Below are 112,873 nucleotides of genomic sequence, written 5' to 3' on the forward strand. Positions count from 1 at the left end.
CGCGCACGGTGAACGAGAACATCGCCTTCTCAATGCAAATCGCCGGCGTGCCCAAAGCCAACATCAAGGCCCGCGTGGCCGAGCGGGCTGGTGGCTGGTCGGGCTGAAGGCGCGAAAATGCGTACCCTTCGCAGCTCAGTGGCGGGCAAAAGCAGCGGGTAGGCATCGCGCGTGCGCTGGCGAATAACCCGGATGTACTGCTCTGCGATGAAGCAACCTCCGCGCTCGACCCGCAGACCACCGATCAGATCCTTGACCTGCTGCTGGATATTAACCGTCGTTTTAAGCTGACTATCGTGCTGATTACCCACGAGATGCACGTGGTGCGCAAAATCTGCGACCGCGTGGCGGATGGAGAACGGCAAAGTAGTGGAAGAGGGCGACGTGCTGAGCGTCTTTACCCATCCACAGCAGCCCATCACGCAACAGTTTGTCCGTCAGGTAAGCCAGTATGCCGAGGAAGAGACGTTCAATACTGAACTGGCAAACGAGCTGGAAGGCACGGTTATCCGGCTGACCTTCACCGGGCACAGCACGCATAAGCCGATCGTGGGGGAACTGACGCTGCGCTACGGCCTGCCGTTTAATATCCTGCACGGAAAAATGACGCAAACCGCCCACGGTGTTTTCGGGCAACTCTGGGTACACGTGGTGGCATCTGACGAACAACTGAACAATATCCTTGCCGACCTGCAGCAAAGTGATATTCAGGGCGAGGTGATTAAACATGGCTGAGGATCTCTTTCCGCATCTGAAGTGGGATCAACTGTGGGCGGCAACGCTGGAGACGTTGTACATGACGGCACTCTCTGGTGTGGCGACCTTTGTCCTGGGGATTGTGCTCGGCCTGGCGCTGTTTTTAACCGCCGTGGTGGGCTGTTTCAACCGCACGGTCTATAGCGTAATTTCGATTGTGGTGAACGTGTTCCGTTCTATCCCGTTCATCATCCTGATTGTATTGCTGATCCCATTCACGAAAACCATCGTGGGTACCATCCTCGGCGCAAATGCGGCGCTGCCTGATAGTGGGCGCGGCACCGTTCTACGCGCGTCTGGTGGAGATTGCCCTGCGTGAAGTGGACAAAGGGTCATAGAAGCAACGCGTTCAATGGCGCACGACTGAGCACCTTAGTGTTTCGGGTTTTACTGCCGGAATCTTCACCCACTGGTTTCAGGCATTACGGTGACGCTGATCGCGCTGGTGAGTTACAGCGCAATGGCGGGGGTGATTGGCGCTGGCGGTTTGGGAAATCTGGCTTATCTGGAAGGATTCCAGCGCAACCATGGTGACGTCACGCTGGTAGCAACGGTGACCATTTTGATCATCGTTTTCGTTATCCAGTTCTGCGGCGACATCATTACTTCACTGTTAGATAAACGCTAATAAATACACACAGGAACCATCATCATGAAAAAGACACTGACACTGATCGCCGCAGCAACCCTGAGCGCCCTGAGCTTTGCTTCCTGGGCCGATACCTTGACCGTGGGCGCGTCCAACACGCCGCATGCCGAAATCCTGGAGCAGGCGAAGCCGATTCTGGCGAAGCAGGGTATCGATCTGGAGATCAAACCGTTCCAGGACTACATTCTGCCAAAACCCGCGCTGGCGGGGCATGATATCGATGCCAACTACTTCCAGCATATCCTTACCTGAACAGCGTGCTGAAAGATCACGCGGCGACAAGGATTACGATTTTGTCAGCGCAGGTGCTATCCATATTGAGCCAATCGGTATCTACTCTAAAAAAATACAAGTCGCTGAAAGATCTGCCGGAAGGCGGCAAAATCATCATGCGTGATGCCGTTTCGGAAAGGGGTCGCATTCTCTCTATCTTTGAAAAAGAGGGTGTGATCAAGCTGAAGCCGGGCATCGACAAAGTGACCGCGCGCATTAGCGACATCGTGGAGAACCCGAAAAAGCTGCAGTTCACTCCTAACGTGGAAGCCTCCCTGCTGCCGCAAATGTACAACAACGACGAAGGCGATGCGGTGGTGATTAACGCCAACTACGCGATTGACGCCGGTCTGGACCCGGTTCACGACCCGATTGCGGTTGAGAGCGGTGAAAATAACCCGTATGCCAACATCATTACCGTGCATCGCGGTGACGAGAAGAAGAAAGATATCGTCGCGCTGGTGAACGTGCTGCACTCTAAAGAGATTCAGGAGTGGATTCGTACCAAATATAAAGGCGCGGTTATCCCTGTAAATAACTAATTCCTTGATTTTACAAAGAAGCCCGGCGAGATCCTCGTCGGGCTTCTTTTTGTATCCAGCCCACGAATCATTTAAGCTGAACGTTTAGGGCAATGGAGGGTTGGCAATGGGCAATGTGACCAAAGACGAAGCGCTGTACCAGGAGATGTGTCGGGTGGTCGGGAAGGTGGTGCTTGAGATGCGTGATTTAGGCCAGGAGCCAAAGCATATTGTGATCGCCGGTGTGCTGCGTACCGCGCTGGCGAACCAGCGCGTCAAACGCAGTGAGCTGACAACCGAAGCGATGGAAACAGTGGTTAAAGCGCTGGCCGGTAAGCCGCCAGCGTTTCGCGAGCTGTTCGAGTGAACAGCAGAGCAGGTAGTAGACCACACCGGTAAAGATAAAAATGGCGGCAGGGTAGATCTGCACCCGGTTATTCACCTGTCCTGCCACTGTCGTCAGTTCCGGCACGTTTACAATGAACGCCAGCGACGTATCCTTCAGCAGGCTGATAAAAATGCCCACCAGAGACGGCAGGATGTTGCGCAACCCCTGCGGAAGCAGCACGCGCCACAGGGTTTGTTGGGTGCTGAATCCCTGAGATAGCGCCGCCTCATACTGTCCGGCAGGCAGCGCGTTTAGCCCGGCCAGTACCGAATGCATCACCGATGCCGCCGTAAACCAGGCCAGCGCCAGCGTGACCGTCAGCGCACCTGGCAGATCGCCGCCGGTCATCAGCGGCAGCAGATACCACATCCAGAAAATCACGAAGATTAACGGGATTCCGCGGATCAGCTCTGCCCAGAAACAGCGCCTTGCGCACCAGCCCCGTATAACGCCAGGCCAGGCACGCAAGGGCAATGCCGCCAGGCAGGGCGAGCAGCGCTGCTCCTGTAGCCATCAATAGTGAGAGCAACACCCCGCCAGGCTCACCCGCCGCCGCACGTCCCCACAGCAGATAATCCAGGTTTTCGGTAATAACATTTATTCCGGCAATCATTTTGCACTCCCTCTGGCAGGGCCGATGCGCACCAGCACCATGCCCATCACCACGCCCGTGAGCAGATACAGTGCCGTTCCCACGGTAAATGCCTCCAGCGCGTGGGCGTTGTAACTCTCTATCTGCCGCACCTGGTAAGTGAGTTCGGCAAAGCCAATTCCACTGGCAAGCGAGGAGAGCTTCATCAGGTTGAGATACTGCCCGACGACCGGTTGCCAGGCGTTAGCCAACCCCTGAGGCAACAGAATGTAACGAAACAGCCGCCAGGCGGAAAATCCCTGCGCCATCGCAGCTTCACGCTGCCCGGTGGGGACGGAGCGCAACCCGGACTCGATCTCTTCAATTAAAAAGGCTGAAGTGAACACCCCCAGTCCCCAGGCAGAACATAAAAACTCCGGTGTGAACCACCAGATGTCGCCGGGCAGGATCGACCAGCTGTGATCTGCATTCACCACATCCCGAAACGCCAGCGGAAGCCAGTTCCAGGCGGCGAAATACCAGAACAGCAGTTGTACCAGGAGGGGGGTATTGCGAAACAGGGAGACCCAGGCGCTGACAACCCCTTCGCCGGTTCGCCCGCCAGAGAGGCGTAACAGCAAAAACAACAGCGCGAAAAGGCTGGCCAGTATCGCACCCGCGAGAGTGACCCATAGTGGTCAGAAAACCGGATAATATCCACTGCAGGGGCTGCCCGGTCAGCACCCCCTGCCAGTCGAGCGCGGGCATTACAGATGCTCCTGATGAAGCGGGTTGAGCACCTTTTGCAGGAAACGCTGCGCGCGCGGATGCGATGGTTGCGTAAAAAACTGCTCCGGCGAGGCCGTTTCCAGGATCTGACCGCCATCGATAAAAACAATCCGGTCGGCAATTTCACGGGCAAACTGCATTTCGTGCGTTACCACGACCATCGTGATCCCACTATGCGCCAGCGCTTTCATTACAAACAGCACTTCACCAATCATCTCCGGGTCGAGGGCTGACGTCGGCTCGTCGAACAGGATGATTTGCGGCGAAGAGGCCAGCGCACGGGCGATGGCGACGCGTTGCTGCTGCCCTCCTGATAGCTCTGCCGGGAAATGGTGGGCTTTTTCCAGCATGCCCACTTTTTCCAGCAGGACGGCACGTTCCTGAGCAGGCTGAGGTTTCCAGCCGTGGACGTGCTCCAGCGCCAGGGTAATGTTCTGGCTGGCGGTGAGATGCGCGTAAAGATTAAACTGCTGGAAAACGAAGCCAACGCGGCTGCGAAGCTGTCGAAGCGCCACGCCGGAAAGTTGCCCGGTGGGTTTGTTGTCGACCAGAATTTCGCCGCCGTTAAGGGTTTCCAGTTGGTTGATGAGCCGGATGAGAGTGGACTTGCCGGAACCGGAAGGGCCGAGTATAGCAACCACTTCACCGGGCGTGATGCTCAGGTTTATCCCTTTGAGCACCTCATGATTACCGTAACGTTTAACCACGTCACGAAACTCAACGCTGGCGTGTTCCAGACGTGAAAAATCCGCGGCACCGGCCGCGGAGTGTGAAAATAAACCTGAGAGCATATTACCGGGCTTCTATTTTAAAGGCGCGAGGCTGTGGGACGGGGTCTGTGGGCCAAACCAGGTGTCGTAGATTTTTGCGGCCTGACCGCTTTCTCGAGGTTAATCAGCTCATCGTTCACCACTTTCAGCAGCGCCGTTTCGCCTTTTTTCACGCCAACGCCAATCTCTTCTTTGCTGAGCAGGTCAGGCAGAATTTTGAAGTTCGCTTTATCCGGTGCTTGTGCCAGCAGGCCCGCCAGAATGGTGCTGTCCTGGGTGATCGCCTGCACATTACCGTTACGCAGTGCGGTCAGCGCCAGCGGAATATCATCGTAGGAGAGCACGCGGGACTGCGGGAAACGCTGGTGGAGAGCCTGTTCACCTGTTGTGCCTTTTACCGCACCAATACGCGCGCGGCTGTATTCGTCCAGTTTATCCGGGGACGTTGCTGGCACCAGGAACTGCTGTCCGGTCACAAAATAGGGGGTGGAAAAATCGATCACCTGCGCGCGTTCTGGCGTGATGGTGATGTCTGCCACAATTAAATCGGCTTTACCGGACTGCAGCGCGAATGCGGTTGGCCGGATTAGTGGCAACCAGTTCCAGCTTCACGCCAAGCGCTTTTGCCAGCGCGTTGGCGAAATCGACGTCATAGCCCACGATCTCATGGGTTTTCGCGTCGATAGAACCAAACGGTGGTTGGCGTCAAAGGTGGCGACTTTCACCACGCCTGCTGCCCTGATGTCCGCCAGTTGGTCGGCCTGCGCCTGTGTCGACAATATGCCGCCTGCCGCCAGTAAACCCAAAGCCACTGCTATTTCTTGATACGATTTTTTTATATGCTGCCATAGTATGCGTCTTCCCGTCGTTTTTGTTTTCTCCGGATACGCTCCCATAAGCTAACGCTATCGCCAAATAAGAAATTCTTCTTTGCTATAAGCAAAAAGCATTAGTGAACAAGGTGTTATTGACAAGTAAATGAATGGGAGGCTATTTGCGCATTCTGCACATTGACAGTCAATATTGGTATTTCCCTTACGTGAAATTTAGGTGTTTAACTGAGGACAGGTGAAGCGAAGGGTAAAGACGATGAAAAAGTGGATAAGCACGTTACGGCGGTTTTTTGCGACCCGGCCGGACAATGCGGAGAACAGCGCGCAACGTGTTCTTGAGTCGATTCTGCCTGTCGCCAGCCTGTATGGTCGACGTCGCTAATTGACCCGGAGTGGTTCCATGATAAAACGTCACGCTGAACTGCGCCGCACGCGCGAAATGTACTGGAATGAGCTGTGCTCACGGTTTGTAAAGCCAGAGAGAGCGGAAAAGTACGCTGTGAAACACTCTGTTAATTAACGCGCTTTTGTTACCAATGTGTCCTTTCATACATGGAGAAAATGATGAAACGGACCACGATAACAACGGCATTTTCATTCCCCGCTTTACTGCTCGCAATGCAGGCGGCACACGCCGCACCCCAGGCGCATGTTGTCTGCGGCTACTCCCACACCCTCGGCGATGGACGCCATCATGTGTTCGGCATGCCCAACGAGGCCATGCTGCACGACTTCTTTGGTAAACACACACGGATGCTTTCTCACGCCGGGAGACATTGCGCCAGCATGAAGAGACCACCTGTGATAACAAAGCGGACAGCTCTGCATACTGGGCTCCCTCGCTGCGTCTGCCTGACGGAACGGTCGTCAAACCTGCGTATCAAAAAACTACTATCAGGCATCGAATGTCGAAACGTATCCGCTGCAACCCTTCCGGCGGGGCTGTCGCTGCTGGCGGGTGACCACCATGGCACGACGCCTAATCCGCATATCACTTTCTTATGCGCGAACGGCAAAGGCCTATACCACCAAAACGGGGAGAAGTCTGTGGGTTACGTAAGGCACAGGATGCGGTGCAGTTTAATATTGGCATTCAGTTCCCGAACTGCCTGGGATGGGGTAAACCTGAAACCGGCTCATGGCCTTGCTAACGCGGCATACGATATAAAGGCAGTGCCCGGCCGCATTCCCGGTGAAAATTCCCACCGTGAACATGAACGTGGCTTACGTGATCACCAACGATCACTTTCTCGGATACCCGCAACGTGCAGCTTTCGCTTGACCCGATCATGCACGGCAATGAGCGCGAGGAGCTATGGGCATCTTTATACCGCGCATGCGGATTTCATGAACGGCTGGACGGAAGACGCCGCGCCGCTTTATACCGAGCTGTGTATTGAATCGCGGGATGGACTGCGGCACCACCGTGCCGTATGGCTACTCGAAAGCGAAGGCAAACGTCTGGCTGAGCAGCATGGAGCCGACGCTTTCTCTGCCGAACCGCAGGTTTACTGGTGCAGGATAACTGGCAGAACGGGGGCAGAACCCAAAACAGTGAAACCCTGTCACTGGTGAATTCAAGATCCCGCCGCTGCCGGTGGGGCAGGATGCTTCCTGTTTAAATACCGTGTGCGCATTTACGGCGGCAAAGTAGAGACAGACGGTGCCGATCAGATCTTTTCTACCCGGCCAGTAACGGACTGGGACCCGGCAACCGTGAGCTGGAAATCACGTCCGGCGTGTAATTACAAATCGGATGCTGTGCTTTACCTCAACCATTCCCGTGAATACCGGATGGTGGACGTAGACAAAGCAGTGCGCAAAGCGCTGGCAGAAGGGAAAACGGAGATCTCGTGGTATATCGGCGGCGATCGGCAGGGTAATCATTATCAGTTTGAACCGGGCTCCTCGCTCAAAGCCTCATCCTGATGCTCAGTGGATTCAAAAAGACGCCGGAATTTAACCCTTACGGGTAAAAAAAAGCACCGGGATTTCCGGTGCTTTATCGTCAGATTTTGCAGGCATCGCCGCAGTCGTCGTCCGCGACGATCGCCTGTGCTTTTTTGTCCGCGTCGTCCAGACGTTCTGCGTTGCGCTCTTCTGCTTCATCCAGTCCGTTAAAGACTAAGTTCTCAAGATCAATTTCCATGGGGCACCTGCATTGTTCGGTTTTTGATACTGGCACAGTATAGGGCAAAAACGGCTAGCCCTGCACCCCGCAGCACATAAGGATAATCCCTGCCATACTCAAGGCTTTACCGCTGAGGAAACCTCATGATTACTCTCTGTAAAACCTGCGGCACCTCTTATGACACACACCCGGAGCGATGTCCGATTTGCCGAAGACGAACGCCAGTACGTCCGAGAACCGGCCAGCAGTGGATTGATCTTGAAACCGTGACCGCCACGCACACGAATAAATGCAGCAACTGGAGCCGCAGCTGTTCAGCATCAAAACGGTTCCGTCTTTTGCCATCAACCAGCGGCTCTTCTTCTGCGCACACCGCACGGCAATATTCTGTGGACTGTATCGCAACCTCGACCCGGCGACCAGCACGTTAGTTGCCGTCGCTCGGCGGTATCAGTTGCCATAGCCATTTCCCATCCTCATTACTACACACCATGCAGGACTGGCCGCGGCCTTTAATGCGCCGGTTTATCTGCATGCCAGCGATCGTGAGTGGGTCATGCGCCAGCAGCCCGGCGCTTCACTTCTGGAGGGGGATTCTCTGGCGTTGATGCCGTCTGTAACGTCGTTGCGGCTCGGCGGACACTTTGCGGGCGGTACGGTGCTGCACTGGCATGAAGGCGAGGCGTGTGCTGGCAGGCGACATACTGCAGGTGACACCCGGTAAAGATGCCGTTTCGTTTATGTGGAGCTACCCTAATATGCTTCCGTTGCTGCCCGTACCGTCGAGCGGATAACCCGTCATCTTGAGGACAACCGTTTGAACGTCTCTATGGCGCGTTCGAAGGGCAGGATATGACGGCGAAAGCGAGTGAGATTGTGCAGCGGTCGGCCAGAAATATATTGCTTGTCTGAAGTAAAGGGCGGTGGGTAAACTTCAGTCGCGTGATCTCGATCATGTCTAAACTAAAACAGAAAAAGAGAAATGGCTATGCAACATATCATTGAAGGTTTTCTCAGCTTTCAAAAGAGATTTTCCCGCAACGTAAAAGCTCTTCCGCAGTTTAGCGTCCAGCCAGAATCCCAAAGCGTTGTTCATCTCCTGCTCCGACAGCCGTCTGGTTCCCGAGCTGGTCACCCAGCAAGAGCCGGGACAGCTCTTTGTCATTCGTAATGCTGGCAACATTGTGCCACCGTTCGGGCCGGAGCCGGGTGGTGTATCCGCCACCATCGAATACGCTGTCGTGGCGTTAGGCGTGACCGATATCGTGATCTGCGGTCACTCTAACTGTGGCGCAATGAAAGCAATTGCCGACAATGCGAACCTTGAGCCAATGCCTGCGGTGTCTCACTGGCTGCGTTACTCCGATGCGGCAAAAGCCGGTGGTTGAGAAGAAAACCTGGGACACGCCCGTCGATAAAGTGAACGCAATGGTGCAGGAGAACGTGTTTGCACAGCTGAGCAACATTAAAACGCATCCGTCGGTTGCTGTTGGTCTGCGCAACAACTCCATTCGCCTGCACGGCTGGGTATATGACATCGAAAGCGGCGAAATCCGTGCGCTGGATAAAAACAGCAAAACCTTCGTGTCTCTGTCTGAAAACCCGGAAGTCTTCTTCGAGTAGTCAGACGCGTCAGGGCACGGAGGCCCTGTCAGTTCTCCACAAAGGGCAGTTTCCTGCGCGATCCCGTTGCTGGTTTCTCCGCTGCTTTCGCCATTGCCTCCCCCAGTTCTGCGCACTCTGCAAGCCCCTGCACAAACGGCTGGTCGTGCATCAGCCACGGTATCGCACCGAAAGCAATCCGTCCGCGAAGGGTTTCCGGTTCCCTGAGCGTGTAATCGTCACCCACATCAGGTATCTCTTCGCCGGTTTCCTGAAGCTGCTTACGCAGCGTGGGGAAGGGCAGATCTTTCGTTTTCAACGGTTTTTGCCCACGCGCATCGATAAATACATCGAAACGGTGAGTTTTCTCTTGTGTCGTAATCACGGTTTGGTCGCTGCCGATATCAAGCTCATAGTCGTCGCCGAGCGCCAGCACGCTGATTATCCCGGCTTCACGCAGAGCCAGCAGCCTGCGGATGGACTGGGACGGAATGGCAGCATAATTATCAATAAATACGCGTGCCAGCCCCGTTTTGAAGCGCTTCCGGTCTTCTTCATTGAGGTGAGGGACAATCTCCTGAACCACTTCATGCAACCGGAGAACGGCGTAGCGCCAGGGAACGGTATGCCTGTTTTGTTTGTTGCGTTCAACTTCTTCCAGGTTATCTTCGGCCCAGCTGAACGGGTCGTGTTTTTTACGATCGGCAAACCAGGCATCACGAATGCTGTCTGCATCCAGCGTGTTCAGGGCTATCGCTTCGCTCCACTGTGGATCGGCATGTTCAAGCTCTTTCACCATCAGGGTAAATATCCGGTCAAGTAACCCTTCTGCGCCCTTAGCTATTTCGGCTTCAGCGACCGTTTCAGTCAATACGGAAAGCGACTCATACGGGATGGGGCAATAAAAATCTGCTTCCGGCAGAATGCCGGTTCGCGACATCAGGGTGATGCTGAGCGCCTGGCTTTTCTCATCGAGCCTGAATTGGTCGCCCGTAAAGTCGCCATGCTGCATTGCCACCGCCATGGCAGCATCCAGACCGCTTAAGGATGTCCCCATAATACCGACCTGGCAGGCGCGGATGGTGGCGTCCATCAGCCCGGACCAGGGGCTGGGGAAGTAAGTGCGGGTTGCCTTTTCTTCATCCGGCCAGACATGACCTGTCGCAATCACGACAAGGTCAAACCTGTCAGGGTGCGTTTCTCCGTTTACCGAAAGCGTAACCTTATCTGTCGTGGCGGTGATATCGGTCACTTCGGCTGATTCATGTACCTCAACCTGAAATCCCTTTTTTTCAGCCTCGGCGACGATAGCCAGAAACCGATCGCGAAAATACTCACCCAACAGAATACGCGGCAGAAATTGCCGGTCGTGCAAGGTCGCTTTATCCACCTTAAACCGGCGCAGATGTGCTTCACTTTGCGTTTCAGCCAGTCGAGATACGTGATGAAAACGGGCGGAATTTCAATACTGGCGATATTTGCCAGCATCAGCCGTGAATTTTCCTCATCACTGTAGGGCATCCCGACGCCCGCTTCTTCAGCCTGCTCAAAAACCGAGACAGCAAGAGGTGTCGTGTTTTTCAAAAGAGAATAAAAAGGTGTAAATCCCTGTGGGGCCTGAGCCGATAATAGCGATTTTCTTCATCGACACTCTTCCTTCGTTTTATTGTCATATGAAAAGCGTAGCAAAAGAAGCGGTGAATCAGCGCGCGAAAATTCAGTCACATATTGATACCAAATTAAACGTACCCGCTGAGTATTTCCTGTTTTGATGACGGTTTGAATGTTATATCGTAACGCTTAAATCACGATCCGTGCGCCATTCCTGCTATTACCGTATGTATTTCAGCCAGGCAGGCGAAACTAATGGGAGTACCAGGGTGTCGTTACCGCTATTGCAGAATAGCGCTCAGGTAAGTCGTTTGCTGCAGCGCCTTCTGATCACAAAATTTGTCTTTACGGCTTTCTGCTGCCCGTCGGCCTTGTTTACCTTTTTCTGCATCTATTCTCTGACGTCGCAATCTGGTTATTTGCATTTCGGCTGCTGCTGGCTGCGGGGCTGGTGGCGATGGCGTTTGTAGAAAACGCGCTACGCTGTGAACAAGCTGCAGCACCGGTCGCGGAAATGCCCGCAGAGGAGCCTGCTTCCCCGGAGCCTAAACGGTTGCAGCTGCCACCGCAGTTGCAGGCCTGGCTATCGCATTTTCACCAGCATCTGGTCACTACCGCGACGATTTCCGTGCTGGCTCTCTGTTTTGCTATCGCAAACCTTGCCGATGCGGCGTTGTTCAGCGAAGCAGACACGGTTATCAGCCGCGTGATCCCTGGGGTGCTTCTGCTGCTGAGCTTTGGCCTGCTGGTCATTGAACGCATGATCAGCTTTAAAATTGTCCGCCACTGGCGCTATCAGCGCGAATATATCGGGCTGGCGCGTGCGATGCTCAGCCTTCTGCTGGTGCTTGCCGCTGCGCTGCTGCTGGTGATCTTTTCCCCAACGCTGGCGCTGTGGCTTTTCCGGCTTGGCAGCTTGCTGGTCCTCGTGATGGCGCTGGAATATCTCCTGCGTACCCTCATCACCGCTCTCACGCCGCTTCCGGCGGATGAGGCTCCCCGTTTTCTGACGGTCAGCACCGTTGCTGCCTTGTACCGCTGGCCTCTGCGCCCACTGACGGTGGTTCTGGACGCGCTTGAGCAGCGTTTTGGCATTGATCTACGCCAGGTGCAGGCGTTTCGCCTGATGGGAAAAACGGTTTTGCCCGTAGCCTTTGGCATTGCCGTACTGGGCTGGTTGCTGAGTGGGTTGACGGAAGTCCCGCTGCAGCAGCGGGGGATTTACGAACGTTTTGGCCGCCCGCTGGCGGTGCTCTCTCCGGGGCTGCATGTCGGATTGCCCTGGCCATTTGGTCGGGTTCGCCCCGTGGAAAATGGGACGGTACATGAGCTGCGGCTCAGTGATGAACCGGAATCGCAGGCGCAGAGCGCAGAGCCCGACAGTGCCGAAGGTCCTGCACCGCAGAGTAGCTGGCGCTTGTGGGATAGCAGCCATCTGACCGATCAATCACAGGTGATTGCCAGCAAGGCTAACGACCGCCAGAGTTTTCAGATAGTAAATATGGATATCCGCCTTATCTGGCGCGTCGGGCTGCGTAATGAGGACGCGCTTAACAGCCAGTATCAGGCCGAAGATCTGCCTGTGCTGATCCGCAGTATTGCCCGACAGGTGCTGGTGGTGCAGTTTGCCAGCAAGCAGCTGGATGTGCTGCTCAACGAGCAGCGCGCGAGCCTGGCGTCAGCGCTTAACCGGCAGATCCAGCAGCGTTTAGTGACACTGCATACCGGCGTGGAGCTGCTCTCAACCCGAATAGAAGCGATTCACCCGCCTGCGGGGCCGCCGATGCCTGGCACGGCGTGCAGGCGGCGCAAATAGCCGCCAGCGCGCGGGTCGCCCGTGAGAAGGGGTATGCCGCCACGGTGACTCGCGAGGCGCAACAAAAAGCGGAAAACCGCGTAAACGACGCGCAGGCCTTTGCCGCAGAAGATCTCGCGCGTGCCAGAGCGGAAGCGATCCATTTTGCGGCGGACGAGCAGGCGTGGAAGCAGGCCGGCGCGGCATTCCTTCTTGAGCGCCGTTACCACATTCTCAGCCAGAGCCTGGCGCATACACCGCTTTTGATCCTGGACGACCGTTTGCAGGGCACCCGCGAGCCCGTACTGGATTTGCGCCAGTATCCTGCATTATCCGACAGTACCGCACCACAGAAGGCCAGCACGAAATGAAGATCCACTCCATCACCTCTTCGGAACACGCGGAAAAAGTTGGCATACGTCAGATGACGTCGCCCGCGCCACAGCGCCACAAGCGGACGTTACGCATCGGTATTGCGGTATTGTTACTGGTGCTGGCGGTGCTCACCGCCTGCCTGCTTGACGTCAGCGCAGGCAGCGCGACGGTAGTGACGCGCTTTGGCAATCCACAGCGGGTCTTGCTCTCGCCCGGCCTGGCGTGGCGTTTCCCGGCACCCTTTGAAACGCCGGTGAATGTCGATTTACGCGTGCGTTCAACGTCCAGCGGTTTGCAGGACGTTGGCACGCGTGACGGGCTGCGGGTGCTGGTGCAGGCGTGGGTTATCTGGAAGGTGAAACCGGATAATGACAACGTGCTGCGCTTTATCCGCGCCGTGCAGAACCAGCCGGATGAAGCGGCTCGCCAAATCCGTACTTTTATTGGCTCGGCACTGGAAACCACCACCAGTAACTACGCGCTGGCGGATATCGTCAACGTCGACAGCAAGAAGGTCAAAATCGCTCAGCTTGAGCAGGCAGTGCAGGCGCAACTGAAAGCGCAGCTTCTCAACAGCTACGGCATCGAGGTGATCCAGACCGGTATTGAGCGCCTGACGCTACCGGCCGTGACGCTTAACGCCACCGTTGACCGCATGCGTGCCGAGCGGGAAACCATTGCAGCGGAGCGGACGGCTGAGGGGAAACGGCTGGCGGCGGAGATCCATTCACAGGCGGATCGCGATGGACGCATTCTGGAAGCTGATGCCTCCGTTAAAGCGGCGGCTATTGCCGCCAACGCACAGCGCGACGCAGCGGCAATATATGGCAAAGCCTGGGCCAGCGATCCGCAACTTTATAGCCTGCTGCGTTCCCTGGATACACTCAGCACCATCGTTAATGGCAACACCCGCCTGGTGCTGCGTACCGATGCAGAACCGTTCCGCGCGCTGGTGCAGGGGCCAGACCAAACACCAGAGGCGGCTAAACCATGATGCAGCCACCGCTGAAGCGCACTCCCTGGGGGCAGTCATACCGGATTGCGTTCTTTGCCCTGTACGGCGCGGCGATTATCGCGGCCTGCGCGTGGCTGTTTTCCAGTATTTATCAGGTCGCCCCGGACAGCCGGGCGATCGTTTACCGCTTTGGTAAGCCCGTTCGTGTGGAAAACGCCGGGTTGCTGTTTGCCTGGCCCTATCCGATTGAACGCGTGGAGCGGGTGCCCGGCGAGGAGCGAATTCTGGAGCGCGATGTTCAGGCGTTGCAGCGCAGTCAGCAGCTTGATCAGATCAACAGCTGGGAGCGCGATGGTGATGCCGGAGCGGGGGCGGGCTACCTGCTTACTGGCGATGCCGGGGTCGTACAGCTGAACGTGCGGGTCTTCTGGCGCGTCAGCGATCCTGTCCGATACGCGCTTCAGCGTCCGCATATCGATCCGCTGATCGACCGCCTGACCGAGCACGCCGCGGCGGTTGTCTGCGTGGGACGCGATCTGGATTCGATCCTGGTGACCCGTCCTGAGACGCTGCAAAACGATCGCCACGCGGCCCAGGAGCGGCTTCAGCTACGCAGCGACTTCAGAAAGGCGATGACGCAAAGTCTTACCCTGCTGGCTGCCGGAGGGAACGATCCGGGCATTCGCATTGAACGCGTTGATATCACCTCTTCTTTGCCCCAGAACGCGGTGGCAGCGTTTAATGCGGTGCTGGCGGCAGGGCAGCAGGCGGAGCAGGCCGTAGCCAGCGCCCGCACGGCGGCGGCGCTGCGTACCCAGCAGGCGCAACAGCAGGCGGATCGGACGCTTCAGCAGGCGGAGGCGGGGCGTCAGGAAATTCTCGCGCAGGCCAGTGTCGACACCCGCACCATTATGCAACTGGCCCAGGCGAGGCGTGAAGGGGCCGATGGGGGTCTTTTGCAGCGCCTGTGGCGTGAAAAAGTGACGGCTATTCTGGCGCAGGCGGGGCAGGTGATTACCGTCGCGCCGGGCGACGACAGCCGCTTGATCCTGCAGGGGTTGCCTGCACAATCCGCCACTCCGACCGTTAGCGAGAAAAAACCATGAGCCACCAGTGCAGCCACGGACACTTTCACTTTGACGGCAATCTGCAAACACCAGCCGAGCAGAGGCGTATGCTACGTCAGTTAACGCTGACGATGATCACTATTGGCTTGCTGCTGCTGAGCCTGCTCTGGAAAGCGCTTGCGCCTGAGCAACCCGGCATTAGCGACATCCTGGCGGGCATCGCGTGGCTGCTGGTGGCTATCCCGGTTTTTCGGGCCGCCTGGCACAGCCTGCTGCATCCCGATCTGCATGGCGTAACCGATCTGCTGGTGGTACTGGCAATGCTTGGTGCGTGGGCACTGGGTGATTTAATGACCGCCGCGCTGCTGCCGGTGATTATGATTTTCGGTCATATTCTTGAAGAGCGCAGCGTGATGGGAACCCGTCAGGCTATCGCCGGGCTGAGCAAACTGACGCACAGCCAGGCCAGGCGCGTGCGGGCAGACGGTGCGCTTGAGCAGATCGACAGCCAGCATCTCCACTCTGGCGACGTCGTTGAAGTGCGTGCCGGCGACAGGGTGCCCGCTGACGGGCAGATCCTTTCCGGCTATGCCAGCCTGGACGTGGCGCACATTACAGGTGAATCCGTACCGGTTGAAGCGGCAGCGGGAATGGCTGTGTTTGGCGGAAGCATTAATCTGAACGGCCTGCTGCGGGTGAAGGTCACCCACACGGGTGAGCAGTCGACTCTGGGGAAAGTGATTGCGCTGATGCAGGACGCCAGCCAGGCAAAGCCGCCGATTACCCGGATGTTAGAGCGCTATGCGGGCCACTATCTCATTCTGGTGCTGCTGATTGCGGCAACCACCTGGTTTCTGACGTATAACAGCCAGGCGATGCTGGCGGTGCTGGTTGCCGCCTGTCCCTGTGCGCTGGTGCTTTCAGCGCCCGCAACCGCAATGGCGGGGATAGCTGTGGCGGCACGACACGGTATTTTGATTCGCAACGCGGCATTTCTGGAAGAGCTGGCGGATGTGGATGCCCTGATTGTGGATAAAACGGGGACCCTGACTCAGGGGAAGCTCAGTGTCGTCGACGTGATGCTGGCGACCGACATGCCGCGTGAGCGCGTAATGCAACTGGCGGCAGCGCTGGGAGCTACCAGTAACCATCCGGTGAGCCGGGTGCTGGCCGGGACGGTGTCCGCGCCAGGTGAGGTAACACTGCGAGACATTGAAGAAATTCAGGGCATTGGCGTTGTGGCGACAACCGACGAAGGGCTGGCATTACTGGGGCAGCAGGCGCTGTTTGCTCGTTACCACATTGCGGTATCACCAGTGCCGGAGCACGATGGCCCGGTGGTTGGCCTGGCGCACGCTGGCGTTTTTCTTGGCTGGTTCCTGCTGGAGGATACGCTTCGCCCCGAGGCACCGGAGATGGTTGCGATGCTCAAATCACTGGGTATTGACAGGCAACAGCTGCTGACCGGCGATCGTCTGGCGGTGGCGAAGCGGGTGGCGCAGCAGGCGGGGATCGACGAACTTTCCGCCGGGGCGCTGCCTGCGGAAAAACTGCGTCAGGTGCAGCGTGTTGTTGATGAAGGGTGGCGGCCAATGGTGGTCGGAGATGGTATCAACGACGCGCTGGCGTTAAAAGCCGGTGCGGTTGGTATTGCGATGGGTGGTAATGGGGCGGATATTGCGCTGGCCTCGGCTGACGTGGTGCTTACCGGCTCTGATTTACGCCGCCTGCCATGCGCCATTCGGCTGAGCCGAAAATGCCGTGCCACGCTGCAGGTGAATGTGTTTATCGGGTTGGGCTGGACGCTGTTAATCGTCTCTGCCGCCGCAATGGGGCTGCTTGGGGCCACCGGGGCGCTGATTGCCGCGATTCTCCACAATCTGAGCACGCTGCTGGTGCTGCTCAATACCGGGCGCTTATTACAGTTTGATGAGACAAAGTGAATGCGAGATGGACACTACAGGCAAATGCAGGTTAAGCCTGCACTACATGAGGGTGAACAGGATGAAAATCAGTAAACTGGTTGCGATTTCGTTGTCGGTTGTCTCGACGGGGGCGCTGGCATTTCAGGCGAAAGAAAACATCAATCCGGCGATCTCTGCGCAGCAAATGCGAAATGTGGAGAATAATATTCTCAGTGGTTATTACAGCGAGCACGGCGAGCGACCACAAATTTCTGCCCTCGGGACTTGCGCTGCTGTGCCTGTACCTGGCTGTACTTGCCCGTACTGTACGGCGCTGCGCTCAATTAAAAATGGAATATAAGCGGACTGAGAAGTCGGTTGTAGTAACTGCGCAGTGGGTATTGGACGATCAAATGCAGGAATGATAGAGGAAAAACAGAATGGTGCGTCTGAATGGACTCGAACCATCGACCCCCACCATGTCAAGGTGGTGCTCTAACCAACTGAGCTACAGACGCAAATGGTGCGTTCAATTGGACTCGAACCAACGACCCCCACCATGTCAAGGTGGTGCTCTAACCAACTGAGCTATGAACGCAACGTGTTGCCGGTGACAACGGGGACGAATATTAGCGGCACAGCACCGCAGTGGCAAGAGGGAAAATGCAATTTTCTCTCTGATTTCACGCGATTGCTTCATTACCGCGCAAAGTGAAGAGAAAGTAGCCGCCTGCTGGCGGCTACTGCGTATTTAACGTGCGGCGCGTTGCAAAATAATGGTAGATGGCTGACGTTGCAGATAGCGCATACGCAGCATCATCATGATGGCCGCAGAGGTTAAGCCGATAATAAAGCCCATCCAGAATCCTGCTGGCCCCATACGGTCAACCACCAGATCGGTGAGCGCCAGAACATACCCACACGGCAGACCCAGTACCCAGTACGCAATAAAGGTAATAAAGAAAATAGAACGCGTATCTTTATACCCGCGCAGCACGCCGCTGCCGATCACCTGAATGGAGTCCGAAATCTGGTACACCGCAGCCAGCAGCATCAGGTGAGATGCCAGAAGGACCACTTCCGGATTATCGTTGTAGAGCAGGGCGATCTGCTCACGTAGCGCGACGGTAAAGAGTGCCGTACAGGCCGCCATGCAGACACCCACGCCAAGACCGGTACGCGCAGCCGTTTGCGCATCCAGCGTTGAACCTTGTCCGAGCCGGAAACCGACGCGAATAGTGACCGCTGCCGCCAGCGACATCGGCAGAACGAACATCAGCGAGCTGAAGTTCAGCGCGATCTGGTGGCCCGCAACGTCGATAATTCCCAGCGGCGACACCAGCAGGGCAACAACTGCAAACAGCGTCACCTCGAAGAACAGCGCCAGTGCAATCGGCAGACCCAGTTGAATAAGACGCGTCAGGATCGTCCAGTCTGGTGTGCTGAATGCCTTGTCATTACGGATGTCACGCATGGATCGCGCGCGTTTAATAAAGGTGATCATGCTGAAGAACATCACCCAGTAGACCGCCGCCGTTGCCACGCCGCAGCCAATGCCGCCGAGCTCTGGCATACCGAAGTGGCCATAAATAAAGATATAGTTCACCGGAATGTTAACCAGCAGACCGATAAAACCCATCACCATGCCAGGCTTGGTTTTTGCCAGACCTTCACACTGGTTACGTGCGACCTGGAAAAAGAGGTAGCCCGGTGCGCCCCAGAGCAGGGCGCGCAGATAGCCCACGGCTTTATCAGCCAGAGCCGGGTCGATATTATGCATCGCGCGAATGATATGGCCCGCGTTCCAGAGCACCACCATGATAAGAACGGAGACGAAACCCGCCAGCCAGAACCCCTGGCGAACCTGGTGGGCGATGCGTTCTCGTCGACCGGAACCGTTAAGCTGTGCGATTACCGGCGTTAACGCCAGCAGAAGACCGTGACCAAAGAGGATGGCCGGGAGCCAGATCGATGTCCCGATCGCAACGGCGGCCATATCGGTGGCGCTGTAGCCACCGGCCATGACCGTATCCACAAATCCCATTGCGGTCTGGGCCACTTGCGCGATGATCACCGGTATTGCCAGTGCCAATAACTGACGCGCTTCATTCATGTACTTCTGCACGTGAACACCTTTGTATTGTTGTTATTTGAGAGATTAAAAAAGCCGCCGTTACTGGCAGCAAGAAGAAAATGCAGGGGGATGCCAGCTATTGTAGCGGGGTTTAACTAATTATCTAGTGAAAAAATCGCCAGAAAATGCGCTCCGCTGGCAACCTGTTTTTCCAACTGTTATTGTGAAGGGATTAAACGGTGTCGCCACCGTCCGGAAAAAACAGGAGTTGTAAGCATGTTTACTGGTATTGTGCAGGGCACTGCGAAAGTGGTGTCTATTGATGAAAAACCCAATTTCCGTACTCACGTCGTTGAGCTGCCGGAATATATGCTTGAAGGTATTGAAACCGGGGCGTCGATTGCGCATAACGGCTGCTGCCTGACGGTAACCGAAATTAACGGTAACCTGATTAGCTTTGATTTAATGAAAGAGACGCTGCGCATCACCAATCTGGGTGAGCTGGTGGTGGGCGATACCGTCAACGTAGAGCGTGCGGCGAAGTTCAGCGATGAGATTGGCGGACATCTGATGTCAGGCCATATCATGACCACCGCTGAAGTGGCCAAAATCGTGACCTCGGAAAATAATCGTCAAATCTGGTTTAAAGTTCAGGACCCGTCATTAATGAAATACATCCTCTACAAAGGATTTATTGGTATTGATGGGATTAGCCTGACGGTCGGGGAAGTGACACCAACCCGTTTTTGCGTGCATTTAATTCCTGAAACGCTGCAGCGTACAACCCTGGGCGCGAAAAAACTGGGGCATCGGGTAAATATTGAAATCGATCCGCAAACTCAGGCGGTAGTGGATACCGTTGAACGCGTGCTGGCGGCAAAAGAGGCCGCAATAATAAAGACAGCGGAAGCTGAATAAAAATAACCCCGGCTAGCCGGGGTTATTTTTTAGCGGGCGACGCGCAGACCGTGTTCTATACCACGGCTAAAGACCACCTGCCATAGTTGAATATCGCGGGCACGAAACGCACCCGCGCAGGCATTCAGATAATAACTGAACATCCGTTTGAACCGTTCCGAATAGTTATCCGCAATTTCAGGCCAGGCGGCCTGAAAACGCGCATGCCACGCCATCAGAGTGGTGTCATAATCCGCACCGAAGTTATGCCAGTCTTCCACAATGAAATGCGATTCGCTGGCTTTTGCTATCTGACGGATGGACGGCAGGCAACCATTCGGGAAGATGTATTTGTTGATCCACGGATCAACATTATTGTCGGTGCGCTTAGAGCCAATGGTATGCAGTAAGAAGATACCTTCCGGTTTTAAATTACGATCGGCCACCTCAAAATAGGTGTCGTAATTCTTAGGCCCTACGTGCTCAAACATCCCGACAGAAGCAATGCGGTCAAATTGCTCGTTCAGGTCACGATAATCCTGAAGCCGGATATCAACGTCCAGCCCCTGACAGCGTTCCTGTGCCATTTTTTGCTGTTCGGCAGAGATGGTGACGCCCACAACGCTGACGCCGTAATGTTTCGCCATAAAATACGCCAGCCCGCCCCAGCCGCAGCCAATATCCAGCACGCGCATACCGGGCTGGAGCTGCAATTTTTCACAGATAAGACGCAGTTTGTCCTGCTGCGCCTCTTCAAGAGTTGTCGCCTTTTTCCAGTAGCCGCAAGAGTATTGCATGAAGGGATCAAGCATACGGCTGAACAGGTCGTTACCAAGATCGTAATGCTCTTTGCCGACAATCCACGCCCGCTTTTTACTTTGCAGATTGAACAATCGGGCGGAGGCGACACGCAATGTGTCTTTGAAGTGACGCGGAAGCTGGTTTTCCAGACCGGCGCGTAAAACGCTGCTGAAAAACATATCCAGCCGCTCGCATTCCCACCATCCATCCATGTAACTCTCGCCCAGACCTAACGATCCCTCCCGCAATACACGTTTAAAAAAATCGGGATGTTTAACCTGCGGGTCGGAGGGTGAGGGCCCGTTGATGGTGATGCCCGCACGACTCAACAGCTCACTGACGATCCGGGACCAGTTATCGTCCGGAATGCTGACTTCTTCTATACACGATGAACTCATAGCTTCTCCATCACCTTGCTGTGATCAGAACCTTCAAACAGCGTAGACGCTTTTTATGGTTTGTGAGAAATCTCACGGTATTCCACCGCGAGGCTAGTATCCGACGTAGAACAGAGGAAGGGAGATAACCCTTGCCGAAATGCCTTCCATGGTAAAACGGGAGCACTCCGGCTCCCGTTAACACTTAATATTTATCGTATTTAATCGAACCAAATTTAGTATAGGCCTCAAAATTTGGTGATTCAATAGAAAATTCTTAGCAACCTAATCACTGAAATGTAACATAATTTCCCACGCGATTATGCATGCGATGTTTCCGCCTCCGGGGTGCCGTCCTGCTCACGCTGAGCGGATGCCTGCATGCGATAGCCGACGGCGGCCAGTATAACGGTAACCAGCATTACGCTGGTGGTGGTCAACAGCGGTGTGGCAATCAACGCAGAGACCACCAGGCTTGCCAGGAAGCACAGGCCCAACTGGAGTGTGTTTTGCAGAGCGGCGGCGCGGCCAGTTGCCTGAGGGAAAGGGCGTAACGCCTGTGCCACCACGATAGGGTAAATGGCACCGTTAGCCACCGCCATGACACAGAACGGAAGTAAAATTTCTGTCAGACCGACATGCGGGATAAAGCCCACTGCCCAGGTGCCGATCACGCTTAACGCATACAGACCCAGCAGCCACGGCAGCATTTGCTGACCCTCCCATTTTTGCAGCGCGGCGCGACAGCCGTAGCCTCCCACCAGGAACGCGATAGTCTGCGGCACATAGCTGAGGCCGATGGCAGCCGGACTGTAACCCATATCGTGCAAAATAAACGGCGAGCCAGTCAGCCAGGCGAAGAAGCTCGCGGAGCAGGCGGCGTAAATCAGGACGTTGCCACGGTAGGCTTTAGAACGCAGTAACGACATAAACGTTACCGGCTTTGCCTCAGCGTGCGTCGCTTTTTTTTGCGCGGGTTTGAGGGCAAATGCAGGCAGCATCAATACCAGGGTAATGGCAAACAGGGTGGCGAAAATCGCCTGCCACTCGAAATGCGCCAGAAGCCAGCTGCCCAGCAGCGGGGCAAGGGCGGGCGACAGGCCGACCAGCGGCATAATGGTGGCGAAAATACGGTTAGTGCGTGACGCCGGGTAGTAGTCGGTTACCAGCGCCTGCCAGGTTACCGCAGCAGCGCAGACGCCGACGGCCTGAATAAAACGCAGCACCAGCAGCCAGGCTGCATCGCGCACCCACAGCATACCCAGACAGCCTACAGCAAAGATCGCCAGGCCCAGTAACAGCACCGGTTTACGGCCAAAACGGTCAGAGAGCGGTCCCCACAGCAGTTGCGCAAAGGCAAAACCGGCGAGGAATAAGCTCAGGCTGGCGCTAATCGCGGCAGCAGGTGTTTGTAAATCTTCCTGCATCGCGGCGAACGCGGGCAGATACATATCGGTGGCCAAAAAGCCCAGCACGCTTAAGCCGCCGAGCCAGACTAAAAATCCTTTCCTGGGTTGCACTGTTTTATTCTCCTTAAGGAGGCAGGTGTACGTTGGCGCAGAGTGTAGGGAGTGCAAAGCTGCTTGTGAAACGCTAATATTTGGCTGGTGCGTTCAAAAATTTTGCAGGCAGAAAATGTGGTCAGATTATTCCCTTGAAGTGGTGGATGCGGTAGCGCGCAACGGCAGTTTTACCGGCGCGGCGCAGGAGCTTCACCGCGTCCCGTCGGCTATCAGTTATACGGTGCGTCAGCTGGAAGAGTGGCTGGCGGTTCCGCTGTTTGAACGCCGCCATCGTGACGTAGAATTAACGCCCGCCGGGGCGTGGTTTTTGAAGGAAGGGCGTTCTGTTATCAAAAAAATGCAGATCACCCGTGAGCAGTGTCAGCAGATCGCCAACGGCTGGCGAGGACATCTTTCCATTGCGGTGGATAACATCGTGAAGCCCGAGCGCACCCGGCAGATGATTGTTGATTTTTACCGCCATTTTTCAGACGTCGAGCTGCGAGTCTCCCAGGAGGTGTTCAACGGTGTCTGGGATGCGCTGGCGGACGGCAGGGCGGAGATGGCGATCGGGGCGACCCAGGCCATTCCTGTCGGTGGACGTTACGCGTTTCGCGATATGGGTATGCTGAGCTGGACCTGCGTCGTCGCCAGCCATCATCCGCTGGCTTCGATGGAGGGGCCGCTCAGCGACGATACCCTGCGCAACTGGCCTTCGCTGGTGCTGGAAGATACTTCCCGTTCGCTGCCCAAGCGGATAACCTGGCTGCTGGATAACCAGCGGCGCGTGGTTGCGCCGGACTGGGAGTCCTCTGCAACCTGTCTTTCCGCTGGCTTATGTGTTGCGATGGTGCCCGTTCACTTTGCCCGACCGCGAACAGATACCGGAGAATGGGTTGCGCTCAGGCTCGAAAACCCTTTCCCGGACGCAGCCTGTTGCCTCACCTGGCAGCAAAACGACATCTCGCCCGCAATGGCCTGGCTTCTGGATTATCTGGGAGACAGCGAAACGCTGAACCGGGAGTGGTTACGGGAGCCAGACTCGCTGGCCCCGAACAGCGATCAGCGACGGTAGTCGCGGAACGGACCATCCGCAACGGAACGGCGTTCGATAAGACGCGGGTGGACTTCAATAGACTGCGATTCTTCGCGTTTGTTGACGATCCTGTCCATCAGCATGTTGAAAGCCGTTTCACCCAGCGAATCTTTCGGCTGGTGGATGGTGGTCAGCGCCGGGGTAAAGAAGCGCGCGTTGCGCACGTTGTCATACCCGATCACGGAAATATCCTGAGGCACGCGCAGGCCCAGTTCATCGGCCGCACAGAGCGCGCCCATTGCCATGATATCGCCACCGCAGAAGACGGCAGTCGGGCGATGCTGTTGAGAGACAATCTGCTGCATCGCGCGGTAGCCTGACTCTGGCTCAAAGTCGCCCTGCACAATCCAGTTTTCCGGCACGGTGATCAGCGCTTCTTCCATTGCTTTCATAAACCCGGCCAGTCGTCCTGCGCCGGTGTTACGCTCAAGCGGGCCAGGGATCACGCCAATCTCGCGATGACCGCGCTCTACAAGATACCGGCCAGCCATGTAACCGCCTTCGAAGGCGTTATCAATGACCGAGTCGGTGAAGTCTGCGCGCGCTTCGCCCCAGTCCATCACGACCATCGGAATATGGCGGTACTCTTCCAGCATGGAGAGCACCGATTCCGGGTATTCGGAACACATCACCAGCAGGCCATCCACGCGCTTTTGCGCCATCATCGACAGGTAAGCACGCTGTTTTTCAATGTTGTTCCACGCGTTGCCCAGAATCAGGGTATATCCTTTCTGGAAGCAGTTTTTCTCAACTGCTTCGATGATCTCGGCAAAATAGGCCGCTTCACTGCTGGTGGCCAGCAAGCCGATCGACTTGGTGTGATTAACTTTCAGGCTACGGGCCACCGCACTCGGAGAGTAGTGCAGTTCTTTAATTGCTGCCCAGACAGCGTTGCGCGTCTCTTCAGCCACAAAGCGCGTTTTGTTAATTACATGTGATACGGTTGTAGTGGAAACGTTTGCGCGTTTTGCCACGTCTTTTATTGTTGCCATTCGATGTCACTCCAGACCATATCCTAAGCTCCTGAATATCATGAAGGTAAACGTTTGCCTTCTCTCACCCTTATTACGCAATCTTGAATTGCGACACGCCGGGAAAACGACACAGGACGTCAGGAGGGGGTCAATGGCCGGTACGCTAATAAATTTAGCGTGGAATTTTGTCCTATCTTGATGAAAAGGGGAAGAGCAAAAGTGGATATCAGTTTAAATCCGGGAAGATTTTTGACGTAAACTGTGTAAAAATGAGCAAGCTCACTTTTCGTGGGGTGATTAAAAGGAGAAAAATTGATGAGTTCCGATCTGAAGTTTTCACTGGTTACCACCTTTATTGTTCTGGCGTTGATTGTAGCGGGTGGTCTGACGGCTGCACTGCACTGATTTACTCGGGGGAGAATATCCGTTCTCCCTCCAGACCTGCCTTGATTGTTACTCCTCCGGCAAAAATCTTTTGCCAAAATGTTAACTTCTCATTATTTGTGATTGATGTCATGCTTTTGACTTCTTTGTTCTGTGTCGCTACCTGACACGGCATCCGGAGTTTATTCATGAAAATCAATTTTCCTCTGCTGGCCCTGGCGATTGGCGCTTTCGGGATTGGCACCACGGAATTCTCACCAATGGGATTATTGCCGGTTATCGCAAGGGGGGTGGATGTCTCTATCCCTGCGGCCGGTATGTTAATCAGCGCTTATGCCATTGGCGTAATGGTGGGGGCACCGTTGATGACGTTGCTGCTCTCGCACCGGGCGCGCCGTAATGCACTCATTTTCCTGATGGCGATATTTACGCTGGGCAATGTGTTGTCTGCAATTTCGCCGGATTACACAACCTTAATGTTGTCGCGCATTCTGACCAGCCTGAACCACGGTGCGTTCTTCGGGCTGGGGTCCGTCGTCGCCGCCAGCGTGGTGCCAAAGCATAAACAGGCCAGTGCGGTAGCGACCATGTTTATGGGGCTGACGATTGCGAATATCGGTGGCGTACCCGCTGCAACCTGGCTGGGTGAAGTGATTGGCTGGCGTATGTCTTTCCTTGCCACCGCTGTACTGGGCGTTGTCGCGATGGTGGCGTTGTTCTTCTCTCTGCCGAAAGGCAGTGCCGGAGAGCGTCCTGACGTGCGTAAAGAGTTGTCGGTGCTGGTGCGTCCGCAGGTGCTCTCAGCATTGCTGACCACCGTTCTTGGTGCTGGCGCGATGTTTACGCTCTACACCTATATTTCGCCTGTTTTGCACGATATCACGCACGCTACGCCGATGTTTATTACCGCGATGCTGGTGTTAATTGGCGTAGGCTTCTCCATCGGTAACTATCTGGGCGGGAAACTGGCTGACCGTTCCGTCAGCGGGACGCTGAAAGGCTTTTTGACGCTGCTGATTGTCATCATGGTGGCGATCCCATGGCTGGCACGCAATGAAGTGGGGGCGGCCATTGCCATGATTGTGTGGGGTGCGGCAACCTTTGCGGTAGTACCTCCGTTACAGATGCGCGTGATGCGTGTCGCCCATGAAGCGCCGGGACTTTCGTCTTCCGTGAATATCGGTGCGTTTAACCTCGGCAACGCGCTCGGCGCGGCAGCGGGCGGAGCCGTGATTTCGGGTGGGCTGGGATACAGCTTTGTGCCGGTGATGGGGGCGATTATCGCTGCTCTGGGCCTGCTGCTGGTGTTGATGTCCGGCCGTAAACAGCCAGAAGCGGCCTGCGCAGCAGAGTAAACAAAAACGCAGAAGGGCGAACCCTTCTGCGTGCCTTTTACGCGGCGAAATTCTTCGCCACGAATTCCCAGTTAACCAGTGCCCAGAAGTGCTCCAGGTAGTTCGGGCGCGCGTTACGGTAATCAATGTAGTAAGCGTGTTCCCATACGTCCACGGTCATCAGCGGCGTTGCGCCGGTGGTCAGCGGGGTGCCCGCGTTAGACGTTGAAACGATAGCCAGTTTGCCATCGGCCTCTTTCACCAGCCACGTCCAGCCAGAACCGAAGTTTTTGACGGCAGCGTCAGTGAACTTCGCTTTGAACTCCGTAAAGCTGCCAAACGCGGCGTTAATGGCGGCAGCCAGTTCGCCGGTTGGTTCTCCGCCAGCATTCGGTGCCAGGCAATGCCAGTAGAAGGTATGGTTCCACACCTGAGCGGCGTTATTGAAGACACCACCGTCTGAGCTGCGCACGATCTCTTCCAGCGATTTGCCTTCGAACCCGGTGCCTTTGATCAGGTTATTCAGGTTGGTGACGTAGGTCTGGTGGTGTTTGCCGTAGTGATATTCCAGGGTTTCCACAGAAATATGTGGAGCCAGGGCGTCTTTTGCATACGGTAGTGCAGGTAATTCGAACGACATTGCTTCTCTCCTTATTATAGTTACGTTGCCAATAACCCTACAGACAACAAGGACAGAATAGCAAATTGAAAGGGTATGCAAAAGAGGAACTTACCCTGCCACGAGTGCGGCAGGGCAGGGATTAACGGATGGTTTTTGGCGTCATTACTCGGCGCGCACCAACGTAATGGCGTACCCAGTAATCTTCGCTGAGAGAGGTGATCTGAATATCCTGGCCGCTGCGCGGTGACTGGATGAATTTCCCGTTGCCGACGTAGACACCGACATGGTCAGCCTTGCCGCGGCCCTGGGTGCGGAAGAAGACCAGATCGCCACTTTCCAGTTCGCCACGGTCAACCGGAGAGGCATCCCGCAGGTGATACATTTCGTTCGCGGTGCGCGGAATACGGAACTTCACCAGATCCTTATAGGCGTAATACACCAGGCCGCTGCAGTCGAAACCGGTACGCGGGGAAGAGCCACCCCAGTGATACGGTTTGCCAATTTGCCCCATCAGCTTATTCATTGCCGTTTTTTGCGCTTTCTGCATGCGTACCTTATGCACTTCAGCCAGTTTCGTCACTTTCGTGCATTTCGCTTTATGGCCTTTGCGCACGGTGCATTTTTCATTAACGAGGCTGGCAGTGGTCTGGGGAGCTTTACGTGTGCCGGAGCGGGTGGTTCTGGCTTTGGTCTTACTGGAGGCGGTCTTTTTAGTTTGAGTGGTTGTCGCTTTCTTTATTGTTTTGCTGGTTGTTTTTTTCTTACGTTCTGTGGTTTTTGCCAGATGCGTTTTTTGTACAGCAGAATGCCGCGCCTGTTCAGAAGCGTTCGCCGCTGGCGTGAAAGAGAGTGTTGTAAACAGTAAAGCACAGAGCGTGATCGAGATTTTATTTATCCGCGCCACTGGGCAGTCCCCTGATAAATGCAGGTCATCAATAATACCTGCGTATGATTTACAAAGCCCGTCGATTCTAATCTATAAAAACCCGAGAAGTTAATAGCATTTTTCAATCTAAAAACGTGTTTCGTTAGCAAGTGCAAAAAAATGTATCGATCGGAAGCCGTTTTGTTCACTCCCTAAGCAAAACCGCATACGCTCCGCCGTTAAGCTACATTTGCGATGCAACTTATGCAGACTCACGATAAAATATATAGACGTGACAAAAATGTTATTTTCCGATGTCTGCCTGAACCGCTACAATGTCAGACGAATGCCGTAACAGAAGTTAAAGGAAGCAAGACATGAGCACCACTATTGAAAAAATCCAGCGTCAGATCGCTGAAAACCCGATTCTCCTGTACATGAAAGGTTCTCCGAAGCTGCCAAGCTGCGGTTTCTCCGCGCAAGCGGTTCAGGCGTTGTCTGCCTGTGGTGAGCGTTTTGCTTACGTTGATATCCTGCAAAACCCTGACATCCGCGCTGAGCTGCCAAAATACGCCAACTGGCCAACCTTCCCGCAACTGTGGGTTGACGGTGAACTGGTAGGCGGCTGTGATATTCTGATTGAAATGTATCAGCGTGGCGAACTGCAACAGCTGATCAAAGAAACGGCTGCCAGGTACAAAACGGAAGAGCCGGGCGCAGAGTAAGTTTTCTCCGGAAATAGAAAAAGCGACCTGTAGAGGTCGCTTTTTTTTGCCGGGTGGCGCTGCGCTTACCCGATCTACGATTGAATATCTGCCTCATCGCCCATCGGCAGCGGCCAGCCACCCAACCGTTTCCAGCGGTTCACAATTTCACAGAACAGTTCTGCCGTGCGCTCCGTGTCATATAACGCAGAGTGCGCCTGCGTACCGTCAAACTCGATCCCCGCCGTGATACAGGCTTTGGATAAGACCGTTTGTCCCAGCGCCAGGCCACTCAGGGCCGCAGTGTCGAAGGTCACAAACGGATGGAACGGGTTGCGTTTAAGCGAGGCGCGTTCGGCGGCGGCCATTGTAAAGCTGTGATCGAACGTGGCGTTGTGGGCCACCATAATCGCGCGGCTGCAGTTACTCTCTTTCATGCCTTTACGCACCATTTTGAAGATGGCGTGAAGCGCGTCATATTCACTCACCGCGCCGCGCAGCGGGTTTGTCGGGTCGATACCGTTAAACGCCAGCGCTTCTGGCTGCAGGTTTGCACCTTCAAAAGGTTCAACGTGGAAATGCAGCGTGGTGTCCGGTGTAAGCCAGCCCTGTTCATCCATCTTCAGCGTGATGGCGGCAATTTCAAGCAGCGCATCGGTTTTAGCGTTAAATCCGGCTGTCTCTACATCAATGACAACAGGATAAAAACCACGAAAACGGTCGCACAGACCGGTAAGTTGAGCATTATCGGACATCAGGGTCTCTTACAAGGGGAAAAAAGCAGTGCGCATTATGGCAAATTTTGAGAGGGGATGCAGTAAAACTACGGGCGCATAGTGCGCCCGGCGGGATCAGTTGCCCAGGCCGCGACCGGCGTCTTTGGCTTCAATCAGCTCGATTTTGTAACCGTCAGGATCTTCAACAAAGGCAATCACAGTAGTGCCGCCTTTAACCGGGCCCGCTTCACGCGTAACGTTGCCGCCGTTGCTGCGGATGCGCTCGCAGGCTTCGGCCGCGTTATCCACTTCCAGCGCAATATGGCCGTATGCCGTGCCCAGCTCGTACTTGTCGACGCCCCAGTTGTAGGTCAGCTCGATAACGGCTTCATCTGTTTCCGGGCCGTAACCGACAAACGCCAGGGAATATTTGTATTCCGGGTTTTCGCTGGTGCGCAGCAGTTTCATGCCCAGAACGTTGGTGTAGAAATCGATTGAACGTTGCAGGTCGCCAACGCGCAGCATGGTGTGAAGTAGGCGCATAATTTCCTCATTAACCAATGGATTGGATTATCTTTTTGAACAGAAAAGATATTTTAGTATAGCGGCGAAATGTCGCCGCTATCAATGCACAATGGCGGGATTACAGAGAAGGGTAGTCGGTGTAGCCTTCTGCGCCACCACCATAGAAACTTTCAGGGCGCTGCGGGTTAAGCGCTGCTTTTTTCTGCAGACGGGCAACCAGATCCGGGTTAGCAATATAGTCACGGCCGAACGCCACCGCGTCGATCAGGCCTTTGCCAATCAGGTCTTCGGCTTTTTCTGGGGTATAAGCGCCCGCACCGATGATCACGCCGTGGAAGCGCTCGCGCACTTTCTGACGGAAGGCTTCAGTGTATGGCTGACCACCGGCCCAGTCCGGTTCGGACATATGCAGGTAGGCAATACCACGTTTTGCCAGCTCTTCGATCAGATACAACGCGTCAGCTTCTTCGTTCGGGCCGTTGTCGACGTTCTGGAACGTCCCAATTGGCGATACGCGGATACCGATGCGTTCCGGGCCCCACTCCTCGCATACGGCGTCTACCACTTCCAGCACCAGGCGGGCACGGTTTTCAACGCTGCCGCCGTACTGATCGGTACGATGGTTAGAAGAAGGTGACAGGAACTGGTGCAGCAGGTAACCGTGTGCTGAGTGCAGTTCAACCAGGTCAAAACCGGCTTCACGCGCATTCGCAACCGCCTGACGGAAGTCGTTCACGATACCGGGGATCTCTTCCAGCGCCAGCGCACGTGGCATGGAGGTATCGACGCGGATCGCATTACCGTTTTCGTCGCGCAGGGAGGTGCGGGTGTTTGCGCTCAGGGCAGAGGCTGAAACCGGAGCCTGACCGCCAGGCTGGATGCTGCTGTGTGAGATTCGACCGGTATGCCACAGCTGTACCGCGATACGGCCATCTTCCGCGTGAACGCCTGCGGTGATTTTTTGCCAGGCGGCGATCTGTTCCGGGCTGTGCAGACCCGGTGCGCCAGCATAGCCTTTCGCCTGGGCAGAAATCTGCGTCGCTTCAGAGATGATCAGGCCAGAGCTTGCGCGCTGACGATAATATTCACCCATCAGTGGGGTTGGGATATCACCAGGCTCGATGCTGCGAAGACGGGTGAGTGGGGCCATGAACACGCGGTTCGGAGCGGTAACAGCACCCACTTTCAGTGGGGTAAATAACGTTTCAGCGGACATAACGACTCCTGAGTAGACCAGTCGACTAGTAATTGAGTAAATAAAAACGCCTGCTAAACGCCAGGCGTTGTAATACAGCTTTTCACATGTGCCAGCGCGCTTTCGAGCGGCACCGCACTGCGAGAAATCTTGGCCTGCAGGTTCGCACCTAACCAGAGTGCATAAAGCACCTGCGCCTGCGTCAAAGGCTCGCCAGAGAAGGCCAGCGTTTTTTCATTGCGCCCTTTATCCAGCGCCTGAGCCAGCAGAGCAATCACGCCACTGGCCCCTTTATCCATTGCAGTGCGCATGTCTTCGGACAGATCGCACACTTCAGCAGAAAGTTTTACCGTCAGGCAACCGCTGATGATGCCCTGCTGACAGAACTGCGTCAGCGTCTCCTGATAGTAATTAAGCACACGATCCCGGTAGTTACCTTCGCCGCTGGCAAAGTGGGTCGCCAGGCGCTGGTGGTAGCTTGCGTAGTGACGTTCCAGCATGGCCACGCCAAAGGCTTCTTTAGAGCGAAAGTAGTGATAAAACGATCCTTTCGGCACCTCAGCGGTTTTTAACAGCTCGCTCAGACCCATACCGGTGAACCCGCGATGCATGCAAAGACGCTCGCCGGTCGCCAGTAAGTGTTCGCGTGTATCGTGTTCAGTGTGTCTGCTCATGTCGTCACTCTAATAGACCATTCGGTCTAATGCAAGAGACTCAGGACCGACAGGCTGACAAAATATCCAACGACTGTTGATAAACACTTGATTTTATGTCCATCATCCCCAGAACCGTGGAGAACAGATTGTCCTGAGAAACGGCCTCTTTTGCTGCGCGGGTACGCAAACATTGCTCGTTAACGCCGAAATTTTTCGCGTAATCCGGGGAGAGCCAGAACATAAACGGAATGTGCGTTTGCTGTTCAGGAGCCAGCATGTAAGGTGTCCCGTGCAGATAGATCCCGCTTTCACCCAGTGACTCACCGTGATCCGACAGGTAAATCAGCGCCGTGTTCATGCTCCCCTGACGTGCTTTTAGCGCGTCTATCGTTCTGCTGACCACGCTGTCAGTGTAAAGAATGGTGTTGTCGTAGGTGTTCATCAATGCCTGGTGATTGCAATCCTGAATTTCGTTGGTATCACAGGTTGGGGTGAACTTACGGAAAGTTTTCGGGTAGCGGTTGTAGTACGCCGGACCGTGGCTGCCCATCAGATGAATAACCAGCACGGAGTCCTGCTTCAGGCCATCCAGCACTTCATCCAGACGATACAGGTTTACATCATCAATGCAGGACTTATCTTTGCAGAACTGCTCCAGTTTCCACTGGGTCATGTCCGTGTGCGGTACGCGGTTACAGGCACCTTTACAGCCGCCATCGTTGTCACGCCACAACAGGTTGATTCCCGCATGGCCGAGCACGTCGAGCAGACCTTCCTGGTGGCGCGCCAGATCGGCGTCGTATTTTTTCCGCGTCATACCGGAGAACATGCACGGGACGGAAACGGCCGTTTCGGTGCCACAGGAGGTGGCCTGCGGGAAGTTAATGACATTGTGCTTTTTCAGCTCGGGGTTCGTTTCACGCCCGTAGCCATTCAGCGAGTAGTTTGCTGCGCGCGATGCTTCACCGACGACCAGAATCAGCACCGTTTTCTTCCGCTGCCCGGAAATGAGCGGGCCTTTATGAGCATCTTCCCCCATGCGCACCAGCGTTTGATCGCCCGCAAACCAGCGCATTTTCGAGTATTTCACCACAGCACTGACGTAGTTCGCCGGAGTAACCATTTTGACGATGCTTTTGTTGTTGCGAAACAACGAGGCGTAGTCTTTGTAAAATACCGCTGCGACCAGAATGATGATCAGTAGCGCGCCGAGTATGGCGGCAAACCGCATCAGCAGGGCATACCACCATGTCCCGGTGCGAATACGCGTCAGGGCCAATATGACGGACGGCACTAAACCGGCTACCGCCATCCACAGGATCATCTGCGGCGTGACCAGCGCGGTGGCTTCCTGTGAGTTGGTTTCGAAAACGTTGACAATCATATTCTGATCGATCACCGCGCCGTAGGTAGACATAAAGTACGTCGCGGCGGCGCATCCCATGGTTAACAGGATCAGCAGCGGTTTACGGATAAAGGGGATATTTACCAGGCTGAAGACAATGATCCAGCCGCAGAACAGCACCACCGGAACGGAGGCGGCAAAGAGCAGATCATGCAGGTGTGTTGGGGCAATGATGGCCCAGCTACGCTGAATAAACAGCGCGTTCAACACGGTAAAGAAGAGAGCACAGCCCAGAGTGAACTTAATATCGTTACACTGTAACTTTTTAGCGAGCCACATCATAAACAAACCATTCGTTATATTGATGTGGCGAGTATAGGGAAGGAAGATTAGTGAAACCTTAATGCCACAATTGTGCGGCAAGCCCTTGCACGTGGGGCGTTTAACGTCTTCACTGTAGGTGAATAACGGGATTGCGGAGGTGTGTGTGGCAGAGCAACTGGAGTTTTTCCCCATCCAGAGCCCGTGCCGGGGTATTTGTCAGGTGGATGAACGCGGATATTGCCGTGGATGCATGCGCACCCGCGATGAGCGTTTTAACTGGCAAAATTTTAGCGATACGCAAAAGCAGGAGGTTTTACGCCTCTGTCGCCAGCGTCTGCTGCGTAAAATTCGCGCAAACAAGCCGGGTGAAACCGAAGAACCTCAGCAACCCTCACTGTTTTAGCAGGGGAATTGCGTATACTGTTACCATTACGTCCTTGAGGAAATTGTTATGGTTCAGCGTATTACCCTTGCCCCGCAGGGCCCGGAATTCTCCCGTTTTGTGATGGGCTACTGGCGTCTGATGGACTGGAATATGTCCCCCCTTCAGCTGGCGAGCTTTATTGAGGAGCATCTTGATTTAGGGATCACCACCGTCGATCACGCGGATATCTATGGCGGCTATCAGTGCGAAGCGGCATTTGGTGAAGCACTCAAGCTGGTTCCTGCGCTTCGTGAACGTATGGAGATCGTCACGAAATGCGGTATCGCGACAACCGCGAAACCAGAACATGCTCTTGGGCATTACATCACCGACAGTGCACATATCATTAAAAGCGCCGAGCAGTCGCTGGTCAATCTGGCGACAGATCGTATCGACCTGCTGCTGATCCACCGCCCCGATCCGTTAATGGATGCTGATGAGGTGGCGGAAGCATTCCTGAATCTGCACCAGAGTGGCAAAGTGCGCCATTTCGGTGTTTCAAACTTTACGCCAGCCCAGTTCGCGCTGCTGCAATCGCGGTTGCCGTTTACCCTGGCAACGAATCAGGTCGAGATTTCACCGGTGCATCAACCGCTGCTGCTGGATGGTACGCTCGACCAGCTCCAGCAATTACGCATTCGTCCTATGGCCTGGTCGTGCCTGGGCGGCGGTCGTCTGTTTAATGATGATGAGTTCCAGCCGCTCCGTGACGAGCTTGAAACCATCGCCCGTGAGTTGAATGCTGAGAGCATTGAACAGGTGGTTTATGCGTGGATACTGCGCCTGCCGTCCAGACCGCTGCCGATTATTGGCTCCGGCAAAATTGAACGCGTTCGCTCTGCGCTGGCGGCGGAAGAGCTGCAGATGACGCGTCAGCAGTGGTTCCGCATCCGCAAAGCAGCGCTGGGTTACGACGTTCCATAAACGGGCAAAAACAGGCCTTTCCGGTGAAATCTTCGCCTCTGGTATACACTTAAGGGGCAAAAAATAACCCGAGGAGGTCATATGAAGCGTTTTGCTCTGGCACTTGTTACGCTGGTTGTTTGCGCAGGGGCGCAGGCAGCCAGCGACGAAGTAGAAATGAACCTCGTCACGTCTCAGGGCGTTGGCCAGTCAATTGGAACGGTAAAAATTACTGAAACCGATAAAGGACTGGAATTTGCGCCCGATCTCAAAGCACTCCCGCCCGGCGAGCATGGATTCCATGTACATGCCAAAGGCAGCTGTCAGCCTGCTCTGAAAGAGGGTAAAGCCTCAGCAGCAGAGGCCGCAGGGGGGCACCTTGATCCACAAAACACAGGTAAACATGAAGGCCCGGACGGTATGGGGCATCTTGGTGATTTGCCTGTACTGGTGGTAAACAATGACGGTAAAGCCACGGACCCTGTTGTGGCACCGCGGCTGAAAAAACTGGATGAGGTCAAAGGCAAAGCGCTGATGATCCACGTCGGCGGCGATAACATGTCCGATCAACCTAAACCGCTTGGTGGTGGTGGGGCACGCTATGCCTGTGGGGTTATCTGATCCCCGATGGTCCCTGGCGGCGGTGCCTGTTCCAGCTGTGACAGCGAGCAGTGTAGCCGCCAGATTATCGAGGCTAAATCGCGTGCGGCCGGCAAATGATGGCGTGCGAGGGTATCGCAAATGCGCTGCAGTTCGCTGAGCGTTACGCTTAGCGGACGTTGCTGGACGCCGCGCTCGCTCATCACATCACGCAGCAGGGAAATACAGATATCACGGACCTGCGACAGTGGATCGGAGCGGGTTTCCCACGCACGCAGTTGCCATACCACATGCGAGCAGTTCAGCAATACCACGCCCCAGCGCAACAGCCAGCGGCGGGAGAGCGAATCCTGGCTGTTATTCAATTGGCTGACATGGTGATAAACCAGCGACTCATATTCGCTTTCACGCAGATGCGGTTTACGGCTGAGCTGGTCAACGAATCCTCTGCGCAATTCGCGAATGTGCCTGCGGCTCTTACGTGCATCTGAGCCAGGACGTAACACAGCGAAGGCCAGCCACGCCAGACCGACGCCGAGGATCTTCGCCAGGTTATCGTTAAGAAAATCAGCGTAATCGTAAACAGGCGGATTGGTCACTGAGATAAACGAGCCCATAAAGACGATTAATTGCCCCCATAGCCCGGCCAGCTTCGGCATCTGCAGCTTCAGCAACTGCATGGTGGTTAATAGCGGAAAGAGGAACAGCAGGAACTGCCAGAGGTCGCTAATCTGCACCATCAAACCAAACTTCACGACAAAACTGAACAGCGACAGCAAAACGAGCGTGCGCAGCAGCAGCGTCAGAGAGTTGAACGGCGAGGCCGCGACGGAGTAAAGCACGCAGCTGATGGCGGCGAGGGTGAGTGCCGCACTGCCGGACTCCCACTGTGTGGTGATGCTCCATGCGCCAACCAGGGTCAGTGCGCAGAAGGTTCGAAAACCGCTCCACAGCGCTTCCATTGTGTCCGTGTGTCTCGCCAGCGCCGGGCTGCCAGGGACGGTAAATTCAGTTATTGGCGTGGCGTTCTCAACGGCTTTTATCCAGCGACTGCTTCGCAGGTATAACCGACAAAAATAATTCAGGCGTTGCCAGAAAGCGCGGTGACGGTAGTCATACTCATCGGTGGGGGCGAGCGGCGCGATAATCCGTGCCACGGTGTAAATATCCGCATCCGGGCGAGCCAGGGCTGCCAGCAGCGTGTCGATAACCGATCGGGTATTCTCTGGTGGCGTTGGCCAGTTAAGTAACATCCGGCGCAGGCTGGAGATGGAGCTGGTCATACGTAACTGCTGGTGGAGCAAATAGTTAAGCAAATTGTTCTGGCGGCGAAAACGGTAGTGGCTCCAGAAAGCCTGGATACGCAGCAAATTCATGGTCAGGATCTGGCCGATGACTTTCTCGTGCGCGAGGCGGATTTCATCATTCGTATCGGGCTGCCAGAGCAGGCTGGCATGTTCCAGCAGGCGAGTGTGCATGGTCTTCAGCGCGCCGATGAGCGTTGTGCCATCCGATGTACTGGGCAGAATCATCATCATGACCCCGCCGCAGAGAATACCGATGATCACTTCGCAGACGCGCGCCTGAGCAATATCCCATAGCTCGGTCGTGTCCAGCACGTTCACAACCGGGAAGGCAATGATTGCCGCCGTGTAGCCTGCAAGCTGAAAGGCATAGGCGACGTTATTGGTAAAATGGGCGCAGGCCCAGGTGCAAAAACCCAGCCAGGCCGCCATGCTCAGTAAAAAAAGCCACGGATCGTTCAGCGTATGACCGGCGATAATTAACGCTGCGGTGGCACCCAGCAGACTCCCGGCTACACGCCCCAGGCTTTTGCTGATCACGCCGCCGACGGTGGGGAAGCTGACTACCGCTGCTGAGGTCATTGCCCAGTAGGGTTCATCAAGATTCAGATAGTAGGCCACCGTAAGCGCAAGGCACATCGCAATACCGTTACGCAGCGCATAACGCCACTGTGGGCGCGTCGCTTTAATCCAGGGCAACGTCCGCCAGGAGAAAGCCGGCAGGTTCATTATCGCGTCCCGATTGAGACGGTGCAGGTGGTGCCTGACACCAGCGTAATGTCCTTCGGCAGATTGTCGAATTCGACGCGAACCGGTACACGCTGCGCCAGGCGAACCCACGGTACGTTGGGTTTAATATCGGGCACCAGACCTGAGTCGATTTCAACGCTTTGATCGTAAATAGCGCGGCCGATGCTGGAAACGTGACCCTGTAACGCCTGCGAGCTGCTATAGAGCGTTATCCGGGCAGGGGCACCGTCCTGAATATGACGTAGCTTGGTCTCTTCAAAATAACCGATTACGTAGAACGAGTGGCTATCGACCAGCGCAAAGAGCGGCTGGCCCGTTGTCGCATAATCTCCCACGCGCGTGGAGAGATTGGTTATCCAGCCGTCAACCGGGGCTTTTACCACAGTTTGAGTCAACTGCCACTCGGCCTGCTTCAGCGTTGCCTCAGCCACATCAACGCTGGCCTGCATGGCTTTGACGTTAATATTGGCAGTGTCTAAATCTTCCGCAGAGATATAGTTTTGCGATAAATGGCGGCGACGGTTGGCTTCGTTGTTGGCTTTTGCCAGATCGGACCGGGCTTTAGCAAGTTGGGCCTGGGCATTGAGTACGGCAATATGAAAAGGCGTCTCGTCGATGCGGAACAAAACATCGCCTTGTTTGACGAACTGGTTATCCTTAACAAGAAGCGTTGTGATACTGCCTGAAACCTGTGGCGTGATGCTGACCTGTTCCGCACGAATTTTGCCATCGCGTGTCCAGGGTGACTGCATGTAATAATTCCAGAGCCACCACCCGGCAATCAGTGCCAGGGTAAGAACCAGAAGAGTGGAAAAGTATTTAAGTGTTTTCAGGGACATATTCACCACACAATCAACACAGCAAGGCCAAGACACACGGACAGGGCAAACAGGGAAAGATCCATTAACATGGGGTGCCAGATTTCACCGGAATACATCCAGTCACGCAGCAGGCGATGCGCAACAAGCCAGATTAAAAAGCCCAGCATGACGGCTTTAAACAGGGGAGGGAAATAGACTGACGCACCAACGATCAGGTCCTGAAGCGGTAACCCCGTGGAGCTTAAAGAGAACGTCACGAGCAGAGATCCTTTGCAGTGGAGAGAATGCCACGATGGCCTGTCTTTTCACGATGAACATCAGTATTCAGTGTAAATCATACTTTCAGCATCGATGAATGCAGTATTGCATTTGTTTTGGCACTATAAATGCTGCACACTATTCTAAAATCAGTATAATAACTTAGCAAGCTAATTATAAGGAGATGAAATTGGAATCGCCATTAGGTTCTGATCTGGCAAGGTTAGTACGCGTCTGGCGTGCTCTGATTGACCATCGCCTGAAACCTCTGGAATTGACACAGACGCATTGGGTTACGCTGCATAACATCCATCAGCTTCCACCCGAACAGTCGCAAATTCAACTGGCTAAAGCGATCGGTATTGAGCAGCCTTCGTTAGTGCGTACGCTCGACCAGCTGGAGGAGAAGGGGCTGATCTCCCGGCAAACCTGTGCCAGCGATCGTCGCGCTAAGCGTATTAAACTTACTGAAAAAGCAGCCCCCATTATTACCGAGATGGAAGCTGTGATCAGCAAAACGCGGGGGGAGATCCTGTCAGGGATCACGCCTGCAGAACTTGAAATGCTAATCGGCCTCATTAGCCGTCTCGAGCAGAATATACATGAGCTGCAGTCACGCGACTAAAACATAAAAAAGCCTTGCAACCGCAAGGCTTTTTTTTCACTGATAGACGACAACCCGGTTCCGGCCCGTCTCTTTCGCTTCGTACATGGCTTTATCTGCGCTTTCTACACACTCTTCAGCGGTAATCTCCGGAGACGTTGCGGTAAAGACCCCCATACTAATGGTTATTGGTTCGGGTAATTGTCCACCGCTGCTGGCTTTGTCAAAGCTGCTTAATTTCAGCCGAATCCGCTCTGCAACCTGACGCGCTGCGTCGGAAGAGGTGTTGCTCAGCATCAGGACAAACTCTTCGCCACCAATACGCGCCGCAATATCCTGAGGGCGAACCGAGTCCATCAGCAGGTTGGAAACAAACTGCAAAACTTTGTCCCCCTGCAAATGCCCGTAGCAATCGTTAATACGCTTGAAACGGTCAAGATCGCTCACTATCACCGAAACAGGACGTGTCTCTTTTGCTGTGCTGAGCGACTGGTTAAGCGAGTCGTAAAAATAGCTGCGGTTGTAGAGGCGCGTCAGTGGATCGCGAATCGAGTTCTGATAAGACTGCTGATACTTTAAATGCGAGTCACGATAGAGATTAAACACGTCATACAGCAGAACGAAAATAATAAGCAATGTAGCGACGGTTTCAAATAATCGTGAGCGATACCAGGAGATATCCTCTGCATGGCCACCAAACAACAGCATTAACAGGGTCACGACATAACAGACGCATAAAAAATTACCGCCAATCCAGAAAAGATTTTTAACGCGCGTAATAATCATCAGCGTGAGAAGTGTAACGATCCACAGAATGATTAAGATAATATTGACAGCCTGGCTCCAGAGAACCATAAATTGCCGGGTTTCATTATCGACGAGATCAACGGATAACAGCGGTGAGTGGCTGGAATAGAACCAGGAAAGCGTAACCATGCTCAGGGTAAAAACAAGCACGCCAGCAACGATGAAAATATGCGACAGCCGCGAAAGAGGGTGGTTTCGTAACGTGTACAGTATCGCTGAAGCAATGATCAGCACTGCCATTAAAATATGGCGGAACATATAGAAGATCATGGCATCGTTGTAGTTGACGACGTTGAACTGATAAAGGTCAAGCCAGGCCGGAAAACTGGACAGCGTCCCCACCATCAGCAGTGCCGAGCCGGTGAAGGCAAGCGCAATGGGAACCAGATACAACCGCCTTCTGTCGCACCAGTATTTCATTGCCATAAAACACGCAATAAATAAATGGAACACCAGTAAAAAAATGGTGAGCGTGGGGAATAAAAGCGGTGAAAACGAAGGGACCAGTTCAACCAGTTTAGAGAAGAAAGTTTGTAATATCCCAATAACAATAATGCAGCCAAGGCAGAAAGAGATATAACGATTCTTTACATAACGATTCATCGCAAGCATAAATATTTTTAACAAAATAATAGAAATCAATAAAAAGAGAATTGCGAGGAGTCTAACGTGAAAGGATCGTGAATACTTTGCGCAGGAACAATATAGTAAAGAATAAGCAATAATTGCTGAGAATGAATTTTGTAAATATATTCATTCTATTTATGTATTTTGTAAAGGGATGTAGTCATTTGACCACATCCCTAATTAATTAACGCGGAGAGACGGTGACCTGGCTACCATTGCTTGCCAGTACAACACGCTGGCCTGCGGAGAAGCGGGTATTACCCTGTTTCTGAACAACCATGATGGTATTCCCGTCGTCTTTACGGATTTCCAGTTCGACGCCCTGCGTTTTATTCATCGCACCCTGTACGCCCTGGCCCGCGACACCACCGGCTACAGCACCTGCTGCGGTTGCCAGAGAACGACCCGTACCGCCACCAATGGTGTTACCCAGGAAGCCACCCAGCACGGCACCGCCAATTGCACCCACAACATTGGTGTCATCTCCCCCCTGGATCTGAACAGGACGGGCATTAACGATAGTGCCGTATGTGACGTTCTGAACCTGTTTGGCTTCAGAAGCGCTATATACGTCGCCGGAAAGTGAACTGTCATTCACACAACCAGCCAGTGTTAAACCAATCAGCGAAACGCCCAGTGCACGTAACATCATTTGAATCTCCTGTTCACCAAAAACGCCCGAATCGGGCATCCGTTATGGCTAAATTATATGGCATCAGGGGCCATAGTTCTATTTTTCCACTCATACCAGGAAAATTGTACTTGAATTTGACTTAACGAGACATAAACAAGAGCGTCCGTGTGTTACATGTCTGACATTGTTAAAAAATATTATCTCCGCATAGTAAAGCGTCGCTGTTTATGGTGGAGTGTTTAGCTTAAGCCCACGTAACGTAAGGAAAGCGCATGAAATCGGGTCGCTATATCGGTGTGATGTCTGGCACCAGTCTTGATGGTGTTGATGTCGTACTGGCCGCAATCGATGAAAACATGGTGGCGCAGCAGGCAAGCCTGACCTGGCCGATCCCTGTCTCGTTAAAAGAGGACATTTTAAACATCTGTCAGGGCCAGCAACTGACGCTTTCACAGCTTGGGCAACTGGACGTGCGTCTGGGCTCATTATTTGCTGACGCGGTACTGGCGCTGATGCATAAAGAAAAACTTCAGCCGCAGGACATCGTCGCGATCGGCTGCCACGGACAGACGGTCTGGCATGAACCCACTGGCGATGCGCCACACACCCTGCAAATTGGTGATAACAACCAGATTGTGGCGAAGACGGGCGTAACGGTGGTCGGCGATTTTCGCCGTCGCGACATTGCTCTGGGCGGACAAGGCGCACCGCTGGTTCCGGCATTTCACCAGGCGTTGCTGGCTCATCCGGTAGAACGCCGGATGGTGCTTAATATCGGTGGGATTGCCAACCTGTCGATGCTCATTCCTGGTCAACCGGTCCGCGGGTATGACACCGGCCCTGGCAACATGTTGATGGACGCCTGGATCTGGCGTCAGTGCGGAAAACCATATGATAAGAACGCTGATTGGGCGAGCGAAGGGAAAGTGATTATCCCTCTGCTGCAGTCGATGTTAAGCGATCCCTGGTTTGCGCTGCCGGCACCGAAAAGCACCGGCCGTGAATATTTCAACTATGGCTGGCTCGAACGTCAGCTGGCGCAGTTTCCGGCGCTTGCCCCTCAGGATGTCCAGGCGACGCTTGCCGAGTTAACTGCCGTATCGATTTCCGAACAGGTTCTGCTCAGCGGTGGGTGCGAACGGCTGCTGGTATGCGGTGGCGGAAGCCGTAACCCACTGGTGATGGCACGTCTTGCCGGGCTGCTGCCCGGAACAGAAGTGACAACCACAGATGACGCCGGGATCAGCGGTGATGATATGGAGGCGCTGGCTTTCGCCTGGCTTGCCTGGCGCACCGTTGCCGGATTGCCAGGAAATTTACCCTCTGTGACAGGGGCGCGGGAAGCGAGCGTTCTCGGGGCGATTTACCCGGCAAACCCACGCCATAATCAGAGTTAACTGAAATCCAGCGAAGCCGACAGCCGTTACACTGGGTGCGAAAACAGGAGGACAGTAATGTCCTCCGGAACCAGAAAAGTGTTCGGAACACGCCCATGAAAAAACTTCTTCTTATTACTATCCCTTTTTTAATGACAGGATGCAGCGTCTATAACCAGTTCGTTGAGCGTATGCAGACCGATACGCTGGAGTATCGCTGCGATGAAAAGCCGCTGACCGTGAAGCTGAACAACCCGCGTCAGGAAGCCAGCTTTGTTTATGACAATAACCTGCTGACGCTGAAACAGGGAATATCGGCCTCCGGTGCGCGATATACGGACGGCATCTATGTATTCTGGTCAAAAGGTGACAGTGCAACGGTCTACAAACGTGACCGCATTGTGCTGAACAATTGCCAGCTTCAAAATCCGAAGCGTTGAGATTTTCACAGGGGCGGCGCACAATAGCGCCACCCTATGTCAATGTCAGCTAACGCCATGTCAGATAACGACGAATTGCAGCAAATCGCGCATCTGCGCCGTGAATACACCAAAGGTGGCTTACGTCGCCAGGATCTTCCCGCCGAACCGCTGGTGCTTTTTGAACGCTGGCTAAAACAAGCCTGTGAAGCCAAACTCGCCGACCCGACGGCCATGGTGGTCGCGACGGTGGATGAACACGGTCAGCCTTATCAGCGCATCGTGCTGCTTAAGCATTATGATGAGAAAGGGCTGGTGTTCTACACCAACCTGGGCAGTCGTAAAGCGCACCATTTAGAGAAAAACCCCCGTATCAGCCTGCTGTTCCCGTGGCATATGCTGGAGCGTCAGGTGATGGTCACAGGTAAAGCGGAACGTCTTTCCACACTGGAAGTGGTGAAATATTTTCACAGCCGTCCACGTGACAGCCAGATTGGTGCCTGGGTTTCAAAGCAGTCCAGCCGAATCTCTGCCCGCGGCGTACTGGAAAGTAAATTCCTCGAACTCAAACAGAAGTTCCAGCAGGGTGAAGTTCCGCTACCGAGTTTCTGGGGTGGATTCCGCATTCCCATTGAACAGATGGAATTCTGGCAGGGGGGCGAACATCGCCTGCATGACCGCTTTTTATACCAGCGCGACAATGGCAGCTGGAAAATCGACAGACTGGCACCGTAATCCCTGAAATTTGTTGTTTTAAGCGCTAGCGCACACAGCGCTGGCGCTTTATTCTATGGTCCTTTCGCATCAGGCGAAAAGTCGTGTACCGGCAAAGGTGCAGTCGTTTATACATGGAGAATTTGATGGCAAGCAGTAACTTGATTAAACAATTGCAAGAGCGGGGCCTCGTGGCTCAGGTGACGGACGAGGAAGCGTTAGCAGAGCGACTGGCGCAAGGCCCGATCGCGCTCTATTGCGGCTTCGATCCCACCGCTGACAGCTTGCATTTGGGGCATCTTGTTCCATTGTTATGCCTGAAACGCTTCCAGATGGCGGGCCACAAGCCTGTTGCCCTGGTGGGCGGCGCGACCGGTCTGATTGGCGACCCAAGTTTCAAAGCCGCTGAGCGTAAACTGAACACCGAAGACACCGTGCAGGAGTGGGTGGACAAGATCCGCAAACAGGTTGCGCCGTTCCTCGACTTCAACTGTGGTGACAATTCTGCAATTGCCGCGAACAACTATGACTGGTTTGGTGGCATGAACGTGCTGACCTTCCTGCGTGACATCGGCAAGCACTTCTCTGTTAACCAGATGATTAACAAAGAAGCGGTGAAGCAACGTCTGAACCGTGACGATCAGGGCATCTCTTTTACCGAGTTCTCCTACAACCTGCTGCAGGGCTATGACTTTGCGTGTCTGAACAAACTGCACGGCGTTTCCCTGCAGATTGGTGGTTCTGACCAGTGGGGTAACATCACCTCCGGTATCGATCTGACCCGTCGTCTGCACCAGAACCAGGTCTTCGGCCTGACCGTTCCGTTAATCACTAAAGCGGATGGCACCAAATTCGGTAAAACCGAAGGTGGCGCAGTATGGCTCGATCCGAAGAAAACCAGCCCGTATAAATTCTACCAGTTCTGGATCAACACGGCGGATGCCGACGTTTACCGCTTCCTGAAGTTCTTCACCTTCATGGACATTGAAGCGATCAATGCCCTCGAAGAAGAAGATAAAAACAGCGGTAAAGCGCCACGCGCGCAGTACGTGCTGGCGGATGAAGTCACCAGACTGGTTCATGGCGAAGAAGGTCTGGCAGCGGCGAAACGCATCACCGCAAGCCTGTTCAACGGTACGCTGAGCGATCTGAGCGAAGCGGACTTCGAACAGCTGGCACAGGATGGCGTGCCGATGGTGGAGATGGAAAAAGGTGCAGACCTGATGCAGGCGCTGGTGGATTCTGAGCTGCAGCCGTCCCGCGGACAGGCACGCAAAACCATCGCGTCTAACGCGATCACCATTAACGGTGAGAAACAGGCTGACCCGGAATACACCTTCGTTGACGGCGATCGTTTGTATGGCCGCTACACGCTGCTGCGTCGTGGTAAGAAAAACTACTGTCTGGTGTGCTGGAAGTAATTAAAAGTATGCAGGGGCGTGGGAAACCACGCCCTTTTGTTTTTTCAGGGTTGTGGTAAGTAAACAATGAAGAATATCCTCGCCATTCAGTCCCACGTTGTGTTTGGGCATGCTGGCAACAGCGCAGCGGAGTTCCCGATGCGCCGTCTCGGTGCCAACGTCTGGCCACTTAATACGGTACAGTTTTCCAACCATACGCAATACGGCAAATGGACCGGCTGCGTGATGCCGCCTTCGCACCTGACAGAGATTGTGCAGGGCATTGCTGATATTGACCAGCTTAAGCGCTGTGACGCCGTACTGAGCGGCTACCTCGGCTCGGCAGAGCAGGGTGAACATATCCTTGGCATTGTTCGTCAGGTAAAGGCGGCAAACCCGGCGGCGAAATATTTTTGCGACCCGGTAATGGGGCATCCTGAGAAGGGCTGCATTGTGGCCCCCGGCGTTGCAGAGTTTCATGTGCGCCATGCACTGCCCGCCAGCGATATCATCGCGCCAAACCTGATCGAACTGGAGATCCTCTGTGAGCATCCGGTTAACAGCGTAGAAGAGGCGGTAAGCGCTTCTCGCGAGCTGATTGCTCAGGGGCCTGAGATTGTACTGGTGAAGCACCTGGCGCGCGCCGGGTTGAGCCAGGACCGTTTCGAGATGCTGCTGGTGACGAAAGACGAAGCGTGGCATATCAGCCGTCCGCTGGTGGATTTTGGCGTGCGTCAGCCGGTCGGTGTGGGTGATGTGACCAGTGGCCTGCTGCTGGTGAAGTTATTACAGGGCGCGAGCCTGCGTGATGCGCTGGAGCACGTGACGGCAGCCGTTTATGAAATCATGATTGCGACGAAAACGATGCAGGAATATGAATTACAGGTTGTCGCGGCACAGGATCGTATCGCGAAGCCGGAGCACTATTTCAGCGCGACACAGCTTTAAACGATGCCCTGCGGCGCTGCGCTTGCAGGGGCTGGGGAATTGCCGGGTAAGCGTCAGCGCCACCCGGCAACACAGACCGCCTGGTTAGTTCAACCCTTCCGCTTTCAGCGCCGCCGCTACCGCAGGACGCGCTGCCACACGTTCCATATAAGACGCGATATGGTCTAACCCATCCAGGTTCAGCTTAACCGCGCGCGCCCAGCGCAGAACGGTAAACAGATACGCATCGGCAATCGTGAAACGCGCGCCACAGATCCACTGATCGTCTTTCAGCGAGTCGTTAATGTAGTGCAGCTTTTTCTCCAGCAGGGCACGCACGGTTGGTTTGTATTCTTCAGGCGTATCCGGACGGAAAAGCGGCGTGAAGCCTTTATGCAGCTCGGTGGCGATATAGTTCAGCCATTCCAGCGTCTTGTAGCGGGAAATACTGCCTGTGGGAGCCAGCAACTGGCGATCCGGGACGTTATCAGCCAGGAACTGCATAATCGCCACACCTTCGGTGAGCAGCGTACCGTCATCCAGCAGCAGAGCCGGAACTTGCCCCTTCGGGTTAATAGCAAAGAAGTCGTCGCCGTTTTCCAGGCGCTTTTTCATCAGATCAACGCCGTCCAGCGTGAAATCTTTGCCGCTCTCGCGCAGGGTAATATGGGAAGCAAGAGAGCATGCGCCTGGTTTGTAGAACAGTTTCATCGGTAACTCCTTTTTGCTGAGGTTTCCGCTATGTTAGTGCGCGGCAGGATAAAAAAAAAGCCGCTAATCATTAGCGGCTTCTGTTCAGTCGTTTCCCGATGACATTACGCGGTAGCGGTTTCGGTCGCTTTAGCGGTTTTGTCGTCGTCCTGAGTCATACGATTCAGTTTTGGTGCAGTCAGCAGCATCAACACAGCGATAACCGCCGTTGCGATACCGATTTGCATAAATACAGAACCGTAAACGTTCAGAGAGACCAGGGGATCGGTCACGTTATCCGGTACTGCCATCAGGTTTGCAATCTTACCTGCGATGATTGCTGCACCGGCAGTGGTCAGGAACCAGCTACCCATGATGAAGCCCATCAGACGCTGTGGCACCAGTTGTGCAACCATTGCCAGACCCAGACCGGAGATCATCAGCTCACCGATAGACTGCAGCGCGTAGCTCAGGATCAGCCAGTTAACGGAGACGATACCTGCGTCGGTCGCAAATTTCGTACCCAGCGGCAGCACCAGGAACGCGCCAGAGCAGAGCACCATACCGATAGCAAACTTATGCGGCATCGGCAGACGGTCACCCATCTTGTTATAGATAGCAGCCAGAATCGGGCTACCAATCATGATCCAGAACGGGTTCAGTGCCTGATACTGCTCCGGTTCGAACGCGATACCCAGAATAGAGTGTTCAACGTTGCGGATAGCGAAGAAGTTCAGAGAGGTTGGCATCTGGCTGTACAGCACGAAGAAGATAATCGCTTCCAGCATCAGAATGAAGGCAACAATCATCTTGCGGCGTGCAGCACCCTGCATGGAGAAGGCTTCTTTACCGAAGATGATAACGATACCGAGTGCAACCACACCCAGAACCGCACGAGCGACGCCCTGGTTATGCAGCAGCCAGGTCGCGACAGCCGCGAGGATCACAACGCCGACGATGGTGGCCAGCAGTTTGCCCATGTGTACTGGTTCGAAGTCCGGCTTTGAACCGTAGTCTTTCACCCAGCGTTTGCAGAAAGCAAAGTTCACCACGGTGATCAGCATACCGACCACGGACAGGGAGAACGCGACGCTCCAGCCGAATTTCGCGGCCAGCCATGGCGTTGCCAGCATGGAGAAGAAGGAACCGATGTTCACGGACATGTAGTACATGGTGAATGCACCGTCCAGACGCGGGTCATCTTTGCTGTAGCAGGTAGAGAGCAGGGAAGACGGGTTCGCTTTGAACAGACCGTTACCGACCGCGATGGTCGCCATACCCATATAGACCACAGCCGCATCATGCCCGGACCATGCAACCAGTGCATAACCAATCGCCAGCACGATGGCACCCAGCATAATGACACGTTTGGTGCCGAGAACTTTATCGCCCAGCCAGCCGCCGATAGCGACCAGGCCGTACACCAGTGCACTGAATGAAGAGAACAGCGTGATAGAATCTGCTTCGGACATACCCAGTTGTTTTACCAGGTAAACCGCCATGATCCCTTGCAGGCCGTAATAACCAAAACGCTCCCATAACTCAATAGAGAAGATGAGATAGAACGCTTTTGGTTGTTTAAAAGCGTTCAGGCTCACGCTTTCTTCTGTTGGTTTATTGTTTGCAGTAGACACATATACCTCTTTTTTTACATCCCATATTAACGGGGGTGTTCATAGCGTGATGACCGTAGTCCATCCGCTTTATAGTTATATTGGGAGGGGAAACGGCGGGTAATGTTCACTATCCTGACCCGTCTGGCAAGATGTTTGTAATACTCTGTTACATATAACTCAAGCGGTATAATCGTCGGATCATGCAAATGTTATTCAGCGTTAAATTTTATTGGTTGGATAATGCTGGTTTTTTTCACTACAGAATCCCCCTGAAAGCGGCTGTATGGCGATATGTTCTGCTATTTGGCCTTTCAGGTAGTGATATGGTCCATATTCTGAAAAATGAGTGGTCTTATCTGCGGTATTGAAAGGGTTATATCTTGTCTGGCAAAGGGTTTGCGCAAGGTTTAACAACAAAAATCCAACATGACGTTATCAGAGTGATCTTGATCACATATGTATAGAAATTTTTGATGATGAAAAAACAATTAACCTGTTTGAGTGTTAAATGACCACACAATCGACAACGTTAAAAGCATCAGGGACGGACAATTGACGGTCAAAAGGAAGGTTCACAGATGACCTTCCTTTTATAAGGTTTTGACAGGAGAAGTAAAAAAAGAAAAGGTGGGATCAGGAATAGACTTTTTCTTTAAATTCGCACAAATCTTCAATAATGCAGGAACCACAGCGGGGCTTGCGTGCAATACAGGTGTAGCGTCCATGAAGGATCAACCAGTGATGGCAATCAACCTTGAATTCGGCGGGAACAACTTTTAATAGTTTCTCTTCGACCTGCTCGACGTTTTTACCTGGCGCGAAGTTGGTGCGGTTAGACACGCGGAAAATATGAGTGTCAACGGCGATAGTCGGCCAGCCAAACGCAGTATTCAGCACCACATTCGCTGTCTTACGGCCTACGCCCGGCAGCGCTTCCAGCGCCGCACGATCTTCCGGCACCTCGCCACCATGCTGCTCCAGCAAAATGCGGCAGGTCTTAATCACATTTTCGGCTTTGCTGTTAAACAGGCCGATGGTCTTGATATAGGACTTCACGCCCTCCACGCCCAAATCAAGCATAGCCTGCGGCGTATTGGCAACGGGATAGAGCAGGGCAGTGGCTTTGTTGACGCTTACGTCAGTGGCCTGCGCAGAGAGCAGCACCGCGATCAGCAGCTCAAAAGGAGAGGTAAAATTCAGCTCCGTCGTGGGGTGTGGATTTTCATTCCGCAGACGGGTCAGGATCGCAATGCGTTTCTCTTTATTCATGAAGCCTTCTCGGGTATCCCTTCCTGAACGCTGCGCTCGGCGGCACGGCGTTTACGTTTTTCATCGATCAGGTATTTTATCGCCAGCATCATGCCAAGGCCAATAAAAGCGCCCGGTGGCAACATCGCCAGCAGGAACGGGGTGTCCGTATGGAACACCTCAATACGCAAGGCTCTTGCCCAGCCGCCCAGCAGTGCGTCCGCACCGTCAAACAGCGTACCGTTGCCCAGAATTTCGCGTAGTGATCCCAGAACGAACATTGCGCCGGTGGCTCCCATACCGATAGAGAATCCATCCAGCGCTGACATGGCCGGGCTATTCTTCACCGCAAAGGCTTCCGCACGGCCCACGACGATACAGTTGGTTACAATAAGCGGAATAAAGATCCCAAGCGACTGGTACAGGCCAAACGCATAGGCGTTAATCAGCATCTGCACGACACTCACCACCGAGGCGATGATCATCACGTAAATCGGAATACGGATTTCCGACGGCGTCCAGCGGCGCAGGGCAGAGATGGACAAGTTGGTCAGGGTCAGCACCAGCGTCGTCGCCAGGCCCAGACCAAGCGCGTTGGTCGCAGTGGATGTGACCGCCAGCAGCGGGCACATCCCCAGCAACTGCACCAGCGCGGAGTTGTTCTTCCAGAGTCCCTGGACGATAACCTCTTTAACCTGGCTCATGATTACTCCTCACAGGCCGGAAGATTGTTGATCTGCGCGGGCAGCGTTTCTGCATATAACCCGGCACGTTTTACGGCGTTAACGACCGCGCGTGGCGTGATGGTTGCCCCCGTGAACTGGTCGAACTCACCGCCATCTTTCTTCACCGCAAAGGCAGTATCATTTTCGCCATGAATAACTTTACCGGCAAAGTGCAAAATCCAGTCACTCAGACGTGGTTCGATCTTATCTCCAAGACCCGGTGTCTCGTGATGTTCCGTCACGCGGGTGCCCAGCACGGTACCTGAGAAATCGCTTCCCACAAGCAGTTGAATGGCACCTGAGTAGCCATCGGGTGCGGTTGCCTCCATTACGGCACCTACCGCATCATCCCCTTTACGTGCAATAAAGACGCGATGCGTCCCTTTGCCTAACTGGGGAGCCTGAACAATAAAGCAGCTTTTCTGCAGGTCATTATCGTAGAAGTCAGACGGGATCACCTGATCAAACAGCGCTTTTTGCTGCTTCGTGGCCTGCTCATCAATCGTTGTTTTGGTCAGTTCGTTAACCAGCGCGGTCAGCCCTGTCAGGGCTGCGGCGAAAATTGCCAGCGTCACGCCGTGTTTTTGCATTGTTTTTAGCATGGCGAAACCCTTAGCGGTGACCGTATACGCGCGGACGCGTGTAGTAGTCGATAAGCGGAACGGTAATATTAGCGAGCAGGACGGCAAAGGCGACGCCATCGGGGTAACCGCCAAAGCTGCGGATAAGCCAGACCAGCAACCCCGCCAGCGCGCCAAAGATCATGCGGCCACGGTTGGTCGTTGAGGCCGTTACCGGATCGGTCAGAATAAAGAACGCGCCCAGCATAGTGGCACCAGAGAGCAGATGCATCTGTGGGCTGGCCAGTGATTCAGGGGCGAATAACCAACCGAGCGTAGAGCAGAGCGCCAGCGTCACGAGGAAACTGACCGGAATATGCCAGCGAATCGCTTTCTGTTGCAGCAGGAACACACCACCCAACAGATACGCCAGGTTGACCCACTGCCAGCCAGCACCTGCCAGCATGCCGCTGTAGATAGGCGATTTCATAATCTGCTCAACGCTGTGTCCGGCATGCAGGGACGTTTTAAAGGTATCGAGCGGCGTGGCCTGGCTAATACCGTCCACGCCCATACGCAGCGTGTTCATATCCGCACCGAGCGCCGTATGGCCGGTAAAGATCACCTGCAGCGCATCCATAAAGCCAGGCACGGTTGCAGCGATCTCATGCGGCGGCAACCAGCTGGTCATCTGCACCGGGAAGGAGATCAGCAGCACTACGTAACCAATCATCGCCGGGTTAAACGGGTTATGCCCCAGTCCGCCATAGAGCTGTTTAGCGATAATCACGGCGAATACCGTGCCTAACACCACCATCCACCACGGCGCAAACGGAGGAATACTGATTGCCAGCAGGAGGCCTGTCAGGAGCGCGGAGTTGTCGCTCAAAATACGGGTGACATTCATCTTGCGCAGCTTCAGGATCAGGGCTTCCGCCGCTAAGGCGCTGGCACAGCCAAGAACCAACTGGAAAAGGCTTCCCCAGCCGAAGAACCAGAGCTGTACGGCAATGCCAGGCAGTGCAGCCAGGCAGACCAGCATCATAATGCGTGATGTCTGGCGCTGGTTATGGGTATAAGGGGAACTTGCGATTCTGAAAACCATTTAATCCTCGTTAACGGCTTGCTGTGCGGCTTTCTTCGCCTGAACGCGCGCAATCGCGGCAGCGACGGCGGCTTTGCGTGGATCGTCGTTCGCGGCTTCGGATTGTTCTTCCTGCTGTGCCGCTTTACGCGCTTTGGCACGGGCGATGGCCGCTTCAACGGCTGCCTTGCGTGGGTCCACCGTTTCCGGTGCAGGTGCTACGTTCTGCTGTTCGGCTTTACGCGCTTTGGCGCGGGCGATGGCCGCTTCAACGGCTGCCTTGCGTGGGTCCACCGTTTCCGGTACAGGCGCTACGTTCTGCTGTTCGGCTTTACGCGCTTTGGCACGGGCGATGGCCGCTTCAACGGCTGCCTTGCGTGGGTCCACCGTTTCCGGTGCAGGCGCTACGCTCTGCTGTTCGGCTTTACGCGCTTTGGCGCGGGCGATGGCCGCTTCAACAGCAGCTTTACGCGGATCGACTTCAGCGTCTGCCTGCGTGTTTTTCGCTTTCTCTGCCTGACGAGCACGGGCTTCGGCCTTACGCGCTTCGCGGGCGGCAATCGCTTCACTGTTATCCGGCTTCTCGCCCGCAGCGATGACGATGGTTTGCGCCGCAGTCGCTTTTTTCTCGCGAACGCGTGCCAGCGCGGCGTTAATCGCGTCCTGATCTTTCTCACCAGGCTGCACAGCAGCTTGTTTATGACGTTCCTGGCGAGCGAGTTTCTCGCGCTCAAGTCGTGCCTGACGCGCCTCAAAACGGGCTTTCGCTTCGGCCGCGCGCTTCTCTTCCATCGAAATGGCGTAAATCTCTGCCTTCTCCTGACGGAAATACTGCACCAGCGGAATGTTGCTTGGGCAGACCCAGGCACAGGCACCGCACTCGATACAGTCGGCAAGATTGTGCGCTTTCGCCTTATCGTGCAATTGACCTTTGCTGTACCAGTAAAGCTGCTGCGGCAGCAGATCCGCCGGGCAGGCATCGGCACAGGCGCTGCAGCGAATACAGCCTTTCTCTTCCTGCTCTTCGCCCATCTCCGTTGGGGAAGGGGCGAGCAGGCAGTTGGTAATTTTCACCACCGGAACATCCAGCCACGGCAGGGTAAAGCCCATCAGCGGGCCGCCCATAATCACCATCTGGTCGCTGCCAGGGCAGAATCCGGCCTGTTCCAGCAGATGGCGTACCGGTGTGCCCAGACGCGCCCAGACGTTGCCAGGACGAGACACTGACTCACCGGTCAACGTCACCACGCGCTCGGTCAGCGGCTCGCCGTCAACAACCGCGCGTTTTACCGCATACGCCGTGCCGACGTTTTGCATCAGCACGCCAATATCAGAGGAACGACCGCCGTGCGGCACCTGTTTACCGGTCAGTATTTGCGTGAGCTGTTTCGCACCGCCAGACGGGTATTTGGTCGGGATGACGCGCAGGCTAATATCGTGGCTGCCCGCCAGCACTGCACGCAGCATGGAGATCGCCTGCGGTTTGTTATCTTCAATGCCGATCAGCACTTCACGTGGTTGCAGAATGTGCGCGAGGATACGAATGCCTTCCACCACCTGCGCAGCGCAGTCCTGCATCAGACGATCGTCTGCGGTAATGTACGGTTCACACTCGGCGGCGTTGATAATCAGCGTCTCGATTTTGTCGCCGCCACCGCGCAGTTTAATGCCCGTCGGGAACCCCGCGCCACCCAGCCCGGCCACGCCGAACTGATGAATACGTTCAATGAGCGCCTCACGGCTATGAGTGCGATAATCGCTCCAGCCATCACGTTCGATCCAGCGGTCTTCACCGTCGGCTTCAATGATAACGCTCAGTTCAGAGAGAGCAGAAGGGTGTGCCACGGTATGGGGAGCAATCGACACCACCCGGCCGGAGGTGGGGGCGTGTACCGGCAACATACGTCCACGACCAAAGGTCAACGGCTGGCCGCGAAGGACAAGGTCGCCTTCTTTCACGCACAGTTCGCCTTCCGTACCGATATGCTGTTTCAGCGGCATAACGTAACGGGTCGCCAGCGGTATTTGACGCAGCGGTGTGCCGTTGGACTGGGTTTTCATCTCTGGTGGATGAATGCCACCATCGAAGTCCCAAATCTTCTCTTTTCTGAAAGCAGAAAATAACTTAAGCATGTTGTTCCACAGGAATGATGCGAACCGGAATGGTTTGAAGATCCCACTTCCAGTTTTCGGTAGTCGTTTCAACCGGGCGTAATTCTATACACTGCGTCGGGCAGGGGGCCACGCAGAGGTTACAGCCGGTGCACAAATCCGCCACAACGGTGTGCATAGCGCGGGTTGCGCCGACGATAGCGTCAACGGGGCACGCCTGAATACATTTAGTGCAGCCAATGCAGTTGGCTTCGTCGATCACGGCGAGGGCTCGTACCGGCTCCTGCACCTCCGCACCGCCATCAACAGGCTGCGGATCGACATTAAGCAGGGCGGCAATTTTCAGCATTACCGCTTCGCCACCAGGCGCACAGCGGTTGATTTTTTCACCCTGAATACCCACCGCCTCCGCATAAGGGCGGCAGCCAGGGTAGCCACATTGCCCACACTGGCTCTGCGGTAACAGTTCATCGATTTTTTCAACAACCGGATCGTCCTCGACCGCGAAACGGCGGGAGGCATAGCCCAGAATGATGCCAAACACTAATCCCAGTACGCTGATGGACGCGATGGCAATCCAGATAGCATTCATTACAACTTCACCAGACCACTAAAGCCCATAAAGGCCAGAGACATTAAGCCCGCAGTAACGAGCGCAATCGCATTACCGCGAAACGGCGCAGGAATATCTGCCGCCGCCAGACGTTCACGAATCGAGGCGAACAGCACCATAACCAGAGAAAAACCTACCGCGGCGGAGAAACCGTACAGCGCCGACTGCATAAAGTTGTGCCCAAGGTTAATGTTCAGCAGCGCCACACCCAGCACGGCACAGTTGGTGGTGATCAGTGGCAGAAAGATGCCCAGCAGGCGATACAGCGCCGGGCTGGTTTTGCGTACAACCATTTCGGTGAATTGCACCACCACCGCGATGACCAGAATAAAGGCCAGCGTGCGTAAATAGGTTAAGCCCAACGGGATGAGGACCCAGGTGTCAATCCACCAGGCGCAAATCGACGCCAGCGTCATCACGAAGGTGGTCGCCAGCCCCATGCCCATTGCCGTCTCCAGTTTTTTGGAAACGCCCATAAACGGGCACAGGCCGAGGAACTTCACCAGCACGAAGTTGTTAACCAGCACAGTTCCGACAAAGAGCAGTAAGTAATCGGTCATTATTCAGCCTGAAATAAAAAAGCCGCCTATTATCGGACAAACCACACCAGGCGACAACAGGTTAACTGTAAGGTTATTACGGGTTAACGAAGGTGTTCTTCACGCGCGCTGAACGCTTGAAATAGGGCACCAGAAGCGCCGCCGCCAGCAGCGGGAACAGAAGCTGACGAACCGCCAGCGCGTCTGATACCGGTGAAAAAGCAAAAGCCTTTATCGCCAGCAGGACGGAGATCAGCAGCCAGATAATGTAGTGCTTTGGCACACTCTTGCGGCGCTTAAAGAATGCGATAGTCAGCCACAACGTGTAGTACCACATGGCAATCGCGAAAACGAATGAAACAAACCACATCGCAATATTAAGCACACTTTGCGACATCAATGTCTGGATTGCGTGAGGGGTGATCAATGCAGTGGTGTAAAGCAAAAGCGCCAGCGATGCGCTTAATAAGGCAACCAGCAGCCATGCCAGCGGGGCGATTAACCAGCCTCCAATTCTTTCTCCAGGCGATGCGGTCATGATCTCTCCCATCAGTCTGCGTGAAATGGTATACAGAAATTTGCAGGGCGGAGAGTATATAACATTTCACGCGGATGGCTACTTTCTTATAGTACATAACGCCATACAGATTTAGGGACTTCGCCCACATTGTACAGGCGGCCACCGGAGACAAGCTCTGCACGGCGATGGTCTGCGGCGCGGTACATATTGATGATGTCCTGATTATCCGCCAGCGTGTAGTTCAGATGGTCAAACAGTTTTTCCAGGCTCTCAAGGGAATTGATCTTGCGAAATTTTAATAAATAGTCCTGAACTGTCATATTAATAAGTTTCCATATAAAAGTGTGTAATACCAGTGAAGGTAATTCGTTCGAATAATAAACGGATTAATAAAGACGTAAACTGCCCACTCAGGTAACGCGACTAAATTAGGAGTTTTCTTTGTGAAGAAACAGGCATCAAGGATGCCTGGAAGAGAAGGTTAACCCTGTTCAACACGGCTGGCAATATGTAACTGACACGATATGTCACTCTTTATTACGGCGGTGAGATTACTTCGGTTGTACGACAGCGGCAGGCTCCGGCGGCTGGTAGTTATCGATATGGCTGGCAACGCCCAGCAAAATGACCGACACCCCAAGGACAATCCATCCCGCTAATTCAATGATTCGATTAATTATTGACGTCATGATTCGTGTTTGTAATTTATCCATAAATACAGATTGCAAATGCTACAGCGCAACATCTTTCCCGGCAAGTGCTTTGGGAACGATTCCCTTAAACAACATTAGCAAGTTATGCAAATGTTACAAAAACAACCGGCAGAGGATGCTATTTTAAGTCATATGGCACATTATTAATGTGGGGTGCTGGCAGGGCAACCAGGATGAAATAAGATGATTACCTGAGAGGGCAACGCTATGAGTGAAAATATCCGTGTCGGACTCATTGGTTATGGGTACGCAAGTAAAACCTTTCACGCCCCTCTGATTGCGGGGACGCCCGGCATGATGCTTGTGGCGATTTCCAGCAGCGATGCCACCAAAGTCCATGCCGACTGGCCCACCGTTCAGGTTGTATCTGAGCCTAAGCATCTGTTTAACGATCCCAACATTGACCTCATTGTTATTCCTACTCCCAACGATACCCACTTTCCGCTGGCAAAATCCGCGCTGGAGGCGGGCAAGCATGTGGTAGTCGACAAACCCTTTACCGTGACGTTGTCACAGGCTCGTGAACTGGATTCCCTGGCGCGAAGCCTGGGCAGGCTGCTGTCGGTCTTTCATAACCGCCGCTGGGACAGCGATTTCCTGACGGTGAAAGCGTTACTCAGCGAGGGAACACTCGGAGAGATTGTCTATTTTGAATCGCATTTTGACCGTTTTCGCCCGCAAGTGCGCTCCCGGTGGCGCGAACAGGCAGGCCCCGGTAGCGGTATCTGGTACGACTTAGCGCCGCATCTTCTCGATCAGGCCGTCAATCTGTTCGGGCTGCCGGTGAGCATGACCGTCGATCTGGCTCAGCTCAGATCGGGCGCGCAGACGACGGATTACTTTCACGCGATTTTGAGTTATCCGCAGCGCCGTATTGTGCTGCACGGGACGATGCTCGCTGCCGCAGAATCAGCACGCTACATTCTGCACGGCACGCGCGGTAGCTACGTGAAGTATGGCCTGGACCCTCAGGAGGATCGCCTGAAAAATGGTGAGCGTCTGCCGCAGGAGGACTGGGGTTATGACATGCGGGACGGCGTAGTGACGCGAGCAGAGGGGGAAGAACAGGTCCAGGAAACGCTGCTGACCATACCGGGCAACTATCCGGCGTATTATGCGGCTATTCGTGACGCACTGAACGGCACAGGGGAGAATCCGGTGCCCGCCAGTCAGGCGATTCAGATTATGGAGCTGATCGAACTGGGGATCGAATCTGCCAAACATCGCGCAACGCTCTGTCTGGCATAATAATGTGTAGGCCGGGTAAGGCGAAGCCGCCACCCGGCAAAGGACTATCCTTGTGCAACCTTGTCGCGCAGAGCCTGTTTTTCTTCTGCCGTTAAGAAGGCGATTTCCAGCCCGTTAACCTGCGCCTGGCGGATCTGCTCGCGGCTCAGCCCGGCCTGCGGCGCGGCAATGTTGTATTCGTGAATAATATCCACGCCCTGAACTGCCGGATCGTCAGTGTTCAGTGAGGCCAGCACACCGTGTTCGAGGAAGGTTTTCAGTGGATGCTGCGCCAGCGTCGCGACTGTGCTGGTCTGAATATTGGAGGTCAGGCAGGATTCAATCCCGATGCGCTGTTCTGCCAGAAAATCCATCAACGCGCGATCTTCAACGGCTTTCACGCCGTGGCCGATACGCTCTGCACCCAGCTCGCGAATCGCCTGCCAGATGCTTTCGGGGCCTGCGGCTTCACCCGCATGAACGGTGATGTGCCAGCCAGCGTCTCGCGCACGGTTGAAATGGGAGAGGAACAGGCTGCCAGGGAAACCGAGTTCATCACCGGCAAGGTCAACGGCGGTGATCTGGTCGCGATGCGCAAGCAGTGCTTCCAGCTCCTGCAGGCAGGCGGCTTCTCCGAAGGTACGGCTCATAATGCCAATCAAACGCGCTTCGACATCAAAGGCCTTACACCCTTCACGAACGCCTTCAATCACCGCTTCCACCACGCCCGCGACGGGCAGGTTGTGGGTCATTGCCATATAGCCAGGTGAAAAGCGCAGTTCGACGTAATGCAGGCCGTTGCGAGCCGCGTCTTCAATGTTCTCGAATGCTACGCGGCGGCAGGCGTCCAGCGAGGCCAGCATCTTCACGCCCCAGTCAAGTTTGCTCAGGAAGCTGACCAGGTCCGGTTCATTAGACGTAACCTGCACATGGGGGATCAGGGCTTCAAGCGTTTGAGCAGGAAGCGTTAAATTATACTGGCGGCCAAGATCGAGGATGGTTTGGGCACGAATGTTACCGTCAAGGTGACGATGAATATCAGTTAAAGGCAGGCGTGTATCAATCATGGTCGCACTCTTTTCTGGTTAAAGTGCGCCATATTATAAAAACAAAACGAGGTAAAAAGCTATTTGCGCAAGGGAATATTCCGTTGCGCAAATGCATTACAGGAGGGTGTTAATCCCGGCGATCAGCCGCTGGACCCCTTGCTCCAGCTTGCTGCGAGGGCAGCCTGCGTTGAGACGGACAAAACCATTACCTTCTTCACCGTAGGTATATCCCGGCATGATGGCGACTTTTTGCTGCTCAATCAGCACGTTTTGCAGGGCGCGATCATCAAGATTTAACGGGCGCAGATCGATCCACGCGAGATAGGTCGCCTCGGGCGGCTGCCAGTTGAGTTTCGGAAAAGCACTGTTTAATTCGTGCGCAATATACTGCAGGTTTTCTTCCAGATAAGCCCTTAACGCATCCAGCCAGGTTTCACCCTGCTGGTAAGCGGCTATGTGTGCGGTAAGTGCCAGTACGGAAGGGGAAGAGAGTCCATCGCGGCCTTTAAGCGCACTCAGGTAAGCATTGCGGGTCTCATCATCGCCGATCAAACCGTATGCTCCGGTCAGTGCCGGAATGTTAAAGCTCTTGGAGCCGGAGGTCAGCAATGCCCATTTGCCCCGCGCCACGTCGTTCCACGGGGTGTGACGGTGTTCGCCCCATACCATGTCCATGTGGATCTCATCGCTGATCACCGCCACGTCATAACGTGCGCAAAGCTCTGCTATAACGGTCAACTCTTCGCGTGTCCAGACTTTACCCGTTGGGTTTTGCGGGCTGCACAACAGCAGAATACTGTTTTCAGGTTTCGCCAGCGCCTCTTCAAGCGCTGCCATATTTCCCTGCCAGCCGGTCGCGTGTTTTTCCATCGCAACGGCAACAACATTACGTGCGTTGCCTTCGATGGCTTTATAAAAGGCATCGTAAGCCGGAGTATGCACCACGACGCCATCTCCCGGTTTTGACCAGATGCGAATCAGTTCGGAGACCATGTAGATAACGGAAGGACCATAAACGAGGGTTTGGGGATCAATACGGCTGTTAAAACGCTGCCGGAACCAGTGGGCAATGGCCGCAAGGAACTCGTCATTCTTCCAGCGGCTGTAGCCGAACACGCCGTGATTAATCCGCTGTTGCAGTGCATCTGTAATGCACGGGGCTGTCGCGAAATCCATATCAGAAATAGTGAAAGGCAGCAGGTCGGCAGCGCCAAACCGATCGGCCACGTAATCCCACTGAGTACACCAGGTGCCGTGGCGATCCACGACGGTAGAAAAATCAAACATGACGTTAGTCCTTAAAGTAAAACCCCCTCATGGTGAGGGGGTTGCGGCATCAGGCTTCTACTGTTCGCATCAGGGTTGCCAGTTCATCTTTTACTGACTGCACCTGCGGGCCGATGACAACCTGCAAATTATGCTGATTTAACTGTACCACGCCGATGGCCCGGTTGGCTTTCAGTGCGTTGGTATCGACTTTTGACATATCCGCTACCGATAAACGCAGACGGGTGATGCAGTTATCCAGTGAGGTAATGTTATCCGCACCACCCAGCGCCGCCAGAATGGCAGGGGTGTTATAGCCGGATTTTCCTATCGTCCCTGCCACCGCCTGCTCAACGCTGGTGGCGGTATCGGTATCACGGCCTGGTGTTTTCAGGTTAAAGCGGGTGATCGCGAAGCGGAAGATACCGTAGTACACCGCAAACCAGATAGCTGCCACCACCGGGACCAGATACCACTTAGTGGACAGGCCGTGAAGGATACCGAACACCACGAAGTCAATCACGTTGCCGTCAGTGTTACCGATAGTCACACCCAGCACGGCCATAACGGTAAAGCCCAGACCGGTCAGCACGGCGTGAATGAGGTACAGCACCGGCGCTACGAACAGGAACAAGAACTCGATTGGCTCGGTGGTGCCGCCGACGACACAGGCGATCACGCCGGAGATCAGCAGGCCTTTAATTTTATGACGGTTTTCCGGGCGTGCGCAGTGGTACATTGCCAGCGCCGCACCTGGCAGACCGCCGAGGAAGGCTGGCATTTTACCCTGTGACAGGAAGCGGGTTGCGCTTTCAGAGAAGCCATGTGAGGTTGGGCAGCTCAGTTGTGCCTGGAAGATGGTCAGTGCACCACTGACATCGTGACCACACACATCCATGGTGCCGCCTGCTTCGGTAAAGCGGATCAGTGCCACGAGGATATGCTGCAGACCAAACGGTAGCAGCAGACGTTCGCCAGTACCGAAGATCATCGGACCGAAATCACCGGCACCGTTAATAATGCGGCCAATACCGGTGATACCCATCGCGAAGACGGGCCAAATCAGCGGAATGATCAGACCGAACAGGCCCATAACGACCAGGGTGACAATTGGCACAAAGCGGGTGCCGCCAAAGAACGCCAGCGCATCGGGCAGGCGGATGTTGTGGAAGCGTTCGTGCAGCATCCAGATGATAACGCCTGCGATCACTGCGCCAAGTATCCCGGTATCAATGGACTGAATGCCAATGACACTCTGGATGTTGTTCGCTTTCAGCACCGCCGCATCTGTAGTCGGGAGAATGCCTTTCGCGGTTAGCCAGAAGTTGACTGCAAGGTTCATGACCGCATAACCCACGAAGCCCGCAAAAGCTGCTACGCCTTTGTTCTCACGCGCCAGGCCGAGCGGGATCGCGATACAGAACATAACGGGGAGGAAGCTGAACGCAAAGGAGCCGACTTTACTCATCCAGATAAAGATGGCCTGCAGCACAGGGTTGCCGAGGAACGGGATCAGGGTGATGACATCGTTACTGCTCAGCGAACTGCCGATCCCCAGCATGATCCCGCAGAACGAGAGAAGCGCCACGGGCAGCATAAAGGTTTTACCCAGTTGCTGGAAAAATTCCCACAGCGATATTTTTTGTGCTGCTTTCGCCGTCATAAAACGACTCCTTGATAGTTAAAAAAGATTTACCTGCTTCAATGCAGCGAGAAGATAAAACGTTTTATCAAACTTTAGTGCGCGCTAAATCACATTCTCAGGCTTTTACTGGTAGTATAAAGATAACGTATTGATAAAACGTTTTACCGATCTCATTATCAGGGAGTCACGCCAGGACATGGCTGTAGCGAAAAAAATTACCATCAATGATGTCGCACTTGCGGCTGGTGTATCTGTCAGCACCGTTTCTCTGGTGTTGAGCGGGAAAGGGCGCATTTCTCCTGCGACCGGCCAGCGGGTCAACGAGGCTGTTGAGCAACTGGGCTTCGTGCGTAACCGTCAGGCCTCGGCTCTGCGTGGGGGGCAAAGTGGGGTGATTGGTTTGATCGTCCGCGACCTGACCTCTCCGTTTTACGCGGAGCTTACCGCCGGGCTGACGGAAGCACTTGAGGCGCAGGGACGGATGGTGTTTCTGCTGCATGGCGGGCGTGAGTCTGATCAATTACTCCAGCGTCTGGATATGCTCCTGACGCAGGGTGTCGATGGGATTATCATCGCCGGGGCGTCCGGCGTGGGAAGTGAGCTGTGTGAACGCGCCGCTGAGAAAGGCGTCCCGCTGGTGTTTGCTTCGCGTGCCAGCTATCTCGACGAAGCCGATACGCTGCGCCCTGACAACATGCAGGCCGCGCAAATGCTGACCGAGCATCTTATTCATCGTGGACATCAACGGATTGCCTGGCTGGGCGGCCAAAGCTCGTCCCTGACGCGCGCCGAACGGGTGGGGGGCTACTGCGCCACGCTGATTAAATATGGCTTACCGTTCCACAGTGAATGGGTCGTGGAGTGTGAATCCAGCCAGAAGAAAGCCGCTGAAGCGATCGGCTCACTATTACGCAGCAGCCCGACGATAAGTGCGGTGATTTGCTATAACGACGTCATTGCGATGGGCGCATGGTTTGGCTTAATTCGTGCTGGCCGCCAGAGCGGTGAGGGCGGCGTAGAAACCTTCTTCGGGCATCAGGTGGCGCTGGGCGCGTTTGCGGATGTTGGCGAAAACGCGCTCGACGATCTTCCGATCGTCTGGGCCACGACCCCTGCACGGGAGATGGGCTACACCCTAGCGGACAGGATCATGCAGCGCATTGAGAATACCGATGTCCAGGCCGGGCACCAGATTGTGGCCGCGCGGTTAGTGACGGTGAAGTAACCTCCACTGCACATCGCCCGGCGGCGCTGCGCTTGCACGGGCCTACAACGGCCCGGAATCGTAGGCCGGGTAAGCGTCAGCGCCACCCGGCAATAAAAAACCCCTCATATGAGGGGTTTTGCTGTTTACTGCTGCGGTGCAGCCGGTTCCGGCATCCCCAGCGTCGGCATCCCAAACATCCCGACAAAGTCCTCCAGCGGCATTTTGTCGCCGTTGAGTGTGACCTGGCCGTTGGCATACTGCAGGCTGGTGGAAATGGTGTTGTCTTCCACCTTCGTGATGCGGAACATCTGGCCCATCGCCGCCAGGCCTTTCACCTGCTGGTTCGCCAGCTTGCCGGCGTCTTCTTCGCCATAGCCTTCCAGTTTAGCAATCTGGGTCATGAACTCGGTCGCCATGTCCATTGGAATGGTCAGCTTGCTGTCGAGAGACTTCACGCTGCGATCCACCTCCTGCGCCAGCGTCTGTGGCTCGCCGGTGGCAGTTGCCGGATCTTTCAGGAACAGTGACAGGTTAAAGTTGGTTTCGCCCTTGCTGTTTTTCCAGCTCAGCGGCGCGATGGTGATGACCGGTTCGCCTTTCAGCAGAATGGGCAGGTTGTTGAACAGCACTGCCATGGCTTGTTGCTGATAAACTTCAGGATTTTGCTGAAGCGCGGCATCGGTCAGCAAGGCCTGGCTCTCTTTGCTGTATTTCTGGCTAAACGCATGCCACGCCTGGCCGTCGATATTGCCAATTTTCAGCGAAAGTTTGCCGTTGCCCAGATCCTGATTCTGCACTTTCAGGCTTTTCAGCGTGTAATCCAGTTGGGTATTGATGCTTTTGCCATCTTTGGACACGTCGGACTTACCGTCCAGATCCATGCCTTCCAGCACGGCCATCTCTTTGCCTTCAATCGCAATGGCAAGTTTATCGAGACTGAATTTCTGATCGCCAATACGCTCATCAAAATCGGTCATACGGCTGTTGCCGCTGGCTTTCAGGTTGTTGAACGTTAACTGAACTTTCTGGTTGTACTCGTTGACGGCATTGACCAGACCGCTTTGCGCATCGCCAGTCAGAGAAACATTTTTTCCGTCACGATCGGCATCAAGCTGGAAAGTACCGCCGCTGAAGGCGACTTTCTCGTTACCGTTTTCGTAGTTCAGTGCTTTCAGGTCGATATCAGAACGTGTGTCACCGGCATAGCTGATGCGGGTGTTAATCTCGAATGGCGACGCATTTTTGGCCAGGTCGAACAGCGGCTTCGTCACTTCGTTATTAACCAGAACCGTTTTCGCTGATGCCATTGAAGGGATCAGGTTAAAGGATTTTAACTGCGCCAGCGGGAACGGGCCATGGCTGACCTCTTCATCCAGTACCACGCTCTGGCCCGGTTTCAGCCACGCGTTCTGGTTACCGGCAACGGGCTTAACAACAACCTGCATATGGCTGGTAAATACGCCGCGCTGATAATTTTGATAGCTCAGCTCCACGCCGGCTTCTGGTGCGCTGCGCTTAATTTCGCTGTTTGCCTGCGTCATCATTTCTGCCAGACGGCTTTCCAGCTGTTTCCCGGTATACCAGGAGGCACCCGTCCAGATAACGCCTAATGCAACAATCACTCCTACCGCTACGACCGATTTTTTCATTGCGACTATCCCTAAAATGAAACCAGGCGGTAAAAACCGCCCGGTGATATAAAGCCTTTAACTAGCTTAGCAAGAGTTGTTAAATAATTCAGTAAGTCCTTAAAGTTTATTGAAAACACGTGCCAGACGACCGCTGCCGCTGATGCTGACAGGCGACTCGTTAGCCGCAACAAACGCCGACTCACCTGGCTTAAGTACCAGACGTTGTTCACCTTTATTCAGAACGGCTTCGCCTTCCACACAGAACAGGATCGCTGCACTGTCCTGGGCGATGGCGGTTTCAGCATCGCTCAGATCGTGCAAAGAGAACGCAAAATCGTCAACCGGGATAGGGAAGTCCAGCTCTGCACCTTTTTTCACCGGCTGAGTCAGCAGCTCATCCGCAGGCTTCGCGACAAATTTCACGTTAGCAACCAGCTCCGGAATATCAATGTATTTCGGCGTCAGGCCCGCGCGCAGCACGTTATCGGAGTTTGCCATTACCTCCAGCGCCACGCCCTGCAGATAGGCGTGCGGCGTTTCGGCAAACAGGAACATCGCTTCGCCTGGGTTTAGCTTGACCACGTTTAACAGTAGCGGAGAGAACAGGCCGCTGTCGTCAGGGTAAAATGTCGCAATAATGCGGATGGTGTCCCACGGTTCGCCTTGCTGGTTGTTAAGCGCTGCTTTTAGCACCGCCAGCGCATGGGATTTTTCTTCACCTTGCATATTGAGCAGGCTGGCAAACAGCTGGCTCAGCGCCTCTGAATTCGGGTTTTCCAGGAAGTGGGCAATGGCGGTATTCGCCCCTGCGACCGGTTGCAGCAAAGAGATAATCTCAGAGAACTCACGGAAGGCGTTCATCGCCAGGAATGGCGTCAGGGCGAAAACCAGCTCCGGCTTGTGGTTAGGATCTTTGTAGTTGCGCTCGGCGGCGTCTAACGGAATACCCGCCGCATTCTCTTTTGCGAAGCCAATTTCAGAAGCCTTTTTGTTCGGGTGCACCTGAATGGAAAGCGGCTGGTCTGCACACAGAACCTTAAACAGGAACGGTAGCTCGCCAAAGCGGTTGGCAACCTTGTCGCCCAGCAGCGCAGATTTGTCAGCGTCAATCACGTCACGCAGGCTGCGAACCTGGCCGCTTGCGTCCTCGATTTTTGAGCTGCTCTTCGGGTGTGCGCCCATCCACAGTTCTGCCATCGGCAGGTTGTCTGGATTCGCGATACCGTAGAGATCCGTTAACGCAGTTTTACTTCCCCAGGCGTAGTTTTGCACTGAGTTGATGAGTTTTTGCATTATCAAGCCCTGATTCAAATGTGGAATTAACTTCGGGTATTAAAGCAATAAACCGCGTGGAAGTAACCTGCGGATGTAAAAAGTCGTACTAGTCTCAGTTTTTGTTAAAAAATTGTGTAGGATAAGCTGACTCGCTTTTAAGCGGGCAGCGGAACATCTGCCCAAATAACCAGACCGAAGCAGTAAGTGAGAGAACAATGTCGAACAAACCCTTTCATTATCAAGATCCTTTTCCCCTCAGTAAGGATCAGACCGAGTATTATCTGTTAACCCGCGATTACGTTTCTGTCTCTGAATTTGAAGGGCAGGAGATCCTCAAGGTTGACCCCCAGGCGCTAACGCTGCTGGCGCAGCAAGCCTTCCACGATGCCTCCTTTATGCTCCGTCCGGCGCATCAGCAGCAGGTTGCCGATATCCTTAACGACCCGCAGGCCAGCGAAAACGATAAATACGTTGCGCTGCAGTTCCTGCGTAACTCCGATATCGCAGCGAAAGGCATTCTGCCGACCTGTCAGGATACCGGCACCGCGATTATCACCGGCAAAAAAGGCCAGCGCGTCTGGACTGGGGGCGGTGATGAAGCCGCACTCGCGCGCGGCGTTTATAACACCTACACCGAAGACAATCTGCGCTACTCGCAAAACGCGGCGCTGGATATGTACAAAGAGGTGAATACCGGCACGAACCTGCCCGCGCAGATTGATCTCTACAGCGTGGATGGCGACGAGTACAAATTCCTCTGCATCGCCAAAGGCGGCGGTTCAGCGAACAAAACCTATCTCTACCAGGAAACCAAAGCGCTGCTCACGCCGGGCAAGCTGAAAAACTATCTGGTTGAGAAAATGCGCACGTTGGGTACAGCAGCATGTCCGCCGTACCATATCGCCTTTGTGATTGGCGGTACATCGGCAGAAAGCACCCTGAAGACGGTAAAGCTGGCGTCGACCAAATACTACGACGGTCTGCCAACCGAAGGGAACGAGCACGGCCAGGCGTTCCGCGATATTCAACTGGAACAGGAATTGCTGACCGAAGCGCAGAATCTGGGGCTCGGCGCACAGTTTGGCGGTAAATATTTCGCGCACGATATTCGCGTGATCCGTCTGCCGCGTCACGGTGCCTCCTGCCCGGTCGGGATGGGCGTGTCCTGCTCGGCGGATCGTAACATTAAAGCGAAGATCAACCGCGACGGCATCTGGATCGAAAAACTGGAAAATAACCCAGGCAAATATATCCCGGAAGCGCTGCGTAAAGCGGGTGAGGGCGAAGCGGTTCGCGTTGACCTGAACCGTCCGATGAAAGAGATCCTCGCGCAGTTGTCCCAATACCCTGTCTCGACGCGCCTCTCCCTGAACGGGACGATTATCGTGGGCCGTGACATCGCGCATGCGAAACTGAAAGAGCGTCTGGACAACGGTGAAGGGCTGCCACAGTACATTAAAGATCACCCGATCTACTACGCAGGTCCGGCAAAAACGCCAGAAGGTTATGCCTCCGGTTCGTTAGGCCCAACCACGGCGGGCCGTATGGACTCGTACGTTGATCAGTTGCAGGCCAACGGCGGCAGCATGATCATGCTGGCGAAAGGCAACCGTAGCCAGCAGGTGACGGACGCGTGCCACAAGCACGGCGGCTTCTACCTGGGCAGCATCGGCGGCCCGGCGGCGGTGCTGGCGCAGGGCAGCATTAAGAGCCTGGAGTGCGTGGAATACCCGGAACTGGGTATGGAAGCGATCTGGAAAATTGAAGTGGAAGACTTCCCGGCGTTTATCCTCGTGGATGACAAAGGCAATGACTTCTTCAAACAGATCCAGTCGTCTCAGTGTTCGGCATGTGTGAAGTAGTCTGAAGAAAATGCCGGGTGGCGCTGACGCTTACCCGGCCTACATTCTCGTAGGTCGGGTAAGGCGAAGCCGCCACCCGACACCCAAAAGAGCGCACAAAGCGCCATAATGTTTTTCAGAAGTCATCAATACTTATCTCTTAAGCATGTGAGCAATCCATCTTTTATCATCAAGGAGAAAGTAATGACAACGCATCGCAGTGAGAAAGACTCGATGGGCGCGATCGACGTCCCGGCCGACAAGCTATGGGGCGCGCAAACCCAGCGTTCGCTGGAGCATTTCCGTATTTCAACCGAGAAGATGCCCGTCTCGCTGATCCAGGCGCTGGCCCTGACCAAACGCGCTGCAGCTAAAGTGAACCAGGATCTGGGTCTGCTGGCGACGGACAAAGCGACCGCCATCATCAATGCTGCCGATGAAGTGCTGGCAGGCAAACATCCCGATGAATTCCCCCTCGCCATCTGGCAGACCGGTTCCGGCACGCAAAGTAACATGAACATGAACGAAGTGCTGGCGAACCGGGCAAGCGAACTGCTGGGCGGCGTGCGCGGTATGGAACGTAAGGTTCACCCGAACGATGACGTGAACAAGAGCCAAAGCTCTAACGACGTGTTTCCGACGGCTATGCACGTGGCGGCGGTGATCGCCATCCGTGAACAGCTGATCCCGCAGTTGAACGTGCTGAAGAACACGCTCAATGAGAAAGCGCAGGCTTTCCGCGATATTGTCAAAATCGGCCGCACGCACCTGCAGGACGCCACGCCGCTGACGCTCGGCCAGGAGATTTCCGGCTGGGTGGCGATGCTGGAGCACAACCTGAAGCACATTGAGCACAGTCTGCCACACCTTGCGGAGCTGGCGCTGGGGGGGACGGCTGTCGGGACAGGGCTTAACACCCATCCGGAATATGCTGTGCGCGTGGCAGAAGAACTGGCGAGTATCACCGGTCAGCCGTTTGTCACTGCGCCGAACAAATTTGAAGCACTTGCCACCTGTGATGCGCTGGTTCATACCCACGGTGCGCTGAAAGGGCTGGCGGCTTCGCTGATGAAGATCGCCAACGACGTGCGCTGGCTGGCCTCAGGGCCGCGCTGTGGTATCGGTGAAATCAGCATTCCGGAAAATGAGCCGGGCAGCTCCATCATGCCCGGAAAAGTGAACCCGACCCAGTGTGAAGCCATGACTATGCTCTGCTGTCAGGTGATGGGCAACGATGTGGCTGTTAACATGGGCGGCGCGTCGGGGAACTTTGAACTGAACGTTTATCGCCCGATGGTCATCCACAATGTTCTTCAGTCAGTACGTCTGCTGGCCGACGGTATGGAGAGCTTCAACGAGCACTGCGCGGTCGGGATTGAGCCGAATCGTGAGCGTATCAGCCAGTTGCTCAATGAATCTCTGATGCTGGTCACCGCGCTCAACACCCACATTGGCTACGACAAAGCCGCTGAGATCGCCAAAAAAGCGCACAAAGAGGGGCTGACGCTGAAAGCCTCCGCGCTGGCGCTGGGCTACCTGACGGACGCTGAATTTGACAGCTGGGTCCGTCCTGAAGAGATGGTTGGCAGCATGAAATAATCATTTCGCCACATACAGGTGCAGCCGCGGAATAATCAATTGCAGCGGCTGTGCCTGCGGTTTATAGCGATGCTGAACGTTTTCGGCATCGTAATTCAACAGCTCTCCGATATCCGGCACCACCGCACCCTGATCGGCATCATAGAGCGCAATCAACGGCGTTGGGCAGGCATACTGCACCTGCTTTTGTTGCCCGGAATACCAGACGCGGGCGATAGGTTGCACCTTCACCGGGCGCTTTATCTTGAGACGCACGTCAGCCGGTAACGAGGCGATGCTGTGGTACTCCTGCTCCAGCCGTTCAATCCACTGCTCACGCGACCACGGCGCGACCGTGCGCGGCGCTTTCAGGCTTTTCTCCAGCTGCGCCAGGATCTCATCGCGGGTAAAGTTTTTGATGATGTGCTTGTTGGCCCAGCCGAAGCGAAGCGTGGCGGGATGGCGCAGCACCGTCAGCGAGCGGTAGGCATTGAGCGTAATTAATCCCGGAAGCTGGCGATGCACCCACTCAAAACGGGCGGCAGGGGCCAGGCCCGACTCAACGGTAACGATCTTTTCAAACGCAGCTTTCAGCGTATTAATATGCGTAATTTGCGCTTCCAGTGATTCACGCGTTGCGGCGTCAGTTTGCAGGCAGATCACGCCAGGCAGGCGTACGGCAGCCTTACTGCTGCGATTTTCTGACTGCTGCTGAATAAACAGGCGGCGGTAGTGTTGCAGCGTTAACTCCAGCGCCGTGTTGCCGATATGCTGTTTCACCTCAATGGTTTCCAGCGGGTCGTGCTCTGTGCCTTTGGCTACATCAGGCAGGGAAAAAACGCGCGCAGCCAGCAACCGACAAGTCTGCAGACGTTCAGCCAGCGTCAGTAACTCGTGTTCTATTTCCCGAAAGGTGGTGTTCAGCCTGTCGATAAGGTCATACGTCGCCATGTTAACCCTTAATTAGTTACAACATACTTACGGTATAGCACAACACGCTGAGTCAAGCCAGCGTGCGGTTTGCGGTTAAGGTCAGGCAGGAACGGGAAGGGGGAGCAGGTGATACACAGGCCAGCTAAAGCAGAAACGCGCGCCGCCAAGCTCACTCTCTTCACAACGAACCGAGCCACCCATCGCCTGCGCGATAGAGCTGACTATCGCCAGCCCCAGGCCGCAGCCTCCGGTGGCGCGGTCACGGCTGGGGTCAAGGCGCACAAACGGCTCGAACACTTTTTCGCGCTCATCCGGGGCAATACCGGGCCCATCATCCTCTACCGACAGGCTGGCCTGATTACCCTGTAAATCCAGGCCTATCCGCAACGTGCTCTCGCTATAGCGCAGGGCGTTATTCATCAGGTTATCCAGCACGCGTTCCATCAGGCGCATATCCAGCGCGCCATAATCACCGGCGGTGACGCTCATCAACAGCGTTCGCTGTGGGTTGACGCTCTGTACATCGTCGATATGCGTTTGCAGCCAGGCGGGCAGATCGGGCGTGCTGAGATGCAGCTCATTTTGCGGGCGATCGAGGCGGGCATAGGTCAACAGTTCTTCAATCAGCGCTTCAAGCTGGCCGATATCGCGGTTAAGCGCCTGCGACTCTACCTCTGTGAGGTTTTCGCTCATCTCCAGCCGATAGCGCAGGCGAACCAGCGGTGTACGCAGTTCGTGCGCGATCCCGTCTATCAGCTGTTTCTTGCTGGCAATCAACGCGTTGATGTTATCAGCCATCTGGTTAAACGCCACGCCCAGACGTTCAAAACTGGAACCGCTGTCGAAATGAATTCGCTCGGTAAAGTGACCTTCGCCAAAACGCTGCGCGGCGGCTTCCAGCCTGAGCATGTCCTGCCAGTGAGGACGCATCCAGATAAAGACCGGGAAAGCCAGTGAAATGGCAATAAAGGCCAGCAATGCCATATCCAGCAGCCGCATCTGGTGCAGATAATAGAGATAAGGCACCGGCCCCACGGCCAGAACGTAGTGGCTGCGCGGGATGCGCTGAATAAAGGTGTACTTCTCATCCAGCGCGACGATATCCCCGTCGCGCAGTCGTTGCAGGGTTGGAGGATCTAAATCGAAGTCTTTTAGCGGTTCAATGCGTAAATCAAACGAAAGATTAAGATCCAGCTCTTTCAAGGTGCGCGCCCAGTCATGCGGGGGAATTTCATGCAGTTCGCTTCGCATCAGGTAGAGCGAACTTTTCATCAGGTCATCCAGAGACTGTCGGCCTGCACGCTCGGCGGTAAACTTATAGACCAGCCCGACCAGCATGGTCATCACCAGGAAGCAGACGAACAAAAGAAGATAAAACTGCACGAACAGCTTTTTCATTGAATTCCACCCAAATACATAGACTTAGCGCCCTCATTTTGTGGGGGCGCTATGGGGCATCAGTGTAACCCCCGCACCTCAGGTTCAGAAGCATATTCTGATCCCCGGCATATATCTACGTCGATCGGATGTATAACGCTGTCCAGCGTTAATGCCTGTTTTGGGTAGCACTCACAATCAGTGGATTGGTGGAAAATCCATGTGGACATTTACGCGCATTGCAATGAGAAGAAAAGGAACAGCTATTTTCATCCTTATTTTTATTAAACGGACAGGCCATTTTATTCTTTATTTCATTCCATAACATTTCATTATAAGGCGACACGTTGTAAAGGGATATAGGGCTGTAAATGCCATTAATAAAAATTCCATTTTTAGTCGGGTATATTCTGTCTCCAGGGTATAAATACACATCGCTTTCATACCATATAATCAGCTTCAGAAACTTAAGACCCAGAATGCTGGAATAAACGATCCCAGTATTAGGGCAAATAATCGAGCTAATGACTCTCCATGACATCGCTATACCTCTATCATTAAACAATTTTCAGCTTATAATGTTTAGCACGTGATCCAGGAATCAGCAATCTCGTAAGTTGTTGAAAATGATCGGGATTTTTTAATTTAGAAATATATCTCCTTTGTTTTCATGAGGATAATGTAATGATTGAGATTGTACGTATACAAAATTTGAACGTATTCCCGAAGCGAATGGCGGATTTTTGATCAGTAATGTCGCTTGCAGGATTGTATGTATATTCCCCTTTGGGCAGATAACCCATTAGATATGTTTTTGTTTGTTTCTGGATGCAGAAGTTAACACAGATGGGTGTTGACAGGTGGGTAAAGTATACTTCGTATTAAACGTTATATTCTGTTTCTTCACACCTCATTCAAGAACAATGATAAATGTGGTTCGTGGTTTTCTTATTTTACGCCCCCGGAGGGGCTTCCTTATCAGGTTTCCCAGGCGTGTGGGGCAAAAAGGTAGCCCTTATTACGCACGGTTTTAATACGGTATGGCTCGGTTGCGTTATCCAGCAGCTTTTTACGCAGGCGAGAAATGGCGACATCAACACTGCGATCCATTCCGTCATAACTCACGCCGCGCAGATTTTTCAGCAACGCATCGCGATCCATAATCTGCCCGGCATGGGTAGCCAGCTCCCACAGAAGATCAAAATCGGCCGTGGAGAGCGCAATCACCTCACCGGAGAGCAGCACCTGCCGGTTAACCGGGTCGATTGACAACGTACCAAAACGCAGGGCTTTATGCGGCGTTAAAGCGGGGGCGGGGGTTTCACGCTCGCTGCTGGCACGCTGGCGCAAATGCAGCCGTAAGCGGGCCAGTAATACCGCGGGTGGCGTTGTCTTCAGGATGTAGTCGTTAGCCCCCATTTCGAGGGATAAAATATGGTTCATGTCGCTGTCCAGAGAGGTCAGCAGTACGATCGGGCCGTCCCATTGGGTGCGCAGGTCGCGGCAAAGCGTCATGCCATCTTTGCCGGGCAGCATGATATCCAGCAGCACCAGGTCCGGGTTTTCTCGCACCACAACCTCTTCAGCGCGATCGCCACGAGGTTCAACGATGACGTCCATATCATGTTTCCCCAGGTAAGCGGCAATCAACTGCCCAACTTCGGGTTCGTCCTCTACATAAACAATCTTTGTCATACAACGTCAGTTATCGCGAAAAAAAGCCAACATACACCGCGCAACCTTAACCTTCCATTAATCTTTCAAAATTAGCGCCAGTTCCGTTATTCTGAATTACATTGTTACTTGATTGTTATGGGAAAAAGTATGGGGCTGGTGATTAAAGCCGCGCTGGGTGCGCTGGTGGTGTTGCTGATTGGCGTTCTGGCAAAAACGAAGAATTACTATATTGCCGGGCTGATTCCGTTGTTCCCGACTTTCGCGCTGATTGCCCATTACATTGTGGCCTCTGAGCGCGGCATTGAAGCGCTGCGCGCCACTATTGTGTTCGGTATGTGGTCTATTATTCCTTACTTTCTCTATCTGCTGTCGCTATGGTATTTCACCGGTTTTCTGCGCCTTCCGCTGGCGCTGGGCGGGGCGGTCGTGTGCTGGAGCCTCAGCGCCTGGGTGTTGATCTTCTTCTGGAGCCGTTTCCACTAGCGTAGTGGGCGACCACCATCCACCGCAAAGGTTCTGCCAGTGACGTAACAGCTGGTCAGCAGATAATCGATCAGATCAATGACCTCTTTTTCACCGGGCGCGATTTTCATCAACGACTTATTGAGCGCCTGCTGGCGGTACTCGGCGTCATCCCCCTCGTTAAACAAAATCAGCGATGGGGCGACCGCGTTCACTTTTACTTCCGGTGCCAGTTTGCGGGCAAACGAGCGTGTCATGTTATCCAGCGCCGCCTTGCTCGCGGCATAGGCAATGTGTTTGTCGCTCCCGCGCTCTACCACATAGTCGGTAAAGTGAATAATATCCCCTGCGGCATGCCCGTGGCCGCGGAGCAGATCCTGCAGAGCGTGGTTGAGCAAATACGGCGCGTTGACGTGGATTTGCATCATGCAGGCGAGCGTCTCGCTGAGCGGAGTGTCCGGCTTTTCAGGAAGCCATGCGCTGGCGTTGTGAATTATGGCCCGCAATCCGTCAGTGGTGGATTTGACCTTTTCCGCAAAGGCAAGAATGCCCTCATCGGTCGAAAAATCTGCCTGAATACAGGTTGCACCGGCTTTCCGGAGCCCTTCAATCGAAGGGTATTCACGGCGGTAGCTAACAATCACCGGGTGGCGAAGGTTGAGAAAATGATGGGCGAGGGCGAGGCCGATGCGACGGCCTGCGCCAGTAATCAGAATTGGGCGTTGCTGCGCTTTTCCCATCGTATTCTCCTTTTCAGTTCAACAATGGGAAAGACGGTGCTATCCCATTAACGTCCACATTGCCGGTACGGCAGCCACTAAAAGCAGCCCAATCAAGGCCATCTCGCGGCGCTTAAGCGCGTTATCCAGTTGATGCGTGCGGCGGGCGTAGATAAACACCAGCAGACCTGGTGCATACAACACCACCGACAGCAGCAGGTGCATAGGCCCGGAAGCATACAACAACCATAGCCCGTAAATACAGGCACCGACGCCCACGGCATAGTGCGCCGGACGGGTCGCGATTTTTAGCAGATACGCACCCACTAAGAAATAGGGTACCAGAATCATTTCAGAGGCGATGGTCAGCAGGGTGTTATAGTCTGAACCTGTGAGCCAGATCAGCACCAGGCAGACCTGCACGCTGATGTTGGTAAGCCATAACGAGGCGGACGGTGCATTGTTCTTATTCTGTTGTGCAAACAGGCGCGGAAACGCCTTGTGCGTAGCGGCCAGGAACGGAACTTCTGCAGCCATAATCGTCCAGCTCAGGTAAGCCCCGCAGACAGAAACAATCAGACCTGCGGCAATCACTACGTCGCCCCAGGAACCGAGCATTTTTACCATCAGCCCGGCCATGGACGGGTTACGCATTTCCGCCAGTTCAGGACGCGCCACCACGCCCAGCGACAGCAGCGTCACCAGCAGATACACGCCTAACGCAGCCAGCACGGCCAGCAGCGTCGCGCGACCGACATCGCGCTTATTACGCGCTCGTGCGGAAACCACCACGGCACCCTCAACGCCGATGAACACCCACAGGGTGATCAGCATGGTGTTTTTGACCTGCTCCCAGACGGGAACGCCCAGCGCAATGCCGGTGAAATCAAGCCTGAAGACGTCAAGACGAAACGCGATAAACGCCAGTACGATAAACAAACCGAGCGGAACCAGTTTCGCCAGCGTAGCCACCAGATTGATGCTGGCAGCGGTCTGAACACCGCGAAGAACCAGCCAGTGAACCACCCACAGCAGCACAGAAGCTCCCACAATGGACTGCCAGGTATTGCCATCGCCGAACAGGCGCAGCGCGGGCGTATCGGTGAAGAAACTGAGTGCCGAGAAGACAATGACCAGATACGAGACGTTAGCGATGACCGCGCACAGCCAGTAACCCCAGGCGGAACAGAAGCCAATCAGCTCGCCGAAACCTTCACGTGCATAGGTAAAAATTCCGCCATCCAGATCCGGGCGAATGCGGGTCAGCAGCAGCATGGCGAACGCCAGCAGCAATATTCCGGCACCGGTAATACCCCAGCCAATCAGTAACGCGGCAGGGCTGGCGACGGCCGCCATATTTTGCGGCAAACTGAATACGCCCGCGCCCAGCATCGAGCTCAATACCAGTGCAGTTAAAGCACTCAGGCCAAGTTTCTTTTCCATTGGCTTCCTGTTATGAAAGGTCCAAATCCAGAATAATTATTTCGCTAAGGCGCATAAAAATGGTGGATCACACTAAGGCGCGGAATTTTACGGAGTGTAACGAGAGCATGCAATGATGCGTGGCAGAAATTCGAAAAAAAGTAATAAAAAAGGCGGCATAGCGCCGCCCTGGTTCAACAGGCCTGTTACTTGTAGAGATCGGCGCTGATGGTCACGTTGTTACCCCGTTCCTGCCACTGGCGGGTGATGTGGTAATACTTCGCACCTTTCTTCGCCGCACGCTTAGCAACCTGGTAAGAGACTTCCGTCATGTTGCCGTAGTTGCCGGTAAACTTAATGCTATCGAACGGCACCATCTGCGCCGCAGTGGCTTTGTTCAGCTCTTCAATTTTGGTGCCATCTGGCAGCGTTACAGTGTAACGACCACCTTTGGTGGTTTGCGTTTCAAAGAAACGACCCACTTCAGCACTTGGTGCTGCAGAGGTGGCCACACCAGGGATCTCCACTTTCTTCGCCTCTTCGCCGCCTTTTGCTAATGCCGCGCGACCCGCATCGGAATCAGCAGGAATGGCATCCGGGCTTTGCAGTACGCGTTTTTTCGCATCTTCTTTATAAATGAATGCGGTAATACGCTGGTTGCCACCCTGGTTAGCATCCACCTGGCGCACGATATAGAAAGAGTAAGCCCCTTTCTGTTTAGCCGCTTTGGTGATGGCATCATTCACTTCAGGCTGGCTGCGGTAAAAGCCCTGAACGGTGACGGTATCGTAAGGTTCCAGCGCAACGGCCTGATCTTTCGGCAGCTCTACGATGCCGTTAATCACGCGATTTTTCGGCGCGTCGGCTGCAGGCGCATTTTCTTTGTACAGCGCAATGGTCACACGCTGGTTACCACTGTTACCTTGATCGGACTGGTCGAGAACGTAAAACGAAGCAGCACCGTTTTTATCAGCGGCTTTTGATGCAGCGTTAACGGCATCGCCGATGGAGTTATAACGGCCCACAATGACCGTCTGGTCAAAAGGCTTTAACGCTGCCGCTTGCTCCGGCGTTAACTCTGTTGCGGCATTCGCAGACAGGGCGGTCGCGGAAAGAAGTGCGGACGCCAGGAGTGTGTTCTTAAGTTTCATAAAAATAATCCTTCGCCTTGCGCAAACCATGTACTGGTATTGTTGTAAATTTGAGACGGTCCCGATTATGGCATTTAAAACCCATCGCTGTCTGCGCCATTTTTCGCAGCACGTGCTCACAACATGACCCGATTCGATAACATTTCGTGATATGTTGAAAAAACAGGCGTTTGACAAGCAAAACTGATAAAGCATATGACTTTTACAAGTTAATTTAATGTTAATAACTTGATCTCTTATGGCGCTATATCATGTTTTTACCGCCTCGCTTGCGCGATTTATCGGTCCCGGAGATGAATTTAAGGTAAATATCTCTGTCAGCGACGCGGATCACTTATTTTTCACAGATAAAATAAGAAATAGTGTTTTCTGGCGGTAGATCACGGGCGCTATTTTCAGTAGGTTATAGAAAGTTTGTTACTGTTTTAATTTCCGGGGTTAATCATACGTCGTCGTTATCAGGATGGCGAAAGTTGATACAAATCACGGGCATTTATCGACAAACCATCATCAAAAACCGATGGAAGGGAAAACTATGCGTATTGGGGTACCAAAAGAACGGTTAGCCAATGAAACCCGCGTAGCGGCGACACCGAAAACGGTGGAGCAACTGCTTAAACTGGGTTTTACCGTCGCGGTTGAAAGCGGCGCGGGCAAACTGGCGAGTTTCGATGACGAAGCGTTTATTCACGCTGGCGCGGACGTGGTGGACGGTGCTGAGGTCTGGCAATCACCGATCATTCTGAAGGTGAATGCACCTGAAGAGAGTGAAATTGCGTTGCTCAATCCGGGCACCACGCTGGTGAGCTTTGTCTGGCCGGCCCAGAATCCAGAGCTGATGGAAAAACTGGCCGCGCGTGGCGTGACGGTAATGGCGATGGACTCCGTGCCGCGTATTTCGCGTGCGCAGTCACTGGATGCGCTGAGCTCCATGGCGAACATCGCGGGCTATCGCGCAATCGTTGAAGCGGCGCATGAATTTGGTCGCTTCTTCACCGGTCAAATCACCGCAGCGGGCAAAGTTCCGCCAGCGAAAGTGATGGTGATTGGTGCGGGCGTTGCAGGTCTTGCGGCGATCGGCGCAGCAAACAGCCTGGGCGCGATTGTCCGTGCTTTTGATACCCGTCCTGAAGTGAAGGAACAGGTTCAAAGTATGGGGGCTGAATTCCTTGAACTGGACTTCAAGGAAGAAGCGGGTAGCGGTGATGGTTATGCGAAGGTGATGTCCGAAGCCTTTATTAAAGCAGAAATGGAACTCTTCGCTGCGCAGGCGAAAGAGGTCGATATTATCGTCACTACCGCGCTTATCCCAGGCAAACCGGCACCGAAGCTGATCACCCGCGAAATGGTTGATTCCATGCAGCCGGGCAGCGTGATTGTCGATCTGGCTGCGCAAAACGGTGGCAACTGTGAATACACCGTGGCGAACCAGGTCACCACGACCGCTAACGGCGTGAAGGTGATTGGCTATACCGATCTGCCGGGCCGTCTGCCAACCCAGTCTTCCCAGCTGTACGGCACCAACCTTGTTAACCTGCTGAAACTGCTCTGCAAAGAGAAAGACGGCAACATCACCGTAGATTTTGAAGACGTGGTGGTGCGTGGCGTAACGGTGGTGCGCGAGGGTGAAATCACCTGGCCTGCGCCGCCAATTCAGGTTTCTGCTCAGCCTCAGGCGGCACCGAAAGCCGCTCCGGAACCTAAAGAGCCAGAGAAACCTGCTTCGCCGTGGCGCAAATACGCCATTATGGCACTGGTTATCATTCTGTTTGGCTGGCTGGCTGACGTCGCGCCGAAAGAGTTCCTGGGCCACTTTACCGTCTTTGCGCTCTCCTGCGTGGTGGGTTACTACGTGGTATGGAACGTTTCCCATGCGCTGCATACGCCGCTGATGTCGGTCACGAACGCCATCTCCGGGATCATCGTGGTGGGGGCGTTGCTGCAGATAGGTCACGGTGGCTGGATCAGCTTCCTGAGCTTCATCGCGGTGCTGATTGCCAGTATCAATATTTTCGGTGGTTTCACCGTGACTCAGCGCATGCTGAAAATGTTTCGTAAAGGCTAAGGGGTAGCATATGTCTGGAGGATTAGTCACAGCCGCATACATTGTTGCTGCGATCCTGTTTATTTTCAGCCTGGCGGGGCTTTCCAAACACGAAACGTCTCAGCAGGGGAATAACTTTGGTATCGCCGGGATGGCGATTGCGCTGATTGCCACCATCTTCGGGCCGGACACCGGCAACGTGGCGTGGATTCTGGTGGCGATGATTATCGGTGGAGCCATCGGTATTCGTCTCGCAAAACGCGTTGAAATGACCGAAATGCCGGAGCTGGTGGCGATCCTGCACAGCTTTGTGGGTCTGGCGGCGGTACTGGTGGGTTTCAACAGCTATCTCTACCACGAACCGGGCATGGAGCCGATTCTGGTTAATATTCACCTGACCGAAGTGTTCCTCGGTATCTTCATCGGTGCGGTCACCTTCACCGGGTCGATTGTGGCATTTGGTAAGCTGCGCGGGAAGATCTCCTCTAAGCCACTGATGCTGCCAAACCGTCATAAGATGAACCTGGCGGCGCTGGTGGTCTCGTTTGCACTGCTGGTGATCTTTGTGCGTACCGAAAGCGTGGGACTGCAGGTGTTGGCGCTGCTGGTGATGACCATCATTGCGCTGGCATTCGGCTGGCATCTGGTGGCCTCCATTGGCGGGGCGGATATGCCGGTGGTGGTGTCAATGCTGAACTCCTACTCGGGTTGGGCGGCAGCGGCGGCAGGCTTTATGCTGAGCAATGACCTGCTGATCGTCACCGGTGCGCTGGTCGGCTCTTCCGGTGCGATCCTGTCCTACATCATGTGTAAAGCGATGAACCGCTCGTTCATCAGCGTGATCGCCGGTGGCTTTGGTTCTGACGGTTCTTCTGCCGGTTCCGATGAGGAAGTGGGTGAGCACCGTGAAATCAATGCGGAAGACACCGCCGATATGCTGAAAAACTCGCATTCGGTGATCATCACTCCAGGCTACGGCATGGCGGTGGCGCAGGCGCAGTATCCGGTGGCGGAAATCACGGAGAAACTGCGCGCACGCGGGATTAAAGTACGCTTTGGTATCCACCCGGTTGCGGGCCGTTTGCCTGGTCACATGAACGTGCTGCTGGCGGAGGCGAAAGTGCCTTATGACATCGTGCTGGAGATGGATGAAATCAACGATGATTTCGCCGATACCGACACCGTACTGGTGATTGGTGCCAACGACACCGTTAACCCGGCGGCGCAGGACGATCCGCGTAGCCCAATCGCTGGTATGCCGGTTCTGGAAGTGTGGAAGGCGCAGAACGTGATTGTCTTCAAACGCTCCATGAACACCGGTTATGCGGGCGTTCAGAACCCGCTGTTCTTCAAAGAGAACACCCATATGCTGTTTGGCGACGCCAAAGCCAGCGTGGATGCGATTCTGAAAGCACTCTGACAGAGAAAACGTAGGCCGGGTAAGGCGAAGCCGCCACCCGGCAAAAAAAACCGCTGGTTTCCCGGCGGTTTTTTTCATCTTATGGCTCAATCGTCTTCTGGATCGTCCAGCTCAACCGGCGTCTGGTATTGATCCGGCTTAATGACCAGCAGGTCGCAGCGCAGATGGTCGATCACCTGCTCGGCGGTATTGCCGAGGAAAGCGGCAGAGATACCGGTACGGCCAATCGTGCCCAGTACCACAATCCCCGCCTGTAAATGTTCCGCCAGATCCGGAATCACCTCTTCAGGCAACCCTTTTTCCACGTGCGTCATTTTCTCATCAATGCTGAATTTCTGGCGTAGCGCTTTCATGGCCAGCAGGTGCTGACCGCGGATCGCGTCGTTATAGACACTCGGGTCAAATTCAGGCAGTTCGATGGCGATATTAATCGGTGTCACCGGATAAGCCCCCACCAGATGAACTTCGGTGTGGTTAACCTGTTCGGCAAGCTGAAGTGTCTCCTTGACCAGCTTTTCATTGAGCGAATTGTGATAATCCTCTTCACTTGCCAGGTTCACGGCCACAACAGCTTTTCCGCCTTCCGGCCACGGCTGGTCTTTCACCATCCATACCGGGCAAGGACATTTACGCAGCAAATGCCAGTCGGTAGGCGTGAAGATCACCGATTCCAGCTTATCGTGCTGGTGCGCCATTTTCAGCAGCAGGTCGTGCCCACCGGCCACCACTTCCTGGATAATGGCTTCGAAAGGACGGTTATGCCAGACCACTTTAATATCGATGGGCACACCCGCTTCCAGGTAATATTTTGCCTGTTCGCGTATCCACGCAGTACGCTGGCTGATTACGCCCTGACGCATCGCGGTGCGCTCGTCAGGCGACAGAAGGGTGGTCATCTCATATGAGAAGTCATAGATCGGCAAAAACGCTTTGATTTTGCCGCCAATCCGTTGATGTAAATACACAGCACGTCGTAACGCTGGTTGATCGTCCTGATTAGGATCGATGGCCACCAGCATGTTTTGATACTTTGCCATACAGGTCTCCTTACAACTGACACCGCAGTCTGTAATTAAAAGAGTAACCTATATATCTTGAATGAAACAGGGGGGAAGTTTTTGCCAGATCAATAAATCAGGAAATTTATCGATCCGGCATCTGTCACAGGAGGAGGGTTATGCCACGTTGCGGGAATGGCCCGCCAGCACCGCCAGCGCTTCACCGTTTTCGATGGTGATGTATTTCCCTTTCACCGCCAGCATACCGCTTTTCTGGAAACGACCCAGCAGACGGCTGATGGTTTCAACGGTCAGGCCCAGGTAGTTACCGATATCACCACGCGTCATCGTCAGACGGAACTCTCGCGGGGAGAAACCGCGTTCTGCGAAACGACGGGAGAGGTTGTAGATAAACGCGGCCAGACGCTCTTCTGCATTCTTTTTGGAAAGCAGGAGAATCATGTCCTGATCGCCTTTGATCTCGCCACTCATAAGACGCATCATCTGCTGGCGCAGATTAGGCATCTTGCCGGAGAGATCGTCCAGCGTTTCGAACGGAATTTCGCAAACCATAGAGGTTTCCAGCGCCTGAGCAAAGCTCGGGTGATGGCCAGTACCGATGGCGTCAAAGCCAACCAGGTCACCTGCCAGATGAAAGCCAGTGATCTGCTCATCACCCTGTTCGGTAATGGTGTAGCTTTTGATGGTGCCAGAACGGATTGCATAGAGCGATTTCAGTTCGTCTCCCGCTTTAAACAGCGTCTGCCCTTTCTGAATTGGCTTTTTGCGCTCGATGATATTATCAAGCTGATCGAGTTCATGCTCATTCAGGGTAAACGGGATACAGAGCTGGCTGATGCTGCAATCCTGGCAATGGATAGCACAACCGCCAGACTGAATGCGTCGTATAATTCGCTTTTCCGGGATCATAGGTTTGCTCAAGCCTTAATTGATATTGGTCAATTTTAACATCTTTTTGGTAAGTACGTAAGCCTGGCAAACCACCAATAAGGACAAGAGACGGCAACGTGTCGCCATCTTCTTGAAATTCCACAACTTGATTAAGGATTTCTGGCCTAACCGGAAGAAAATTAAGCACTAAAAGCCTGGAATCTACAGCAAAAGATACCCTTCGTGACGCAGCAACCACTCTTTACGCTGCACGCCTCCGGCATAGCCCGTCATGGTGCCGTTACGCCCAATCACGCGATGACAGGGAACGACAATACTGACCGGATTTGAGCCGTTTGCCGCACCCACCGCGCGGGCTGCACCCGCACGGCCGAGCTGCTCGGCGAGCTGGCCGTAGTGCATCACATGTCCACAGGGAATGCTGCGCAGCGCCTGCCACACTTCACGCTGGAACGGTGTGCCTGCGGTGGCCGTAGGCAGAGTATTAATGATGCTGAGATCGCCCTCGAAGTACGCCGTCAGTTTATCGCTCAACCCTCCGGGATTAACGGCACGGATACGTTCAAAACCCTGTGCGCGATAATGAATGGTGAGCAGCTCTTCCATGCGGTCGCTGTGCTCTTCCCACTCAACGGCGCGCAGATTGAACTGCTCGTCCGCGATAACCCACAGCGGCCCAAGCGGCGTCGCAATTTTATCTTCGAGTAATCTCAGCATCGTCATTCCTTAGTTCAGCCTCGGGTATATCCCCGGCCCAATCGGCAGGCCGACAAGATACCACGCCACCAGCATCACCAGCCATACCCCTAAAAAGATAAGCGGATACGGCAGGACCAGCGAATAGTAGGTACCCAGTTTGGCCTCAGGTTTATAGCGCTGCAGGAAGCCCAAAAACAGCGGGACGAACGGCGATACCGGAGCCAGCGGGATCACCGACGAGTCGGCGATGCGGAACAGGATCTGGGCGAACGCCGGGTGGAACCCCAGCATCATAAACATCGGCACGAAAATGGGTGCCAGAATCGACCAGATCGCCGAACCACTGGCAATAAACATACACAGTAGCGATGACAGCAGCGCCAGGCCAACAAACGCCGGAACGCCGCTTAAACCAGCCGCTTCCAGCGCATCGGTCAGGCCGACGGCCATAAACTTGCCCATGTTGCTCCAGTTAAACATCGCCACGAACTGCGCCAGCGGGAACACCATCACGATAAAACCCGCCATCTCCTTCATCGGCTCAATCATCAACTGCGGCAGGTCACCCTGACGGCGAATTCTGCCGGTGGCGATACCGTAGGCGAGTGAAACGACAAAGAAAAAAAGAATAATCAGCGGCACAATGCCCTGGATAAACGGCGAGGGCAGGACGGTATGCTTAACCGGATCGCGCAATACCCCGTTTTCCGGCACCACCATCAGCGCCACCAGGGCGATAAATGCCAGCGAGACCATCCCGGCCACGCGCAGACCGGAGCGCTGCTCTTTGCTCAGCGTCTCCAGCTTTTCATCGCTACGGCCTTCCCATTTACCCAGACGCGGCTCGATGATCTTATCGGTAATCAGCCCGCCAACAATCGTCAGGACAATCACCGAGCTTGCCATAAAATACCAGTTGTCGATCACGCTGACGTGCATTGCGGTATCAATGGTTTTCGCCGCCTCTGTGCTGATACCGGAGAGCAACACATCGGTGGTAACGATCAGCAGATTCGCGGTAAACCCACAGCCCACACCCGCAATTGCCGACAGCAGGCCCGCCACGGGGTGACGACCGACGGCGAGGAAAATCAGCGCGCCCATCGGCGGCATGATCACCAGCGCGGCGTCAGAAGAGATGTGGCTGAAGAAGGCGATAAACAGCACCATATAGCTGGCGTAACGGGCGTTGACGTGAGAGGCCATTTTCACCATCAATGCCGGCAGCAGGCCAACGCGTTCAGCCAGCCCGGCTCCCAGCACCAGCGCCAGGATCGCGCCCAGCGGCGCAAAGCCGCTGAAGTTTTTAATCACGTTCGGTAAAAACCAGTGCAACCCTTCAACACTGAGCAGGTTTTTTACCGCGACCAGACTTCCGTCTGCCGGGCTGCGCACGCTGACGTCAAAAGCGGAGAGCACGGCAGTGGCGACCATTAAAATCACAATCAAATAGATAAAAAGCAGGAAAGGGTGTGGCACTTTGTTGCCGATCCTTTCAACCCAGCCATAGAGCTTACCGGATGGGGAATGCGAAGGTATGGATGACATACTCATGGGCGTTCCTCGGGACTGTTGTGTTGTTGTGTTGTGTTTTTTTATTTTAAAGGTGACGGTGTCACGCCCTGTGGGATCGGACACACGTACGGTTTTTCTGTGATGTGTTGTTCGAACTCTTCCCGGCATTTGTTTAGCAATTCTGCATCCTGCAGCAGATTAAGCGCGGTAGCGCCCAACACTTTTCCCGCCAGCAGCATGCCTTTATGGGCGATGGAGGTGCGCCCCTGTGCAACAAGCTGCCAGGTATGCAGCGGCGTGCCGACGGTAAAGCAGGGGCTGAAGCACTGCGCCACAGGCATCTTCCAGCTGACATCGCCTACATCGGTTGAACCTGCCAGCACGTTATCGGTGATGGCATAAGGCGCGACGTCGTCCACCAGCAGCGTCTCCTGCTGACGACGGGCAAACGCTTTACCGGCTTCGCCACCCGTTGCGGCAATATTTTTCAGGCTGTTTTGCAGGTCGTTGGGCGTCAGCGTGGCGCGGATCTCACGGGCAAACGCGCGTTCTTCTTCTGTCCAGTCCGGCGTACCGTAGTGTTGTAACGCGCGGTACATTGCCGCTTCGAGCGTGCGGTTCGGCAGGTAACTGGAGCAGGCTTTATCAAAACGGCACTCGACGGTGGTTTCGGTCATCATCGCCGCACCCTGGGCGATTTTCTCGATGCGTTGATAGATTTGCTGCGCGTCGGCCATCTCCGGGGCACGGATCAGGTACAGCACCTCGGCCTGGGCCTGCACCACGTTTGGCGAAATCCCGCCGGTATCGGTAATGGCGTAGTGGACGCGCGCTTTCTCGATAATATGTTCGTTGAGGAAATTGGTGCCAGTGGTCATCAGCGTGACCGCATCCAGCGCGCTGCGTCCCAGGTGAGGGGAGTTTGCCGCGTGAGCCGCTATGCCATGAAAGCGCCAGGCGGCCTGAATATTGGCCAGCGTACTGACGTTAAACATCCCGGCAAAGGCTTCCGGGTGCCAGGTAACAGCGGCATCAACGTCGTCGAACAACCCCTCGCGCACCATGAAGGTTTTCCCGGAGCCGCCTTCTTCACCAGGACAGCCGTAAAAGCGCACCGTTCCGCTGCCGCCGTGTTGTTCGAGCCAGCTTTTCACCGCGACGGCACCCGCAAAGGCTGCTGTACCCAACAGGTTGTGCCCGCAACCGTGACCGTTCGCGCCCGGCGTGGAAGATTGCGCGGTAGCGCAGTGCGCCTGCTGGCTTAATCCGGCCAGCGCGTCGTACTCACCGAGCAGGGCGATAACGGGTTTCCCGCTGCCGAAGCTGGCAATAAACGCATTTGGAATGCCGCCCGCTTCGCGCGTGAGGGTGAACCCTTCAGCTTCCAGCGCGCTGGCGAGGCGCTCGGCTGACCAGAACTCTTCGAAACGGGTTTCAGGATGATCCCAGATCGCGTCGGCAATATCGGTAAACGTTTGACATCGTGTGTCGATCGCATCTTCAATAAAAGCGTAGTTTTCCTGCATTACACACCTCGCGTCCACGGAAAATTGAGCGCAGTACGCGCCAGCGTTTCGACTGCGACGGTCATGATGTTCTCGTCAAAATCGAATTTTTCGTTGTGATGTCCGGCGCTCAAATCGGTGCCAAACACCATATAGGAGGCCATTCCGCCGCTCTGCTGCACGCGAGCCATCATCAGCGTGGCATCTTCGGAGCCTGCCGGGGCTTTGACCTTATCAATCGCCTGCGTCACGCCGGAAACCTGACCGGCCTGTTCGCGCAGATAGTCGACCCAGGCCGGCGTTGGCGCGCTGGATGTTGCCGCCCCCATCAGACGCATCTCTGCTGTGACGCCATAGAGTGCTGCTGCGCCGTTAATCACGGATTGCGCACGTTCGAACACGTACTGATTGATCGCTTCGCTTTCACCGCGGGTTTCAACTTTAAGCAGTGCGTTTGCGGGTACGACATTACGCCCGCTGCCCGCCTGCATTACGCCGACGTTGACGCGGGACGCGCCTTCGCTATGCGGGGCAATGCTGTGCAGGGCAAGCGCGGCCTGCGCCGCCGCAAGCAGGGCGTTACGACCCTCTTCCGGCTTGCCGCCTGCGTGTGCCGCCACGCCCGTAAACCGCACGTCGAATTTGGTGGTGGCCATAAAGTTATCGCTGCCGCAGATCACCGTTCCGGCAGGGACGCCAGTACCGATATGAATGGCGGTAAAGTAGTCCACGCCGTCCAGGGCCCCGGCTGCGACCATTGCCCGCGCGCCGCGCGTGCCTTCTTCGGCAGGCTGGAAGATCAGCCTGATCGTGCCGTTCAGCTGCGCTTCGTTCTGTTTAAGAACCTGTGCCAGACCCAGACCAATGGTGGTGTGACCATCGTGGCCGCAGGCATGCATCATCCCCGGATGACACGAAGCAAAGCCTTCCCGGAACGGGCGGTGGCTATCGTCAAGGGCTTCGCTCAAATCGAGCGCGTCCATATCCACGCGAAAAGCCAGCGTCGGCCCAGGGCGGCCGGTGTTCAGGGTTGCGACGATCCCGGTGAAACCGCCTTCAAACGGGGCAAGCCACTTCTCCGGTGCCCCTTGTTCACGGGCACGGGCAAATTCCTGCGCCAGCGTTGCCTCATCCGGTAGTCCCATCCGGCTTTCCGCGTCAATCACGTCGCGGCCCATCGCCAGTTCATAACCCAGGTTATCTAAAATCTCCGCGACTTTTGCCGCCGTGCGAAATTCCACCCAACCGGATTCAGCGAAATGGTGAAAATCACGACGCCATGCGGTGAGTTGCGGCATTAACGTCTGGATGTTGTGCGCCAGTTGATCCATATCTTTTCCTGTCATCATTAAAATATGTGAACTGCTTCACGCTGTGATAGTTTTTACTTATCACTAACCGTTTTTTCACAGTTTTAACCGTTCAGGAATTACCCTCGCACATCCCTTTCCATTAAAGTAGATGACAGTTTCTTTACTCTGATAAACAACGGTTATCGGTCGGGCTATGTCATTTCAGATTAAATTTCATCAGATTCGCGCCTTTGTGGAAGTGGCTCGCCAGGGCAGTATTCGCGGTGCCAGCAGGACGCTTAATCTCTCGCAACCCGCATTGACCAAATCGATCAAAGAGCTGGAAGAGGGAATGGCGGCGCAGCTTTTCGTGCGCAGGAGTAAGGGCGTCGCATTGACAGAATGCGGTGAAGGGTTTTATCAGCGCGCCAGACTGATTCTGGAGGAGCTGCGTGCCGCGCAGGATGATATCCGCCAGCAGCAGGGGCAGCTGGCCGGGCAAATCAATATCGGGATGGGAGCCAGTGTTTCGCGCACGTTAATGCCCGCAGTGATTACGCGCTTTCATGCTCAGCATCCGCAGGTCAACGTGCGGATTATGGAAGGGCAACTGGTATCGATGATTAATGAATTACGTCAGGGCGAGCTGGATTTCACCATTAATACCTATTATCAGGGACCTTACGACCACGAATTTACCTTTGAAAAACTGTTTGAAAAGCCCTTTGCGGTATTTTGTCGGGAGGGACATCCGGCCATTGGGACAACATCCATTAATGACCTTTTACATTATAACTGGACCATGCCCACGCCGCGGGGGAGTTATTATAAGCAATTAGAAGATGTGTTTAGCCATCTTTCACAAGTACCGCGAATTGGGATCGTCTGTGAAACTTTCTCCTCCTGTATAAGCCTGGTTGCGCAAAGCGATTTCTTGAGTATTCTGCCGCAGGAGCTTGGCTGTGATCCGCTTCTGGCCCACCGTCTGGTGATGCTCCCTGTCGTCGAATCGCTGCCTAAAGCAGCTTATTATTTAATTCAGCGTCGTGATTCCCGGCAGACGCCACTGGCTGAATCATTAATAACGCAATTCAGAAGAGAAGCGCGAAAATTAATTTCACAATAAAATTAAAGAATAAAAAAACAGAGTCTGTCCGACATCAGACAGACTCTATAGTACACACAGCAGTGCGTCCTTTCGCGGAGCCCACGTGTTATATCCATTAGGCAGGTTAATGTAGTTATAACAGTTTTCGGTCAAAATGAAAGTCACTGGAGTGATTGATTTCACGAAATTTTAACTTAAATTTTGTATGTTATCCTGGCTGAAATTTTAGTTAAGGGTGGTTTAAATTTCGGGCACACGCTTTTATTTTTATCAGCGTAATATTTGTTCACTGCGTGTGACGCCAGCCCGTTATTGAGGCCCATCGCTGCCGCAGGTATAGTACAGGCTCAGATGTAGCCGGAGGATTTCCATGAACCCTGACGACAAATCACTTTTTCTTGACGCCATGGAAGATGTCCAGCCCCTGAAACGTTGCACGGATATCCACTGGCAGCAAAGTCGTAATACCCGGACCCGCCAGGACATCGATACCGAACAGCTCGACAACTTTCTGACCCTGGGTTTCCTGGAGTTATTGCCGCTTGAAGAGCCGCTGGCGTTCCAGCGCGAAGGCGTTCAGCAGGGCGTTATTGATAAGCTACGTTCCGGTAAATATTCCCGTCAGGCGAGCTTAAACCTGTTGCGACAGCCCGCCGAACGCTGTCGCCAGATGCTGTACGCCTTTATCCGTCAGGCCAGTCGTGACGGGTTACGAAACCTGATCATTATTCACGGGAAAGGGCGCGAGCAGAATTCGCATCCTAATGTCGTGCGCAGCTATCTGGCACGCTGGTTAACCGAGTTCGAAGAAGTGCAGGCGTTCTGTGTGGCGCTGCCGCATCACGGCGGCAGCGGGGCTTGCTATGTTTCACTGCGAAAATCCGACGAAGCGAAACAGGAGAACTGGGAACGGCACGCCAAGCGCAGCCGTTGACGACACGGTTTAGAACGTTTCCCAGTTATTGTCGCCTGACGCACTGACCGTGGCCGGGCGCAACAGCTGCGGTGTTTTTGTATTTTTCGGGCGCGGGGCGGCGTTTTCCTGCACGTTCAGGCGGAATGCCGCCACGGCCTGACGCAGCTGTTCTGACTGATCTTCCAGTGCGGCAGCGGCCGTAGCGGATTGTTGCACTAGCGCGGCGTTTTGCTGCGTCACGCTGTCCATCTGCGACACGGCCAGGCTTACCTGTTCAATACCCCGGCTCTGTTCATCGGACGCCGAGGAAATCTCGCCCATAATATCGGTCACGCGGGTGACGGCGGCAACAATCTCCTTCATGGTTGCTCCTGCCTCGCTCACCTGCTCAGAACCGGTACTTACCCGGCTGACGGAGTTCTCGATAAGCCCTTTGATCTCTTTCGCGGCCTGCGCACTGCGGCTGGCCAGAGTACGGACTTCACCTGCCACGACCGCAAAGCCGCGCCCTTGCTCCCCGGCACGCGCTGCTTCCACCGCCGCGTTGAGCGCCAGGATGTTGGTCTGGAACGCGATGCTGTCAATCACGCCGGTAATATGCGCAATTTGCTGTGAACTGTCGGCAATTTCGGTCATAGTGCGAACAACGTTATCGACCACGCGACCACCGCGCGCGGCGGTTTCAGAGGCATTTTTTGCCAGCAGCGTGGCCTGTCGGGCGTTATCGGAGTTCTGCTTAACCGTTGCGGTCAGCTCTTCCATGCTGGCGGCGGTCTCCTCCAGCGAGGCGGCCTGCTGCTCGGTACGGGCGGAGAGGTCATTGCTTCCGGCTGCAATTTCGCCTGCGCCAGTGTAGATGGCGTCAGTGCTACCGCGCACAGCGCTGACCGTGCTCACCAGCGACAGCTGCATCTCATGAAGACCGGCTGCCAGCTGGCCCATTTCATTGCGGCCAGAGATATCGACATTTTGCGTGAGATCGCCCCCCGCGATGGTACGGATGTGGTTCATAATGGTTTTGAGCGGTTTTAACAGCAGGTATTGTAAACCCTGCCAGATCACCACCAGTACGGCGATAACGGCCAGGAAAATGGCTGCCAGCGTCCACTGCATCTGGGTAAAGCTGCTCTGATTTTCTTCGGCGGCAGCTTTAAGTAACGTGTTGTTTTCGGCGCGCCAGCGGTTGTAGACCGCTTCCATATCATCCTGCGCCTGCTGGGCATCCAGGTCGCCATACGCCTGATAATTGTCTGCACGCAGATACTCAATCGACAGACGCATCACTTCATGCATCTGATTCCAGGATTTCTGCATCTCCTCGGTTAATGCCGCGTTTTGGCCGTTAACCTGCGGCATTTTCTGCCAGTCTTTGTTATAGGCTTCGGCTTTAGTCAGGGACTCACTGGCCGTACCCAGCAGCGTGTTGATAGCAGCCAGGGAGGCAGGATCGCGCTGGTTTTTCAGGTAGCGGATCGCCACGCGTGTGATGGTAACGCGTGTTTTGACCAGTGTATTGACGCTGTCGCTCAGGCTTTCCTGCTGGGCATTCAGAACGCCGGAGTTCTGGAAATTATGGCGATCGTTGTTAACGGCGGAGTAGAACAACCCTCCCGTGACAACTTGCAGCAGACAGAATATGGTGAGAGCAAAGATAATACCGGTAATCACGTGCAGATTTTTCAGCATAGCGGTCGTCCGTTATAGAGGCAGGGGTTACACAACTACTATCGTCGTAGCGAAATTAAACTTTAATTTAACTATTGCTTAACTAATGGTTCCGTCACGGAACCTGTTGTAAATCCGGATCATTTTTATGAGGAAGGTCGACATGAGTAGCACTGATAAAAGCGGAACATATGCCTTAGGAACTCGAACTGTTAAGCGGCTCGGCTATGGTGCGATGCAGCTTGCCGGGCCTGGGGTTTTCGGCCCGCCGAAGGATAAAGAGGCGGCGCTGGCGGTGCTCCGCGAGGCGGTGGCGTCGGGCGTTAATCACATTGATACCAGTGATTTTTACGGCCCACATGTCACCAATCAGCTTATTCGCGAGGCACTTCATCCGTATCGGGACGATTTGACTATTGTGACCAAGATTGGTGCCCGGCGTGGCGATGATGCTTCCTGGCTACCCGCCTTTTCGCCGCAAGAGCTGACGCAGGCGGTGCATGACAACCTGCGTAATCTGGCGCTGGATGTGCTGGACGTGGTCAATTTGCGGATCATGTTTAGTACGCACGGCCCGGCAGAAGGATCGATTGCAGAGCCGCTGACGACGCTCGCGGAGCTGCAGCAGCAGGGGCTGGTCCGCCATATCGGGCTGAGCAACGTAACCGCTGCTCAGGTCGCGGAAGCGCAGAAGATCGTGTCCGTTGTTTGCGTACAGAACATGTACAACATTGTGAATCGCGGCGATGACGCGCTGGTTGATTCGCTTGCGCAGCAGGGGATTGCGTATGTGCCGTTCTTCCCGCTGGGCGGGTTTACACCGCTACAATCTTCCGGACTGCAGGCGGTTGCAGATTCGCTGGGCGCAACGGCAATGCAGGTCGCGCTGGCATGGCTGCTGCAGCGTTCGCCGAATATTCTGCTGATCCCCGGCACATCATCCGTGGCGCATCTGCGGCAAAACCTGGCTGCGGCAGATCTGGTGTTGCCACCTGACGCGCTTGCTACGCTGAATTCGCTGGTAGATTAACCACTGCATGGGCAAAGCCCGACGGGAGCATCCGGGCTTTGTGTTTCTGCATACCCCATCTGGTCGTTCTGACGGCTACCATCCAAACGTGAAGGATAGAATATGGATTTTAAGACAGTGAAGTTGCAGGCCATACCCGCGCCACAGGGATTTCCGGATGTGCCGCCCGTGCCGCTCTCGGATGCCACCATTCAGACACGTAAAGACAAACTTCTTATAGGCATGAAGGCTGAAGGGTTTGACGCGCTGATTATTTATGCCGACAAAGAGCACGGCAGCAATTTCGAATATCTGACCGGTTTTATTCCTCGTTTTGAAGAGGGACTGCTGGTTCTGAAGAAGAGCGGGGAGGCGGCCGTTATTCTCGGCAATGAAAATCTCAAAATGGCGGCGCATTCGCGCATTCCGGTGGCGCTGAAGCATAGCCCTTATTTCTCATTGCCCAATCAGCCAATGGATAACGAAAAACCACTGGAAGCGTTATTCCATGAACTGGGTCTGCAAAACCTGGCGCGCATTGGGTTAGTGGGCTGGAAAATGTTTACCGCGACCCACGCAGATAATAAGCAGTTCTTTGATTTACCCTGTTTTATTGTTGATGCCATCAGAAACAGTGTTTCTGCCGGTGCGGTCATTGAAAACGCCGCGCATCTTTTTATTGGCGGAGATAAGGGCGCGCGTATCACTAATAACGCCAACGAAATCGCGCACTACGAGTATGGCGCAAACCTCGCCTCGACCTGCATGCTGAACGCCATGAATGCCGTTGAGCCAGGTATTCGCGAGGCAGAGTTAGGCCATTATCTTACGGCGGAAGGCCAGTACAATACGGTCGTGACCATCGCGGCAGCCGGGCAACGCTTTGAAAAAGCGAATCTTTATCCGACATACAAGCCATTGCAACGAGGTCAACCGCTTTCCATGACTACCGGTTTTAAAGGCGGATTATCCAGCCGTACCGGGTTCATCATTGCCGACGAAAGTGAGCTGCCGACAACGCAGAAAGATTATCTCAATCGTGTAGCAAAACCTTATTTCGCTGCCATCGTGACGTGGCTTGAAAATATCCACATCGGCATGAAAGGTGGCGAAATATATTCACTTATTGAGAATGTTCTTCCTAAAGAGAAATACGGCTGGCATCTGAATCCGGGCCATCTCAGCGCCGACGAAGAGTGGATGTCATCCCCCATTTTTAAACACTCTACACAAACGCTAAAAAGCGGCATGATCCTGCAGATCGATATTATTCCGTCCGTGAAGGGATATACGGGCACCAGCGCTGAGGAGAGTATTGCCCTGGCGGATCGTGAACTTCAGGCTGAGATCCGGCGTGCCTGGCCTGAACTTTGGGCGCGCATCGAAACCCGTAAGCGGTATATCGTTGACGTGCTTAACGTTAAACTGAGTGACGACGTCATTCCGCTATCCAGTACGGTCGCCTATTTACGGCCTTTCTTGCTTGCGAAGGATAAAGCGTTTACCTGCTGACCATACCTGACCCGGCATGGTGTGCCGGGTCAGATGCCTGAATTAAATCTCCTCAGAGTTCAATACGTTTGCGTTGTAAGTCCGGAAAGTGCCTTGATCCCTGCCAGCAATCCGTAATACTGTATTTATATACAGTACAAAGCAGGAAAGGCATTTATGAGCACTCTCTTTTCTTATCACCCCCGGCAATACGTTGAATTACCGCTGTTTGTCGAGCGCGTTGCCTGTGGCTTTCCAAGCCCGGCGCAGGATTATATTGAAGATCGTCTCGATCTTAACCGGCTGGCGGTAAGGCATCCCAGCGCGACGTACTTTGTGAAGGTCAGCGGGGATTCCATGATCGGGGCAGGGATTGGCGACGGCGACCTGCTGGTGGTCGATCGTTCACTGGACGCCGGGCATGGCGATATCGTTGTGGCAGCCGTGGCCGGAGAATTTACGGTGAAAGAGCTACAAACCCGTCCGGTGCTGAGGCTGGTTCCGCACAATGCCCGCTATCAGCCTATTACGTTTCAGTCTGAAGAAGAGTTGCAGATCTTCGGTGTCGTCACCCATACGCTCAAAACGCATAAACATGTTCGCGCTGGTTGATGTCAATAGTTTCTACGCCTCCTGTGAGACGGTGTTTCGCCCCGATCTGAAAGGAAAGCCTATCGTCGTGGTGTCCAATAACGACGGCTGCATTATTTCACTTTCGAAGGAGGCAAAGCAGTTCGGCATAAAAATGGGTGAACCGTACTTTAAATTCAAGGAGAAGGGCTATCCTTCGCGGGTGTACGTCTTTAGTTCAAACTATGCGCTGTATGCCGATCTCAGCAGCCGCGTGATGCAGACGTTGACCGATCTCGCCCCGGCGATAGAGATCTACTCCATCGATGAGGCGTTTGTGAATGTCTCCGGCATCAATAACTGTATGCCGCTGCAAGCGTTTGGCCAGCAAATGCGTAATCAGGTGTTTAAAAACACCGGACTACACGTTGGCGTGGGGATTGCGCCAACGAAGACGCTGGCAAAACTGGCTAACCATGCGGCAAAAAAATGGCGAGGCACCGGCGGGGTGGTTGATCTCTCGGATCGCGAGCGGCAGCGAAAATTGCTGGCGATTGTTCCGGTGGAAGAGGTGTGGGGCGTCGGGCGACGCATCACGAAAAAACTTAACGCTATGGGAATAATCACCGCGCTGGACCTGGCAAAAAGCTCGTTGTGGGTGATCCGAAAGCATTTTAATGTCGTTCTGGAGCGCACGGCGCGCGAGCTTCGCGGTGAACGCTGTCTTGAACTGGAAGAGTTTAGCCCGACCAAACAGCAGATTGTCTGTAGCCGCTCTTTCGGATACCGCATTACGGAATACGTTGAGATGCATCAGGCCATTTGCGCTTACGCTGAACGCGCGGCGGAAAAGCTGCGCGGTGAGCGCCAGTATTGTCGTCTTATTAGCGTGTTTCTGCGCACCAGCCCGCACGCAGACAATGAAGTGTATTACGGCAACCAGGCCTCGGCGATCCTGCTGACGCCGTCAAATGATACGCGCGACATTGTGCGGGCCGCGACCAGCGCTCTGGAGCGTATATGGGTTGACGGATATCGCTATATGAAGGCAGGGGTGATGCTGGCGGATTTTTTCAGTAGTGGCGTTGCACAGCTCAACTTGTTTGATGACAGTCGTCCGCGCGCAAACAGTGCAGCTTTGATGGAGATGATCGACAGCCTGAATCACTCCGGGAGAGGGAAGGTGTGGTTTGCCGGGCAGGGGATTGAGAAACCCTGGGCGATGAAGCGCGAAATGCTGTCACCGGCGTATACGACGAGATATGAGGAGTTGTTGGTCGTGAGGTAGAGGATGACGATGTCGCTGGCTTTGTGCCCAGGGATGTCGCGACGCCCTGTGGCACAGGGCGTCAACGTGAGACGATTCGGTCAGAAGGCGTAGCTCATGCTCACCGAGACGCTACGCGGTTCGCCATAAACCGCGGAGTCATCAAGATAAGAGTAGTATTCCCGATCGAACAGGTTTCTGACGTTAGCCTGCACCGCCAGCTGTTTAGTCAGATGATATTGTGCGAACAGATCAACCAACGGGTAGCTTCCCTGATACAGGCGTTGGGTCTCTCCATCCGGGCCGGTGACATCTGTATACACCCGGTTCTGCCAGTTAACGCCACCGCCTACGGTGAGGTCAGGAAGCACCGGCACACGATAGCGGCTGAATAGCTTCAGCTGTGTCTGCGGGGCGAAGCTGTTGAAGCGGCCATCCGAATCACGGGCAACGTATCTGGTGGCGCTGAAAGTCAACTGCAGGTTATCGGTGACGGCACCGTTCACTTCAAATTCCGCGCCTTTGCTCACCGCACCTTTTGTGGCGCGGTACGCCTGTTCGCTGGAACCGTTGACGAATTCACCGCTGATGGCCTCCGCCGCGTTCTCCTGTTCAATGCGGAAAAGAGCAACGTTAGTCGTCAGGCGACCATCCATCCAGTCAGCTTTCAGACCAGTTTCATAGTTTTTCCCGGTTACTGGCGACAGCCAGGCACCGTCTTTAGTGCGTTTGGTTTGCGGGGCGAAAATCGAGGTATAGCTGGCGTAAGCGGAAAGGCTGTCGTTAATGTCATACACCAGGCCGCCATAAGGTGTGGTGTTGTATTTACGCATATCGCCGCTGCTACCGTCAGAACTGTACTGGGTATAGCGTGCACCAACAATCAGCGACAGGGGATCAGCCAGCGAGAAGCGTGCCGCCGTGTATGCCGATTTTTGCCGCACGATATCATCTGAGTTCAGATACCAGTCGCCCCACTCAGGTTCAGTAACGCGACCGTTCCAGTTATTGTTAAAGATACCGATCTGGTCGCTATCCATCGGTCCGTCTTTACTGAATGTGGCGTTATGCTGGCGGCTGTAGCTGGCACCCGCCATCAACTGATGCTGACGGCCGAGCAGTGCGAAAGGACCGCTGGCGTAAGTGTCGAAAGAGTCCACGGTGCGCTTGCCGCGATCCTTACTCCCCCAGCCGGATGCCCCTTCGCCGGTGCTGGCGTCCGGGTTGCCCATAATATAAAGCAGCGTGTCGTTAAAGGTTTGTTCACCGTGGGTCCCGTTGAAACGGAATGACCAGCCGTTATCCCAGTTGTGGGTGAGGTTAGCGAACACTTTACGCGACTCGACGGTATACCCGGTCCAGTTCGCCGAGGTATTGACGTTGCGATCGTAATGGGTGCGAGTGCCGTTGCTGTACAGGCTGGGTAAACCGCCCCAGGTCGGGTTAGCGGTATTCGTTTGCTGATAATCCCAGCCCAGCGAGGCGGTTGTGTGGTCAGTAAGGTCGGCTTCAACGACGCCATAGAGAAACTTCTTGCGCTTACCGTACCGATCCAGCCAGCTGTCCTGATCCTGATAACCCGCAACCACGCGTCCGCGAAGGCTGCCGTCGGTATTCAGCGGCGCAGAGACGTCGCCCACGTAACGCTGTTTATTCCAGCTACCGTAGCTTGCGCTGACGTTGCCGGTGAAGGTTTTACTCCCGGCGCGTTTGCGCACCATGTTCACCGTTGCACCCGGATCGCCTGCACCCGTCATCAGGCCGGTTGCGCCGCGCACCACTTCGATGCGTTCGTAAATTGCCGTATCTTCCTCCGCATCTCCGAAGTTCCATGCGTCACCCATTGACGTCGGGATCTCATCATAGGCGAAATTCGTAATTTCAAAGCCGCGAGAAAAATAGCTTGAGCGCTCACTGTCGAATTGCTGCGACGAAATGCCGGTAGTATTCGTCAGCACCTCGTCGACGGTTTGCAGATTCTGGTCCTGAATACGCTGGCGCGTCACCACGCTAACGGACTGTGGGACATCGCGCGGTGCCAGCAGCATTTTCGTTCCGGCACGCGTGGTTTTCACCGCGTAATCCTGTTGCTGATCGGCGCTCGCATTTGCCTCGCCGTAGACCACCATCTCTTGTTCGTTTTTGTTCTCAGCCGCCTGCGCCGGATGCATCACGGCCTGCATCGCCAGCGCAAGAAGTGAAAAAGAAAACGGTTTATACATCGCCCGTGCGGGCGTTTTCCCGTAGTTACCCCTGCCATTAAGAAGCATGATTTTACCTGCCAGTCGTTGTTGTTTTATGCAAATCATTCAAATAAGAATGGCAATGATAATTATTTGCTTTATCGCATGCAGGTAATTCTGTAAGTTAAATGTAAATAAATGTATATTTGTGAAAGTTCAAGGCGTTACTTGCTGCCACCCGCGTCATGGCTGCATTATTTCTTCTTACCAATCATCGCCTTCAGATCAGCAAAAGGATTATACGTGGCGGCACCCACCTCTTTTTGCGCGTCTTCTCCCGCCACAACGGTGGTGCCGTACTGATCGGCTTCGGTGTACTTAGAATGTTCGTGATCGTGGCAATACAGACACAATAATTCCCAGTTACTGCCATCTTCCGGGTTATTGGTATGGTCGTGGTCGATATGATGAACGGTTAACTCACGCAGATTTGAATAAACAAACTCCCGTGAGCAGCGCCCACAAACCCAGGGATAGATTTTGAGTGCTTTCTCACGGTAGCCACTTTCAAGCCGCGCGTAGTTTTTGGGGATCAGAGCCATTGTCGGTATTACCTGTCATAAAAAGATAAGTGACAATATATCCCATAACGGCGGAGAAGGAGAGGGCTGGCGTGCCCCTCCGGCGTCAGGCAGACAACCAGCGACGGCCCCCGGCTTTCATTTTTGCTTCCAGCTCACTGCCGCGTGTGGCAAATACACGCCCGAGTGGAAATCCGCTCTGTTCCAGTAAATAAGCCAGTGCTGCATATTCACGCGGGTATTTTGCAACAATGTGCTGGTCAATCCCGACCGGGCCGAACGGGAACGTAAATGTGCCCATATCGTAAATACTCTGGCGGTGAAACAGCTTCCACACACCCTCTCTTTTTTCCGCCAGATCATAAAAACGATTGTGGCATTCACAGCCAATATTCAGTTTGACGTTCTCAGCGATGATGATGGCATTCGTTTCGAGGATAGCCTTATTACCGCTGTCATTGAACGTCACTGCGGGCATTCCGATCATGTGTTTGGTGCGCAAATCCGAGGCCCCCATGCGCATTGAGCCATTGACAAACTCGCTCGCCAGCCCTTCAAACCACGTGATTTCAATGGTGCCGTCTGGGTGGAAAAGGTTGCGTAGCGGTTCCCATTCACCTAAATCGCGGTGCATCCAGCCATTCATCAGATCGTTAAGCTGCTGTCGGTCGTCATCGTGATTATGCATTGTGATAGCTCCTGTTGGTTGACTGAATTCAGTTTGCCGCGAAAACAGGATAAACTGAAATATATAGATATTACTGATCAATCATTTTTAATGATAACCGGAGTAAGGTATGGAACTGCGCCACCTGCGTTACTTTTTAGCCGTCGCCGAAGAGGGGCACTTCGGTCGCGCAGCGGAGAGACTTAACATCGTTCAGCCTGCGCTCAGTATGCAAATCAAAGCGCTTGAGGCTGAACTGGGCGGGGCGCTGTTTGTACGTACCAGTCGCCGGGTTGAGTTGACTGATGCTGGCATCCTCCTGCAGACCGAAGCCCGACGAACGCTTGAGCAGGCAGAGCACACCCGCCTCACCGTAGAACGCGCCATGCGCGGGGAAACGGGGCGGGTGAGGGTTGGATTTGCCGGGAACGCCATCTTTAGCGGAAAACTGGTGGCCGATCTGCGTCTTTTTCACCGGCGCTTTCCAGATGCAGAACTGATGATTCAGGAAGTCGGCCCGCAGGAGCAGGTCGAGGCGATCCGTGGCGGGCATCTGGACATCGGCTATACGCCAGCGCATAGCAACGTTTCGGCTCCGGATATTGCCGTCAGGCGCATCGGAGACTGGGAAATCCTTGTGGCAATGACGGAGGATCATCCTCTCACACAGCAGGCATCCTTAACGATCGACATGCTCGCCGGGCATCCGCTTATTCTTTATGACGCTCACGACGCCCATGAACATCTGTTTATTATGCTGACCCGCAGGCTTGGGGAAGCGTGTCAGGTCGCGTATCGTTCCGGCAGCACGCTGAGCATTCTGGCTATGGCGGCCACCGGGTTGGGGCTGGCATTGGTTCCTGCACCTTTACAGCAGGTACATATTCCGGGCCTGGTCTATCGTCCTCTGAACGAGCCAGACTTAACCGCTAACCTGGTGCTGATCAGTCGGGAACAGGAACCGGGTGAAGCGGTAAATGCGTATCTCGGGCTGGTGACCGGAGCCGCCTGATTTGCGTCCGGGGCGCAGGCTGCGTATTTCAGTCAATTTATTTGATGCAATCAGTGAAATAAAGGGCATTTATTCTCCTCAGGTAATGCGTAAAGTGAGGGAACCCGAAGCAGAATCAGGATAAATGATTATGAAAAAGATCGGATTTTTGTCATTTGGCCACTGGACGCCGTCGGCGCAGTCTGCCACCCGCTCGGCTGCCGATACGCTGCTGCAATCCATCGATCTGGCTGTGGCTGCCGAAGAGTTGGGTGCAGACGGCGCGTATTTTCGTGTGCACCATTTTGCCCGTCAGCTCAGCTCGCCGTTTCCGCTGCTGGCCGCGGCAGGCGCAAAAACCAAACGTATCGAAATTGGTACGGGCGTTATTGATATGCGTTATGAAAATCCGATGTACATGGCGGAAGAGGCGGGTGCAGCGGATTTGATCGCCGGGGGACGTCTGCAACTGGGTATCAGCCGTGGCTCACCGGAGCAGGTGATCGATGGCTGGCGTCACTTCGGTTATGTACCGCAGGAAGGTGAAAGCGAATCAGATATGGCGCGCCGCCATACTGAGGTGCTGCTGGAGGTACTGCGCGGTGAAGGCTTTGCCAAACCCAATCCACAACCCATGTTCCCGAACCCGCCGGGGCTGCTGCGTCTGGAGCCACACTCTGAAGGCCTGCGCGATCGTATCTGGTGGGGAGCGGGATCGAACGCGACGGCCGTCTGGGCCGCAACGCTGGGCATGAACCTGCAAAGCTCAACGCTGAAAGACGATGAAACTGGCGAACCTTTCCATATTCAGCAGGCAAAACAGATCCGCGCGTATCGGCAGGCCTGGGCGGAAGCCGGGCATTCGCGTCAACCACGCGTCTCCGTCAGCCGCAGCATTTTTGCCCTGATGAACGATCGCGATCGGATGTATTTCGGCTCTGGCCGGGACGACAGTGACAGCGTCGGTTTCCTTGATGAGAAGACACGCGCGATTTTCGGACGCAGCTATGCTGCAGAACCCGACAAGCTGATCGAACAACTGAAACAGGACGAAGCCATTGCCGAAGCGGATACGTTATTGCTGACCGTCCCGAATCAGCTGGGTGTCGATTACAACGCGCATGTTATTGAATCCATTCTGAAGCATGTTGCGCCCGAAATGGGCTGGCGCGATCGCAATGAATAATCTCGCCCTCTGGTATCGCCGTTTTGGCGAGCCAGAAACCGTTTTGCAGCCTGAAATCTCCACGCCTGATGCGCGCCAGACGGGGAACCTCCGCGTGCGCATGCTCTTTTCTCCGGTCAATGCATCCGACCTTATTCCCATTACCGGCGCGTATCGTCACCGGACGCCGCTACCGGCAATAGCAGGCTATGAAGGGGTTGGCATTGTGACCGATGCCCCTGCGGCGTTCGCGCACCTGCCGGGTACACGCGTTTTGCCGCTACGGGGGCAGGGAACCTGGCAGCGCTATGTGGATTGCCCGGCAGAGTATGCGATCCCCGTCCCGGAGGATATCGACCCGCACCTTGCTGCACGGGCCTATATCAACCCGCTGGCCGCGCAGATGATGCTGGCCCGCTATTCGCCGCAGGGAAAACGCGTGCTGCTCACGGCCGCCGGATCTGACTGTGCCATTTTACTCGGACAGTGGGCACGCCTGGCGGGGGCCGCGGCGGTATATGGTATTCATCGTTCATCCGTCCATGCTGAACGGCTGAGTGCCATGGGCATTATCCCGATTGCACAACATGATACGGCAGGAGTACGGGACATCGCCGCGCGAGCTGATGTGGTGTACGACGCCACAGGCGGCAAACTGGCGGAAACGATCCTGAGCGTAATGCCGGAACAGGGCATTTTTGTCTGCTACGGCTTGCTCTCCGGACAGACGTTCCGGCAGCAGCGGGCGTTGCCACGCGTGGAGTGGTTTCATATACGCAACTATCTGGATGCGCTAAGCGTGGAGGCGTGGCAGGCGGAGTTTCATCGTATCTGGCCTAAGCTGCGTGCCAGCCAGTACAGCGATGTCGCGCTGTACCCTCTGACGGAATGGCAGAGGGCGCTGAGTGCGTATCGTGAAGCTGGCAGGATCGGCAAACCCATGCTGGTGATGGAGCGCTAGTGATGATCCATATCGCTCAATAAGACAGCGATACTTTGCCCGCCTGCCGTTTGCTCAAGGCCAATTTTTACAATGATGGTCAGCGGGACAGAAAGCAGCATGCCGACAGGGCCAAGCAGCCAGCCCCAGAAAATCAGGGACAAGAATACCACAAGGGTGGAAAGCCCCAGCCCGCGGCCCATCATGCGCGGCTCCAGAATGTTCCCGAACACAAGGTTAATGATCAGATAGCCCGCCAGCAGAACGAGGGCATCGTAAAACCCGCTGAAAACCAGTACCTGAAGGATCGGCGGGATCGCGGCCAGTACGGAGCCAATATTGGGAATATAGTTGAGTGCGAAGGCGAGCAATCCCCAGACGAACGCAAACCGGACATCCAGTGCGACAAGCATGCCCCAGACGACTATCCCCGTCACCAGGCTAATGGCGGTTTTTAACACCAGATAGCGCGAGACGCTGTCCAGTGCGCGCTGAATCGCTCCCATTCCTTCCACCGGGCGAACCATGATCTGCTGCAGCTTCGCGGGCAGTTGTGGCACTTCCAGCAGCATAAACACGACCGTCAAAAACAGCAGGAAAATGGAGGTCATGGCATTGGACAGCTGTGCCAGCAGGCTGGTAACGATCGTCATTGCAGCGTTTGGGTCGATATATTTCAGCATCTCATCAACGGACACCTCAATGCCTGCCCGCTGCAGCCAGGGTTCAATTTGCAACAGAGGGATCGCCAGCGATGAACGGTACTTGGGCAGGGTGCGCGCCAGCTCGTTCAGGGACGTGCCCAGGTAGGCCACCAGCAGTACCATCGCGATAATTATGACGCTGATAAGCACTGATATCGCCAGTACGCGCGGCACGCGCAGCCGCACCATGCGCTGCACCAGAGGGTTAAGGATCACGGCGATAAACAGCGCCAGGATAAAGGGCACAATAATGTCGGCCGCAAAGCGGACGCCGGTCAAAATGACCACCAGCATGCCCAGCATAATGACAATTTTAAGCCCGTTCAGGGTAATGATGGGTTTAGCCATGGAAATTCCTGAATAATATTTTTATTTATAATAGATGCGAAAGCCTTCGCAATAAACTAACCAAAGTCAAACAGAGTGGGTAAAGAATTGAAAAGACTTTGAGTAAAAACCTGGCTTATGATACAAATCAGGCGTGTTCAACTACTGAGGACAATTTTCATCCGCAAAGACGAGAAGCAACACCGCGGATAATTGTAATTTTATGGACAATTTGTTCAGGACGTATTTTTCAAACAACACCGCTGTATATTCCACCTCTTTCTGCCTTCTTTCTGGTGAGCAACACTGGCGCACCGCGCTATAGTCACATCTTCTGCCTGAGCTGGCGCTATGCGCTTAGCTAACTGATTTAATTTCATATTTTTGGGTTTGCTGTCCACGGCGAGCCCTGATGGATTATATTCTCAAGCAGGAGAAAAACATGTTTTACTGGATTTTATTAGCTCTGGCTATCGTCGCTGAAATTACCGGCACGTTGTCTATGAAATGGGCAAGCGTCAGTGACGGCCACACGGGTTTTATTTTAATGCTGGTGATGATTTCACTTTCCTATATTTTCCTCTCCTTTGCGGTGAAAAAGATCGCGCTGGGTGTAGCCTACGCCCTGTGGGAAGGTATCGGTATTTTGTTGATTACGTTGTTCAGCGTCATGCTATTTGATGAGACGTTATCGACAATGAAAATCGCCGGATTAACGACGCTGGTGGCAGGTATCGTGCTGATTAAATCGGGTACACGCAAGCCGGCAAAACAGCAGAAGGAGCAGCGCCATGCAGCAGTTTGAATGGTTCCACGGAGCTTGGCTGGCGTTGGCTATTGTGCTGGAAATCGTGGCTAACGTCTTTCTGAAGTTCTCCGATGGTTTTCGTCGTAAATTCTACGGATTAATGTCGATTGCCGCCGTACTTGGGGCGTTCAGCGCTTTGTCACAGGCGGTGAAAGGCATTGATCTTTCCGTCGCGTATGCGCTGTGGGGCGGGTTCGGTATCGCCGCCACCCTCGCAGCAGGCTGGATACTTTTCGGTCAGCGTTTAAATCATAAGGGCTGGGTAGGGCTGGTACTGCTGCTGGCCGGTATGATCATGATAAAACTGGCCTGATCTAAGCGCCGCCATTATTTACAGGCAGCGAAATCCGCTGCCTGTATTCAGCCAGCCGGTGCCCATTGAGGCGATGATCGCGTTGCGTCAGCGATCATTGTTGTGCCAGTGCTTCCAGCTTGTCGCGAAAACCGGTTACGGACAACGCCCGGTTATCGGCACGCCACCTGTCTTTAGCCGCCGGAGCGGAGCTTTGTACGCCAATCAGTTGCCAGCCATTTTCTGTTTTTAACATCAATGGTGAGCCGCTATCGCCGGGTAAGGTATCGCACTGGTGCGACAACACACTATTTTGTGCCCAGCCCGTGACAATGCAGTCCGTGTGCGTATAAAGCGAATCCAGATGATCGACCGGATAGCCAGACTGCGTCACTTTTCGATCGGCCGCTTTTAGCACGGCGGTCAGTGCAGCTTTATCGCCGTCAAATAACGGCAGCGGCGTAATGCCGGACGGTGGATAACGCAAAACAATCAGGCCGAAATCCCAGGATGCCGCCGCCGGGGGAACAATCCAGCCATCACCATCCGGTTTTAAACGTTTCCCCAGAGAAGGGTCAACCCGGCCTTCAATGCCGTGGATCTCATAGCGCCACAGACCTTTTTGCGACACAAATCGCAACGCGACGGCTTTGTCCGGTTTGCCGCCTGGCGGCGTTAACAGGCAATGGCCCGCCGTCAGCGCAAGTTGAGGAGTGATCAGGGTGGCGGTGCAGAGATTACCGCTGGCGGTTTCCAGTTGCCCGATAGCATCCCAGGGGGCCAGAGTAGGATCGGGAACTCGCGTGCGATCGTCATGGCCAAAAAACAGCGTTTTGACCTCTTTGGCGCTAATGGCGTCATCATCGCCATCATCCGCATGTGTAAAGCCAGAAAAAAGCCCAAACGTTCCCAGTAACAACACAACAGATTTACGCATATCACACTCTGGTGGGGTAATTATGATTATTAAAAGTGAACCCTATGAAAATACTATAGACGGGACAGCACGAAAGTGGGAGTAAAATCAGCGTGCTACATTCAGGAAAGATAAAAGTGGCTTGCGATGAGCGCGCATAAAATAAGCATGATAAGAATGAGCTCAAACCGATAGCGCCGCAGCATACGCCCTCCGGATAAAAAAACGGCGCGGAACTGGAGGGTTCAGCGCCGGTTTAGCAACGTGCCCGTATAGGCACGGTTAAGCGATTACGACTTATGCCGCTGGCTGTGCAGCAGGTTTAGCCGCTTCGTGTTTTACTGCTTTTTTGTGATGCTTTTTCGCCGCCTGGGCTTTCTGCTCTGCAGCGGGTTTCGCCGCTTTTTTGTGGTGCTTTTTCGCCGCCTGCGCTTTTTGCTCTGCAGCAGGTTTCGCTGCTTTGTGATGTTTCTTATGGTGTACCGCTTTGGCTGGTGCGGTAGTGGTCGTGGTGGCTGGTGCCGCGGTAGTTTCAGCAGCGAACGCAGCAGAAGACAGGCCCATAGCAGCGGCAACAACCAGAGCTAATACTTTTTTCATGTTCATACCCTCGAATTTGGTTTTTCATTTAACCCCACTGCGGGGCCGTTGAAATAACTATATCCCTGTAAATTCGGGGTTTCCGTGAGTGATTGGTATCGGCGTGTAACCGTTTGTACAACGCCGGGGATTTTCCCCGGCGCGCGTACTTACAGGTATCGGGAGGTCAGATGTTCGCGGAAATAACGGATATTCAGATCTTCCCCGGTCGCCTGGGTAATTAATTGCGACGTGCTAAATCGGCTGCCGTGTTGCCAGATATTCTGGCGCAGCCAGTCAAACAGCGCGGAGAAATCGCCCTCAGCAATGGCGTCCTGCAGTCCCGGCAGCGCGGTTTTGGCCGCATGGAACAGCTGCGCGGCATACATTGCGCCCAGCGTGTACGACGGGAAGTAACCGAAGCCGCCGTCGGTCCAGTGGATATCCTGCATACAGCCGTTGCGGTAGTTGTCTTTGGTGGACAAACCAAGCCAGGCCTGCATTTTCTCATCCCACAGCGCCGGAATATCGTCGACCTCAATGTCGCCATTGATCAATGCGCGTTCAATCTCATAGCGCAGCACGACGTGTGCCGGATAGCTCACTTCATCCGCATCGACACGGATATAGCCTGGTTTTACGCGCTGGTTCCAGGCGATAAAGTTCTCTTCGCTGAAGGCCGCCTGGCTGCCAAAACGGGCATGAACGGCCGGGAGAAGGTGCCTGAGGAAGGCATTACTGCGTCCGAGCTGCATCTCAAAGAACAGGCTCTGGGATTCGTGGATTGCCGTTGAACGTGCCAGTGCGACAGGTTGACCCGCCCACGCACGCGGCAGGTTTTGCTCGTAGCGGGCATGACCTGTTTCGTGGATGACGCCAAACAGAGCGCTGAGCAGTTCGTTTTCATCGTAACGCGTGGTGATACGCACATCTTCCGGCACGCCGCCGCAGAATGGGTGCGCGCTAACGTCCAGGCGGCCACCGTTAAAATCGAAGCCGAGCATTTTCATGGCTTCAAGGCCCAGCTCGCGCTGTGTTGCCGTCGGGAAGGGACCCTGTGGCGGCACGAACGACTGCTGAGCCTGTTTTTCCACGACGTTCGCCAGCAGATCCGGCAGCCAGGTTTTCATGTCACCGAACAGCACATCCAGACGTTCACTGGTCATGTCCGGCTCGAAAATATCGAGCAGCGCGTCGTAAGGGCTACAGCCTTTAGCGTCGGCGCGCAGGCGAGCTTCTTCGCGGCTGAGTTTGACCACCTCTTTAAGGTTGGCGGAAAAACCGTGCCAGTCGTTGGCCGGGCGCTGGGTACGCCAGGCGTGTTCGCATTTGCTGCCCGCCAGCGATTTGGCTTCTACCAGCGATTCCGGCAGTAACGTGGCCTGCTGGTAGTGGCGCGTCATTTCACGCAGGTTGGCCTGTTCGACATCGTTCAGGTCTTCACTCGCCGCCGCCGCCAGCCATTCGCCCACTTTTTTATCGGTCAGGATCTGGTGTTGCAGGACGCTCATCTCGGCCAGCGCTTCACCACGCGCGGTGCTGCCGCCTGGCGGCATCATGGTAAACATGTCCCAGCTGGCGATGGAGGAGAGGTGCGAGAAGCGGGAGAGGCGCTGGAAGGTTTTAGTAAGCGATTGATAGGAATAGTTATTTTTCATTCTATATTCTCATTGTGTTTGAAGGTCGTAACGAGCATACAGATGTTCAGATCTGATTAAAACAGATGTTACTTACCAAATTGATGTTAATGCTTAATATGTTAAAATATTCCGTGCGAATATATATGGTTGTTTGTATTCACTGCATGAATTATTTAAAGGTTAAAGATAGCTCTTAGAGTCAAATATTAAAACGCACATAAGAATATTCTTAGCCAGCGCGATTTTCATAGCGTCAAAGTCAATTAACAGGCAACTCTTATAATGAATAAATTTATTTTCTGCGCGCTTTCAGCTGCTTTGCTAGCTGGCTGCGCGATGCAACCCGTCCCTTCCCAGTATAGGAATGCCACAATTACACTTGTTGGGCACAGTAAGGCCGAAGCGATGACTGATTTAGGGATACCAACACGAACAATGCCCGTCACTGGTAGTCAGACAATGTATCAGTGGGACAGCAATCAAGGTACAACCTCTGCTGGTTCGTTTAGCGCAGATACCAATGCTGTGGCGGTCGGTAATTCCGCTTATCAGGGATATGGTAACGGTTTCTCCGGGGGGGCGGTTGGAACATCTGAGACCACTGGAAATTATGGTAGTGCTACTGCTACTCATATTTGCGCATTGTCATTATTAATAGACAATAAAACGGATAAAGTGCTTTCAGGCACATTTAATGGAACTGTTGATGATGCTTGCATGAGCCATTTCAGCAATGTTATTACATTAGATCCCAATGCGGTTAATGCTAATAAATCAGCAATAATGCATAACCAACATGTGAAAGAGGCTAAGGCAGTGGTTGGTGTATTGGCTATTGTGGGCGCAGGTGTTGCCGCTTACAATAATCGCTGATCTCATTCACGCAAAACGAAGGCCGTATATTTCGGCCTTTCGTAATATGCCATATCGGCTGTTCAATAAAATGTTAATGCAGACGTCGGTGCAGGCTCCCCCCCACCAGCAGAGCCGCGCACAGCATCAGCGCGATAAACCCGCCCACGCCGTTCCAGCCGTAGTTATGCCAGAACACGCCGCCGAGCGTCCCGGCGATGCTTGAGCCGAGATAGTAACTAAAGAGATACAGGGACGATGCCTGTCCTTTGGCGCGACGTGCGCGCGGGCCAATCCAGCTACTGGCGACCGAATGCGCGGCGAAAAAGCCCGCAGAGAAGAGCAGCATCCCGGCGAAAATTAGCCACAGAGAGGAAAACAGCGTCATCAGCAGGCCGAGCAGCATCACCGCCGTGGAGACCACCATGACCGGGCCGCGACCATAGCGCGCGGTCATTGCCCCGGCTTTTGGCGAACTCCATGTTCCGGTGAGATACGCGACGGAGAGCAGGCCTACCACCGCCTGGCTCAGATGCCACGGTGAGAGCATTAGACGGTAGCCAATGTAGTTAAACAGCGTAACGAACGAGCCCATCAGCAGGAAACCGGTCAGGAACAACCGTGGCAACCCTTTGTCACGCCAGTGCAGACGAAAGTTAATAAACAGCGTTTTCGGACGCAGGGATGTGGGGCGGAAATGGCGGGATTCAGGCAGAATTTTCCAGAACATGAGCGCAGAGGCGAGGGCGAAAAGACCAATCACCGCCAGCGCAATACGCCAGTTAAAGAAGTCGGTAAATACGCCGCTCAGAAGGCGACCGCTCATCCCGCCGATAGAGTTCCCGCTGATATACAGTCCCATCGAGAAGGCCACAAAGCTCGGGTGGATCTCTTCGCTGAGATAGGTCATCCCAACGGCGGCCACACCGCTTAGCGATAGCCCAATCAGCGCGCGCATCATCAAAATGCCGTGCCAGCTGGTCATCATGGTGGAGAGCAGCGTACAGACAGACGCCAGCATCAACGCGGTAACCATCACCTGCTTGCGGCCAATGGCGTCGGAGAGTGGCCCGGTGAACAACAGGCCAATCGCCAGCATCCCGGTAGAAATGGAGAGCGAAATACTGCTGCTGGCAGGCGATACGCCAAATTCATGAGACAAGACAGGCAGGATCGGCTGAACGCAGTAGAGCAGGGCGAAGGTCGCCAGGCCCGCAGAGAAGAGCGCCAGCGTGACGCGCATAAATTGGGGAGTACCACGTTTAATAAACTGCACCGGCTGCGATGCGACAGGTAAATCATCAATATCATTTGCCGGAGTAATATCGATGGTAGTTGTACGACTCACACATGTTCCTTGCTTAAACATCCCCGTGATTTCTGGTGACGGGTATGACCACACGATCAGGGTAGGAAAATGTAAATATTCTGTCTAATATATTAATAATCTCAAATGATACTTTAAAGATATGAATATCGAACTGCGTCATTTACGCTATTTTATTGCGGTGGCAGAAGAGTTGCATTTTGGTCGCGCAGCGGCACGCCTGAACATCTCCCAGCCGCCGCTGAGCCAGCAAATTCAGATCCTCGAGCAGCAGGTCGGGGCGCGTCTGCTGGCGCGAACCAACCGCAGCGTAAGCCTGACGGCGGCGGGTAAGCAGTTTCTTGCCGACAGCCGCCAGATCCTGAGTATGGTGGATGACGCGGCAGCAAGAGCAGAGCGGCTCTATCTGGGGGAAACCGGTGAATTGCGCATTGGTTTTACCTCGTCGGCACCGTTTATCAGTGCGGTCTCGGAAACCCTGTCGTCGTTTCGCCGTCACTTTCCGGATGTGCATATTCAGACCCGCGAAATTAATACCCGTGAGCAAATATCACCGCTCAATGAAGGGGCGCTTGACCTGGGGTTGATGCGCAACACGCAACTGCCTGATACGCTGGCGTGGGAGATGATTTTGCGCGAACCGTTGCTGGCGATGATTCCCCGCGACCACCCGCTAGCGGCACAGCCTGTGGTCACGCTGGCGGAACTGGCAAAAGAGCCGTTTGTCTTTTTTGATCCGCAGGTTGGCACCGGGTTGTATGACGATATACTGGGCCTGATGCGCCGTTACGATCTCGCGCCCGTCATTACCCAGGAAGTGGGTGAAGCCATGACCATTATTGGGCTGGTGGCAGCAGGACTGGGCGTTTCTGTTCTTCCCGCCTCCTTTAAACGGGTACAATTGCGGGAGATGCGCTGGGTGACGATTGCCGAAGACGATGCCGTGTCAGAAATGTGGCTGGTGTGGTCAAAGCATCGCGAAATGAGTCATGCGGCACAGCGTTTCAAAAAGCAGCTTATCACCGCCGCTGCAAAGCTGTATTTATAGGGAAATGTGGGCAAAAATGTGCAGTAAATCACATGGCTAAGTAAATATTTGACGCCGCCTGGTGAAGTGATTCACCATAGCCCACAGTTTATTTCGAAGCTCGAAAATAAGGGAGTACGAGGTGGTTGCTGATAGTCAGCCAGGGCATATTGATCAGATTAAGCAGACCAACGCAGGCGCGGTTTATCGCCTGATTGATCAACTTGGTCCGGTTTCGCGTATCGATCTTTCGCGCCTGGCACAACTGGCACCCGCCAGTATCACCAAGATTGTTCGCGAGATGCTGGAAGCCCACCTGGTGCAGGAGACGGAAATTCAGGAGCCGGGCAGCCGTGGCCGTCCGGCGGTCGGGCTGGTGGTGGAAACCGAAGCATGGCACTACCTGTCGCTGCGCATCAGTCGCGGCGAAATCTTCCTGGCCCTGCGCGATCTCAGCAGCAAGCTGGTGGTGGAAGACCGTCTGGAGCTGCCGCTCGATGCGGAGCAGCCTCTGCTGGAGACCATTCTCACCCATATCGATCAGTTCTTTATTCGCCATCAACAGCGTCTTGAACGCTTAACGGCAATTGCCATCACCATGCCGGGCATTATCGATACTGAAAACGGTATTGTGCACCGTATGCCGTTTTATGACGACGTTAAAGAGATGCCGCTTGGCGACGTGCTGGAAAACCATACCGGTGTGCCGGTCTATATTCAGCATGACATCAGCGCCTGGACAATGGCCGAAGCGCTGTTTGGCGCATCTCGCGGTGCGCGTGACGTGATTCAGGTGGTGATTGACCACAACGTGGGAGCCGGAGTCATCACCGACGGGCGTCTGCTGCATGCCGGAAGTAGCAGCCTGGTGGAGATTGGTCATACCCAGGTCGACCCGTATGGTAAACGCTGCTACTGCGGGAACCATGGTTGTCTGGAGACCATTGCCAGCGTCGAGAGCATCCTGGAACTGGCACAGGTGCGCCTTAGCCAGTCGATGAGCTCCTCACTGCACGGCCAGCCGTTAACGGTCGATTCATTATGTGCCGCGGCACGGCAGGGCGATCTGCTGGCGAAAGACATCATTACCGGCGTCGGGAATAATGTGGGACGTATTCTTGCCATCATGGTGAATCTGTTTAACCCGCAAAAAATTCTGATTGGATCGCCGCTCAGCCAGGCGGCGGATATTCTCTTTCCGGCGATTTCTGCCTGTATCAACCAGCAGGCACTTCCGGCATACAGCAAAAACATCGTGGTCGAAAGCACCCAGTTCTCCAACCAGGGCACAATGGCAGGTGCCGCACTGGTGAAAGATGCGATGTACAACGGTTCGTTACTGATTCGCTTGTTGCAGGGTTAACTCTTTTCTATAGATGTAAGAAATATTGCGCTATCTCAAGCCGGGTAGCGCAGGCTTCCCGTAGACTTCCTCCACTGAATTATTTACCTGGTTTATATTTTCGAAGCATACCCAAGAGGTGGAATGAGTCATGCTTAAGCGTTTCTTTGTAACTGGTACTGATACCTCTGTCGGGAAGACTGTTGTATCCCGCGCATTGCTGCAGGCCCTGGCGGCAAGCGGCAAGCGTGTTGCAGGGTACAAACCAGTCGCAAAAGGCAGTAAAGAGACGCCAGAAGGGTTGCGTAATAAAGACGCTCTGGTTCTGCAAAGCGTCTCGTCTCTGGAATTGCCTTATCACGCCGTCAATCCCATCGCTTTAAGCGAAGATGAAAGCAGCGTGGCCCACAGCGGTCTGATTAACTACAGCCTGTTGTCTGACGGCCTGGCAAACCTGGGCGAGAAGGTTGACCACGTTGTTGTTGAAGGCACCGGTGGCTGGCGCAGCCTGATGAACGATTTACGTCCGTTGTCCGAGTGGGTGGTGCAGGAACAGTTGCCGGTGGTGATGGTGGTCGGCATCCAGGAAGGGTGCATCAACCATGCGCTGCTGACGGCACAGGCCATTGCCAATGATGGCCTGCCGTTGATTGGCTGGGTGGCAAATCGTATTAACCCCGGCCTCGCACACTACGCTGAAATCATCGACGTGCTGAGCAAAAAACTGCCGGGGCCTTTAGTCGGTGAGTTGCCTTATCTGCCTCGCGCTGAACAGCGTGAATTAGCGCAGTACATCGACCTCTCTGCTTTCGGCAGTATGTTGTCCGTAGATCGAGTCGTGGCGTAACGTCCGCGACAGCACCGATGCAATAACACACGCAATCAGCAAACCGGGCAGTAAAACGTACTGTCCGGTCATCTCACAAACCATCAGCGCCGACATAATCGGTGCATGTGTCGTCGCCGCCAGCATCGTCGCCATTCCGGCCAGCCCCAGCAAAATCGCCGCGTCTGAACCCGGAAACCACAGCGCGACGATTTGCGCAAACAGCATCCCTGTCGCCATGCCGACAAACAAGGTCGGCGTAAATACCCCGCCCGGCGCACCTGAACCACTGCTCGCCAGTACCGCCAGCAGCTTACAAATAAACACTCCTGCGATCACCGGGAACAATGGCGGAGAGAGAAGAAAACCCTGCACCACGCTATAGCCATTGCCCCAGACTTTCGGGGTCAGGAGCGACAGTAGCCCCACAATCAGCCCACCGAGCGCCAGTTGCCACGGCGGCGAA

103 protein-coding genes, 2 tRNA genes and 11 pseudogenes (1 of these 116 cut by a window edge) are annotated in these 112,873 nt (G+C 54.4%); 51 read left to right on the forward strand and 65 right to left on the reverse strand.

Annotation, left to right across the window (positions count from 1 at the left end; translation table 11 throughout):
* Nucleotides 1–2: 2 nt before the first annotated feature.
* The 4 genes and pseudogenes from EoCCA6_RS21580 to fumD form a co-directional block, all read left to right on the forward strand.
* Nucleotides 3–735, forward strand: a pseudogene (locus EoCCA6_RS21580) (methionine ABC transporter ATP-binding protein); the annotation flags it as partial.
* Nucleotides 728–1,384 (forward strand): annotated as a pseudogene (locus EoCCA6_RS00015) (methionine ABC transporter permease). The pseudogenes EoCCA6_RS21580 and EoCCA6_RS00015, both read left to right, overlap by 8 nt.
* A gap of 24 nt (nucleotides 1,385–1,408) precedes the next feature.
* Nucleotides 1,409–2,220, forward strand: a pseudogene (locus EoCCA6_RS00020) (MetQ/NlpA family ABC transporter substrate-binding protein).
* Between the two features lie 106 nt (nucleotides 2,221–2,326).
* Nucleotides 2,327–2,566, forward strand: coding sequence for a fumarate hydratase FumD (gene fumD / locus EoCCA6_RS00025; RefSeq protein ID WP_152080886.1), 240 nt, complete (start codon nucleotides 2,327–2,329; stop codon nucleotides 2,564–2,566).
* Here the strand turns inward: fumD and EoCCA6_RS00030 are convergent.
* The 4 genes and pseudogenes from EoCCA6_RS00030 to EoCCA6_RS00045 form a co-directional block, all read right to left on the reverse strand.
* Nucleotides 2,543–3,200, reverse strand: a pseudogene (locus EoCCA6_RS00030) (amino acid ABC transporter permease); the annotation flags it as partial. The gene fumD and the pseudogene EoCCA6_RS00030 sit on opposite strands and share 24 nt — an antisense overlap.
* Nucleotides 3,197–3,926, reverse strand: a pseudogene (locus EoCCA6_RS00035) (amino acid ABC transporter permease). The pseudogenes EoCCA6_RS00030 and EoCCA6_RS00035, both read right to left, overlap by 4 nt.
* On the reverse strand, nucleotides 3,926–4,738 hold the full coding sequence (locus EoCCA6_RS00040) for an amino acid ABC transporter ATP-binding protein (protein ID WP_152080887.1): 813 nt from the start codon (nucleotides 4,736–4,738) through the stop codon (nucleotides 3,926–3,928). The pseudogene EoCCA6_RS00035 and the gene EoCCA6_RS00040 overlap by 1 nt, the downstream one beginning before the upstream one ends.
* A 1-nt stretch (nucleotide 4,739) precedes the next feature.
* Nucleotides 4,740–5,556, reverse strand: a pseudogene (locus EoCCA6_RS00045) (ABC transporter substrate-binding protein).
* Between the two features lie 250 nt (nucleotides 5,557–5,806).
* Here EoCCA6_RS00045 and EoCCA6_RS21700 point away from each other — a divergent pair.
* Nucleotides 5,807–5,932, forward strand: coding sequence for a hypothetical protein (locus tag EoCCA6_RS21700; protein ID WP_269777602.1), 126 nt, complete (start codon nucleotides 5,807–5,809; stop codon nucleotides 5,930–5,932).
* Between the two features lie 182 nt (nucleotides 5,933–6,114).
* Nucleotides 6,115–7,526 (forward strand): annotated as a pseudogene (locus tag EoCCA6_RS00050) (DUF1996 domain-containing protein).
* Between the two features lie 32 nt (nucleotides 7,527–7,558).
* Here the strand turns inward: EoCCA6_RS00050 and EoCCA6_RS00055 are convergent.
* A complete protein-coding gene (locus tag EoCCA6_RS00055) occupies nucleotides 7,559–7,699 on the reverse strand; it encodes a hypothetical protein (RefSeq protein ID WP_013096938.1) in 141 nt (46 codons plus the stop codon).
* Nucleotides 7,700–7,824: 125 nt separating this feature from the next.
* Between EoCCA6_RS00055 and EoCCA6_RS00060 the strand changes: the two are divergent.
* Nucleotides 7,825–8,598 (forward strand): annotated as a pseudogene (locus EoCCA6_RS00060) (MBL fold metallo-hydrolase).
* Nucleotides 8,599–8,669: 71 nt separating this feature from the next.
* Nucleotides 8,670–9,304 (forward strand): annotated as a pseudogene (locus EoCCA6_RS00065) (carbonic anhydrase).
* A gap of 28 nt (nucleotides 9,305–9,332) precedes the next feature.
* On the opposite strand, the pseudogene EoCCA6_RS00070 reads toward EoCCA6_RS00065, so the two are convergent.
* A pseudogene (locus EoCCA6_RS00070) lies at nucleotides 9,333–10,928 on the reverse strand (FAD-NAD(P)-binding protein).
* Nucleotides 10,929–11,351: 423 nt separating this feature from the next.
* Between EoCCA6_RS00070 and EoCCA6_RS00075 the strand changes: the two are divergent.
* The 6 genes from EoCCA6_RS00075 (at nucleotide 11,352) to EoCCA6_RS00100 (ending at nucleotide 17,351) form a co-directional block, all read left to right on the forward strand.
* A complete protein-coding gene (locus EoCCA6_RS00075; RefSeq protein ID WP_152080888.1) occupies nucleotides 11,352–12,710 on the forward strand; it encodes an SPFH domain-containing protein in 1,359 nt (452 codons plus the stop codon).
* Nucleotides 12,692–13,060 carry an SPFH domain-containing protein gene (locus EoCCA6_RS00080; RefSeq protein ID WP_152080889.1) on the forward strand — a complete coding sequence of 123 codons (369 nt, stop codon included), beginning with the start codon at nucleotides 12,692–12,694 and terminating at the stop codon, nucleotides 13,058–13,060. Before EoCCA6_RS00075 ends, EoCCA6_RS00080 begins: the two co-directional genes overlap by 19 nt.
* Nucleotides 13,057–14,058 carry an SPFH domain-containing protein gene (locus tag EoCCA6_RS00085; RefSeq protein WP_152080890.1) on the forward strand — a complete coding sequence of 334 codons (1,002 nt, stop codon included), beginning with the start codon at nucleotides 13,057–13,059 and terminating at the stop codon, nucleotides 14,056–14,058. Before EoCCA6_RS00080 ends, EoCCA6_RS00085 begins: the two co-directional genes overlap by 4 nt.
* A complete protein-coding gene (gene hflK / locus EoCCA6_RS00090) occupies nucleotides 14,055–15,125 on the forward strand; it encodes a protease modulator HflK (RefSeq protein WP_152080891.1) in 1,071 nt (356 codons plus the stop codon). Before EoCCA6_RS00085 ends, hflK begins: the two co-directional genes overlap by 4 nt.
* Nucleotides 15,122–17,029, forward strand: coding sequence for a heavy metal translocating P-type ATPase (locus EoCCA6_RS00095; RefSeq protein WP_152080892.1), 1,908 nt, complete (start codon nucleotides 15,122–15,124; stop codon nucleotides 17,027–17,029). The genes hflK and EoCCA6_RS00095 overlap by 4 nt, the downstream gene beginning before the upstream one ends.
* A gap of 61 nt (nucleotides 17,030–17,090) precedes the next feature.
* Nucleotides 17,091–17,351 (forward strand): hypothetical protein, encoded by a 261-nt coding sequence (locus EoCCA6_RS00100; RefSeq protein WP_152080893.1) that lies wholly within the window; start codon nucleotides 17,091–17,093, stop codon nucleotides 17,349–17,351.
* Between the two features lie 80 nt (nucleotides 17,352–17,431).
* Here the strand turns inward: EoCCA6_RS00100 and EoCCA6_RS00105 are convergent.
* The 3 genes from EoCCA6_RS00105 to mdtK form a co-directional block, all read right to left on the reverse strand.
* Nucleotides 17,432–17,508: transfer RNA gene (locus EoCCA6_RS00105), tRNA-Val, on the reverse strand.
* Between the two features lie 3 nt (nucleotides 17,509–17,511).
* Nucleotides 17,512–17,588, reverse strand: a tRNA-Val gene (locus EoCCA6_RS00110).
* Between the two features lie 153 nt (nucleotides 17,589–17,741).
* Nucleotides 17,742–19,115, reverse strand: a complete 1,374-nt coding sequence (mdtK, locus tag EoCCA6_RS00115) for an MdtK family multidrug efflux MATE transporter (RefSeq protein ID WP_152080894.1) — start codon at nucleotides 19,113–19,115, stop codon at nucleotides 17,742–17,744.
* 225 nt (nucleotides 19,116–19,340) lie between these two features.
* Between mdtK and EoCCA6_RS00120 the strand changes: the two genes are divergently transcribed.
* Complete coding sequence (locus tag EoCCA6_RS00120) at nucleotides 19,341–19,982, forward strand: riboflavin synthase subunit alpha (RefSeq protein WP_152080895.1); 642 nt, start codon at nucleotides 19,341–19,343, stop codon at nucleotides 19,980–19,982.
* 29 nt (nucleotides 19,983–20,011) lie between these two features.
* On the opposite strand, the gene cfa is transcribed toward EoCCA6_RS00120, so the two are convergent.
* Nucleotides 20,012–21,160 carry a cyclopropane fatty acyl phospholipid synthase gene (gene cfa, locus EoCCA6_RS00125; protein WP_152080896.1) on the reverse strand — a complete coding sequence of 383 codons (1,149 nt, stop codon included), beginning with the start codon at nucleotides 21,158–21,160 and terminating at the stop codon, nucleotides 20,012–20,014.
* A 299-nt stretch (nucleotides 21,161–21,459) separates the two neighbouring features.
* Nucleotides 21,460–22,659, reverse strand: a complete 1,200-nt coding sequence (gene punC / locus EoCCA6_RS00130) for a purine nucleoside transporter PunC (protein ID WP_152080897.1) — start codon at nucleotides 22,657–22,659, stop codon at nucleotides 21,460–21,462.
* Between the two features lie 115 nt (nucleotides 22,660–22,774).
* Between punC and punR the strand changes: the two genes are divergently transcribed.
* Nucleotides 22,775–23,716 carry a DNA-binding transcriptional activator PunR gene (gene punR, locus EoCCA6_RS00135; RefSeq protein WP_152080898.1) on the forward strand — a complete coding sequence of 314 codons (942 nt, stop codon included), beginning with the start codon at nucleotides 22,775–22,777 and terminating at the stop codon, nucleotides 23,714–23,716.
* Here the strand turns inward: punR and purR are convergent.
* Entirely contained in the window at nucleotides 23,704–24,729 is a 1,026-nt protein-coding gene (purR, locus tag EoCCA6_RS00140) for an HTH-type transcriptional repressor PurR (RefSeq protein WP_131634454.1), read from the reverse strand. The two genes, punR and purR, sit on opposite strands and share 13 nt — an antisense overlap.
* A gap of 297 nt (nucleotides 24,730–25,026) precedes the next feature.
* Between purR and cydH the strand changes: the two genes are divergently transcribed.
* Nucleotides 25,027–25,116, forward strand: coding sequence for a cytochrome bd-I oxidase subunit CydH (gene cydH, locus EoCCA6_RS00145; RefSeq protein WP_042717882.1), 90 nt, complete (start codon nucleotides 25,027–25,029; stop codon nucleotides 25,114–25,116).
* Between the two features lie 167 nt (nucleotides 25,117–25,283).
* Nucleotides 25,284–26,450: an MFS transporter gene (locus EoCCA6_RS00150; RefSeq protein ID WP_152080899.1), complete on the forward strand. Its 1,167-nt coding sequence runs from the start codon at nucleotides 25,284–25,286 to the stop codon at nucleotides 26,448–26,450.
* A gap of 37 nt (nucleotides 26,451–26,487) precedes the next feature.
* Here the strand turns inward: EoCCA6_RS00150 and sodB are convergent, their stop codons facing one another.
* On the reverse strand, nucleotides 26,488–27,069 hold the full coding sequence (gene sodB / locus EoCCA6_RS00155) for a superoxide dismutase [Fe] (protein ID WP_152080900.1): 582 nt from the start codon (nucleotides 27,067–27,069) through the stop codon (nucleotides 26,488–26,490).
* Between the two features lie 121 nt (nucleotides 27,070–27,190).
* Nucleotides 27,191–27,955 (reverse strand): C40 family peptidase, encoded by a 765-nt coding sequence (locus tag EoCCA6_RS00160; RefSeq protein ID WP_152080901.1) that lies wholly within the window; start codon nucleotides 27,953–27,955, stop codon nucleotides 27,191–27,193.
* 338 nt (nucleotides 27,956–28,293) lie between these two features.
* On the opposite strand from EoCCA6_RS00160, the gene grxD reads away from it, so the two are divergent.
* Nucleotides 28,294–28,641, forward strand: coding sequence for a monothiol glutaredoxin 4 (gene grxD, locus EoCCA6_RS00165; RefSeq protein ID WP_152080902.1), 348 nt, complete (start codon nucleotides 28,294–28,296; stop codon nucleotides 28,639–28,641).
* A gap of 74 nt (nucleotides 28,642–28,715) precedes the next feature.
* On the opposite strand, the gene rnt is transcribed toward grxD, so the two are convergent.
* From rnt to eptA, 5 genes are all read right to left on the reverse strand, one after another.
* Nucleotides 28,716–29,375 carry a ribonuclease T gene (gene rnt, locus EoCCA6_RS00170; protein WP_152080903.1) on the reverse strand — a complete coding sequence of 220 codons (660 nt, stop codon included), beginning with the start codon at nucleotides 29,373–29,375 and terminating at the stop codon, nucleotides 28,716–28,718.
* Between the two features lie 96 nt (nucleotides 29,376–29,471).
* Nucleotides 29,472–29,879: a lactoylglutathione lyase gene (gene gloA / locus EoCCA6_RS00175; protein WP_152080904.1), complete on the reverse strand. Its 408-nt coding sequence runs from the start codon at nucleotides 29,877–29,879 to the stop codon at nucleotides 29,472–29,474.
* 100 nt (nucleotides 29,880–29,979) lie between these two features.
* Nucleotides 29,980–31,077, reverse strand: a complete 1,098-nt coding sequence (nemA, locus tag EoCCA6_RS00180) for an alkene reductase (RefSeq protein WP_152080905.1) — start codon at nucleotides 31,075–31,077, stop codon at nucleotides 29,980–29,982.
* A gap of 53 nt (nucleotides 31,078–31,130) precedes the next feature.
* The gene (locus EoCCA6_RS00185; RefSeq protein ID WP_152080906.1) at nucleotides 31,131–31,730 is read right to left on the reverse strand and encodes a TetR/AcrR family transcriptional regulator; all 600 of its coding nucleotides are present in this window, start codon (nucleotides 31,728–31,730) and stop codon (nucleotides 31,131–31,133) included.
* Between the two features lie 40 nt (nucleotides 31,731–31,770).
* Nucleotides 31,771–33,396 (reverse strand): phosphoethanolamine transferase EptA, encoded by a 1,626-nt coding sequence (gene eptA / locus EoCCA6_RS00190; RefSeq protein WP_152084368.1) that lies wholly within the window; start codon nucleotides 33,394–33,396, stop codon nucleotides 31,771–31,773.
* Nucleotides 33,397–33,544: 148 nt separating this feature from the next.
* On the opposite strand from eptA, the gene EoCCA6_RS00195 reads away from it, so the two are divergent.
* The 3 genes from EoCCA6_RS00195 to sodC all read left to right on the forward strand — a co-directional run bounded on the left by EoCCA6_RS00195 (nucleotide 33,545) and on the right by sodC (nucleotide 35,329).
* Nucleotides 33,545–33,784, forward strand: a complete 240-nt coding sequence (locus tag EoCCA6_RS00195; RefSeq protein WP_152080907.1) for a DUF1289 domain-containing protein — start codon at nucleotides 33,545–33,547, stop codon at nucleotides 33,782–33,784.
* Between the two features lie 48 nt (nucleotides 33,785–33,832).
* Nucleotides 33,833–34,729, forward strand: coding sequence for an aldo/keto reductase (locus EoCCA6_RS00200; protein ID WP_152080908.1), 897 nt, complete (start codon nucleotides 33,833–33,835; stop codon nucleotides 34,727–34,729).
* 81 nt (nucleotides 34,730–34,810) lie between these two features.
* Entirely contained in the window at nucleotides 34,811–35,329 is a 519-nt protein-coding gene (sodC, locus tag EoCCA6_RS00205) for a superoxide dismutase [Cu-Zn] SodC (RefSeq protein ID WP_152080909.1), read from the forward strand.
* On the opposite strand, the gene EoCCA6_RS00210 is transcribed toward sodC, so the two are convergent.
* The 3 genes from EoCCA6_RS00210 to EoCCA6_RS00220 are packed head-to-tail and all read right to left on the reverse strand — an operon-like array spanning nucleotide 35,308 to nucleotide 38,440.
* Nucleotides 35,308–37,341, reverse strand: a complete 2,034-nt coding sequence (locus EoCCA6_RS00210) for an FUSC family protein (RefSeq protein ID WP_152080910.1) — start codon at nucleotides 37,339–37,341, stop codon at nucleotides 35,308–35,310. The two genes, sodC and EoCCA6_RS00210, sit on opposite strands and share 22 nt — an antisense overlap.
* Entirely contained in the window at nucleotides 37,341–38,201 is an 861-nt protein-coding gene (locus EoCCA6_RS00215) for an efflux RND transporter periplasmic adaptor subunit (RefSeq protein WP_152080911.1), read from the reverse strand. Before EoCCA6_RS00215 ends, EoCCA6_RS00210 begins: the two co-directional genes overlap by 1 nt.
* 2 nt (nucleotides 38,202–38,203) lie before the next feature.
* Nucleotides 38,204–38,440, reverse strand: a complete 237-nt coding sequence (locus EoCCA6_RS00220) for a DUF1656 domain-containing protein (protein ID WP_152080912.1) — start codon at nucleotides 38,438–38,440, stop codon at nucleotides 38,204–38,206.
* A gap of 185 nt (nucleotides 38,441–38,625) precedes the next feature.
* Between EoCCA6_RS00220 and slyA the strand changes: the two genes are divergently transcribed.
* The gene (gene slyA, locus EoCCA6_RS00225) at nucleotides 38,626–39,066 is read left to right on the forward strand and encodes a transcriptional regulator SlyA (protein ID WP_152080913.1); all 441 of its coding nucleotides are present in this window, start codon (nucleotides 38,626–38,628) and stop codon (nucleotides 39,064–39,066) included.
* 36 nt (nucleotides 39,067–39,102) lie between these two features.
* Here slyA and EoCCA6_RS00230 read toward each other — a convergent pair whose 3' ends face one another.
* A complete protein-coding gene (locus EoCCA6_RS00230) occupies nucleotides 39,103–40,464 on the reverse strand; it encodes a sensor domain-containing diguanylate cyclase (RefSeq protein WP_152080914.1) in 1,362 nt (453 codons plus the stop codon).
* Between the two features lie 199 nt (nucleotides 40,465–40,663).
* Complete coding sequence (gene slyB, locus EoCCA6_RS00235) at nucleotides 40,664–41,131, reverse strand: outer membrane lipoprotein SlyB (RefSeq protein ID WP_152080915.1); 468 nt, start codon at nucleotides 41,129–41,131, stop codon at nucleotides 40,664–40,666.
* A gap of 254 nt (nucleotides 41,132–41,385) precedes the next feature.
* Between slyB and anmK the strand changes: the two genes are divergently transcribed.
* The 5 genes from anmK (at nucleotide 41,386) to pdxY (ending at nucleotide 45,970) form a co-directional block, all read left to right on the forward strand.
* Nucleotides 41,386–42,510 (forward strand): anhydro-N-acetylmuramic acid kinase, encoded by a 1,125-nt coding sequence (anmK, locus tag EoCCA6_RS00240; RefSeq protein WP_152080916.1) that lies wholly within the window; start codon nucleotides 41,386–41,388, stop codon nucleotides 42,508–42,510.
* A gap of 95 nt (nucleotides 42,511–42,605) precedes the next feature.
* The gene (mliC, locus tag EoCCA6_RS00245) at nucleotides 42,606–42,929 is read left to right on the forward strand and encodes a C-type lysozyme inhibitor (protein WP_152080917.1); all 324 of its coding nucleotides are present in this window, start codon (nucleotides 42,606–42,608) and stop codon (nucleotides 42,927–42,929) included.
* 57 nt (nucleotides 42,930–42,986) lie between these two features.
* A complete protein-coding gene (pdxH, locus tag EoCCA6_RS00250) occupies nucleotides 42,987–43,643 on the forward strand; it encodes a pyridoxamine 5'-phosphate oxidase (RefSeq protein ID WP_152084369.1) in 657 nt (218 codons plus the stop codon).
* A 125-nt stretch (nucleotides 43,644–43,768) separates the two neighbouring features.
* Nucleotides 43,769–45,043 carry a tyrosine--tRNA ligase gene (tyrS, locus tag EoCCA6_RS00255; protein ID WP_152080918.1) on the forward strand — a complete coding sequence of 425 codons (1,275 nt, stop codon included), beginning with the start codon at nucleotides 43,769–43,771 and terminating at the stop codon, nucleotides 45,041–45,043.
* Between the two features lie 66 nt (nucleotides 45,044–45,109).
* Nucleotides 45,110–45,970 carry a pyridoxal kinase PdxY gene (gene pdxY, locus EoCCA6_RS00260; RefSeq protein WP_152080919.1) on the forward strand — a complete coding sequence of 287 codons (861 nt, stop codon included), beginning with the start codon at nucleotides 45,110–45,112 and terminating at the stop codon, nucleotides 45,968–45,970.
* A gap of 84 nt (nucleotides 45,971–46,054) precedes the next feature.
* On the opposite strand, the gene gstA is transcribed toward pdxY, so the two are convergent.
* The 12 genes from gstA to blr all read right to left on the reverse strand — a co-directional run bounded on the left by gstA (nucleotide 46,055) and on the right by blr (nucleotide 56,333).
* Nucleotides 46,055–46,660: a glutathione transferase GstA gene (gene gstA / locus EoCCA6_RS00265; RefSeq protein ID WP_152080920.1), complete on the reverse strand. Its 606-nt coding sequence runs from the start codon at nucleotides 46,658–46,660 to the stop codon at nucleotides 46,055–46,057.
* A 104-nt stretch (nucleotides 46,661–46,764) separates the two neighbouring features.
* A complete protein-coding gene (dtpA, locus tag EoCCA6_RS00270) occupies nucleotides 46,765–48,273 on the reverse strand; it encodes a dipeptide/tripeptide permease DtpA (protein ID WP_152080921.1) in 1,509 nt (502 codons plus the stop codon).
* A 615-nt stretch (nucleotides 48,274–48,888) separates the two neighbouring features.
* Complete coding sequence (gene nth, locus EoCCA6_RS00275) at nucleotides 48,889–49,524, reverse strand: endonuclease III (RefSeq protein ID WP_152080922.1); 636 nt, start codon at nucleotides 49,522–49,524, stop codon at nucleotides 48,889–48,891.
* On the reverse strand, nucleotides 49,521–50,207 hold the full coding sequence (locus tag EoCCA6_RS00280; RefSeq protein WP_152080923.1) for an electron transport complex subunit E: 687 nt from the start codon (nucleotides 50,205–50,207) through the stop codon (nucleotides 49,521–49,523). Before EoCCA6_RS00280 ends, nth begins: the two co-directional genes overlap by 4 nt.
* A gap of 2 nt (nucleotides 50,208–50,209) precedes the next feature.
* Nucleotides 50,210–50,830: an electron transport complex subunit RsxG gene (gene rsxG, locus EoCCA6_RS00285; RefSeq protein WP_152080924.1), complete on the reverse strand. Its 621-nt coding sequence runs from the start codon at nucleotides 50,828–50,830 to the stop codon at nucleotides 50,210–50,212.
* A gap of 10 nt (nucleotides 50,831–50,840) precedes the next feature.
* Nucleotides 50,841–51,893, reverse strand: coding sequence for an electron transport complex subunit RsxD (gene rsxD, locus EoCCA6_RS00290; protein ID WP_152080925.1), 1,053 nt, complete (start codon nucleotides 51,891–51,893; stop codon nucleotides 50,841–50,843).
* Complete coding sequence (gene rsxC / locus EoCCA6_RS00295; protein WP_152080926.1) at nucleotides 51,894–54,005, reverse strand: electron transport complex subunit RsxC; 2,112 nt, start codon at nucleotides 54,003–54,005, stop codon at nucleotides 51,894–51,896. It abuts the gene before it with no gap.
* Entirely contained in the window at nucleotides 53,998–54,576 is a 579-nt protein-coding gene (gene rsxB / locus EoCCA6_RS00300; protein ID WP_152080927.1) for an electron transport complex subunit RsxB, read from the reverse strand. Before rsxB ends, rsxC begins: the two co-directional genes overlap by 8 nt.
* A complete protein-coding gene (rsxA, locus tag EoCCA6_RS00305; protein ID WP_152080928.1) occupies nucleotides 54,576–55,157 on the reverse strand; it encodes an electron transport complex subunit RsxA in 582 nt (193 codons plus the stop codon). The genes rsxB and rsxA overlap by 1 nt, the downstream gene beginning before the upstream one ends.
* A 76-nt stretch (nucleotides 55,158–55,233) precedes the next feature.
* The gene (locus tag EoCCA6_RS00310; RefSeq protein ID WP_152080929.1) at nucleotides 55,234–55,674 is read right to left on the reverse strand and encodes a DUF2569 domain-containing protein; all 441 of its coding nucleotides are present in this window, start codon (nucleotides 55,672–55,674) and stop codon (nucleotides 55,234–55,236) included.
* 86 nt (nucleotides 55,675–55,760) lie between these two features.
* The gene (gene ydgT, locus EoCCA6_RS00315) at nucleotides 55,761–55,976 is read right to left on the reverse strand and encodes a transcription modulator YdgT (protein WP_152080930.1); all 216 of its coding nucleotides are present in this window, start codon (nucleotides 55,974–55,976) and stop codon (nucleotides 55,761–55,763) included.
* Nucleotides 55,977–56,207: 231 nt separating this feature from the next.
* A complete protein-coding gene (gene blr / locus EoCCA6_RS00320; protein ID WP_168927641.1) occupies nucleotides 56,208–56,333 on the reverse strand; it encodes a division septum protein Blr in 126 nt (41 codons plus the stop codon).
* Nucleotides 56,334–56,576: 243 nt separating this feature from the next.
* On the opposite strand from blr, the gene EoCCA6_RS00325 reads away from it, so the two are divergent.
* A complete protein-coding gene (locus tag EoCCA6_RS00325) occupies nucleotides 56,577–57,617 on the forward strand; it encodes an oxidoreductase (protein WP_152080932.1) in 1,041 nt (346 codons plus the stop codon).
* Between the two features lie 44 nt (nucleotides 57,618–57,661).
* On the opposite strand, the gene add is transcribed toward EoCCA6_RS00325, so the two are convergent.
* The 3 genes from add to malX all read right to left on the reverse strand — a co-directional run bounded on the left by add (nucleotide 57,662) and on the right by malX (nucleotide 61,574).
* Nucleotides 57,662–58,663, reverse strand: coding sequence for an adenosine deaminase (gene add, locus EoCCA6_RS00330; protein ID WP_152080933.1), 1,002 nt, complete (start codon nucleotides 58,661–58,663; stop codon nucleotides 57,662–57,664).
* A gap of 96 nt (nucleotides 58,664–58,759) precedes the next feature.
* A complete protein-coding gene (locus tag EoCCA6_RS00335) occupies nucleotides 58,760–59,932 on the reverse strand; it encodes a MalY/PatB family protein (RefSeq protein WP_152080934.1) in 1,173 nt (390 codons plus the stop codon).
* Nucleotides 59,933–59,981: 49 nt separating this feature from the next.
* Nucleotides 59,982–61,574 carry a maltose/glucose-specific PTS transporter subunit IIBC gene (gene malX, locus EoCCA6_RS00340; protein ID WP_152080935.1) on the reverse strand — a complete coding sequence of 531 codons (1,593 nt, stop codon included), beginning with the start codon at nucleotides 61,572–61,574 and terminating at the stop codon, nucleotides 59,982–59,984.
* A gap of 178 nt (nucleotides 61,575–61,752) precedes the next feature.
* Here malX and EoCCA6_RS00345 point away from each other — a divergent pair, with 178 nt between their 5' ends.
* On the forward strand, nucleotides 61,753–62,781 hold the full coding sequence (locus tag EoCCA6_RS00345; RefSeq protein ID WP_152080936.1) for a Mal regulon transcriptional regulator MalI: 1,029 nt from the start codon (nucleotides 61,753–61,755) through the stop codon (nucleotides 62,779–62,781).
* 125 nt (nucleotides 62,782–62,906) lie between these two features.
* On the opposite strand, the gene EoCCA6_RS00350 is transcribed toward EoCCA6_RS00345, so the two are convergent.
* Entirely contained in the window at nucleotides 62,907–64,412 is a 1,506-nt protein-coding gene (locus EoCCA6_RS00350; protein WP_152080937.1) for a YdgA family protein, read from the reverse strand.
* Nucleotides 64,413–64,511: 99 nt separating this feature from the next.
* Nucleotides 64,512–65,687: a mannose-6-phosphate isomerase gene (manA, locus tag EoCCA6_RS00355; protein ID WP_152080938.1), complete on the reverse strand. Its 1,176-nt coding sequence runs from the start codon at nucleotides 65,685–65,687 to the stop codon at nucleotides 64,512–64,514.
* A gap of 197 nt (nucleotides 65,688–65,884) precedes the next feature.
* On the opposite strand from manA, the gene fumA reads away from it, so the two are divergent.
* Nucleotides 65,885–67,531: a class I fumarate hydratase FumA gene (gene fumA, locus EoCCA6_RS00360; RefSeq protein ID WP_152080939.1), complete on the forward strand. Its 1,647-nt coding sequence runs from the start codon at nucleotides 65,885–65,887 to the stop codon at nucleotides 67,529–67,531.
* Between the two features lie 183 nt (nucleotides 67,532–67,714).
* Complete coding sequence (gene fumC / locus EoCCA6_RS00365) at nucleotides 67,715–69,109, forward strand: class II fumarate hydratase (RefSeq protein ID WP_152080940.1); 1,395 nt, start codon at nucleotides 67,715–67,717, stop codon at nucleotides 69,107–69,109.
* Here the strand turns inward: fumC and tus are convergent, their stop codons facing one another.
* From tus to rstA, 4 genes are all read right to left on the reverse strand, one after another.
* The gene (gene tus, locus EoCCA6_RS00370) at nucleotides 69,110–70,039 is read right to left on the reverse strand and encodes a DNA replication terminus site-binding protein (RefSeq protein ID WP_152080941.1); all 930 of its coding nucleotides are present in this window, start codon (nucleotides 70,037–70,039) and stop codon (nucleotides 69,110–69,112) included.
* Between the two features lie 81 nt (nucleotides 70,040–70,120).
* Entirely contained in the window at nucleotides 70,121–71,419 is a 1,299-nt protein-coding gene (gene rstB, locus EoCCA6_RS00375) for a two-component system sensor histidine kinase RstB (protein ID WP_152080942.1), read from the reverse strand.
* 148 nt (nucleotides 71,420–71,567) lie between these two features.
* Nucleotides 71,568–71,939 (reverse strand): anti-adapter protein IraM, encoded by a 372-nt coding sequence (gene iraM, locus EoCCA6_RS00380; protein WP_152080943.1) that lies wholly within the window; start codon nucleotides 71,937–71,939, stop codon nucleotides 71,568–71,570.
* Nucleotides 71,940–72,376: 437 nt separating this feature from the next.
* Nucleotides 72,377–73,093 carry a two-component system response regulator RstA gene (rstA, locus tag EoCCA6_RS00385; protein WP_152080944.1) on the reverse strand — a complete coding sequence of 239 codons (717 nt, stop codon included), beginning with the start codon at nucleotides 73,091–73,093 and terminating at the stop codon, nucleotides 72,377–72,379.
* A gap of 129 nt (nucleotides 73,094–73,222) precedes the next feature.
* Here rstA and EoCCA6_RS00390 point away from each other — a divergent pair, with 129 nt between their 5' ends.
* Entirely contained in the window at nucleotides 73,223–73,558 is a 336-nt protein-coding gene (locus EoCCA6_RS00390) for a GlpM family protein (protein WP_152084370.1), read from the forward strand.
* Here EoCCA6_RS00390 and folM read toward each other — a convergent pair.
* The 3 genes from folM to ydgH form a co-directional block, all read right to left on the reverse strand.
* A complete protein-coding gene (folM, locus tag EoCCA6_RS00395; protein WP_152080945.1) occupies nucleotides 73,555–74,277 on the reverse strand; it encodes a dihydromonapterin reductase in 723 nt (240 codons plus the stop codon). The two genes, EoCCA6_RS00390 and folM, sit on opposite strands and share 4 nt — an antisense overlap.
* 39 nt (nucleotides 74,278–74,316) lie before the next feature.
* Nucleotides 74,317–75,699: an amino acid permease gene (locus tag EoCCA6_RS00400; RefSeq protein ID WP_152080946.1), complete on the reverse strand. Its 1,383-nt coding sequence runs from the start codon at nucleotides 75,697–75,699 to the stop codon at nucleotides 74,317–74,319.
* Between the two features lie 185 nt (nucleotides 75,700–75,884).
* The gene (gene ydgH / locus EoCCA6_RS00405) at nucleotides 75,885–76,829 is read right to left on the reverse strand and encodes a DUF1471 family protein YdgH (protein WP_152080947.1); all 945 of its coding nucleotides are present in this window, start codon (nucleotides 76,827–76,829) and stop codon (nucleotides 75,885–75,887) included.
* Between the two features lie 535 nt (nucleotides 76,830–77,364).
* On the opposite strand from ydgH, the gene pntA reads away from it, so the two are divergent.
* Complete coding sequence (gene pntA / locus EoCCA6_RS00415) at nucleotides 77,365–78,894, forward strand: Re/Si-specific NAD(P)(+) transhydrogenase subunit alpha (RefSeq protein ID WP_152080948.1); 1,530 nt, start codon at nucleotides 77,365–77,367, stop codon at nucleotides 78,892–78,894.
* A gap of 10 nt (nucleotides 78,895–78,904) precedes the next feature.
* Nucleotides 78,905–80,293: a Re/Si-specific NAD(P)(+) transhydrogenase subunit beta gene (pntB, locus tag EoCCA6_RS00420; RefSeq protein WP_152080949.1), complete on the forward strand. Its 1,389-nt coding sequence runs from the start codon at nucleotides 78,905–78,907 to the stop codon at nucleotides 80,291–80,293.
* Nucleotides 80,294–80,379: 86 nt separating this feature from the next.
* Here pntB and uspE read toward each other — a convergent pair whose 3' ends face one another.
* The 6 genes from uspE to EoCCA6_RS00450 form a co-directional block, all read right to left on the reverse strand.
* Entirely contained in the window at nucleotides 80,380–81,330 is a 951-nt protein-coding gene (gene uspE, locus EoCCA6_RS00425) for a universal stress protein UspE (RefSeq protein ID WP_152080950.1), read from the reverse strand.
* A gap of 138 nt (nucleotides 81,331–81,468) precedes the next feature.
* The gene (gene fnr, locus EoCCA6_RS00430; RefSeq protein WP_014070017.1) at nucleotides 81,469–82,221 is read right to left on the reverse strand and encodes a fumarate/nitrate reduction transcriptional regulator Fnr; all 753 of its coding nucleotides are present in this window, start codon (nucleotides 82,219–82,221) and stop codon (nucleotides 81,469–81,471) included.
* A 183-nt stretch (nucleotides 82,222–82,404) separates the two neighbouring features.
* A complete protein-coding gene (gene ogt, locus EoCCA6_RS00435) occupies nucleotides 82,405–82,920 on the reverse strand; it encodes a methylated-DNA--[protein]-cysteine S-methyltransferase (RefSeq protein ID WP_152080951.1) in 516 nt (171 codons plus the stop codon).
* A gap of 9 nt (nucleotides 82,921–82,929) precedes the next feature.
* Complete coding sequence (abgT, locus tag EoCCA6_RS00440) at nucleotides 82,930–84,456, reverse strand: p-aminobenzoyl-glutamate transporter (protein WP_152080952.1); 1,527 nt, start codon at nucleotides 84,454–84,456, stop codon at nucleotides 82,930–82,932.
* 41 nt (nucleotides 84,457–84,497) lie between these two features.
* Nucleotides 84,498–85,943 (reverse strand): M20 family metallopeptidase, encoded by a 1,446-nt coding sequence (locus EoCCA6_RS00445; protein ID WP_152080953.1) that lies wholly within the window; start codon nucleotides 85,941–85,943, stop codon nucleotides 84,498–84,500.
* Nucleotides 85,943–87,253 carry a M20 family metallo-hydrolase gene (locus EoCCA6_RS00450; protein WP_152080954.1) on the reverse strand — a complete coding sequence of 437 codons (1,311 nt, stop codon included), beginning with the start codon at nucleotides 87,251–87,253 and terminating at the stop codon, nucleotides 85,943–85,945. The genes EoCCA6_RS00445 and EoCCA6_RS00450 overlap by 1 nt, the downstream gene beginning before the upstream one ends.
* Before the next feature lie 175 nt (nucleotides 87,254–87,428).
* Here EoCCA6_RS00450 and EoCCA6_RS00455 point away from each other — a divergent pair, with 175 nt between their 5' ends.
* Nucleotides 87,429–88,340 (forward strand): LysR family transcriptional regulator, encoded by a 912-nt coding sequence (locus EoCCA6_RS00455; protein ID WP_152080955.1) that lies wholly within the window; start codon nucleotides 87,429–87,431, stop codon nucleotides 88,338–88,340.
* Between the two features lie 352 nt (nucleotides 88,341–88,692).
* Complete coding sequence (gene smrA, locus EoCCA6_RS00460) at nucleotides 88,693–89,256, forward strand: DNA endonuclease SmrA (protein ID WP_152080956.1); 564 nt, start codon at nucleotides 88,693–88,695, stop codon at nucleotides 89,254–89,256.
* Between the two features lie 9 nt (nucleotides 89,257–89,265).
* On the opposite strand, the gene tcp is transcribed toward smrA, so the two are convergent.
* Nucleotides 89,266–90,924, reverse strand: coding sequence for a methyl-accepting chemotaxis citrate transducer (gene tcp, locus EoCCA6_RS00465; RefSeq protein WP_152080957.1), 1,659 nt, complete (start codon nucleotides 90,922–90,924; stop codon nucleotides 89,266–89,268).
* A gap of 142 nt (nucleotides 90,925–91,066) precedes the next feature.
* Between tcp and EoCCA6_RS00470 the strand changes: the two genes are divergently transcribed.
* From EoCCA6_RS00470 to umuC, 4 genes are all read left to right on the forward strand, one after another.
* Nucleotides 91,067–91,933 carry an aldo/keto reductase family oxidoreductase gene (locus tag EoCCA6_RS00470; protein ID WP_152080958.1) on the forward strand — a complete coding sequence of 289 codons (867 nt, stop codon included), beginning with the start codon at nucleotides 91,067–91,069 and terminating at the stop codon, nucleotides 91,931–91,933.
* Between the two features lie 102 nt (nucleotides 91,934–92,035).
* Nucleotides 92,036–93,424, forward strand: coding sequence for a M24 family metallopeptidase (locus tag EoCCA6_RS00475; protein ID WP_152080959.1), 1,389 nt, complete (start codon nucleotides 92,036–92,038; stop codon nucleotides 93,422–93,424).
* 156 nt (nucleotides 93,425–93,580) lie between these two features.
* Entirely contained in the window at nucleotides 93,581–94,015 is a 435-nt protein-coding gene (gene umuD / locus EoCCA6_RS00480; RefSeq protein ID WP_152080960.1) for a translesion error-prone DNA polymerase V autoproteolytic subunit, read from the forward strand.
* A complete protein-coding gene (gene umuC / locus EoCCA6_RS00485; RefSeq protein ID WP_152080961.1) occupies nucleotides 93,999–95,261 on the forward strand; it encodes a translesion error-prone DNA polymerase V subunit UmuC in 1,263 nt (420 codons plus the stop codon). Before umuD ends, umuC begins: the two co-directional genes overlap by 17 nt.
* Before the next feature lie 80 nt (nucleotides 95,262–95,341).
* On the opposite strand, the gene fhuE is transcribed toward umuC, so the two are convergent.
* The 3 genes from fhuE to EoCCA6_RS00500 all read right to left on the reverse strand — a co-directional run bounded on the left by fhuE (nucleotide 95,342) and on the right by EoCCA6_RS00500 (nucleotide 98,692).
* The gene (gene fhuE, locus EoCCA6_RS00490; RefSeq protein WP_152080962.1) at nucleotides 95,342–97,510 is read right to left on the reverse strand and encodes a ferric-rhodotorulic acid/ferric-coprogen receptor FhuE; all 2,169 of its coding nucleotides are present in this window, start codon (nucleotides 97,508–97,510) and stop codon (nucleotides 95,342–95,344) included.
* Between the two features lie 167 nt (nucleotides 97,511–97,677).
* Nucleotides 97,678–98,025 carry an HNH nuclease YajD gene (yajD, locus tag EoCCA6_RS00495; RefSeq protein ID WP_152080963.1) on the reverse strand — a complete coding sequence of 116 codons (348 nt, stop codon included), beginning with the start codon at nucleotides 98,023–98,025 and terminating at the stop codon, nucleotides 97,678–97,680.
* 85 nt (nucleotides 98,026–98,110) lie between these two features.
* The gene (locus tag EoCCA6_RS00500; RefSeq protein ID WP_152080964.1) at nucleotides 98,111–98,692 is read right to left on the reverse strand and encodes a nuclear transport factor 2 family protein; all 582 of its coding nucleotides are present in this window, start codon (nucleotides 98,690–98,692) and stop codon (nucleotides 98,111–98,113) included.
* Nucleotides 98,693–98,801: 109 nt separating this feature from the next.
* Here EoCCA6_RS00500 and EoCCA6_RS00505 point away from each other — a divergent pair, with 109 nt between their 5' ends.
* The 3 genes from EoCCA6_RS00505 (at nucleotide 98,802) to EoCCA6_RS00515 (ending at nucleotide 101,788) form a co-directional block, all read left to right on the forward strand.
* Nucleotides 98,802–99,683, forward strand: coding sequence for a LysR substrate-binding domain-containing protein (locus EoCCA6_RS00505; protein WP_152080965.1), 882 nt, complete (start codon nucleotides 98,802–98,804; stop codon nucleotides 99,681–99,683).
* 130 nt (nucleotides 99,684–99,813) lie between these two features.
* The gene (locus tag EoCCA6_RS00510) at nucleotides 99,814–100,848 is read left to right on the forward strand and encodes an LLM class flavin-dependent oxidoreductase (protein WP_152080966.1); all 1,035 of its coding nucleotides are present in this window, start codon (nucleotides 99,814–99,816) and stop codon (nucleotides 100,846–100,848) included.
* A complete protein-coding gene (locus EoCCA6_RS00515; protein ID WP_152080967.1) occupies nucleotides 100,841–101,788 on the forward strand; it encodes a zinc-dependent alcohol dehydrogenase family protein in 948 nt (315 codons plus the stop codon). Before EoCCA6_RS00510 ends, EoCCA6_RS00515 begins: the two co-directional genes overlap by 8 nt.
* On the opposite strand, the gene EoCCA6_RS00520 is transcribed toward EoCCA6_RS00515, so the two are convergent.
* Nucleotides 101,785–102,819, reverse strand: a complete 1,035-nt coding sequence (locus tag EoCCA6_RS00520) for an AI-2E family transporter (RefSeq protein WP_152080968.1) — start codon at nucleotides 102,817–102,819, stop codon at nucleotides 101,785–101,787. The genes EoCCA6_RS00515 and EoCCA6_RS00520 overlap by 4 nt on opposite strands.
* 133 nt (nucleotides 102,820–102,952) lie before the next feature.
* Here EoCCA6_RS00520 and EoCCA6_RS21725 point away from each other — a divergent pair.
* The 3 genes and pseudogenes from EoCCA6_RS21725 (at nucleotide 102,953) to mdtI (ending at nucleotide 103,919) form a co-directional block, all read left to right on the forward strand.
* Nucleotides 102,953–103,123, forward strand: a pseudogene (locus EoCCA6_RS21725) (protein YdgV).
* 117 nt (nucleotides 103,124–103,240) lie between these two features.
* Nucleotides 103,241–103,603: a multidrug/spermidine efflux SMR transporter subunit MdtJ gene (gene mdtJ / locus EoCCA6_RS00525; RefSeq protein ID WP_152080969.1), complete on the forward strand. Its 363-nt coding sequence runs from the start codon at nucleotides 103,241–103,243 to the stop codon at nucleotides 103,601–103,603.
* Nucleotides 103,590–103,919 (forward strand): multidrug/spermidine efflux SMR transporter subunit MdtI, encoded by a 330-nt coding sequence (mdtI, locus tag EoCCA6_RS00530; protein WP_152080970.1) that lies wholly within the window; start codon nucleotides 103,590–103,592, stop codon nucleotides 103,917–103,919. The genes mdtJ and mdtI overlap by 14 nt, the downstream gene beginning before the upstream one ends.
* A 94-nt stretch (nucleotides 103,920–104,013) precedes the next feature.
* On the opposite strand, the gene EoCCA6_RS00535 is transcribed toward mdtI, so the two are convergent.
* The 4 genes from EoCCA6_RS00535 to EoCCA6_RS00545 form a co-directional block, all read right to left on the reverse strand.
* Nucleotides 104,014–104,835, reverse strand: a complete 822-nt coding sequence (locus EoCCA6_RS00535) for a trypsin-like serine peptidase (RefSeq protein ID WP_152080971.1) — start codon at nucleotides 104,833–104,835, stop codon at nucleotides 104,014–104,016.
* Between the two features lie 101 nt (nucleotides 104,836–104,936).
* Nucleotides 104,937–105,020 (reverse strand): small membrane protein YdgU, encoded by an 84-nt coding sequence (gene ydgU, locus EoCCA6_RS21805; protein ID WP_457843784.1) that lies wholly within the window; start codon nucleotides 105,018–105,020, stop codon nucleotides 104,937–104,939.
* 91 nt (nucleotides 105,021–105,111) lie between these two features.
* Nucleotides 105,112–105,414 (reverse strand): acid resistance repetitive basic protein Asr, encoded by a 303-nt coding sequence (gene asr, locus EoCCA6_RS00540; RefSeq protein WP_152080972.1) that lies wholly within the window; start codon nucleotides 105,412–105,414, stop codon nucleotides 105,112–105,114.
* Between the two features lie 149 nt (nucleotides 105,415–105,563).
* Nucleotides 105,564–107,051, reverse strand: a complete 1,488-nt coding sequence (locus EoCCA6_RS00545; protein WP_152080973.1) for a carboxypeptidase M32 — start codon at nucleotides 107,049–107,051, stop codon at nucleotides 105,564–105,566.
* 264 nt (nucleotides 107,052–107,315) lie between these two features.
* On the opposite strand from EoCCA6_RS00545, the gene EoCCA6_RS00550 reads away from it, so the two are divergent.
* Nucleotides 107,316–107,906: a hypothetical protein gene (locus EoCCA6_RS00550; RefSeq protein WP_152080974.1), complete on the forward strand. Its 591-nt coding sequence runs from the start codon at nucleotides 107,316–107,318 to the stop codon at nucleotides 107,904–107,906.
* Nucleotides 107,907–107,979: 73 nt separating this feature from the next.
* On the opposite strand, the gene EoCCA6_RS00555 is transcribed toward EoCCA6_RS00550, so the two are convergent.
* A complete protein-coding gene (locus EoCCA6_RS00555; protein WP_152080975.1) occupies nucleotides 107,980–109,233 on the reverse strand; it encodes an MFS transporter in 1,254 nt (417 codons plus the stop codon).
* Nucleotides 109,234–109,354: 121 nt separating this feature from the next.
* On the opposite strand from EoCCA6_RS00555, the gene EoCCA6_RS00560 reads away from it, so the two are divergent.
* From EoCCA6_RS00560 to bioD, 3 genes are all read left to right on the forward strand, one after another.
* Nucleotides 109,355–110,260: a LysR family transcriptional regulator gene (locus EoCCA6_RS00560; protein WP_152080976.1), complete on the forward strand. Its 906-nt coding sequence runs from the start codon at nucleotides 109,355–109,357 to the stop codon at nucleotides 110,258–110,260.
* Between the two features lie 121 nt (nucleotides 110,261–110,381).
* A complete protein-coding gene (mlc, locus tag EoCCA6_RS00565) occupies nucleotides 110,382–111,602 on the forward strand; it encodes a sugar metabolism global transcriptional regulator Mlc (protein WP_152080977.1) in 1,221 nt (406 codons plus the stop codon).
* 130 nt (nucleotides 111,603–111,732) lie between these two features.
* On the forward strand, nucleotides 111,733–112,428 hold the full coding sequence (gene bioD / locus EoCCA6_RS00570) for a dethiobiotin synthase (protein ID WP_152080978.1): 696 nt from the start codon (nucleotides 111,733–111,735) through the stop codon (nucleotides 112,426–112,428).
* Here the strand turns inward: bioD and clcB are convergent.
* Nucleotides 112,363–112,873, reverse strand: the final stretch of a protein-coding gene (clcB, locus tag EoCCA6_RS00575) for a voltage-gated ClC-type chloride channel ClcB (protein WP_152080979.1). It continues 800 nt past the right edge of the window; the window shows 511 of its 1,311 coding nt (coding positions 801–1,311); its start codon lies beyond the right edge, outside the window — the gene reads right to left on this strand; its stop codon occupies nucleotides 112,363–112,365. The genes bioD and clcB overlap by 66 nt on opposite strands.

Origin of the sequence: Enterobacter oligotrophicus, from assembly GCF_009176645.1 — a bacterium.
In the GTDB taxonomy this organism is placed as follows: Bacteria; Pseudomonadota; Gammaproteobacteria; order Enterobacterales; family Enterobacteriaceae; genus Enterobacter; species Enterobacter oligotrophicus.

What these genes read in the sequence shown, in the direction of transcription:
- anmK (WP_152080916.1), top strand. Translation starts at nt 41,386, where the DNA reads ATGAAATCGGGTCGCTATATCGGTGTGATGTCTGGCACCAGTCTTGAT.
- EoCCA6_RS00390 (WP_152084370.1), top strand. Translation starts at nt 73,223, where the DNA reads ATGGGGCTGGTGATTAAAGCCGCGCTGGGTGCGCTGGTGGTGTTGCTG.
- fumC (WP_152080940.1), top strand. Translation starts at nt 67,715, where the DNA reads ATGACAACGCATCGCAGTGAGAAAGACTCGATGGGCGCGATCGACGTC.
- grxD (WP_152080902.1), top strand. Translation starts at nt 28,294, where the DNA reads ATGAGCACCACTATTGAAAAAATCCAGCGTCAGATCGCTGAAAACCCG.
- tus (WP_152080941.1), bottom strand. Translation starts at nt 70,039, where the DNA reads ATGGCGACGTATGACCTTATCGACAGGCTGAACACCACCTTTCGGGAA.
- EoCCA6_RS00515 (WP_152080967.1), top strand. Translation starts at nt 100,841, where the DNA reads ATGAATAATCTCGCCCTCTGGTATCGCCGTTTTGGCGAGCCAGAAACC.
- EoCCA6_RS00545 (WP_152080973.1), bottom strand. Translation starts at nt 107,051, where the DNA reads ATGAAAAATAACTATTCCTATCAATCGCTTACTAAAACCTTCCAGCGC.
- add (WP_152080933.1), bottom strand. Translation starts at nt 58,663, where the DNA reads ATGATTGATACACGCCTGCCTTTAACTGATATTCATCGTCACCTTGAC.
- EoCCA6_RS00120 (WP_152080895.1), top strand. Translation starts at nt 19,341, where the DNA reads ATGTTTACTGGTATTGTGCAGGGCACTGCGAAAGTGGTGTCTATTGAT.
- ydgH (WP_152080947.1), bottom strand. Translation starts at nt 76,829, where the DNA reads ATGAAACTTAAGAACACACTCCTGGCGTCCGCACTTCTTTCCGCGACC.
- EoCCA6_RS00335 (WP_152080934.1), bottom strand. Translation starts at nt 59,932, where the DNA reads ATGTTTGATTTTTCTACCGTCGTGGATCGCCACGGCACCTGGTGTACT.
- manA (WP_152080938.1), bottom strand. Translation starts at nt 65,687, where the DNA reads ATGCAAAAACTCATCAACTCAGTGCAAAACTACGCCTGGGGAAGTAAA.
- EoCCA6_RS00310 (WP_152080929.1), bottom strand. Translation starts at nt 55,674, where the DNA reads ATGACCGCATCGCCTGGAGAAAGAATTGGAGGCTGGTTAATCGCCCCG.
- EoCCA6_RS00455 (WP_152080955.1), top strand. Translation starts at nt 87,429, where the DNA reads ATGTCATTTCAGATTAAATTTCATCAGATTCGCGCCTTTGTGGAAGTG.
- eptA (WP_152084368.1), bottom strand. Translation starts at nt 33,396, where the DNA reads ATGTGGCTCGCTAAAAAGTTACAGTGTAACGATATTAAGTTCACTCTG.
- EoCCA6_RS00535 (WP_152080971.1), bottom strand. Translation starts at nt 104,835, where the DNA reads ATGCGTAAATCTGTTGTGTTGTTACTGGGAACGTTTGGGCTTTTTTCT.
- uspE (WP_152080950.1), bottom strand. Translation starts at nt 81,330, where the DNA reads ATGGCAAAGTATCAAAACATGCTGGTGGCCATCGATCCTAATCAGGAC.
- smrA (WP_152080956.1), top strand. Translation starts at nt 88,693, where the DNA reads ATGAACCCTGACGACAAATCACTTTTTCTTGACGCCATGGAAGATGTC.
- rsxC (WP_152080926.1), bottom strand. Translation starts at nt 54,005, where the DNA reads ATGCTTAAGTTATTTTCTGCTTTCAGAAAAGAGAAGATTTGGGACTTC.
- EoCCA6_RS00215 (WP_152080911.1), bottom strand. Translation starts at nt 38,201, where the DNA reads ATGTCCCTGAAAACACTTAAATACTTTTCCACTCTTCTGGTTCTTACC.
- EoCCA6_RS00150 (WP_152080899.1), top strand. Translation starts at nt 25,284, where the DNA reads ATGAAAATCAATTTTCCTCTGCTGGCCCTGGCGATTGGCGCTTTCGGG.
- EoCCA6_RS00470 (WP_152080958.1), top strand. Translation starts at nt 91,067, where the DNA reads ATGAGTAGCACTGATAAAAGCGGAACATATGCCTTAGGAACTCGAACT.
- EoCCA6_RS00445 (WP_152080953.1), bottom strand. Translation starts at nt 85,943, where the DNA reads ATGCAGGAAAACTACGCTTTTATTGAAGATGCGATCGACACACGATGT.
- nemA (WP_152080905.1), bottom strand. Translation starts at nt 31,077, where the DNA reads ATGTCCGCTGAAACGTTATTTACCCCACTGAAAGTGGGTGCTGTTACC.
- rstB (WP_152080942.1), bottom strand. Translation starts at nt 71,419, where the DNA reads ATGAAAAAGCTGTTCGTGCAGTTTTATCTTCTTTTGTTCGTCTGCTTC.
- EoCCA6_RS00325 (WP_152080932.1), top strand. Translation starts at nt 56,577, where the DNA reads ATGAGTGAAAATATCCGTGTCGGACTCATTGGTTATGGGTACGCAAGT.
- rnt (WP_152080903.1), bottom strand. Translation starts at nt 29,375, where the DNA reads ATGTCCGATAATGCTCAACTTACCGGTCTGTGCGACCGTTTTCGTGGT.
- mdtI (WP_152080970.1), top strand. Translation starts at nt 103,590, where the DNA reads ATGCAGCAGTTTGAATGGTTCCACGGAGCTTGGCTGGCGTTGGCTATT.
- gloA (WP_152080904.1), bottom strand. Translation starts at nt 29,879, where the DNA reads ATGCGCCTACTTCACACCATGCTGCGCGTTGGCGACCTGCAACGTTCA.
- sodC (WP_152080909.1), top strand. Translation starts at nt 34,811, where the DNA reads ATGAAGCGTTTTGCTCTGGCACTTGTTACGCTGGTTGTTTGCGCAGGG.
- malX (WP_152080935.1), bottom strand. Translation starts at nt 61,574, where the DNA reads ATGACGGCGAAAGCAGCACAAAAAATATCGCTGTGGGAATTTTTCCAG.
- bioD (WP_152080978.1), top strand. Translation starts at nt 111,733, where the DNA reads ATGCTTAAGCGTTTCTTTGTAACTGGTACTGATACCTCTGTCGGGAAG.
- fumD (WP_152080886.1), top strand. Translation starts at nt 2,327, where the DNA reads ATGGGCAATGTGACCAAAGACGAAGCGCTGTACCAGGAGATGTGTCGG.
- EoCCA6_RS00450 (WP_152080954.1), bottom strand. Translation starts at nt 87,253, where the DNA reads ATGGATCAACTGGCGCACAACATCCAGACGTTAATGCCGCAACTCACC.
- EoCCA6_RS00085 (WP_152080890.1), top strand. Translation starts at nt 13,057, where the DNA reads ATGAAGATCCACTCCATCACCTCTTCGGAACACGCGGAAAAAGTTGGC.
- EoCCA6_RS00510 (WP_152080966.1), top strand. Translation starts at nt 99,814, where the DNA reads ATGAAAAAGATCGGATTTTTGTCATTTGGCCACTGGACGCCGTCGGCG.
- slyB (WP_152080915.1), bottom strand. Translation starts at nt 41,131, where the DNA reads ATGATGTTACGTGCACTGGGCGTTTCGCTGATTGGTTTAACACTGGCT.
- umuC (WP_152080961.1), top strand. Translation starts at nt 93,999, where the DNA reads ATGTTCGCGCTGGTTGATGTCAATAGTTTCTACGCCTCCTGTGAGACG.
- ydgT (WP_152080930.1), bottom strand. Translation starts at nt 55,976, where the DNA reads ATGACAGTTCAGGACTATTTATTAAAATTTCGCAAGATCAATTCCCTT.
- tyrS (WP_152080918.1), top strand. Translation starts at nt 43,769, where the DNA reads ATGGCAAGCAGTAACTTGATTAAACAATTGCAAGAGCGGGGCCTCGTG.
- rsxA (WP_152080928.1), bottom strand. Translation starts at nt 55,157, where the DNA reads ATGACCGATTACTTACTGCTCTTTGTCGGAACTGTGCTGGTTAACAAC.
- gstA (WP_152080920.1), bottom strand. Translation starts at nt 46,660, where the DNA reads ATGAAACTGTTCTACAAACCAGGCGCATGCTCTCTTGCTTCCCATATT.
- mliC (WP_152080917.1), top strand. Translation starts at nt 42,606, where the DNA reads ATGAAAAAACTTCTTCTTATTACTATCCCTTTTTTAATGACAGGATGC.
- mdtJ (WP_152080969.1), top strand. Translation starts at nt 103,241, where the DNA reads ATGTTTTACTGGATTTTATTAGCTCTGGCTATCGTCGCTGAAATTACC.
- tcp (WP_152080957.1), bottom strand. Translation starts at nt 90,924, where the DNA reads ATGCTGAAAAATCTGCACGTGATTACCGGTATTATCTTTGCTCTCACC.
- purR (WP_131634454.1), bottom strand. Translation starts at nt 24,729, where the DNA reads ATGGCAACAATAAAAGACGTGGCAAAACGCGCAAACGTTTCCACTACA.
- EoCCA6_RS00560 (WP_152080976.1), top strand. Translation starts at nt 109,355, where the DNA reads ATGAATATCGAACTGCGTCATTTACGCTATTTTATTGCGGTGGCAGAA.
- cfa (WP_152080896.1), bottom strand. Translation starts at nt 21,160, where the DNA reads ATGAGTTCATCGTGTATAGAAGAAGTCAGCATTCCGGACGATAACTGG.
- fumA (WP_152080939.1), top strand. Translation starts at nt 65,885, where the DNA reads ATGTCGAACAAACCCTTTCATTATCAAGATCCTTTTCCCCTCAGTAAG.
- yajD (WP_152080963.1), bottom strand. Translation starts at nt 98,025, where the DNA reads ATGGCTCTGATCCCCAAAAACTACGCGCGGCTTGAAAGTGGCTACCGT.
- iraM (WP_152080943.1), bottom strand. Translation starts at nt 71,939, where the DNA reads ATGTCATGGAGAGTCATTAGCTCGATTATTTGCCCTAATACTGGGATC.
- EoCCA6_RS00345 (WP_152080936.1), top strand. Translation starts at nt 61,753, where the DNA reads ATGGCTGTAGCGAAAAAAATTACCATCAATGATGTCGCACTTGCGGCT.
- EoCCA6_RS00185 (WP_152080906.1), bottom strand. Translation starts at nt 31,730, where the DNA reads ATGAGCAGACACACTGAACACGATACACGCGAACACTTACTGGCGACC.
- umuD (WP_152080960.1), top strand. Translation starts at nt 93,581, where the DNA reads ATGAGCACTCTCTTTTCTTATCACCCCCGGCAATACGTTGAATTACCG.
- EoCCA6_RS00040 (WP_152080887.1), bottom strand. Translation starts at nt 4,738, where the DNA reads ATGCTCTCAGGTTTATTTTCACACTCCGCGGCCGGTGCCGCGGATTTT.
- sodB (WP_152080900.1), bottom strand. Translation starts at nt 27,069, where the DNA reads ATGTCGTTCGAATTACCTGCACTACCGTATGCAAAAGACGCCCTGGCT.
- cydH (WP_042717882.1), top strand. Translation starts at nt 25,027, where the DNA reads ATGAGTTCCGATCTGAAGTTTTCACTGGTTACCACCTTTATTGTTCTG.
- punR (WP_152080898.1), top strand. Translation starts at nt 22,775, where the DNA reads ATGTGGTCAGATTATTCCCTTGAAGTGGTGGATGCGGTAGCGCGCAAC.
- EoCCA6_RS00520 (WP_152080968.1), bottom strand. Translation starts at nt 102,819, where the DNA reads ATGGCTAAACCCATCATTACCCTGAACGGGCTTAAAATTGTCATTATG.
- EoCCA6_RS00230 (WP_152080914.1), bottom strand. Translation starts at nt 40,464, where the DNA reads ATGCTTGCGATGAATCGTTATGTAAAGAATCGTTATATCTCTTTCTGC.
- EoCCA6_RS00210 (WP_152080910.1), bottom strand. Translation starts at nt 37,341, where the DNA reads ATGAACCTGCCGGCTTTCTCCTGGCGGACGTTGCCCTGGATTAAAGCG.
- EoCCA6_RS00350 (WP_152080937.1), bottom strand. Translation starts at nt 64,412, where the DNA reads ATGAAAAAATCGGTCGTAGCGGTAGGAGTGATTGTTGCATTAGGCGTT.
- rstA (WP_152080944.1), bottom strand. Translation starts at nt 73,093, where the DNA reads ATGACAAAGATTGTTTATGTAGAGGACGAACCCGAAGTTGGGCAGTTG.
- EoCCA6_RS00200 (WP_152080908.1), top strand. Translation starts at nt 33,833, where the DNA reads ATGGTTCAGCGTATTACCCTTGCCCCGCAGGGCCCGGAATTCTCCCGT.
- EoCCA6_RS00550 (WP_152080974.1), top strand. Translation starts at nt 107,316, where the DNA reads ATGAATAAATTTATTTTCTGCGCGCTTTCAGCTGCTTTGCTAGCTGGC.
- EoCCA6_RS00280 (WP_152080923.1), bottom strand. Translation starts at nt 50,207, where the DNA reads ATGAGCCAGGTTAAAGAGGTTATCGTCCAGGGACTCTGGAAGAACAAC.
- pdxH (WP_152084369.1), top strand. Translation starts at nt 42,987, where the DNA reads ATGTCAGATAACGACGAATTGCAGCAAATCGCGCATCTGCGCCGTGAA.
- EoCCA6_RS00095 (WP_152080892.1), top strand. Translation starts at nt 15,122, where the DNA reads ATGAGCCACCAGTGCAGCCACGGACACTTTCACTTTGACGGCAATCTG.
- pdxY (WP_152080919.1), top strand. Translation starts at nt 45,110, where the DNA reads ATGAAGAATATCCTCGCCATTCAGTCCCACGTTGTGTTTGGGCATGCT.
- slyA (WP_152080913.1), top strand. Translation starts at nt 38,626, where the DNA reads ATGAAATTGGAATCGCCATTAGGTTCTGATCTGGCAAGGTTAGTACGC.
- ydgU (WP_457843784.1), bottom strand. Translation starts at nt 105,020, where the DNA reads ATGCTGCGGCGCTATCGGTTTGAGCTCATTCTTATCATGCTTATTTTA.
- EoCCA6_RS21700 (WP_269777602.1), top strand. Translation starts at nt 5,807, where the DNA reads ATGAAAAAGTGGATAAGCACGTTACGGCGGTTTTTTGCGACCCGGCCG.
- pntA (WP_152080948.1), top strand. Translation starts at nt 77,365, where the DNA reads ATGCGTATTGGGGTACCAAAAGAACGGTTAGCCAATGAAACCCGCGTA.
- rsxD (WP_152080925.1), bottom strand. Translation starts at nt 51,893, where the DNA reads ATGGTTTTCAGAATCGCAAGTTCCCCTTATACCCATAACCAGCGCCAG.
- EoCCA6_RS00400 (WP_152080946.1), bottom strand. Translation starts at nt 75,699, where the DNA reads ATGGAAAAGAAACTTGGCCTGAGTGCTTTAACTGCACTGGTATTGAGC.
- fhuE (WP_152080962.1), bottom strand. Translation starts at nt 97,510, where the DNA reads ATGCTTCTTAATGGCAGGGGTAACTACGGGAAAACGCCCGCACGGGCG.
- EoCCA6_RS00100 (WP_152080893.1), top strand. Translation starts at nt 17,091, where the DNA reads ATGAAAATCAGTAAACTGGTTGCGATTTCGTTGTCGGTTGTCTCGACG.
- EoCCA6_RS00475 (WP_152080959.1), top strand. Translation starts at nt 92,036, where the DNA reads ATGGATTTTAAGACAGTGAAGTTGCAGGCCATACCCGCGCCACAGGGA.
- hflK (WP_152080891.1), top strand. Translation starts at nt 14,055, where the DNA reads ATGATGCAGCCACCGCTGAAGCGCACTCCCTGGGGGCAGTCATACCGG.
- abgT (WP_152080952.1), bottom strand. Translation starts at nt 84,456, where the DNA reads ATGAGTATGTCATCCATACCTTCGCATTCCCCATCCGGTAAGCTCTAT.
- nth (WP_152080922.1), bottom strand. Translation starts at nt 49,524, where the DNA reads ATGAATAAAGAGAAACGCATTGCGATCCTGACCCGTCTGCGGAATGAA.
- pntB (WP_152080949.1), top strand. Translation starts at nt 78,905, where the DNA reads ATGTCTGGAGGATTAGTCACAGCCGCATACATTGTTGCTGCGATCCTG.
- rsxG (WP_152080924.1), bottom strand. Translation starts at nt 50,830, where the DNA reads ATGCTAAAAACAATGCAAAAACACGGCGTGACGCTGGCAATTTTCGCC.
- EoCCA6_RS00055 (WP_013096938.1), bottom strand. Translation starts at nt 7,699, where the DNA reads ATGGAAATTGATCTTGAGAACTTAGTCTTTAACGGACTGGATGAAGCA.
- EoCCA6_RS00075 (WP_152080888.1), top strand. Translation starts at nt 11,352, where the DNA reads ATGGCGTTTGTAGAAAACGCGCTACGCTGTGAACAAGCTGCAGCACCG.
- folM (WP_152080945.1), bottom strand. Translation starts at nt 74,277, where the DNA reads ATGGGAAAAGCGCAGCAACGCCCAATTCTGATTACTGGCGCAGGCCGT.
- EoCCA6_RS00505 (WP_152080965.1), top strand. Translation starts at nt 98,802, where the DNA reads ATGGAACTGCGCCACCTGCGTTACTTTTTAGCCGTCGCCGAAGAGGGG.
- EoCCA6_RS00500 (WP_152080964.1), bottom strand. Translation starts at nt 98,692, where the DNA reads ATGCATAATCACGATGACGACCGACAGCAGCTTAACGATCTGATGAAT.
- asr (WP_152080972.1), bottom strand. Translation starts at nt 105,414, where the DNA reads ATGAAAAAAGTATTAGCTCTGGTTGTTGCCGCTGCTATGGGCCTGTCT.
- fnr (WP_014070017.1), bottom strand. Translation starts at nt 82,221, where the DNA reads ATGATCCCGGAAAAGCGAATTATACGACGCATTCAGTCTGGCGGTTGT.
- ogt (WP_152080951.1), bottom strand. Translation starts at nt 82,920, where the DNA reads ATGCTGAGATTACTCGAAGATAAAATTGCGACGCCGCTTGGGCCGCTG.
- rsxB (WP_152080927.1), bottom strand. Translation starts at nt 54,576, where the DNA reads ATGAATGCTATCTGGATTGCCATCGCGTCCATCAGCGTACTGGGATTA.